Origin of the sequence: Amycolatopsis nivea (assembly GCF_004522235.1) — a bacterium.
Classification (GTDB): domain Bacteria; phylum Actinomycetota; class Actinomycetes; order Mycobacteriales; family Pseudonocardiaceae; genus Amycolatopsis; species Amycolatopsis nivea.
Genome location: NZ_SDLT01000038.1, coordinates 1 through 103464, shown reverse-complemented (window position 1 = coordinate 103464; position 103464 = coordinate 1). Strand labels below are relative to the sequence as shown.

Genomic DNA, 103464 nt, shown 5'->3' with positions numbered 1-103464 from the left:
TCAGTGAAGGGGCCCCTCACGGACGGTGGAGGGTCGTGAGGGGAACCCTGAGGGAATCAGAGTCAATGAGGGTGGCCCTCACGGACGGCGCTGGCGGAGATCCGCCATCCAGGGGTGGATTTTCGGGTTTCGCCTATTTCGGGAACAGGGGGACGGTCAGGAGAGTTTGCAGAGAGAGGCGGAGGGAACCGACTGCATCTACTTGCGTGGGGGTGGTGAGCCACTGGACCTGGAGGCCGTCCATCAGTGCGATGAAGGTGAGTGCCGCCAAGTCCGGGTCCGTGCCGGGGCGCAGCTCGCCTGTTTCGGCGAGCGCGCGGAACGACTGGGCGATGCTCTCGCGGGCCTCGCGGTAATGGCGGGCGAAGTAGGCGTGTGCGGGGTGGTCCTCCGACACCGCCTCGGCGGCGAGGCGGGAGTACACCTCGACGATGCCCCGGTGGCGGATGTTGTATTCGGCCAGCGCGATGAAGCGGCGCAGGACTTCCAAGCCGGGCGGGGCGGAGAGTTGTTCCCGGACGGCGTCCTCGGCGTCGCGGCGTTCCAGGACCGCCGCGAGCAGAGCTTCCTTCGTCGGGAAGTGGTACAGCAAGCCGGCGTGGGTGATGCCTGCTCGTTTGGCTATTTCCCGCAGCGACGCACCGTGGTAGCCGGCCTCGCCGTACACCGCGGCGGCCGCTGACACGATGTCTTCCCGGCGGATTCTGCCCTTCAGATAGCCCTCGCTCACGGGGCGGCGATCGGTTCGGCTTCCACCCGCCCATCATGCCCCAGCCCCTCCCGCACCCGTGTTCCTGACTGGACCCGACCCCCGAAGAGGAGCCGAGCCCGATGACCGAGCTTTCCCCGCCCCCGGTGCTGCCCCGCGCGGCGCGCGTCGGCACCTGGATCGTGTTCGCCCTGTGCGGGTTCGCGGTCGGCATGTGGGTGGTGCACATCCCGGTGATCGAGCGCGCGACCGGCGTCTCGCACACCGCGCTCGGGGCGCTGCTGCTCGTGCTCGGCGGATCGGCGCTGATCGGGATGCAGGTCACCGGGCCGCTCGCGGACCGGTTCGGGCATCCGCGGGTGGTGTCCGTCGCGGGGGTGCTCGTCGGGGTCGCGGTGGTGCTGCCGGGGTTCGCGGCGAACTGGTGGACGCTCGGGCTCGCGCTCGCGGCGTTCGGCTTCTTCAACGGCTCATTGGACGTCGCGATGAACGCGCACGCGGTGGTCGTCGAACGCGCTTATCCGCGGCCGATCATGGCTGCCTTCCACGCGATGTGGTCGATCGGCGGTGCGATCGCGGCCGTCGTCGGTGCGGCGGTGCTGGGCGCGGGAGTGCCGACGCTCGTGTCGCTCGGCGGTACCGGAGTCCTGTGCATCGTGGTTTCGCTGGTGGTCCGCCGGTACTTGCTCGACTCGTCGGAGGAGACCGCCGAAGAAACCACCGAGGAAGCCAAACCGGCCCGCACCCCGATGCGCGTGGTGTGGCTGCTCGGTCTGCTGGCTTTCGCGCTGATGCTGTCCGAGGGCGTCGCGAACGACTGGGCCGCGCTGTATCTCCGGGACGGGCTGGGGACGTCCGAAAGCACCGCCGCCCTGGCTTACGGTTCGTTCGCGGTGGCGATGACCGTCGGCCGGTTCGCGACCGACCGGGTCGCCGCGCTGGCCGGACCGGTCGCGGTGGTCCGTTACGGCAGCGGGCTCGCCGCGCTGGGACTGGCGATCGCGTCGCTCGCGCCGTGGGTGCCGCTGTCGTTGTGCGGCTGGGCGTTGTTCGGGCTCGGGCTGTCCGGCGGCGTCCCGCAGCTGTTCACCGCGGCGGGCAACCTGGACAAACGCGCGTCGGGGGCGCTGATGGCGCGGGTGGTCGGCGTCGGCTACGTCGGGCTGCTGGCCGGACCGGCGATCATCGGCGGGCTGGCGCACTGGGTGCCGCTGAACGTCGCGTTCCTGCTTCCGCTGGCATTGTGCCTGGTGGCGGTGGTGTTCGCGTCCGCGATGAAGCCCCGCGGCTGAGCCGGTCAGCCGCCGAACTCGATGGTGCCGTCGCGGCGGCCCGTCGCGAAGATCCGGCGGCAGACCAGGAACGCGATCAGCAGCCAGCCCGCGAACACAGCCAGTTCCAGCGCGACATTCGGCAGGACCTGTCCGGCGCCCGCCCCGTGCAGCACGTCGCGCACCGCCTGCAGGCCGTGCGTGAGCGGGACGACCTGGCTGACCGCCCGCACCCAGCCGGGCCAGAAGGCCACCGGCACCTGGACGCCGGTGACGATCATGAGCATGATGCTGGCCAGCCGTCCGATCAGGTTGCGCGCCGGCATGAACCGGAGCGCGAGCATCCCGATCGTCAGGCCGAACGCGTAGGCGCTGATGCTCACCACGACGATGATCGGCACCGAGAGCAGGGCGGCGCCCACCGGCAGCCGCACGCCGAGCACCGGGGCCAGCAACAGCAGGCAGACCGAACTGCACGCGATGCCGTCCAGCATCCATTGCACGCTGCGGCCGACCAGCACGACGAACGGGTCCGACGGGCTGCTGGCCAGCAGCGGGAAAGTGCCGGTCAGCCGTTCCCACGAGGTGCTCGCGACCACCAGCAGCACCACGTCGGCGGTGATGTACACCGAGTTGCCCACGACCAGGTACTCGAGGCTGGACTGGGACCCGAGCAAGCGCCCGATCAGCGCGAACAGCGTGACCTGGCACAGGATCCGGGCGAGCCACGCGAACGTCCACGATTTCCACGTGTAGGTGGAGCGCATGTCGGTCAGCGCGCTGACCGCCGCGCAGCGCAGAATCCTGCCGTTCTCCAGCACCGAGCCCCTCACGCGTACCCCACCGTCCCGTTGCGTCGCAGTCTGTTCAGGATCGCCTTCATCAGCGCTGTCCCGGCGACCAGCCCGGCCCCGCCCAGCCCGAGCACGATCGCCAGCCGCAGCACCGGCTGGTGCGGGGCCTCGGGGCGCAGGCAGTCGCGAAGCAGGTCCGAGGACCAGGAAAGGAAGAACACCCTGGCGACCGGCTGGGCCCAGTCCGGCAGGAACGAGATCGGCACGATCGTCCCGCCCAGGATGTAGAACGGATACGACATCGAGTTCTGGAAGATCCGGGCCGAGCGGGCGAGCGCGAACAGCGCCGCCATGATCGACGCGGTGCCCACCATCGCCGCCGCGGTGCAGACCAGGGTGAGCACGAAGAGAACGGGATGGGCGACGGTGACGACCGAACCGAAGACCGCCCATCCGACGACGGAGCTCTCGGCCAGCCCGCCGAAGCTGACCACGGTGATCGCGGCGATCCGGCCGAGCAGCAGCACCGGGTACGGTGCGGGCGCGGCCAGCACCCCTTCGAGGGTGCCGCCCCATCGTTCGATGTCGATCAGTTCGCCGGACACGAACAGCGCGGTGGCCCAGACCGTCATCATGGCCGAGCCGATGATGGCGTACGGGGCCAGGTCCGCCCGGCCCGCCTGGCGCATGATCGCCAGCATCGCGATCGCCAGCAGGGGGATCGTCACCAGCGACAGCAGGTAGTCCGGCGTGCGGCGAAGGACCGAGAGCTGGAATCGCGCGGAAGACAGGAAGAGGGAGATCATCGGACGCTGAGCCCTCGATCCCCGATCACGCGCAGATAGACCTCTTCGAGGCTGGGCCGCGCAGCCGAAACCTGGGTGACGCCCGCGTCGAGCAGTGCGCGCAGCACCTCGGCCGAGGCGCCCTCCGCGGCCGTCTCGATCACCGCGGAGCCGTCTGGCCGTTCGGCGACCGAGGCGACTCCCGGCAGCGCTTCGATCCGGCGCCTGGCCTCGGCGGGCAGTTGCCCGGCGACGACCCGCTCGTAACGGGAAATCCACTGGCCGAGGGTCTTCGGTTCCTCGGTCGCGAGCATCCGGCCGCCGTCGATCAGGGACACGCGGTCGCAGAGCGCCTCGGCCTCGGCCATGTCGTGCGTCGTGACCAGGATCGAACGGCCGTCGTCCCGGAGTTCGGCGACGAGCCGGCGGAAGTCCCGCGCCGCGACCGGGTCCATGCCGACGGTCGGCTCGTCGAAGATCAGCACCCTGGGGTCGCCGATCAGTCCGCGGGCGAGGTGCAGCCGCTGCTTCATGCCCCGGGACATGGTCTCGACCGGGTCGTCGGCGCGATCGGCGAGACCGAGCCGGTCCAGCAGCGCGACGACCTGTTTCTTGGCCGTCTTGCGCGGCTGCCGGTACAGCGCGGCCCAGTAGAGGAGGTTCTGACGGGCAGTCAGCCGGAGGTACAGACCCCGTTCGCCGCCGAAGACGATGCCGATGGCGCGCCGCACCGCGTCGGCGTCCGCGACCACGTCGTGCCCGTGGATCTTCGCGCTGCCCGAGGTCGGCAGCAGGACTGTGCAGAGGATCTTGCACAGGGTGGTCTTGCCCGCTCCGTTCGGGCCGAGCAGTCCGTGCACCTGTCCCTCGGCCACTTCGAGATCGACGTTGCTGAGCGCGTGCCTAACCTCCTTTTTGCGCTGGTAGACGCGGCAGAGCCCGTGGATCTCGACTGCTTTCGTTTCACCGTGTCCCATGGGGATGCTCATTCCTGTCGCGAAGTCAGCTGGTCCCGCAGCACCGCGGTGATCCGGGTGAGCGGTTCGGGGTCGAGCAGGTGATGGTGGCCGGCGGGAACGTCGTGCACCGCCAGCTCTCCGGCGACGAACGGCTGCCACGCCTCCGGCTTCTGGGCGGGCACGTCCCGGTGGCCCTGTGCGCGGAAGAACACGACGTCGCCGCGGAACCGGGCAGGCTCGTGGGCTTCGGCGAGGCGCATGTTCGTCATCAGCACCTCCGAGACGCGGTTCAGCTGTTCCCGGCTCATCGACTGCAGGGCGCCGTCTCCCAGCCGCAGCCGTTCGACCCATTCCTCGCTGGCCCGCGCGCTCCATCCGTCGCTGCCGGGTTCTCCCGCGTACGGGTAGCCGTCGGCGATCGCCAGCAGTTCGACCTTCGCACCGGACTCCTGGAGGAGGACGGCTGTCTCGTGCGCGAGGTTCCCGCCGAAGGACCAGCCCAGCAAGCGGTACGGGCCGTCGGGCTGTACTCGCCGGATCTGCGCCAGGCAGTCCCGCGCCATCTCTCGCAAGCTGCCCGGAGTGTAGGAGGCTTCGGAGAGAGAACGGGCCTGCACGGCGTACAGCGGGAGGTCCGGTAAATGGCCGGCGAACCCCGCGTACGCCCATCCGATGCCGATTCCGGGGTGCAGCAGGAAAAGCGGGGTTCCGGACCTTCCGGGAGCGAGCGGGAGCAGCACCCGGAACGGATCGTCGAGCTGGTTTCTCTCCAGCAGTTCGCTCATTTGCTCGACCGTCGGCGCCTGGAAGACGTCGGCGATGGTGACGGGGCGGTCGAAGGCGGTGTGGATGGCGGTGGCGAGGCGGGCGGCGAGGAGGGAGTGGCCGCCGTGCTGGAAGAAGTTGTCGTGGAGGCCGATCGCGGGCCGCTCGAGGACGGCGGCGAAGAGTCTGGCGAGGGCCTGTTCCTGGGGCGTCGCGGGCCGGGTGTCCAGGGCAGCGGCGACGTGCGGTGCCGGGAGCGCGGAGCGGTCGAGTTTTCCGTTGGGGGAGAGGGGGATCCGAGGGATCACGACGTGGTGGGCGGGGAGCATGTAGTGCGGAAGCCGGGCGGCGAGGTGGTCGCGGAGCGCGGCGGCGAGGCCCGCGGGAGTCGGGTGCTGTGGTGTGCGGGGAATCTGGGCGGAGGCCGAGGGTTCGCGGGTGGCGTAGAGGTTGACGAGTGTGGAACCGGTGAGGGTTTCCGGAGTTTCGCGGGTGACGCTGAAGCCGCGGTCTTCGAGCATCGCGGTGATGGTGTGGGCGCGGTTGTTTATGTCGTGGACTTCGATGACGGTTTGCCGGATTGTTTTCCAGTGTTCGGGTCGGATGCCGTGGAGGATTTCGAGTTCGGATTTTTCGGCGTCGATTTTGAGGAGGTCGATGACGGCGATGTGGTATTCGTCGATGATGTCGGAGAGGGGGCGGATTCGGGTGGTGATTTCGTGGCGGTCGTGGAGGCGTTCGGTGATCAGGTCGTCGACGAGCGGGCCGGCGTCGGGGTCGCGGTGGGCGTAGGCGTTGACTGAGGCGCGGTCCTGGTCTTCGTCGGCGTGCCTGCCGGAAAGGATGGACAACTGCGGGTAGTAGGTGAAGGTCGCGGTGGTGTTATCGCTGCCTAGGGCGTGGTTGAAGAGATGTGCGTTGATGTTGTGCAGTGTGGTGTTGACGGTGAGTTCTTGGTGGAGCTGGGGGATGGGTTCGAAGGCGTAGATGGTGATGTCGTCGGCTTGGCTGTGGGCGAAGAGGGCGAACATGCCGATGTGGGCGCCGATGTCGATGACGGTGTCGCCGGGGTTGAGGTGGATTCCGTGTCGGAGGTATTCGTTGTTGTCGAAGATTTCTTCGTAGAGGAAGTCGATTTCGGCTTGGGTGCGGCCGGTCATGACGGCGCCGTTGGGCAGGCGGTGGCGAGGGAGGTCGGTATCGAGTTCGGCGAGCCGTCCCAGATAGGATTCGGCGGGGACGACGTAGCTGACGATTTGCGGGTTGCCAGGGGTGGTTTCGCGCAAGGCGGTGGCGGCGTCGGCGACACCGGGGTGTTCGTTGAGGAGCGCGGTGATTTCGTCGAGTTCGATTCTCTGGCCGCGGATTTTGACCTGGTTGTCGGCGCGGCCGAGATAGTGGAGGTTGCCGGTGGCGTCCCAGCGCGCGATGTCGCCGGTCCGGTACATCCGATCGCCTGGCGACCCCCATGGGTCGGCAAGGAATCGTTCAGCGGTGAGGTCGGGGCGGTTGAGGTAGCCGAGTGCGATTTGGACTCCCGCGAGATACAGCTCTCCGGGCGTGCCGATGGGGCGCGGGTCGCGGTGTTCGTCTAGCACGTAAGCGCGGGTGTTCCAGACGGGCTTGCCAATCGGGACCGTCGGATGTCCGGGGCGGCAGTCCCAGCTGGTGACGTCGACGGCGGCTTCGGTAGGCCCGTAGAGGTTGAACAGCGGTGCCTGTAGCGTTTCGTAGTAGGTGTTTTGCAGGTCCGGCGGCAGTGCTTCACCGCTGCAGACGACCGCGCGGAGCGACGTGCAATCGGCTGCGCGAGGTTCGGCTACGAAAGCGCGAAGCATGGACGGGACGAAATGCGCGATGCTGATGTCTTCCGTGCGGATCAGGTCGGCGAGATACGCGGGATCGCGGTGGCCGCCGGGTTTCGCCACGACCAGGGTCGCGCCCTGGATGAGCGGCCAGAAGAATTCCCAGACCGAGACGTCGAAGGACGCGGGGGTTTTCTGAATGACGCGGTCGTCGGGAGTGAGGCGGAATTTGTGCTGCATCCACTGGAGCCGGTTGACGATCGCCTCGTGGTGCACTACGACGCCTTTAGGCCGACCGGTCGAGCCGGACGTGTAGATCACGTAAGCGGGTGCGTCGCCCCGAACCGGGCGTGCTGGCGCGACAACGGCACCGTCACCGGGGGCGGCCACGATCGGTGCGGTCCCGGGGAAACGGTGCCGGAACGCTGGGTCGGCCACCAGGGCGGCGGGTTCGGCCTCGTCGATCATCCAGCGGAGCCGGTCGTCGGGAAGGTCGATGTCCAGCGGGAGGTAGGCGGCTCCGGTGCGCAGTGCGGCGAGCAGGGCCACGACGAGGTCGACTGAGCGCGGCAATGCGATGCCGACAACACGCCCAGGACCGGCGCCGTGCTCGGCCAGCCGGGTCGCCAGCGCGGCGGCGCGCTGGTGCAGGTCTGCGTACGAGACGCGTTCCTCGCCGAACACGATCGCTTCCGCGTCCGGGGAACGCTCGGCCTGTGCCTGCAGCAACTCCCACAACCCGGTTTCCGGCACCGGGACCGCGGTGTCGTTCCAGGACGCCAGGACCGCCAGTTCCTCGTCCGTCACCACGCTCAACTGCCCGACCGCCGTGTCAGGCTCGGCGACGGCCCGGTCCAGCAGCGAGGACAGTTGCCGGGCCATCCGCTGGACAGTGCCGGCGTCGAACAGGTCGGTGGCGTACTCGATCTTGCCTTCGATGCCCGCGCTGCCGCCCGCGTCGGCGAACTGTTCGATGAAGCCGAAAGTCAGGTCGAACTTGGCGGTGCGGACGTCCGCGCGCAGCGGCTCGACCGACAGCCCTGGCAGGACGAACTCGTATTCGGCCTGGGTGCGGGTGGTCAGCATGACCTGGAAAAGCGGGTGCCGGGAGAGCAGCCGAGGCGGATTGACGAGTTCCACGACGGTGTCGAAGGGAACGTCCTGGTGGTCGAACGCGGCGAGGTCGACCGCGCGCACCCGGGCCAGCACCTCGCGGAAGGTCGGCGCGCCCGAGAGGTCGATTCTCAGCACCTGCGTGTTGACGAAGAAGCCGACCAGGTCCGCCAGCGCGACGTCGGTCCGGCCTGCGGTGATGCCGCCGATCGGGACGTCGGGGCCTGCCCCTAGCCTGGACAGCAAGACGGCCAGCGCCGCCTGCAGGACCATGTAGGTGCTGGTGCCGGTTTGCGTGGCGAGCTCGCGCACTCGTTCGTGAGTCGCCGCGCTCAGCGCGAGGTCGACTGACGCCCCGCGGTTGGTCGGAGTGCGCGGACGGGGCCGGTCGAACGGCAGCGGCAGTTCCTCGGGCAGTCCGGCGAGCGCGGTCCGCCAGTACTCCAGCTGCCGCGCGTACGAGTCGTCGCCGAGATCTCGTTGCCAGACCGCGTAGTCCGCGTACTGGACCGGCAGTGGTGTCCACTGTGGATCGTTTCCGGCGAGGCGGGCGCGGTACGCGGTCGAGAGATCGCGGCTGAGCGGAGCCATCGACCAGCCGTCGCTCGCGATGTGGTGGACGAGCAGGAGCAGCACGTGGTCGGCCGGGCCGAGCCGGAACAGGGTCGCCCGGAGGGGCAGTTCGCTGGCCAGGTCGAACGCACGGCCGGCCGCCGCGTCGATCAGGTCCTGCAGCGCGGAAAGCTCGGCGCTGACTTCCGTCAGTTCGATCCGCGCGTCGTGACGGACCTCCTGCCGGGGCCGGCCGTCGACGACCGGGAAGGTGGTGCGCAGCACCTCGTGCCGTCGGCTCACGTCGTCGAGGGCGGCCGACAGCGCTTGCCGGTTCACTTCGCCGCGCAGCCGCAGGACGGTCGGCAGGTGATAGGTCGGGTCGCCGTGCTGCGTCTGGTTCAGGAACCACAACCGCTGCTGTGCGAAGGACAACGGCACGGATTCCGGCCGTGGCCGCGCGGTGACCGGCGGCAGCTCTGCCGGGCGCCGTTCTTGGTCGAGCGCGGCCGCGAGCGTGCTCACCGTCGGGTACTCGAAGATGTCGGCGATGGTGGTGGGTCGGTCGAGCGTCGTGTGGATGGCGGTGGCGAGGCGGGCGGCGAGGAGGGAGTGGCCGCCGTGCTGGAAGAAGTTGTCGTGGAGGCCGATCGCGGGCCGCTCGAGGACGGCGGCGAAAAGGTCGGCGAGGATGTGTTCTTGAGGGGTGAGCGGCCGGTTGTCGCGGGTGACGGTCGCGTCCGGGGGTGCGGGGAGCGCGGCGTGGTGGAGTTTTCCGTTGGGGGAGAGGGGGATTCGGGGAATGGCGACGTAGTGGGCGGGGAGCATGTAGCGCGGAAGGTGGGCGGCGAGGTGGTCGCGGAGCGCGGCGGCGAGGTCGTCGGTGGTGGTGAAGGCGACGGGCCGTGGCGCGGTGGGTGCGGGTTCGCGGGCAGCGTAGATGTTGACGAGAGAGGAGCCGGTGAGGGTGGCGGCGGTTTCGGTGGTGACGGTGAAGCCGCGGTCTTCGAGCATCGCGGTGATGGTGTGGGCGCGGTTGTTTATGTCGTGGACTTCGATGACGGTTTGCCGGATTGTTTTCCAGTGTTCGGGTCGGATGCCGTGGAGGATTTCGAGTTCAGATTTTTCGGCGTCGATTTTGAGAAGATTTATCGTGGAGATGTGGTGTTCGTCGATGATGTCGGAGAGGGGCCGGATTCGGGTGGTGATTTCGTGGCGGTCGTGGAGACGTTCGGTGATCAGGTCGTCGACCAGCGGGTCGGCGTCGCCGTACCGGTGGGCGTAGGCGTGGACTGAGGCCCGGTCTTGGGTTTCGTCGACGTGCAGTCCGGAGAGAATCGACAGTTGCGGGTAGTAGGTGAAGGTGGTGGTGGTGTCCTGGTCTCCTAGTGCGTGGTTGAAGAGATGTGCGTTGATGTTGTGCAGTGTGGTGTTGACGGTGAGTTCTTGGTGGAGCTGGGGGATGGGTTCGAAGGCGTAGATGGTGATGTCGTCGGCTTGGCTGTGGGCGAAGAGGGCGAACATGCCGATGTGGGCGCCGATGTCGATGACGGTGTCGCCGGGGTTGAGGTGGATTCCGTGTCGGAGGTATTCGTTGTTGTCGAAGATTTCTTCGTAGAGGAAGTCGATTTCGGCTTGGGTGCGGCCGGTCATGACGGCGCCGTTGGGCAGGCGGTGGCGAGGGAGATCGGCGTCGAGTTCGGCGACGCGTCGCAGATAGGGTTCGGCGGGGACGACGTAGCTGACGATCTGCGGGTTCCCGGGGGTCGTTTCGCGGATCGTGGTGGCTGCGTGGGCGACACCGGGATGTTCGTTGAGGAGCGCGGTGATTTCGTCGAGTTCGATTCTCTGGCCGCGGATTTTGACCTGGTTGTCGGCGCGGCCGAGGTAATGGAGGTTGCCGGTGGCGTCCCAGCGCGCGATGTCACCGGTTCGGTACATGCGTGAGCCGGGCGGTCCCCAGGGGTCGGGGAGGAATCGTTCGGCGGTGAGGTCGGGGCGGTTGAGGTAGCCGAGCGCGATTTGGACTCCCGCGAGATACAGCTCTCCGGGCGTGCCGATGGGGCGCGGGTTGCGGTCGTTGTCGAGGATGTAGGCGCGGGTGTTCCAGACCGGTCGTCCGATGGGAACGGCGGGGTGCCCGGGGCGGCAGTCCCAGCTGGTGACGTCGACGGCGGCTTCGGTGGGGCCGTAGAGGTTGAACAGGGGAGCTTGCAGGGTTTCGTAGTAGGTGTTTTGCAGGTCCGGCGGCAGTGCTTCGCCGCTGCAGACGACCGCGCGCAGGCTGGTGCATTCGGCTGAGCGGGGTTCGGCGAGGAACGCGCGGAGCATGGACGGGACGAAGTGGGCGATGCTGATGCGTTCGGTGCGGATCAGTTCGGCGAGGTAGGCGGGATCGCGGTGGCCGCCGGGTTTCGCCACGACCAGGGTCGCGCCCTGGATGAGCGGCCAGAAGAATTCCCACACGGACACGTCGAAGGACGCGGGGGTTTTCTGGACGACCCGGTCCTCGGCGGTCAGCTCGAACTTGTGCTGCATCCACCGGAGCCGGTTGACGATCGCCTCGTGGTGCACTACGACGCCCTTGGGCCGGCCGGTCGAGCCGGACGTGTAGATCACGTAGGCCGGCGCGGTTCCCGGGACCCGGACCGCCGGTCTGACCGGTGCCGTGCCGGAAGCGGAGACGATCGGCGCGGTGCCGGGAAGGCGGTCGCCGAACCCGGGTTCGGCCACGAGCGCGGCGGTGTCGGCCTCGTCGATCATCCAGCGGAGCCGGTCGTCGGGAAGGTCGACGTCCAGCGGCAGATAGGCGGCTCCGGTGCGCAGTGCGGCGAGCAGGGCCACGACCAGTTCGACCGAACGGGGAAGCGCGACCGCGACGATCCGGCCGGGTCCAGCGCCGTGCTCGGCCAGCCGGGTCGCGAGCGCGGCGGCGCGCTGGTGCAGGTCTGCGTACGAGACGCGCTCGTCGCCGAACACGATCGCTTCCGCGTCCGGGGAACGCTCGGCCTGTGCCTGCAGCAACTGCCACAGATCCGTTTCCGGCACCGGCGCCGCGGTGTCGTTCCAGGACGCCAGGACCGCCAGTTCCTCGTCCGTCGCCCCGCCCAGTCGCCCGATCGTCGCGTCGGGCTCAGCGGTCGCCTTCGCGGCGAGCAGCGCGAACCGCGCGGCCATGCGTTCGACGGTGTCGCGTTCGAACAGATCGGACCGGTAGGTCAGCACGACCTTCAGCTGTCCGTCGACGACCATCGACCGGAACTCCAGATCGAACCGGGTCACCGGGTTCGTCCAGTGCTGCCGTTCGGCCCCCGTGGACGATTTCGCGTCCTCGGCCGATTCGAACTCGCCGTGATGCAGGAACACCACGTCGAAAAGCGGGTTGCCCGCGGCGGACCGGTCCGCCTGAGCCGCCGCGGCCAGGTCGCCGAGCGGCACCCGCTGGCGGTCGACGGCGTCCCGGACATCGGCATGCACCGCGCGCGCCAGTTCACGGAATGTTAGCCCAGTGTAAATTCTGCTTCGCAATGGGACGGTGTTGACGAAGAACCCGACGACGTCGCGAAAGCGCGGATCGGTGCGTCCGTTGAGAACGATTCCAGTGGTGACGTCCTGCTGGCCGCTTTGTATCGAGACCAGCGTCTGGAAGAGGGCTGCGACGACATTGGGAAACGCGCTGCGGGTCCGGAGGCTGAGTTTCTTGAGGGTCGATGTCGTTTCTTCGGAAAGTTCGATCTCGACCTGCGCCCCGGGACTCGCCGATGCACTTCGCCGGGACGAATCCGCGGGCAGCCGGAGGCGTTCGAATCCCGCCATTTTCTCTCGCCAATAGGCGAGGTCGTCGGCGAGCTTGCCGGTTTCGGAACGGCGTTTTTCCCCGGCCGCGAAATCCTCGTAGCCCGTCTCGAGCGGTTCGAGCCCGGTGTCCTCGCCGGTGAGCTCGTGGTCGTAGAACGCGAGGAAGTCGCGCAGCAGCAGCCGGTAGGACCAGCCGTCGACGGCGATGTGGTGGCAGACCAGGCACAGCAGGTCGGCGTCGCCGCCGCGGTGCAGCAGCAGTGCGCGCGCGGGCGGACCGATCCCCAGGTCGAACGGCTCTTTTGTCGCATCGAGCACCAGGTCTTCCCAGTTCCGGCCGTCGTCGCACCGGCGGTGGCCGAGCGGGATCTCCGGTTCGTCCGCGCAGGTCGCGGAGAGCCCGGCTTCGGTCTCGGCGTAGCGGGTGCGCAACTGGGGATGGCGTCCGGCGAGCCGGCGCAGTGCGTTCCGCAGCGCCCGCTCGTCGGCTCCGCCGGGGAATCGGACAAGCAGCGGCAAATTGTACGCGGTGGCGACCGCGTTGATTTTGTCGGCGATCCACAGTTGCTGCTGGCCCGACGAAACGGCTATTTCGCGCATTCTGTTTTCACCCGCAAGTTCGTGTGTCCGAATAAGGCGAGGCTGTGAACGAAACGCTAAACGGGCGGTGCTGTGCCTGACTGGCCGATGCTCATCCTGTCCCCCTGCTGAGAAGTCGCCGGCGGCCGCCGGAAGAAATGAGGTGATCGCGCACTCGGGGAATTCAATCCAATGGACTAATTCCGCGAAATATTTGTCAGTATACCGAGGGGCCGTCCGCTGTCAACGGCGTTGTCGGCAGCCCTGCTTTCGGCCGTTGACACTCTCCGCGGCCTAGGCTTAGGTTAACGGAGTCTGAACGTGGGACCACATGCCAGGGGGAGGCACGATCTTGCGCGCCACAGTCATTTTTTGCCCGGAGTCGCCGTGACGGCGGCCGCCGGCGGCTGAGTCCGCCCGCGCTGCCCGCGACCGGATGAGCCTCGCTGTGCGCGGGGCCGGTCGCGCTCTCCGAAGGGTGCCGGCCTGCCGGCCATTCCCCGGACTCGTCGGGCCGGGGCCGTTCACCGCCTTTTTGCGAGGACGTCGATGTCTCTGTCTCAAGGTAAGGAACTTCAGGATCGGATAGACCGGGTGCTGCCGGTGCTCCGCGAGCACGCGGCCGAGGTCGACGCGGACGCCAGGTTCCCCGTGGAATCGCTGAACGCGTTGCGGGAACAGGGATTCCTGGGCCTGCCCGCGCCCGTCGCGCACGGCGGCGGCGGTGCTTCGCCCGCGGTCTTCGCCGACGTCGCCCAGCAGCTGGCGGGCGCCTGCCTGTCGACCGCGCAGATCTGGGCCATGCATTTCTTCCAGGTCGACGCGATCGCCCGGTTCGGCACTCCCGAACTGTGCGCGGACCTGCTGCCGCGCGTCGCGCGCGGCGAGGTCTACATCGCGTCGGTGACCAGCGAACGCGGACGCGGCGCGAGTTTGTTCGAGGCGGACGCTCCCTTGCGGCCGGACGGCGACCGCGTGGTGATCGAGCGGACCGCTCCGGTCGTGACCGGCGGCGCGCACGCCGACGGCTACCTCGTCACGATGCGACGCGGTCCGGACTCGTCGCGCCACGACGTCGCCTGGGTCTACGCGGATCGGGCGAGCCTCAAGCGCACCGACGTGGTCGGCGAGTGGAACACCCTCGGGATGCGGGCGACCGAGAGCATCGGCATGGTGCTGGAGGGCGCCGCACCCGCGCACAACGTGCTGCGCGACGGCGAACTCGGCGGCGTGGCAAGGGAAAGCATGATCCCGATGTCGCATCTGGGCTGGGCCGCGTGTTGGCTCGGCGCCGCGCGCGGGGCGCTGGCCGATCTCGTCCGGTGGCTGCGCAAGTCGGGCAAGTTCGACGACGGCGGGCCCTCGGACCTCGTCCTGGAGCGGCTCGGCCGGATCCGGCTCGACCTCGAACTGACCAGCGCGTACCTGACGCGGGTCCGGGAGCGGGTGGAATCGGCGAGGGCGGACGGCCGGTCGCTGTCCGATCCGTGCACGCAGCTGCAGCTCAACTCGCTCAAACTCGCCGCGTCCGAACTCTCCTTCCGCGCGGTCGACGGCATGATCCAGCTGGGCGGCCTCCGGGTCGGCTATCTGAAGAACAGCCCGGTGGCGCTGGAGCGCGTGTTCCGGGATCTGCGCGCCGCCAGCCTCAACCACGCGAACGACGGCCTGTGGGTCGGCGTCGGCGGGCTGTCCCTGATGGACCGCTCGGTCGCCTTGATCTGAGCATTCCCCTCGCGCCGTGCGGCCGAGCGTGCCGCATGGCCTCCCGAAATGGTGCGATTTCGTGAAAACCTCAGTGGCACAAAAGGAACCGTACTGGCAGTTGCTCGAGCTGATCTCGATCGCCGACCCCGGCGACGAGACCTGGCGAACGGCCGAAGAGCTCTTCGCCGAGGGCGTGGACATCGATCTGCTGCTCAGCTTCGCCGCACGCCACCGGATGGTCGCGGTGCTCGCCGACTTCGTGCGCCGGGCGGGCGCGATCTACGACGTCCCGGCCGGGGTGCAGCATCTGCTGAACAACACCCTCGACTGGACCAGGCACCGAGCACGGCTGCTGGCCGAGGCGGCGGGCGAGATCGCCGGCACGGCCGGGGAACGCGGGCTCGGCATCGTGTTCAACAAAGGCATCGTGCTGCAGTCCACGCTTTACGACGACCGGGGCGTGCGGTTCTTCGCCGACGTGGACCTCATGGTCGGCCCGGACCAGCGCCGCGAACTCGCCGCGGCGCTGCGGGACCTCGGCTACAGCGAAGGCCAGGAGTACGACGCCAAGACCGAACAGCTCGTCGACCTGCCCCGGGAGTACAAGCTGATCTACCAGCTCTACCCCGATCACCTGCCGCATTTCCACCGGCTCACCGCCGGCTCCGGCGTGCCGTTCAACCGGGTCGACGTCGCGTTCAACCTCACCTGGTACGGCAGCGCCTGGCAGGTGCCGATGAGCGAGGTGCTGAAAGGCCGGGCGACCGCGCGCCTCGGCGACGGCACGGAGCTGCCGGTTCTCGACCCGGTGTACGGCTTTCTGTTCCTGGTGCTGCACTTGTTCCGGGAGTCGTGGTTCCAGCGGACAGCTGAGGCGGGCGGGCTCCGGCTCATCCAGTTCGCCGACATCCGGAAGTTCTGGGAGCGCTACGGCCGGCCGGTCGCCGCCGAGCTGACCGAGACGATCGGCAGGCACGACCTCGGACCGGCCGTCGCGTGGGTGTGCCATCACGTCGACGAGCTGTTCGGCGGCGAAATCGTGGCGGAGCTGGGACTCGGCCGGTTCCAGGAGCCGGAGTGGCTGCGCAGCGCCGGCGCGAAGGACGGCACCAGCCTCGCCTGGGACGGCGACATGCGGGCGCGGCTGGCGGCGCGGGAGCCGCTGGTTTTCCGGCAGGCGGCCGAACCGCCGTTCGCGGCGCAGGCGCGGATCTTCAAGGCTGGTGCGAAAGGGGATGGGGATCGTGTGGGATGAACGGTTCGAACAGGCGGTCCGGACGAAGCTGCCGATGCTCGCCTCCGAGCCGCGGCTGCGGCCGGACCTGTCGTTGCGCGACTTCGGCCTGGACTCGATGAAGATCATGGACCTCATCGTCGGGCTGGAATCGGCTTACGGTACCGAGTTCCCGGACGAGGCGCTGACCTTCGAGGCGTTCGCGACGCCGGGGCGGCTGTGGGAACTGGTGCGCGAGCACATGGTGGACGCGCCCGGCAGACGCGCGGGGACGAAGTGACCCTGCACCAGCGGTTCGCCGGGGCGGTGGCGCGCTTCCCGGAGCGAACGGCACTGGAGCTGGACGGCACTTCCCTGACGTACCGGGAACTCGGCTCGCTGTGCGAGGGCCTCGCGTCGCGGATCGCCGCGGACCTCGGCCGGACGCCGCGACGGGTGGGTCTGCTGAGCGGTCGTTCCCTGACCGCGTATGCCGGATACCTTGCGGTGCAACGACTTGGCGCGACCTGTGTGCCGCTGAGCCCGAAAGCGCCGTCGGCCCGCAACGCGGCCAGCGTCGCCGCCGCGGAACTCGACGCGGTGCTGTCCGACGACGTCGCGGCAGACCTGGGCGTACCGACCGTGACGGTGTCCGCCGTCGACGTGAAGGAGATGATCGGGAGCGGACGGACGCTCGGCCCGGCTCCCGCCTCGGCCCAGGAACTCGCGTACGTCCTGTTCACCTCCGGCTCGACCGGCACGCCCAAGGGAGTGCCGATCCGGCATGAGAACGTCGCCTCCTACTTGGACCACGTGGTGGAGCGCTACGAGATCGGACCGGGCGCGCGGCTGTCGCAGAATTTCGAGCTGACCTTCGATTTGTCGGTCTTCGACCTGTATGCGGCATGGACTTCGGGCGCCACGCTCGTCGCCCCGTCCTCTCGGGATCTCCTTTCCGTGGTGGGCTTTGCCCGGCGAAACGAACTGACGCACTGGTTCTCCGTGCCGTCGGTGGTGTCGTACGCGATGCGACGCGGCTCTCTCGTCCCCGATGCCATGCCTGCGCTGAAGTGGAGCCTGTTCTGCGGCGAGCCGTTGACGGTCGAGCAAGCCGCGGCCTGGCAGCGCGCGGCGCCGCGAAGCACGCTGGAGAATCTGTACGGACCGACCGAACTCACCATTTCGTGCGCGCAGTACCGGTTGCCGCGCAACGTCGAAGAACGGTTGCGCGGGCACCCTTCGGTGCCGATCGGCACGCCGTACCCGCACCTCCAGCACATCGTCGTGGACGAGAACGGGACGCAGGCCGACACCGGCGAGCTGTGCGTGCGCGGACCGCAGCGGTTCGACGGCTACCTCGATCCCGCCGACAACGAGGGCCGGTTCGTCGAACTGGACGAGAACGGCGTGGCGAGGCGCTACGCCGGCTCGGAGCCGCTCGGCGAACGGCATTGGTACCGCACCGGCGACCGGGTCCAGGCGCACGAGGAGGGCTGGCTCTACCTGGGACGGCTGGACAACCAGGTGAAGGTGCGCGGTCACCGGGTCGAGCTCGAAGAGGTCGAGTGGGCCGTCCGGGACCAGCTCAAGATCGCGCAGGCAGTGGTGCTCGCGGTTCCGGACGACCACGGCGACCTGTGCCTCGCCTGCGTTCTTCCGGGGCCGCCGGGCGCTCCGGACGCGGTGGTGCGCGAATTGCGCGACCGGTTGCCCGAGTACATGATCCCGCAGCGGATCGTGTACGTCGACGAGCTGCCGTTGAACGGAAACGGCAAGATCGACCGGCGCGCGGCAGCGCGCCGGTTCGCCGCGGAAACAGAAGAGGGGCCATGACAGACCAGTTCGGGGTGTATTTGATCGCCGTGCGGGGCGGGAAACTGCTCGCGCTGCGCCGGGAAGAGGACGACGACCCGTTGTTCAAAGGAGTCCTCGACTATCCCGGCGGCCGGATCGAACCGGGCGAGACGCCCGAGGCGGCGGCGGTGCGCGAAGGAGTCGAGGAGACCGGGCTGGAATTCGGCGAGATCGAGTACCTGCGCGAATGGTCGCACGCGTGGGACGACGGCCGGGTCTTCCACGTGAAGACGTTCGTCGGCTGGGAACCGGCGGGCGACGTCCGGCTGAGCGACGAGCACTCCGCCTTCGCCTGGGTCACGCCCGAGGAGATGCTGGCCGAGCAGTACCCGGAGCAGATGAAGTCCGAGATCTTCCGGTCGTGGCTGGACGGGCTGCGGGGCGACACCCGCCTCGTCCAGGCCCGCGTCGCGGAACACTACTGAGGGGAAGCCAAGTGCGCGCGGTCTTGTTCAGCACTGCCGGCGAAGTGAGCGTCGAGCAGGTAGCGGATCCGCGGCTGCGGGACGCCTCCGACGCGATCGTCGCGATCGGGGCGGCCGCGGTGTGCGGCTCCGACCTTTGGTACTACCGGGGCGTCGAGCCGCTGGAACCGGGCTCGCGGATGGGGCACGAGTTCGTCGGCGTGGTCGAGGCCGTGGGCGCGGACGTGACGAGCGTGCGGCCGGGCGACGCGGTCGTGGCCCCGTTCACCTTCTCCGACGGCACCTGCGACGCGTGCCGGCGGGGATACCCGACGTCGTGTTCCAGCGGCGGGATGTGGGGCGGAGCCGCGGATCCGGGCGGCGCGCAGGCGGAAGCGATCCGCGTGCCGTTCGCGGACGCGACGCTGGTGCGGCTGCCCGGCGCGGCGGACGCCGCCACGCTGCGGGCCTGCCTGCCGCTGGCGGACGTCCTGCCGACGGGCTGGCACGCGATGGCGGACTGCGGTCCGGGCGCCGCGGTCGCGATCGTCGGGGACGGGCCGGTGGCGGCCAGCGCGGTGATGGCCGCGAAGCTGCGCGGTGTCGAACGGATCCTGGTGCTGGGCCATCACGAGCACCGGCTCGCGCTGGCCGCGAAGCTCGGCGCGGAGACGGTGCTGGGCGCCGGTTCTCCGGAAGAGGACGCGCAATCGGTCCGCGACGCTTTCGGCGATCTCGCGACGACAGTGGTGGAATGCGTCGGGACACAGCGATCCGTCGACGCGGCTCTCGCGTGCGTGCAGGACGGCGGACGGCTCGTTTACGTCGGCCTGCCCGCCGAGGGCGCCGGGATCTCGTTGCTGGACACGTTCGATCGCAACCTCGTCATCCGCGGCGGCGTCGCGCCGGCGCGGGTCTACATCCCGGCTCTCCTCGACGAAATCACCGCGGGGAAGCTCGATCCCTCCGTGCTGTTCGATTCGGCTGTCACCCTGGACGAGGCGCCGATCGCTTACGAGCAAATGCATCAGCGCCAAGTGATGAAAGCGTTGATGACACCGTGAGCGCGTCCTCGCACACCTTGGCGGCCGCCGTCGCCGGGGCGCGCTTCGCGGACATCGCCGAGCAGTACGCCCCCGACGCCGTGCTGGAGTCGTACGTGACCGGCCGACGGGAGACCGCCGAAGGGGCGCAGGCGATCGCCCGCGCCTGGCCCGGCGCGGTCGGCCGGGGCGAGGTGGTGCGGAGCCAGCGGACCGACCTGCCCGGCGCGGTCGAACTCGACCTGCAGCGGGCGGCCGCGTCCGGGCCGGTCCGGCGGGTGCACCGGTTCGAGCTGGCCGACGGCCTGGTGCGCCGGCACGTGGTGTATCCGGCGAAACCGAAAGAGGATCCGGTGCTGCCGGAGGGCTGTCCGGCCGGGGTGGCCCCGGGCACGGTCCGCGAGCTGGTCCACGACGGACTGTCCGGGGCGAATCTGTTCCGGGCCGAACTCGAGACCGGCGAACCGGTCGTGATCAAGCACATCCGGCCCGCCGACGACTGGATGGCCCGGGCCACCGCGGATCCGGGCCGGGAAGGCCTGCTGTACGTCGAGGGGGTCTACGACGCGCTGCCCGCCGCGATCGGCTCCGCGGTGATCGGCGCCGAAGCGGTCGACGACGGATGGGTCCTGCTCATGCGCGACCTGACGGCCGACCGTCGCGCGCTGCTCGATTCGGCGGACCCGCGTTCGTGGGAGCGCATGCTCGCCGCCGTGCACGAGATGCACGAGGTGTTGCGCGGTCGCCTGCCCTCCGCGGCGCTGTGCTCGGTTTCCGACCGGCTGCGGCTGTTCTCACCGGTGCGGCCGTTCGTCGAGGCGCGCGGTTCGGACACGCTGCCGAAGATGCTCACGACGAACTGGGAGTGCTTCGCCGAACACGGCCCGGCCGATCTCGTGCACGAGGTCTTCCGATTGGCTGACGACCCGTCGGGACTGCTCGCCGCGCTTGCCGGCAGCGCCCCGTTCACGGTGCTGCACGGCGATTTCCGGCCGCAGAACCTTGCGCTGTCCCCGGCCGGGGTCACCGCGCTGGACTGGGGGCTGGCCTGCTATGGACCGCCGGAGCTGGAGTTCGTGTGGTTTCTGTCCAACACGGCGTGGGGCGAGGACCAGGAACGCGACGACCTCGAAGCGGCCTGGACCCGGATCAGCGGCACCGCCAGGACGAGCCGGGCCGCCGACCTCGCTGTCGTGTACCACGCGGTGATGGGCGAGATCTCTTTCCTGCTCACGGAATCGCGCAACCAGGTGGCCGGGTTCGCGCGCCCGGCCCCGGCGACCGCCCGGTGGTGGCTGCGCAGACTGGACCGGGCGCTGGACCGGTTGGGCTCGTTGGAGCCGCGGCGTGCGGAGCTGACCGCGGGTGTGTGAGGACCTGCCCCGCACCCCCGCGGCCGCGCTCACGCTCCGGTCACTGCCGGCGTTCGATCAGGTAGTCGCCGAGGACGAGGGCATCCATTCCGGTGCGCAGGAAGGTGCGCAGCGCGTCGCCGGGGGAGCGCACGATCGGCTCGTCGTAGGTGTTGAACGAGGTGTTCAGCACCAGCGGCACCCCGGTCTGCCGGTGGAAGGCGGTGATCATCTCGTGGTAGCGGGGATTGACCTCCGGCCACACCGTCTGCATCCGCGCGGTCCCGTCGACGTGCACGATCGCGGGGACGGCCGCCCGCTTTTCGGGGCGGACCGGAACGGCGAACGACATGAAGTTGGTCGACAGCGAAGTGCGCTCGAATTCGAACCATTCCGCCGCGTGCTCGCCCAGCACGCTCGGGGCGAACGGCCGGAAGTACTCCCGGTGCTTCACCCGCACGTTGATCAGATCCTTGATCGCCAGGCTGCGCGGGTCGCCGATGATCGAGCGGTTGCCGAGCGCCCGCGGGCCGATCTCGGCCGCGCCCTGGAACCAGCCCACGACGAGACCGTCGGCGACCAGTCCGGCGGCCGTTTCCGCCGCGGACTCCAGTTTGGCCGCTGTGACCGGGACTCCCTCGAGCGCCGCTTCGATCTCGGCGTTGCCGAACGCCTCGGACCCGATGTACGGGTCGTTCAGCACGAACCGCGATGCGACCTCGCCGCGAGTGTGGGCGACCCAGAGCGCGGCGCCGAGCGCGGTCCCGCCGTCGTGGGCCAGCGGCTGGACGAAAACGCCGTCGAACGGGCCGCGGTTGAGCAGCCTGCCCATCGCGACGCAGTTGAGCGCGACACCGCCGGCCAGGCACAGGTTGCGCGATCCGGTCCGCTCCTTCAGCGTGGCGGCGAGCGACTGCAGGATCTCGGTGGTCATCTCCTGCAGGCTCGACGCCACCTGGGCGTACCGGTAGTCGAACGGAGTGTTCGGCGCGCGGCGCGGGCCGAACAGTTCCTCCAGCGGTCCGTAGTCCTCGACCCGGAACCGGAACAGGTCCGCGTCCACGTCGAACGGCTTCGCGCCCCGCCGGACGATGCGGGCGAATTCCGCCCGGTACCTCTCCGGCGGCGCGAACGCCGCGAGCGCCATCAGTTTCGGGGCCGAGTAATCGTCCAGCCCGGTGAACTTGGCGAATTTCTCCCAGACGAATCCGAGCGAATCGGGGTATTCGATCGTTTCGACGGCTTCCAGCGTGCTGCCGCGGCCGTGCGCGAGCAATGCCGTCGAATGCTCGCCGATTCCGTCGATGCTCAAGACCGCGGCCTCGTCGAACGGCGAAGCGAAGTACGTGCTGGCCGCGTGCGCCGTTTCGTGCCCGACCCACACCCAGCGGTCCTGGATATCGACGCCGAGCGCCTTGCTGACCAGTTCCGGCACATTTTCGAGCTTTTCCAGGAGGACTCTTTCGCCGTCGGCGTGGCCCCAGGAACCGGCGGTGAGCCGTTCGTTCATCGGCGGCTTGCGCAGCTTCGGATCGAATGAGAAAGCGACGAAGTCGATCTCGTCCGCGGTGATCCCGGAGCGCTCGAGGCAGTCCTTGATCGCGGCGGCCGGGATCTCGTCCACGGTGTCGATGTCGGCCGGTTTGGCGTGCTTGCGGCGGTTGAAGCGCTCCTCCTCGGCCAGTGCCAGCACGGTCGAGCCGCGGACGAGGCACGCCGCCGACTCGTGGTAGACGCCGTTGATGCCCAATACGACAGGATCGCGCTTCATGCATTTCTCCCTCGTTTTTACCGTGCCTTTGTCTGGGCAGGCACGAATGTTCGCCAGTGAGGTTTAGCCGTCCCTTCCGGGCGGTGATGCCTCCTGGTCGATTACTTTCGAGAATGGACGCGAGCAGCCGAACCGAACGGGCGGCAAGGTCCTCGACGCGCCTTTAACGAGCGCGCGACAATGTGATCATGCCAAGTGTACGGTGGCCATTTCCCGGACGCAACTACTTTCGGGGTTCCCTTCCCGCGGCGGCCGGTGGTACGTTCGGAAAAACGGCGGTCGAGATCCGGCGTCCTAGGGGGACTCGTGCACGAAGCGAGACTGGGCATTGCTGTGCCCGAAGAAGAAAGCGACATCTATTTCGAGATCTTCACCCTCGCCGAGCAGGTCGGCGCGATCAATCTCGCCCAGGGTTTTCCCGACGGCGCACCGACTCCGCGGCTGGACATCACCGAGGCGGCGCTGCGAAGCCAGCGCAGCCGCCAGTACGCGCCGCTGTACGGCACGGCCGAACTCAGGTCCGAGCTGGCCGCCCGCGCCGAGGCGCGCGGCCTGAGCTACGACCCGGACGGGGAGATCACGGTCACTGTCGGGTGCACCGAAGCGGTCGCCGCAGCTTTGCTCGCGGTGACGCCTCCGGACTCGGAAATCCTTGCGCTGGAACCGTTTTACGACAACTACCCCGGGTTGGCCCGGCTCGCCGGGGCGCGGCTGGTCCCGGTTCCGCTCGCCGGTTCGCGCGGTTCGGGGCCGCTCGAACCGGACTTCGACGCGCTGCGCCGCGCGGTCACGCCGGCGACCCGCACGCTGCTGCTGAACACCCCGAACAACCCGACCGGATTCACGCTGTCCGCGCGGTCCGCGGCGGACCTGGCGGAGTTCGCCGTCGAGCACGATCTGCTCGTGGTCAGCGACGAGGTGTACGAGGAGCACACCTACGACGGGCCGCACGTCTGCATCGCCGCACAGGAAGGCATGCGGGAGCGGACGATCGTCTGCTCGTCGGCGTCGAAGATGCTGTCGCTGGGCGGCTGGCGGATCGGCTGGATGTACGCGCCGCGCGAACTGAGCGTCAAGGCCCAATACCACCACCGGCACCTGGCTTTCTCCGTGCCCGCCCCGCTGCAGGCGATCACCGCTTCGGCGTTGCGCTGGGCCGACGACAGCGGCTATTTCGACACGCTGCGCGCGGAGTACCGGGTGCGCCGCAACATCTTGTGGCGCGGCCTGACCGAGGCCGGCTTGCGGCCGCAACTGCCGTCCGGCGGGTTCTTCGTCACCGCGGACGCCGGTCCGTGGGGCGCGGGCGAGGACATCGAGGCGTTCGCGAAGGACCTCGTGGCCACGACGGGAGTCGCCGCGCTGCCGATGAGCGACTTCTTCCCCGACCGCCGCTCGGCGGGCCGGCTGCTCCGGTTCGCCTTCTGCAAGCCGGTGCCGACGCTGCGCGAGGCGGTTCAGCGGCTGGCGGGCGTGCCGCGCTGAAAAACCGGGCTCCGGCCCGCACCACGGGAACGAAGGGGAATCGCATGACCGGCTCCGGACTGCACGTCGCACTGCTCGGCATCGACGGCACCGGCAAGACCGCGATGGCCAAGATGCTGTCGAAGGCGCTGGCCGACGGCGGGCACGACGTCAAGATGCTCAGCTGGCGCAAGGAAATCTCGGCGAACGAGCGCGAGAACACCCGGCAGGCGCTGCGGCAGCTGTGGGTCGAATCGTTCCGCCTGCTGCACCTGGGCGTGGACGCTCCGCCGCCGCCGCCCGCGTTCGCCGCGTTCGAGGAGGAAGGGTGGGAGGAACGCTACGGATCGACCGCGTTCACCCGCAACGTGCCCGCCGGGCCGCTGGCCGCCGCGTGGCTGGAATGGGTCGGCCAGGTGCTGCTGTACCACGAAGCCGTGCTGCCGTACACCGCCCGCGGCACGCACGTGATCGACGAGAGCTTCAGCCTGAAGATGGCCTACAAGGAACTCTACGTCGCCCGCAAGCTGGCGACCGGCCCGATGATGATCGAGGAGATCGAACGGGCGCAGGAGATGCTGACGGAGTTGTTCCAGCGCTGTGCCCCGGACGTCGGGCTGGTGATTTCCGGTCCGGTCGAACGGTCCTATCGCTGGCGGATGGCGCAGAAGGGGTCCCTCGGCCCGCTGGAAGACCTTGGCGCGGCGGGCGAGGGCCGCGGCCGCGCGGGCTATCTGGAACTGCAGTCCGCCTGCGACGGCTTCTTCCGCGAGTTCGCCGCGAAGTGGGGGTGGCACGTGTTCGAGATGCAGGACGGTCCCGCCGAGGCCAACTTCGCGCGGCTGCGTGCCGAACTCGCCGCTCACCCCCGGCTGGCCGCGCTGCTCGGCTGACGCGTTCGCCCGCTCGCCATTGTTGTTTCCCGACTGCTCCACGGAGGTTCGCGAATGAGTTTGGTCAGTGCGCACAACGAATGGGACCAGCTGGAGGAGGTCGTGGTCGGCTCCGCGCTCGGCGCCCGGATCCCGCGCGCCGAACGCAGCATCCTGACGATGGACTACCACGACGCGGGCGGCGCCGAGAGACTCGAATCCGGCAAGTACCCGCTGGCGGCGATCGAACAGGCGGAGGAGGAGCTCGAGGAGTTCTGCGCCGCGCTGACCGGACTCGGCGTCACCGTCCGCAGACCGGCGCCCGCCGATCCGGACGCGGTCCTGCGGACCGGCTTGTGGGAGACGGAGGGATACCTCGACCACGCCCCGCGCGACACCGTGCTGGTGGTGGGCGATCTGCTGATCGAAGCGCCGATGGTGGTGCGCGGGAGGGCGCTCAAGCAGTCGTTGTACAAGCCGTTGCTGCTGGAGTACTTCAACTCCGGTGCGCGCTGGATCTCGGCGCCGCGCCCGGCGCTCGCCGACGAGATGTACCGGCCCGAGCTGCCGGAGGGGCAACGGCTCGCCGACCTCGAACCGTGTTTCGACGCGGCCAACGTCATCCGCCTCGGCACCGATCTGATCTACCAGGTGTCCGACGGCGGCAATGAAATGGGAGCCCGCTGGCTGCAGCAGGCGGTCGGCCCGGAGTACACCGTGCACGCCTGCCGCGACCTCTATCCCTCCGCGCACATCGACACCACGGTGGTGCCGCTGCGGCCGGGCCTGGTGCTGCTGCATCCGGAACGGGTGAACGACGGGAACCTGCCGGAGATCTTCCGGTCCTGGGACAAGATCTGGTGCCCGGAGATGGTGGACATCGGCTGGTCCGGCTCGTTCCCGATCAACTCGGTGTGGATCGGCATGAACCTGCTCAGCATCAGCCCGGAGCTGGTCGCCGTCGACAAGCGGCAGACCGCGCTGATCAAGGAACTGGAAGCGCACAAGGTCGACGTGCTGCCGCTGAAACTGAGCCAGGCGCGCACGTTCGGCGGCGGCTTCCACTGCGCGACCCTCGACGTCCGCCGGACCGGGACTTTGGAAACCTATCGGTGAGGGGCAGCGACGTCGTGCTGGAGGTGCTGCGCACCGAGGGCGTGCGGCACGTGTTCGGCAATCCCGGCACCACCGAGCTTCCGCTGATGACCGCGTTGTCGGCGGCACGCGATCCGCGGTACGTGCTCGGTCTCCAGGAAAGCTCTGTGGTCGCGATGGCGGACGGCTGCGCACAGGCCACCGGCAGGCCGGCCATGGCGAACCTGCACGCCATGGCCGGGCTCGGGAACGCCGTGGGAAACCTGACCAACGCGGTGGTGCAGCGCACCCCGCTGGTGATCACCGCGGGACAGGCGGACCAGCGGCATCTCGTGCAGGATCCGTTGCTGTCCGGCGATCTCGCCGGGCTGGCCGCGCCGGTGGCGAAGTGGACGCACGAGGTCCGCCGGGTCGAGGACCTCGGGGTGGTGCTGCGCCGGGCGTTCCGCGACGCGGCGTCGGAGCCGACCGGCCCGGTGTTCGTGTCGCTGCCGGTCGACGTCCTGGAAGCGGAGGACCCTCGCGGCGCGCGGGCGGTGCCGCCGCGATCGCCGGTGGAGCGCGGCGGTTGCGCACCCCGCGCGGCCGAACTGGCGCGGCTGTTGTGCGACGTGCCGCCGGACCAGGTCGCGGTGGTGGCCGGGGACGAGGTGGCCGCGAGCGGTGCGGTCGACGCGCTGACCGGGTTCGCGGAAGCGGCCGGAGCACGGGTGTTCGGATCGTCGTTGCACGCCACCACCGTTTTCCCGACCACTCATCCGTTGTGGGCGGGCCAGCTCGGACTGTCCACGGCGGAGGTCCGGGACGCCTTGGCCGGGTTCAAGAGGGTGCTGCTGCTGGGCGGCAGGGTTTTCATGGCCTACGGATACAGCGGCGGCGACTTCGTGGCGCCGGGGACGGAGCTGCTGCAGGTGGCTCCCGATCCGCATCAGCTGGCCAGATCGGTGCCGGTGCGGCTCGGCGTCAGCGGCGATCTGCGGTGCACCCTCGAAGAGCTGACAGCGAAGGTCGCGCTGCTGGCCGACGGCGAGCGCGCAGCCAAGGAGCTCGCCCGGGCAGGCGAGGTGCGGGCCGAGGCCGAACGGGCTGCCGAGGACGGGGCCCGGGCGCGCTACGCCGAAGCGCCGATGGCGCCGGTGGCAGCGGTGCACGCGGTCCTCCGGGCGTTGCCGGACGACGTGGTCGTCGTGGACGAGTCGATGAGCAGCGACGTCTACGTGCGCCGGTTCCACCGGGCGGGCAAGCCAGGGCGGTACTTCGCCGCCCGCGGCGGGGGACTGGGCTGGGGCATGCCCGCCGCGGCGGGCGTCTGCATCGGACGCGGGCTCGACCCGGTGGTGTGCTTCGTCGGCGACGGATCGGCGATGTACAGCCCGCAGGCGCTGTGGACCGCCGCGCACGAACGGCTGCCGGTGCTTTTCGTGGTGGTCAACAACTGCCAGTACCTGATGTTGAAGGACAACCTCCGCGGACGGGTGCCCGCGCTGGCCGGACAGGGCCGGCTGGTCGGCATGGACCTCGTGGAGCCGCGGATCGACTTCGTCGCGCTCGCGGGCGCGATGGGGGTCAAGGGCGTCGTGGCCGAGAGCCCGGGCGAAGCCGCCGACGCCGCGGCGATGGCATGGCGCTCGGGCGAACCGTATGTGGTGGAGCTGCGCGTCGGGGTGTCGTGACCGCGGCCGGCCATGCGAGGAAAGGGGGCGGGATGAAGAATCCGACGAGGCAGAGCGATCGCGTCGATCCGGTCAACGAGGTCGGCCGGATCGAGACCAGGGGCATCGAGCCGGTGCCGGACCGGGAACGCCGGGGGCGGGCCCGCCAGTTGTTCCCGGTCTGGCTGTCGTCGAACCTCGCCTACCTCTACATCCTGCTCGGCGGCACGCTGACGGTGCTCGGGCTCAGCATCGGGCAGGCGGTGCTGGTGCTGGTGGCGGGCAACCTGTTCTGGGTGCTGGTCGGCCTGCTCGCCGCGAGCGGCGTGCCGTCCGGGGCACCGAGTTCGGTGGTCATGCGCGCGATGTTCGGCGTGCGCGGCAACCGGGTCGTCGGCAGCGGCCTCGGCTGGCTGACCGCCGTGGGGTTCGGCGCGATCAACCTGTCGATCACCGCGATGGCCGGCCTCGCGCTGCTCGGCGTCTTCGGCGCGGACACCGGATCGATCTGGCTGCAGCTCCTCGTGCTCGCGGTGGTCGGTGTGGCCACGTTCGCGGTGAGCGTGTACGGCCACGCGACGATCCTGCACCTGAGCAAGTACTTCGGAGTGCTGCTCGCGGTGTGCCTCGCGATCCTGGCGGCCATCGTGGTGAGCCGGGCGGACTTCTCCCATCTCCCGGCGCCGCCGGAACACGGCACGGCGGCGGCTCTGCTCGCCGGCTTCACCGTGATCGCGTCGGGACCGGTGTCCTGGCTGACCGGCGCCGACTACGCGCGCTACCTGCCGCGGTCCGAAAGCCCGGCGAAAGCCGCGTGGTGGACCGGCTTCGGCGGCGCGCTGCCCGCGCTGGTCTTGGGCAGCATCGGCGTACTGGCCGGAACCGTGGTCGACATGGCCGATCCGCAGACCTCGATGGCGGCCATCCTGCCGAGGTGGTTCTACCCGGTTTTCCTGGTGGCCGTGCTGCTCGGCACTCTCACCAACAACGTGTCGACCTTCTACTCGTCCGGCCTGATGCTCCAGGCGGTCGGGCTCCGCGCGCCCCGGGCCCGGACCGTGCTGCTGGACGCGGCGGTGGGCTTTCTGCTGACCGCGTACATGCTGATGGCGCCCAGCTTCCTCACCGCGCTGAACAACATCCTGACGCTCGCGGTGACCTATCTCGGCCCGGTCATGGCGATCTACGCCGTCGATCTCGTGCGCCGCCGCAACCGGTACGACGGCCCCGGCCTGGCCGACATCCGCAGCACCAGCCCGTTCTGGTTCCGCAACGGCGTGAACTGGCAAGGGTGCTGGGCTTTCGCGGCCGGCACCGGGGCAGCGCTGCTGTGCGCCAGCACGACACTGTGGCAGGGACCGGTTTCGGTCGCTCTCGGCGGCGTCGACCTCTCCGCGGTCGTCGGCCCGATCGTGGGCGGCGCGCTCTACGCGGTGCTGTACCGCGAACCTGGTCGCGACCGGTACTGACCGGCCTGCCTATCCGGGACCGCAGCCCGCAGGCTGGAGCGTCTGCCCGCCACCGGAAAGCCGGACAGTCCCCGACGCTCCGCCTCCGCCTGCCGCGACCACCGTGCACACGATCTGCGCGACCGCGTTCGGCGACAGTTCCCGGACGTTCACGCCGATCTCCGCGTCCGAGACCCCGATGGCGATCGGTTCGAACGACGGCGGAAGCTCCGTCGTGTAACCGCTCGCCCGTTCGTCCTCGTCCGGCCCTCGCTCCAGCGCGCGGACCCGGTCCGCGGCCACGTCGCCGACACCGGTGCGCACCACCGGCACGACCTTGCCGTTAAGCACGAAATACACCGTCGCCGTGTGCCCGTTGTTCCCGTTCGGCGGACCGCTGGGTGCGTTCTCGCCGGGGATCACCCCGCTGGGCCGCACCCCGCAGCCGCTCGCCAGCACCAAGACCGCGAGCAATGCCAGCCACCGCTTCATCGCCGTACCTCCCGAGGCAGCCGCAAGGTGAACACCGCGCCGCCTTCGGGCCGGTTGCCCGCGGTCAGTTCCCCTTGGTGCAGCCGCGCGTTCTCCCAGGCGATCGCGAGCCCGAGCCCGCTCCCTTCCGACCGGCTGCGAGCGGTATCCGCCTTGTAGAACCGGGAAAACACGTGCGGAAGCACCCCCTCGTCCAAGCCGGAGCCGGAATCCTCGACGGTGAGCGTGACCCCCGCCTGGTCGCCCCGCAGCCGCACGGTCACCGGCTCCGCGCCGTGCCGCAACGCGTTCCCGACGAGGTTGGCCACGATCACGTCGAGCCGACGCGGGTCGACCCGCGCCCGGATCCCTTCCGGCAGGTCGGTCTCCACCGCGAAGCCCCGCGCTCGCAGCGTTGCGCGAACCGCCTCGGCCACGTCGACGTCGTCCACCTCGAGCGAAGCGGTGCCGGAGTCGAACCGGGTGACCTCGATCAGGTCGTTCACCAACCGCGTCAGGTTGTGGGTTTCTTGGCTGACCAGCCGCACCGCCTCGCCCGCGGCGTCCGGCAGCCGCTTCGCTTCGGCGTCGAGCATGTCGGTGACCGCGGTCATCGCGGCGAGCGGCGTGCGCAGTTCGTGGGACACGTCGGCGACGAACCGTCGTGCGTCGGCTTCCATCCGGCGCAGTTCGCCGACGTGGCGTTGCAGCGAGTCGGCGGTCGCGTTGAACGTCTCGGCGACGCTCGCCAGTTCGTCACTGCCGCGGACGGCGATCCGGGCGTCGAGGTCGCCCGCACCGAGCCTGCGCGCCGCGCGTTGCAGCTCGCCGACCGGTCGCAACACGCTGCCGGCGGCCAGCACGGCGAGGATCAACGCCACCACCAGCGCGGCCCCGCCGGCGAGCCACGCGTCCCTGGCCAGCCGGTTCACCGCGTCGATTTCCGCGTCGAGATTGCGCAGTTCGTAGATCTCGATGCCGGACGGGATCGTCGGATTCCGCCGGTCGCCGGTCGAGATCAGCAACGGCGAGCCCAGCAGCAGCTGTGTCACGCCGCCGACGTCCACGCGCTGCCACGCGACCCGCCCGGACCGCACGACCGCCCGCAGTTCCGGCGTGATCACCGAGGCCGGCATATCGCCCGCGCTGTGGCCGCCGCTCGTCACCAGCGCGGCCGTTTTCCGGCCGTTCAGCCGGTCGGCGACCGATTGCAGCGCGCTCGTGTCCACCGGCTGCCGGGGGAGCGGGTACAGCTGCTTGAGCTGGTTCGTCATCTCGGTGGCGGCGTTGTCCTGGGTGCGCTGCAGGATCCCGTTCCTCGCCTGCACGTAGCCGATCCCGGCGACAGCCATCGCGGTGAACACGCTCAGCAGCGCGAACGCCACCAGCAGCCGGGTGCGCAGCCCGCGCAGCCGCCAGCCGGTCACAGCGGCCCGAAGCGATAGCCGAAACCGCGCAGGGTCTGGACGTACACCGGTTTCGCCGGGTCGTCCTCGATCTTGGCGCGCAGCCGCTGCACGCACGCGTCGACGAGCCGCGAATCGCCGAGATAGCCCTGGTCCCACACGGATTCGAGCAGCTGCTGGCGGCTGAGCACGCGCCCGGGCGCCGACGACAGTTCCAGCAGCAGCCTCAGTTCGGTCGGCGCGAGCCCGATCACCGTGCCGTGCTTGCTGACCACGAGGCCTTCACGGTCGATCGTCAGGTCGCCGTGCCGTTCCGGACCCAGTTTCGCGTCCGCACTGCGCGGTTCGCCGCCGGTCCGGCGCAGCACCGCGCGGATGCGCGCCTCCAGCACCCGGGCCTGCGCGGGTTTGACGACGTAGTCGTCGGCTCCGGCTTCGAGCCCGGCCACCACGTCGATGTCGTCGTTGCGGGCGGTGAGCATGATGATCGGCAGGTCGCCGGCGGCGCGGATGCGGCGGCAGACCTCGAAGCCGTCCATCCCGGGCAGCATGAGGTCGAGGACCACGACGTCGGCCGGGTCCCCGGCGAGCCGGGCGAGGCCTTCCTCGCCGGTCTCCACCGCGTCGACCGTGTGGCCCTGGTAGGTCAGGGCCAGCCGCAGGCCGTCGCGCACGGCCTGGTCGTCTTCGATCAGCAGCACCCTCGGCATGTCTCCCACTATCGCAGTCCGCCCGTCCGGCCGCCCGGACAGTCCACAGCGGACGGCCGGAGCCCAGCCTGCCCGGCCCGGATCCCCGCGCGGTGCGGGCCGTGTCATCGTTCGGTAACAGCGCCGCCGCGGCGAACTGTTACAGAGCTGTCAAACTCCGAGCGCAGTGCGCGCACACTGGGGCCCGAAAGTGGACCTCATGATCGAGTCGCTTTGCCGGCCCCGGGTCCTCGCGGCCGTCACCCGCCTTCTGGCGCTGACGCTGCTCCCAGCCGCGTTCCTGCGTTCGCCCGGCCGCGGCCGCTACCTGGCCTGCCAGTGGGCACTCGCGATGCGCTACCCGGCCGAGGACCTGGCAGGCTTGAGCGAACCGGCCCGCGCGGCGTTCACCGCGGCGCGCGCCGAGGCGTTCTGGCGGGACCACCAGCTCATCGGCCTCACCTCGGGCCACCGCGACGCCGCCCACCAGCACCGGCTGTTCGCGGAAGAGGTACACCGCACCGGCTCCGTCGCCTCGGCCCGGCGTCGAGTGCTGCCACCGCACGAGTCGGCACACGTCCGGGGCACAGCGCTCGACGTACGCCCGACCGAAGGAGCGGCGTGGCTGGAGCGGCATGGGGCGGAGTACCGGCTGTATCGCCGCTACGACAACGAATGGTGGCACTTCGAGTACCACGCGGACACCGTGCCGATGCGGTTGCCGGACCCGGGCGCGCTGCGTCCGTCATCGATGGCGCGGGCCGCAAGCTAGGGCGATTTCCCGGGCGCGGCACGGGATTCCAGGTATCTTCGCTCGGGAACGCTGAGCGTTTTCCGTGCCGCGGAACGGTAATATCCCCGAGCTTGCTCGGGTTCGCCCGCCAGGTCGAGCAGGTGCGCGCGCACGACGTCGACGCGGTGGTGTTCGTCCAGTCCGGCGATCTCGTCCAGCTGCCGCAACCCTTCGCGGGCACCGTGGACCATCGCGACCGGGACGATCCGGTTCAGTGCCGCGACCGGACTCGGCGCGAGGGCGAGCAGCAGGTCGTAGAGGGCGAGGATCTGCGGCCAGTCGGTGTCCTCGGCGCGCGCCGCCTCGGCGTGCACGGCGGCGATCGCGGCCTCGAGCTGATACGGCCCGAGCTGGGCGGTGACCAGGGTTTTCCCGATCAGGTCGAGCCCTTCGGCGATCGCGGCGGCGTCCCAGCGGGTGCGGTCCTGCTCGGCCAGCGGCACGGCGGCACCGTCCGACTGGGTCCGCGCGGGGCGCCGGGCGTCGCTGAGCAGCATGAGCGCGAGCAGCCCGGCGACCTCGCCGTCATCGGGGGCCTGCGCGTGCAGCTGCCGGGTCAGCCGGATCGCCTCCGCGGTCAGCTCGACCCGGTTGACGGCGGTCCCGGAACTGGCGGTGTGCCCCTCGGTGAAGATCAGGTACAGCACCTGCAGCACCGCGGCCATCCGCTCGGCCCGTTCGCCCGGCGGCGGCATCCGGAACCGGGCCCCGCTGAGCCGTTTCTTCGCCCGGTTGATCCGCTGGCTCACGGTTTTCTCCGGAACCAGCAGCGCCCGGCCGATCTCCGCGGTGGTGAGGCCGCCGACCGCGCGCAGCGTCAACGCGAGCTGCGACGGCTTGGCGAGTTCGGGGTGACAGCACAGCATCAGCAGGGTCAGCGTGTCGTCGTCGGCCGGGGCCAGTTCCGGTTGCGGCACCGCCAGCGCGGCGACCGTCTGCTCGCGCTGCCGTCGGGCGGACTCGCTGCGCTCGATGTCGATGCGCCGGCGCGCGGCCGCGGTGATCAGCCAGCTCTTGGGGTTGTCCGGCAGGCCCTGCTCCGGCCATTTCACCGCGGCGGACAGCAGCGCCTCCTGCACCGCGTCCTCGCAAAGCGTGAAATCGCCGAACCGGCGGCAGACGGCGGTGAGCACCTGCGGCGCGAGGTCGCGCAGGAGCTGTTCGAAACCGGCCGGGGGAGTCAGAGATCCAGCTCTTTCACGTTGCGGATCGGCCGTACCTCGACCTTGCCGTACAGCGCGTCCGGCACCCGCGCGGCGTGCTCCAGCGCCCGCTCCATGCTCTCGCATTCGACCAGGTAGAAGCCGACCAGATGCTCCTTGACCTCGGCGAACGGCCCGTCGCTCGCCACCGCCTTGCCGTCCTGCACGGTGACGCACTTGGCTTCGGCGGGATCGGCCAGCCCGTCGCTGAGCACCAGCTCGCCGGACTCCTCGAGCGCCCGGTCGAGCGCGAGGTGGCTCCGGCCGAACGCGGCCTTCTGCTCGTCCGAGAACTCCTCCCAAAGCGCCCGGAACCGCGGGTTGCTGTGGATCATGATCAGGTACCGCACGACGGCCCCCTCCGAAAACTTTTTCGCCGCCGGTTGTCGCCTCGCGGATTCCGGCTCCGACGTCCCCCGTGTCCAGGTCAGCTGAAGAAGGAGCATAGCCGTGCGGAAGATCGTGGCCGGACTGTCGGTGTCGCTGGACGGGGTGACCGAGTCGCCGCCGGAGTGGATGATGCTGAACCACGAGGCGGACGAGGCGATCCGCGCCGGCATCGCCGAATCGGACGCCGTGCTGCTCGGCCGGAACACCTACGCGGACTTCGCCCGGATGTGGCCCGCGCTGGGCGACTCGTCGCCGATGGCCGCGTTCCTGAACAACACCCCGAAGTACGTCGTGTCGAGCACGCTCACGGAAGTTGCGTGGAGCGGTTCGACGTTGCTCGGCCCTGATGTGGCGGCCGAGTTGACCGCGCTGAAGAGCAAGCCGGGCAAGAACATCCACATTCCCGGCAGCCCTCGGCTCGTGCGGTCGCTGCTGCTGACGGGCTTGCTCGACGAGCTGAACCTGCTGATCCACCCGATCGTGCTCGGTTCGGGCGAGCGGCTGTTCTCGACGGCTTCTTCCCGGGCTGACCTCGAACTCGTCGCTTCCCGGACGTTCGGCAATGGCGTCCTCTGCGTGACTTACCGCCCTCGGCACTGACAATTATCCAGGAGGAAAAATGTTCGACACCAGCAAGGCATTCAGCGGTTTCTCCGTCGACGACATCCCGGCCGCGCGGAAGTTCTACGCCGAGACGCTCGGCATCGAGGTCACTGAAAACTGGGGGATGCTGCGGCTGCGTCTCGCCGAAGGGCGTGAAGTCCTCGTCTACCCGAAGGGCAACAAGCATGTTCCGGCTGAGTACACGATTCTCAACTTCCCGGTGGACGACATCGACCAGGCGGTCGCGGACCTCGGTGCGGCCGGGGTTTCCTTCGAACCGTTCGATGGCGTCGACGAAAAAGGCATTTTCCGGCTCGGTGGACCACTGATCGCGTGGTTCCGCGATCCGGCGCGGAATATTCTTTCGGTGCTTCAAGAAAACTGAGGACAGGACCGCAAAACTGAAGATGCCGGAACGCGCGCCCGGATGAGAAGTTGGAGGCATGACGACAGTTTCGGGGCCGGCTCGCACGAGCTGGCGGGGAGTGCTCGCGCTGGCGGCGGCGGTGGTCGTGGCCGCTTCGGCGATGGGCTTTTTCCGGGCTTTCACGATGCCCGGAATGGACTCGATGGACTCGATGGGTCCACCGGGTTCGACAGCCGACCGGCGGCTGCACGGCATGGCGCTGGCCGACATGCCGGAAATGTTCGTCGCCGGCGCGGCCTTGCTCCTCGCGCTGGGAGCCGCGCTCGTCCTCGGCCGGACGCGGCCGGGCGCGGTCCCAGCGGTCCCGGCTGTCCGGCCTCCGCAAACGGTCCGGGGAAGGCGGACGATCGCGGTGGTCGCCACCGCCGCGCTCACGATCGACATCAGCAAGACGTCGACGCTGGGGTTCGTCATCCCCGGCCTGCGCACGGAATACGGCATCGACGCCTCGACCGCGTCGCTGCTGGCGGTGAGCGGGCTGTCCGGCACCGCGCTGGGCGCGTTGCTGTGCAGCAGGCTGGCCGAGCGCATCGGCCGCCGAGCTTGTTATCTGCTCGCCACGCTCGGGTTCACCGCCACGAGCATGTGCGGCACCATGCCGGATTTCGGCGGCAACGTGGTGATGTGCTTCCTGATGGGCATCGCCGTCGGCGGGCTGGCTCCGATGCTGATCACGGTGCTCAGCGACCTCTTCCCGGGGCCGGGCAGGGGAGCGGCGGTCACCGGCCTGTCGATCCTCGCGACCGCGATCGGCTACCTGGTCGCGTCCGGTTCCGCGTTGTGGCTGGAGCCCGTCTTCGGCTGGCGGGTGCTGTGGCTCATCGGCGCGCCGACCGGACTGCTGCTGGCCGCCGCGGCAGCCGTCATCCCGGATCAGCGGAGCATCCGCGCGCCCGCCGCGGCGGAGGACAACTGGCTGGCCCGGAACACGCTCACGACCCGCCTGCAATGGGTGTTCGCCTTCTCGATCGGCTTGACCACGTTCGGCCTGACCACCTGGGTTCCTACCCTGTCCCGCGTCGGCGGCCTCTCGCTGACCACGGCGAACGCCCTGCTGACCGGGTCTGCGGTGGCGATGGTGCTGTGCGCGGGACTGCTGGTCCTCGGCTACCGCCGCTTCGGCCCCACCGGCGTCACGGTGCGGCTGGCCGTCTGCGTCGCGATATTGCTGTTGGCGCTCGCGGTCTCGGGATGGGCGGTAGCCGCGCCGTGGCTGTCGGCTGCGGTGCTGACGGTCGCCTTGCTAGGCGTCAACACGATGGCGGCGGTGTTCCTGCCAGTCGCCGCCGATGTGGCCGACGACGGCTTGCGCGGGCGAGTCGCGGGGTCGGTGTCGTTCTTCAACCGGCTCGGCGGACTGGCTGGCCCGTTGGTGCTTTCGCTGCTGGTGAGATCGGTGTCGGAGGTACTGGTTTCGGTCGCGCTCCTGGCGCTGCTGTGCGGTTCGGTCGCGGCTTATACGAGCCGTCGACAACGGGTGCTTCGGAAGGCCGCAGCGGTCAGAACCGCCGCGTGAACGGCAGCGGACGGCGCATCCGCACCAGCAGCAGCAACGGAACCAGCACGTAGGGGAGGTTGAACGCGAGGAACTTGGCCGGGTTGCCGGTGCGCGTCGCCGGGTCGCCGAAGAACTCGACGCCGAACACGACGATCCCGGTGAGCGTGACGATCATCGTCGCGTAGACCACCGCGAACAGCTGGATCCCGTTGCGGCCCGCGACGAGGCACCAGACGAGCACGACGTAGAACGGGAGGTATACGAACGCCGACAGGCCGGTGACGATCCGCATCCAGTCCGGCGGGTGCATGAAGAGCGGGTCGGCGTCGTGGGCGTACCAGTAGTTGGAGTCGACGAAGAAGTTGCCGGTCGGCCGCGAGAAGTCGACGCCGACCGTCGGCAGCAGGTCGCTGATCAGCGACGTCACCGTGAACGCCGAGAAGATCACGGCGAAGAAAATGTCGATCTTGCGCTCGCGCAGGGGCAGGTTCGCCGTCGTGGTGCCCATCGGCGGATTGTAGGGCGTCGCAGCGGCGATTTCGGCAGTACAGTCGCGGTCATGAACGCGTTCCAGGTGTGCCTCTGGGTGTTCGCGGGAGTGTGCGCCGGCTGCTGGCTGCTGTCGGTGCTCACCAGGGAGTACTCCTGGGTGGACCGGATCTGGTCGGTCGTCCCGGTGGCCTACGTCGGCATCTTCGCCGGGCACGCGGGGTTCGCGGACGCGCGCCTGAACCTGCTGTTCGCGCTCGTGTTCCTCTGGGGCGCGCGGCTCACGTTCAACTACGGCCGCAAGGGCGGCTACGCGCCCGGTGGCGAGGACTACCGCTGGGCAGTGTTGCGCGGCCGGATGGCTCCGTGGCAGTTTCAGCTGTTCAACCTCTTCTTCATCACGCTCTACCAGAACATGATTCTGCTGCTCATCACGCTTCCCGCGTGGACCGCGCTCGACCACCAGGCTCCGCTGGGCACCGCCGACATCGTGCTGGCCGTCGCGTTCCTCGCGTGCCTGGCCGGCGAGACGATCGCGGACCAGCAGCAATGGAACTTCCACCAGTGGAAGAAGCGCGAGACCGCCGCCGGGCGCACTCCCGAACCGCGGTTCGCGCAGACCGGGCTCTTCCGGTTTTCCCGGCACCCCAACTTCTTCTTCGAGCAAGCGCAGTGGTGGCTGGTGTTCCTGATCGGCGTCTCGGCGGCCGGCGCGGTCACCTGGACGATCGCCGGTGCGGTCCTGCTCACGGCGCTGTTCATCGGCTCGACGATCTTCACCGAGAGCATCACCCTCGGCCGCTACCCCGAGTACGCGGACTACCAGCGGCGAGTCTCGCCGATCGTGCCGTGGTTCCCGCGCCGGGCCGACCGCCGCGGAAGCGCCGTCGGGTCCACTTCGGACTGAGTCCGGCCCGCGGTGTGACCGCCCTCACGGGAATGCCGTGAACCTCCCCGGTGTCCGATGAGTCGGAAGGGATACCGTTCGCCCGGTAGGGTCACGGTTCACACGACTGGGGGTAGTTTCATGATCGGTTTCGAAACCGACCTCGACGACCTGCGCAAGGCGAGCGGGTTCGTCGCGAACGCCGGGGACGCGGCGGAGACCGCGCGCGGCGGAGTGCGCAGGCTGGACCTGCCCGACGCGGTCGGCCCGGCCGCCATCATCGGCTCGATCGACCTGTTCGGCGGCGGCCCGACCACCGCGTTCGGCGGATCGCTCGGCATGCCCAAGATCGCGGCGGCGTACGAGAACCACCGCGCGAAGGTTGAGGAAGCGCTCGCGAAGCTGGCCTACACGACGCACCAGGCGAGCGAAGCGCTCAAGCGCGTGGCGGAGCTGTACGAGGCGTCGGACGCCGAGGCGCAGTCCGCGGTGCGGCGCGCGGGCGGAGAGGTGCGCTGACGTGAGCGAGCAGGAAGACTACTTCGGGCTCAGCGGCGGCTCGGACGGGCGTCCGCGCGCGGAACTGCTCGAAGGCATCAGCGAGGATCTGCACAAGGGCGCCAACGACGCGCTCGACGGGCTGGAATTCCTGCGCTACGCGGAGTTCTTCAAGTTCTCCGCGATCAAAGAGCTGTACGAGTCGTACCAGGACAAGGTCACCGAGGTCTTCCGGGAGTTCTCCGAGGCCGACCTCAAGGACACCGGCGGCGGCTTGCAGTCGATGATCAACTCGTACGAGCCGGTGTGGAAGAACCTCAGCCGCGGGTCGATCACCGAACTGCGCCGGGCGAAGGAACTGCTGGGCTCGTGGCGCGGCAACGCGGCCGAGGACGTCAAGACCTACCTCGACCGGCTGTCGGAGGCCTACGAAGCGCTCGCTGCGGAGATCACGGTCGTGGAGAGCGACATCGTCGCCGCCCGTGACGGCGTGTGGGCCGCGCGGGACGACCTCAGCTCGCTCGCGCTGACGTTCCGGGAAACCGCCGAGAAGTACCAGAAGGAGAAGGCCAAGGAAGGCGAAATCTCCTGGTCCAAGGTGGCGGCGGTGGCGTTCACCGGCGCTCTGGTCGGGATGCTCGCCGTGGTCGCCACCCCGGGCGGAGCCGTGGCCGCGGCGGGCGGGCTGTCGATGAGCGCGGTCGGCGCGCAGGCCGCGGTCGCGGGTGCGGGCGCCGGGCTCACCGAGGTGACGGCGCAGGCCTCGGCGAAGGTCGAGGGCGACAACGCGGACGACATCTTCCAAAGCTTCCTCAGCGGCGTGGACAAGATCCGTTCGCACATGCAGGAATCGGCGGGCAGGCTGGCGGACAAGATCCACGAGAAGTCGGTCAACCTGCCGCCGGTGCCGAACCCGCCCGACGTCAGCCCCGGCGATTCGTTCGACCCGGCCAACTTCGAGACCTCGAATACCCCGAAGGGCACCGAAAAGCGGATCCGGGACCGGAACGTCGACATCGCGCCGGACGGTTCGGTGTCGCAGCCGCTGTCGCCGTCCGCGATGGACTGACGTGCCCAGTCCGGAAGAACTGATCCAGGCTCTGTCCGCGTTGTCGGTCGAGGCGTCCTCGCCCGGCAACGCGGTCACCGCCACGGTCAACACCGACGGTGTCCTCACGGGACTGAAACTGTCCGGCACAGTACGGAATCTGCCGCCGGACGAGCTGGCCGCGCTGGTTCTGCGCACGTACGCCGAAGCGCAACGGGAATCGGCGAACCGCACGGCGGCGCTGCTGGCTCCGCTCGGCACCCGCGGATACGTGATGGACCGCCTGAAGTGGCGGGCCGGGTTCACCCCCGAAGCCGCGCCCGCGACTCCGGCTCCCCGGCGACCCGCTCCGCCCGCCGAGCCGAGGCCGTCTCCCGCGCCTGCCGAGCCGAAACCCGTTGCCGCGCCGGAGAAGCCCGCGGTCTCCCGGAACCCGGCGGCCGCTTCGGCTGTGCAGGGCGAGGGCGACTACCTCCGCAACCGCACCTCCGACCCCGAACGTTCCGCGGAACCGGAGCGCCCGGTGAGCGACGAGGATTGGTACGAGGCTGGCGTGCGGTTCGACGAGGCCTGGTAGCCGAGCAGTCCGATGAAAAGGTCTTTGCCGATACGGAGACGACCACCGTCGTCTCCGTATCGCCGGTGTCGCCATCGCGGCATCCAACGCTGCTTGTGAGCGACCAGGCGCGGTAGCCGTTCAGCCGAGCGTGCCCTCGTCACCGAGCAGCTTGCGCAACCCCGGCAGCACCGCGGAAAGGTCTTTGCCCGTCCGGAAAGCGACCACCGTCGTCTCCGTCTCACCAGTATTGCCGAACAGCGCGACCGTGTCCGCCATCGCGGCGTCGAAGGCCGCCTCCGGGTCCGCAGCCTGTCCGCGCAGCCATCGCCGAAGGACGTGGTTGTGCGCCGTCACCACCGCGGCCGCCATGAGTTCGGCGCGCAGCGCGGTTTCTTCGCCGCCGCCCATCCAGCGGTGGACGAATTCCTGGAACAGCCGTTGATACTGCCGCGTGCCCGCGATTTCCCGCGCGCGCAGTGCGGGCACGCTGCGGGTGAGCCGGTAGCGCGCCAGCGCGAGGTCGCCTTCCGCGACGTAATGCCGCAGCACCAGTCGCGCGGCTTCGGTGACCGCGACGATCGCCGTGCGCGGGTCGGATCCGGCCAGCCGGGCCTCGATCGCGCTCAGCAGCACCTCGTGGTCGGGGAAGATCACGTCCTCTTTGGACCGGAACGCACGGAAGAACGTGCTGCGCCCCACGCCCGCGCGGTCGGTGATGTCGTCCACCGTCGTCTGGTCGTAGCCGCGTTCCTCGAACAGCGCGAACGCGGCCTCGGTCAGCCGTTGCTTGGCCGGTTTCTCGGGCATCGGGCCACCTTTCGCACGCACGCTGCGGCCAGCCTAATCGGACGCGGCCGCGCGGGAGCAGGGTGAGGTGGGCCACCCCGCTCTCGCCTACTCGCCGGTACTGAGTACCGTTATCATGAAACCAAGTACCGGAGGGATGGGTGAGGCACGTGGAGCTCGTCGGCGTGGTCGGCTGCGGCCAGATGGGGGCGGGGATCGCCGAGGTGTGCGCCCGGGCCGGGCTGGACGTCGTGGCGGTCGAATCGAGCCGGGCGGCCGCCGACGCGGGCCGGGCGCGGCTGGAGGCGTCGCTGGGGCGGGCCGAGCGCAAGGGGAAGATCGCGTCCGCGGCCGAGGTGCTGGACCGGATCCGGATCACCGAGGACCTCGACGACCTGGCCGACCGCACGCTCGTCGTCGAGGCGATCGTCGAGAACGAGGCGGTCAAGGCGGAGCTGTTCGCGAAGCTGGACAAGATCGTCGCCGCGCCGGACGCGGTGCTGGCCTCCAACACGTCGTCGATCCCGATCATGAAGCTCGGCACCGCGACGGAGCGCCCGGCGCAGGTGCTCGGCATCCACTTCTTCAACCCGGTCCCGGTGCTGCCGCTGGTCGAGCTGGTGCCGAGCCTGCTCACCGGCGACGAGACCACCGACCGCGCGCGGAAGTTCGCCGAGGAGACCCTCGGCAAGCACGCGATCCTGTGCCAGGACCGCGCCGGATTCGTGGTGAACGCGCTGCTGATCCCGTTCATCCTCGCCGCGGTGCGCATGCTGGAGTCCGGCTTCGCGACGAAGGAAGCCATCGACGAGGGCCTCGTGCGCGGCGCCGCGCACCCGCAGGGCCCGCTCGCGCTGGCCGACCTGATCGGACTGGACACCACGAAGGCGGTCGCGGAATCGCTGTACGAGGAGTTCAAGGAGCCGCTGTACGCGCCGCCGCCGCTGCTGGCCCGCATGGTCGACGCCGGCCTGCTTGGCCGCAAGACCGGCCGCGGCTTCTACACCTACTGAGTTCCGGCGAGGAGAACCCGATGAGCTTCGACCTGTTCAAAATCAACGAAGACCACGAAGCGATCCGCGAAGCCGTGCGCGCGGTCGCCGAAGAGCAGATCGCCCCGCACGCCGCGGAGGCCGACGAGCGCGAAGAATTCCCCAAGGCGTCCTACGACGCACTGGTCGCGTCGGACTTCCACGCCCCGCACGTGCCGGAGCAGTACGGCGGCGCCGGTGCCGACGCGCTGGCCACCTGCATCGTGATCGAGGAAGTGGCGCGCGTGTGCGCTTCGTCCTCGCTCATCCCCGCGGTGAACAAACTCGGCAGCCTGCCGCTGATCCTGGCCGCGAACGAGGACGTCAAGGCGAAGTACCTGGCCCCGCTGGCTTCGGGCGAAGCGGGATTCTCGTATGGACTGTCCGAACGCGACGCAGGCTCGGACACCGCCTCGATGCGTTGCCGCGCCACCCCTTCCGGCGACGACTGGATCCTCAATGGACAGAAGTCGTGGATCACCAACGCGGGCTTCTCCGAGTACTACACGGTCCTGGCGGTAACCGACCCCGACGGCCGCCGCGGCGCCAACGTGAGCGCCTTCGTGGTCGAGAAGTCCGACCCGGGGTTCTCCTTCGGTGCCAAGGAAAAGAAACTGGGCATCAAGGGCTCGCCGACGCGTGAACTGCTGTTCGACCAGGTCCGCATCCCGGGCGACCGCATGGTCGGCGAGCCGGGTCAGGGCCTGAAGATCGCCCTGAAGACGCTGGACCACACCCGCGTGACGATCGCTGCGCAGGCCGTCGGCATCGCGCAGGGCGCGCTGGACCACGCGCTGGGATATGTCAAGGAGCGCAAGCAGTTCGGCAAGCACATCGCGGATTTCCAGGGCATCCAGTTCATGCTGGCGGACATGGCGATGGCAGTCGAGACGGCGCGCCAGATGGTGTACACCGCGGCCGCGAAGTCCGAACGAGGCGACGACGACCTGTCGTTCTTCGGCGCGGCGGCCAAGTGTCACGCGTCGGACGTGGCGATGAGCGTGACAACGGACGCGGTCCAGCTGCTGGGCGGGTACGGCTACACGCGCGACTTCCCGCTGGAACGCATGATGCGGGACGCGAAGATCACGCAGATTTACGAGGGCACGAACCAGATCCAGCGTCTGGTGATGGCTCGGCAGTTGCTGAAGGGCTGACGTTTCCGACCCGGTAGTTCGGACGGGTCTGGCTGCTCATGATCAGGTCTCTTGCGGGCCGTCAGAGCAGCCAGGCCGTCTGAACACCGCGTCGAGCGCGCTCACGGAGTTCAGCGGGTCTGGTACTCGTCGAGGAGCCGGAAGAACACGTTTAGCGGCTCCTCGCCCTCGGCGTGCCCTTCGATGGCGACCGCCCATCCCGCGGCCATCGGCCAGCCGTAGCGAGCCTCGATCCATTGCGCGAACGGGCCGGCAGGCCCCAGTGCGAACTCCTCATCGCATCCGTGCACGTCCAGGGCGACGCTGTAACCGAAGAGGATGCTCTGCAAGTCCTGCAGAGAACGCTGCCGAAGCCACATTCCCGGGCGAAGCCGGATCTCGTCGAGAACCTCGTGCACGTCCTGGCACTGAGCGATGGGTTTCGGCCGTTTCCCCGATGCAGCTGTCACACCGCAGATCCTACTGAGCCAGCACTGCCGCAGCGAGCACGCAGTCAGGTCGAAGGCTTGTGCTGCCGATCATGCCTTCGCTGCGCCTTCACCACATCCACCGCCCGCACGCGGACCCACTCCAGCAGGCCCTCCAGCGGCGTCGCCAGTTCCTGCCCAAGCTCCGTGAGCGAGTACGTCACCTTGGGCGGCGTAGCGGGCTCCACCTCGCGATGGATCAACCCGTCGCGGGTGAGGGTGCGCAGGTTCTGCGACAGCATCTTCTCGCTGATCCCGCCGATCGTGTCGCGCAGTTCGTAGAAGCGCGCCGGGCGATCGCGCAAGGACAGCAGGATCAGCGTGCCCCAGCGGCTGCACACGTGGTCGAGCACCGTCCGGCCGGGGCAGTCGCTGTTGAACGCGTCACCCGGGTCCGGGGCGGTGCGGCGTCCTGCCTCGGTGCCTACTCCCATGTCCGGAGCTTACCCCACGGTGCGTCCTTACCAAAAGTTAGCCCAGAACCTACGGTGAGCTTCACTGCGACACAAGGAGGTACGACCCGTGACTGTTTTGGTGATCGGCGCTACCGGCAACGTCGGCCGTCAGGTGGCCGTCCAGTTGGCCGAGCGCGGTCTTCCGGTGCGTGCGCTGGCTCGGCGGCCGGAGAAGGCCGATCTGCCTGCCGGCGTTGAAGTCGTTCCCGGTGATCTGTCTGATTTGGACAGTCTGCGAGCTGCGTTGCGAGGGGTGGGCTCGGTCTTCTTGATGTGGCCGTTGATTTCCGGCGACCCGGCCGAGGCGATCGCGGACACGATCGCGGGCAGTGCTCGTCGGCTGGTGCTGCTCTCGTCGGCCGCGGCGCGCGGGGACTCGGATGACGCGATCAGTCAGGTTCATCGTGCGGTGGAGAAGGCGATCGAGCGGACCAGTCTGGAGTGGACGTTCCTTCAACCGCACGGGTTCGCGACCAACACCCTTGGCTGGGCATCGCAAATTCGCGAGGACGGCGTCGTGCGCGGGGCTTACGGTTCGGTGTACTCCACGCTCATCCACGAAGCCGATATGGCGGCGGTCGCGGTGACTGCGCTGACTTCCGAAGGGCATGTTGGGGCGAAGTACGACCTGACTGGGCCCGCTGCGCTCACGCAGGCTGAGCAGGTCCGGGTGATCGGCGAGGTGATCGGCCGGGAGACTCGCTGGGAGGAGGTGCCGCGGGAGGTTGCGCGCGAACTTCTTCTCCAGCGGATTCCGGCGAAGTACGCGGACGCCATGCTCGACGCGTTTGCCCGCTTGGCTGGCAGCGAACCCGACCGGCCGACGACGACGGTCGAGGACGTCACCGGGGTTCCGGCGCGGACTTTCGCCCAGTGGGTGGCCGATCACGCGGCTGAGTTCGCTCCGGAGGGAAGCTGACAGACCCCGCGGGTTCAGCAATTGCTAATATTCGCAATTGCTGAACCCGTCCGGTCGAGAGGGCGGACCCGGACCGAAGGCGGCACCCGTGAGCAGACCGCTCTACCAGCTGAAAGCCGAGTTCTTCAAGACGCTCGGCCATCCGGCGCGGATCCGGGTGCTGGAGCTGTTGTCTCAGCGCGAGCACGCGGTCGCGGAGATGCTGCCGGAGGTCGGGATCGAGCCGGCGAACCTGTCGCAGCAGCTCGCGGTGCTGCGGCGGATGGGGCTGGTCACCACGCGCAAGGAAGGGTCGAGCGTCTACTACTCGCTGATCAGCCCGCAGGTCGCGGAACTGCTGGCGGTCGCGCGCGAGATCCTGACCGGCGTCCTGTCGGGCCAGGTCGAACTGCTCGACGACCTGCGCACCGCGCACGCGGACAGTTCGCGTGCCCCGCGCGGCTGAGACCAACGGAGGCGATGTGACGAGCGAATTCGTGCGGGAACTGAAGCGGGGGATCGCGGCGGCGCAGCAGGCGCTGGAGCACGCCGGCGAGGACGAGGCGGAGGGCCATCGCGAGCGGCTGGCCGAACTGCGGGAGATCGCGCAGCAGAACGACGTCGACCTCGGCGAGTCCGGTCGATGAGCTGGACGCGTCCCGGGCTGGCGATCGTCGGGGAGGACGGGCCGTCACGGCTGCAGGCGGACGCACGGGCGATCCAGGAGCACACCGGTGTCCCGACGTCGGCGTTCACCGTGCGTTCGCGCGACGCGGCGGAGCTGGCGGCGGCCTTGCGCTCGCTGCCGGACGAGGTCGCGGTGGTGTATCTGACTGGAGTGGAACCGGCGAAAGCCCGTGCAGCACAACGAGAACTGACCTTGACGCTGCCGGTCGTCACCGAGGAGGAAGCCGCCGCGATCGTGCTGACCGCAGCGGTGCTGATCCGGTCGCGACGGCTGCAGGTCGCGCCGTTCGACGCGAAGGTGGTCGTGGCCGGTTCGGACGCGATGCCGTTGCTGGTGCCGCTGCTGGTGGCGTCCGGAGTCGGCGATGTGGTGGCTTGGCGACGCGACGACGCGGCCGGTTTTCCGCTGCGGGAAGTCGCCAGGAACGCGACTGTGGTGGTCGATGCGGTGGGGGAGTTCGAGGGCTCCGCGCTGGCGCCGCCGGAACGGAGTGCGCTCTTGCTGCCGCTGCCGGGATTGTTCGCGGCACTGCGGCGGGGGTTGGCCGGGTCTGATCCGGTGGACGTGCACCGGGCCTGCGCGCACGCGTTGACGACGCTCGCGCCGGTGGATCAGCCACTGCCGGAACTGTCGGACCCGGATTTGGCGACCCGGGTGCTGGACGCGATCGCGGAGGCGGTTCGGCCGCCTCGGAAGCGTTAGCTCAGCGGTCGTAATACGTAGTCGGCCCCTCCGGCCACTGCCGCGTAGGCGGAGGCGGCTGCTGCTCCGCCCGGCTGTTCCGCTTCCGCCGATGCAACGTCCGGGCACTCGCCGCCATGCTGCTCACCAGTGAGGCGATCACCAGCCCGATCACCAGGTTGATCGCTGCCGTCGCGATTTTCGCTTCCAATCCCACCGTCAGGGTGAGCGGCAGGACCACCGCGATGGCTGTCACCAGCACCATGATCCAGCCGAAAAACTGGCCCGGCGCCGGGGTCGCCACGCTCAGCAGGTGCATCAGGCCAGTCGCCAGCAGGGCGACCGCCGCGGCGGAGATCGCGTACGTCGGCGTGCTCGCTTTGCCCCACAGGCCGTCGCCCTTCGGGGCCAGGACCGGCACGTCGAAGATGCCTCGCGCGATCAGCAGGCCCACTACCGCAACGAGGGCCGCGACCACCGCCGTGGCCACGCCGCCTGCCCACAACCTCGCTGCGTCGATGCCTGGCCGGGTGTCCTCCCCGTAATTGCCGGGGTACTGCTGAACCATCGGGCGGTCCTTCCCTCGCACATGCGGTCGCTCCGATTGTCGCCCTACCGAGGCTGTTCCGCCGGATCGGCGGATTTCGCCAGCGAGCGCAGCCGGAACGACAGGACCACCAGGGTTACCCCGTAAATCACCGCGTAAATCCCGATCAGCAGCGCGACGCCGAACGCGCCCGCGATCGGGTGGAACAGCACGAGCACCCCGGCGATCACCGAAAGCGCGCCCGCCACGATCAGGAACGCCTCGCCGGTGATCTGCTTGCGCAAGCGGATCGCGGCGACGATCTCCATGATCCCGGTGACCACCGCCCACGCCCCGACGAGCGTCGCCAGCACCAGCACGGTCACCCCGGGCCACACCAGCGTCATGATTCCGGCGACCAGGCCCAGCACGCCGAGCAGCGCGTACGCGATCCGGTGCGTGCCGTCTCCCGGCCGGAATGCCTGCATGATCGCGCCGACCGCGTCGATCAGCACGTAGATCCCGAACAGGAAAGCCAGCGCCAGCACGGTGATGCCCGGCCACACGAGCGCCAGCACGCCGAACAGGACGCCCAGGATCCCGCGCGTGAGCACGAGCGGCCACGCGCGCCGCGGGTCGAGGACCGCGAAGCCGAGGACGGGCGGAATGGGCGTGGACATCGAGGGCCTCCCGGAGGTGTGCTGCCGACCTGGCGAAACGGTAGCCGGACCAGGGCAGCGCCGCCGGGACCTCACCCGATCGAGGGCGCTACCAGGCGACGGTCAATCCGGCGAGCCGCCACGTCCCGGGGTCGGGTACCCGCTTCGCCTCGAGGACACGCAACCCGGCGAACCGGTCCAGCAGCGCGGTCAGCGCCACCTCCGCCTGCACCCTCGCGAACGACGCGCCGAGGCAGAAATGCGGCCCGTGCGCGAAACCGAGGTGCGCGCCTGCCGAGCGGCGGACGTCGAAGCGGTCCGGGTCGGCGAAGACGCGCGGGTCCCGGTTCGCCGCGGCGATCGACGCGGTGACCGGCTCGCCCTGGCGGATCCGCACGCCGTGCAATTCCAGGTCCTCGGTCGCCCGCCGGGGAATTGTCAGCAGCTGCGAACCGCACCAGCGCATCAATTCCTCGACCGCGCCCGGCCACAGTTCCGGTTCCCGGCGCAGCGTTTCGAGCTGATCCGGGTGCGACAGCAGGGTTTCCACCGCGTTGGCGATGAAATTGGCCGGGGTCTGCCCGGCCAGCACGAGCTGCCAGACCAGCGCGACGGCTTCCGTTTCGGTCAGGCCCGCGCTCGTCAGATGCGCCAGCATCGCGCTGTCCGGATGCGCGACCAGCGTCCGCGAGCTGTCGATGATCCCGGGCACGGCGGCGGCGAACCCCTCGCCGGACACCTGCACGACCGCCGCGCCGTATTCGTGCCAGCGCGGCCGTTCGGCTTCCGGGACGCCGACCATCGCGCAGATGACCTCCATCGGCAGCGGCCGGGCGAACTCGGCCAGCAGGTCGACCGGGCCGTCCGCGGGCAGTGCGTCGAGGTAGCGGGCGACGATTTTCTCGATCTCCGGGCGGAAATCCAGCGCGCGGCGGGCGGCGAACGCGGGCGTCGCGAGACGGCGCAGCCGGGCGTGTTCGGCCCCTTCCATTTCCTGCATGGTCCGCAGGTAAGGACGGCAGTGCTCGGGCACGTCCGGACGCTGATAGCTGGCCTCGCTCAAGGCGAACCGCTGGTCGGTGAGCATCGCGCGGGCCTCGGCGTGCCGCGTGAGGACCCACATCGGCGGGAAGCCGGGGCCGGTCAGCTTGGCCAGCGGGCCCTGCTCCCTGGCGGCGCCGTAGGCGGTGAACGGGTCGCTCGTGACGGCCGGATCGGTCAGGTCGAGTTCGGGAACGGGGAGCGCGGGGGACAAGGAAGACCTCCAGATGGGCAATTCAGATGATCTCATCATATGAATGGTGGCGGTATCTTGGCAAGCAAGCGGACCGGGAGGACTCACGATGGCGCGGCTCACCAGGGCGCAGACGCAGGAGCGCAACCGGGCGAAAGTGCTGGCCGCCGCCCGCGAGGAGTTCACTGAGCGCGGGTTCCGCGACGCCAAGATCGACGTGATCGCCGAGCGCGCCGAGCTGACCCGGGGCGCGGTCTACTCCAACTTCCCCGGCAAACGCGCGCTCTACTTCGCCGTGCTCGCCGCCGAAGCGGAGCGGTTCGCCGCCCAGCCGCCGGAACCGGACCCGGGCCTGACCCCCGCCGAGGCGCTCGGCGCGTTCGCCCGCGCGTGGGTCGCGCGGCTGCCGCTCGCCACCGATCCGGACGCGCGGCTCGGCGTCGACCTGCTGCCGGAAATCCTCGCCGACGAACTCACCCACCGGCCGTACGCGCAGCTGCTGCGGTTCGACGCGATCGTGCTCGGCCTGGTGCTGGAGCGGCTTTCGCCGTCGTCCGGACGGCTGGTGCGGGTAGCGGAAGCGGCGCTGACGATGCTGCACGGAGCGAGTCAGCTCGCCGCGGCGGCACCCGGTTTCGGAGAGCCGTTCAACGTCGTGCGCGCGTGCGAAGCGTTGCCCGCGCTGGGACTTGCCGACACCTGGCCGGAACCGCCGATCGTGCCGCAAGCGAAAGCGGCCGGGGAAACCTGGGCCCCGCCGGAGGTTTTCGACGCCCTGCGCGAGCGTCCGGTCCGCATCGACGGCGACGGAGTGGTCGCGGTGATCGGGCTGCACCGGCTGTCCGCGGTGGAAGAAGCCTTGCGCGCGGCCAAGGACGTCACGCTCGTCGTGGTGACCGGTCAGCCGGGAGAGCTGGTGCCGTTGACCGCTCTCGTGCTGGCGGATCTGCGCGGCTTGCTGAAGCGGTCCTGCCCGGGGCCGGCGTGGCCGGACGTCCGAGTGATCGTGGACGAGACCGGCGCGGTGGCCGCCGCGGCCGGGGTTTCGGCGGTCAGCGACGCGACCGAGACCGCGATCAGGGTCCACAATGGACAGATTCTGCTGCGGGCGGAAGGCTTCGGCGCCTGCCACGCCGCCGCGACGAGCACCGTCCCCGCGGAAACCCGGTAAGCCGCGCAAACCCTTCCGACGTCGGTGGACAGGGCAGGCGGCGCGGCAGATAGTGGAGCGAAGATCGGCCGAAGGGGGGCGGCGATGGCCGAGATCGCTCCGGTGGACCGGCAGTTGCGCAGCCTGCTGCGGCACGGCACGTTCGCGCAGGTCCTCGACCACGCGCTGAACGTCCGGGGGCTGAGTCTCGAACAGGTCCGGCAGCGGCTCGCCGGGCGAGGAGTGCGGGTCAGCCGGGCGGCGCTGAGCTATTGGCGCCACGGCCGCAGCCGTCCGGAACGGGTCGAATCGCTGCGTGCGGTGCGGGCGCTGGAGGCGGTGCTCGGCCTGCCGCCGGAATCGCTGGTCGCGCTGCTCGGCCCGCCCCGGCCGCGGGGCAGGGGAGCGGCGGCGGAACCGGGGGCCATCGACCGCAAACGGCTGTGGCCGGGCCACCGGCCGCTGCTGGCGGAGCTGGACCTGCCGCCGGACAACCTGGTGCGCCGCCTCGACGTGCACGAGCACCTGCGGGTGGACGAGCACCGGCGGCTGACCACAGTGCACACCCGGCTGGTCGTGGAGGCCACCGCGGACCGGGTCGACCGGTGCGTGGTGTTCCTGTGGGCCGAACAGTCCGCTCCGGCGCTGCCCGCCGAGGTCCGGTACTGCCGTCCCGGCCGGGTCCGGGTCGACGCGGAAGCCGGGGCGACGGTCTGCGAACTGCTGCTGGACCAGCGGCTCGCGACGGGCGAGCGCAGCGTGCTCGAGTACACCGCGGTCTACCCGCCCGGCCCGGAACTGACCTTCTACCACCACCGGTTCACCCGCCCGGTGCGGCAGTACCTGCTGCAGGCGGAGTTCGCCGGGGCCCCGCCCGCCACCTGCGTGCCGTTCCGCCAGAACAGCGTGCAGGCGCCGCGGCGGCCCGGTCCGCCGCTGTGGATCGGGGCCTCCCGGACCGCGCACCTGGTGCTGACCGACGTCCGGCCGGGCATCGCGGGCCTGTCCTGGGAATGGGCTTGACCGGCGGTTTTCCGGGAACCGCCGGTCAAGCCCCTGCTCACCCGGTCAGTAGACGAACCAGGGGACCTGCACCTTTCCCGCCGTGCCTGACGTGTCGGTGGCGGTGATCGTCGAGTTCAGCAGACCCGAGGTGGTCTGCGGGTTTCCGGAGATCACGCCGGTGGCGCGGTCGATGGTCAGCCCCGAGGGCAGTCCGGCGGCACTCCAGGAGTAGCTGCCGGTGCCGCCGGAGGCGCGCATCGCCAGGTGCACCGGCGAACCGTGCGGCACCGCCTGGAAACCCGGGTCGGCCACGGTGACCGGACCGGACGAACCGCCCTGCACGGTGAGCGTGAACGTGGTGTCGTGGCTCGCGGTGGCGTTCTTGCCGGTGATCGTCACCTGGTACGTCCCCTGCGGGGTCGAGGCGCTGGTGGCGATCGTCAGCTTCGCCGAACCGCCCGCGTTGACCGACGCCGGATCGAACGTCGCGCTCGCCCCGGAGGGCAATCCGCTGGCCGACAACGCGATGTCGCCGCCGGACGGAGGCGTGGTGCCGATCTGCTGGTTGGCCCAGTCGCCCATCGAACCCCACAGCTTTCCGTGCGCGTTGTAGGACGCACAGTCGGTGCGCAGCCAGGAGAAGACGCCGTAGATCTTGCCGTTGTAGTAGTACGGCCCTCCCGAATCGCCTTGGCACAGGCCCTTGCTGCCGTCGCCGTAGCCGTCGCAGAACATGTATTCCGGCTTGAACACCGACGAATCGATGGTGCTGCAGTTCGAACCGTCCACTGTGGGCAGTACGACCTCGCGCAGCTTGGTGTTCTTGGTGGCGTCGTTGGCGTCGGTCTTGCCGTAGCCGATGGCCGTGCCCTGGGTGCCCAGCGGCAGATCGTCGGCGGAGGACGCGATCTTCGGGTAGGTCATGCCCGCGGGAACGGGGATGTCGGTCTTGGTGAAGATGATCGCGACGTCGTTGCCGTTGCGCCAGCCCTGGTCGCTTTGCGGGCTGTAGTCCGGGTGGATCCGGAATTCCGCGATCTCGATCCGGGTGCCCGTGCTCGTGTCGTTCAGGTCGTCCCGGCCGTAGATGAGGTACTTCGGGTCGCCGTCGGCGAACTTGCAGTGCGCCGCGATCAGCACCGCCCGTTTGGCGACCACGCTGCCGGTGCAGGACTGCTCCTGCGGGCGCACCCCGCCGGTGCGGTGTTCGGAAATGATGAACGGGTACTTGGCGACGGTGGTCGTCTGCCCGTTGATCACGCTCGGGCTCGCCGACGGCGCGGCGCCGTTCACCGCGGTCGTCGAGACGGTGGCGGTGGCGGATTGCCCGGCGTTGACCGACGCCGATGCCGGGTCGACGCTGAGTGAGAAATCGCCTTGGCCGGAGCCGTTGACGGTGAGCGTGACCGGGGTCGTGTGCGTGGCGTCCGTGGCTTTTCCGGTCACTGTCACGGTTGTCTGCCCTGGTGAGGCCGATGACGACGCCGCGAGGGTGAGGGTGGAGGTGCCGCCTGCGGTCACCGAAGACGGGTCGAATGTTGCTGTGACACCGGCCGGGAGCCCGCTCGCCGACAACGCGATGCTTTGCGCGCTGCCCTTGACGACCTTGGTGGTGATCTTCGTGGTCGCCGACTTGGCCGGGTCGACGCTGAGCGAGGCCGGGTCCGCGGCGAGGGAGAAGTCGTTGGCCGCGGGCGGTGTCGCGCCGTTGATCAGCGGGTCCGCCAGGTTGTCGCCCTGCATGGAACCCCAGCCGGTGCACAGGTCGTAGCCGGTGCCCGCGTCGTAGGTGCCGTTGTTGCCGGAGACGACGTCGTGGAAGGCGGAGGAGTACTGCGAGGACTGGGCGATCGAGTACACCGTCGGGTTGATGGCGCCGAGGTTGCTCTTGCCCGCGCTTTTCGCTTTCTGGTTGACCATCGCGAGATATCCGGCCCACAACGGGGAGGACAGGCTCGTCCCGCCGACGTCCTGCCAGCCGCCGTTCATGTACACCGAGAGCGCGCCGGCTCCGTAGTCGGCGTCGAGCGCGACGTCGGGCACCGAACGGTATTTGCTGCTGCCCGGCTGCCAATCCGGCTTGCTGTAGACCGCCGAATACCCGCCGCCGGAGCGGGTGTTGCCGGTGCCGCCCTGGTTCCAGCACGATTCCGACTGGTAAGTGCCCGCGCTGTCGCTCGTCCGCAGCTGCGTGCCGCCGACGCCGGTGAACAGCGGGTCGCTGGCCGGGTAGTCGGCCTGCACGGTGGAGTTGTCGCCGTTGTAGCCGCAGCCGGTGGCTCCCCAGTCCCCGGAGGCCGACAGCAGCGTGACGCCCTGGGCGACCATCTGGGAGTAGGAGTCGTGCGAGGCGGCGATCGGGTCGGATTCGCACTTCTCGCCGAGCAGCCACGAGCCCGACAGGATCGTGATCGCGTTGTCGCTCGCGATTTTCGCCATCTCGTCGACCCAGGCTTTGTCGCTGTTCGGTGCCTCATAGACGATCTGGCTCGCGCCGGGCGCGGTGGCCGCGACCGCCTGGATGTCGAGCGTCACCTCGAGCTGTCCGCTGCCCGGCTGGGAAACCCCGCCGTCCACTGGCACTACCTGGGGCTTGACCGAGGGCTGCTTGAAGTAGTTCGTCCAGGCGTCGATGTCGGACTGCTTGAACGAGTCGAACTCGATCAGCCCGACCGTCTGCCCGGATCCGTCGTAGGAACCGGAAAGCTGCTTCATGCTGTAGGCGGTGCGGAACTGGGCGGGGGTGTAGCCGCCGCCCGGGCCGCCGGGACCGGCCGGAGCTGAGGCGCGGTGCGCGATCGGCCGGTTGGTCAGCCCGGTCACCGTGCGCACGATCTTCGCGACCGAGGACGGCACGCTCGGCGCGGATTCCCTGGCGTAGAAATGCTTTCCGGCCGAGTCGGCGTAGTCGCCGAGCCGGGTGCCGAACGCCGCCTCGACCTGTCCGACGGTCCCGACCGCGTCGACCACCTGGCGGTTGGCCGAGACGTCGGTGACCCGCAGGCCCTGTTTCTCCAGGTATGCCTTCGCAGCGTCCACATCGGACTCTAGCGGCGCGAATCGGGCCGAATAGTCCGCGCTGGACAGGAAATGCCGGTAGTCCGGCGACCGCGGATCGCTGACCGAGGCGACGAACTGGGCGAGCCCGGCTTCGTCGTGCGGCCGCAGCGACAGTGCGATCGGGATCTCCCGGCCGGGATCGGTGGCGCCGAGCCGTTGCGCGCCGGCCGGTGCGGAGCCGGTGGGCGCCAGCGGCGTCCGGGGCTCTTGGGCGGCGGCCGAACCCGGTATCGCCAGGGCGGCCGTCAGGACGAGACCGGCTGCCGCGGCGGCCGGTCTCGCCCACAGGGAACGAGGGAGCACGATTCCTCCAAAGCGAAGCGGAGAAGAAACAGCCGGCCAAGGCTAGCCGCGGCGGCGGTCTGCGAATCGTGCTCGCTGAACGTTCGACGACGTTCAACGGTGATTCTGAACGATGACGTTTTCCCTGGTCATAAGGGTGGGGTGAAACAGTCTTCCACAGAATGGCGGACTGGTTCACCGCGCCGGGAGAACGAAACGGGAAAGGAAAACCGGCATCGCCATCAGTGCGATGGCGGTCCAGGGCAGCGCGCCTGTGCCGAGCAGAACTCCGCCCGTCAGCGCGCCACCGGCGACCGCGCCGTTCCAGCTGGCGATGGTCAGCGACTGCGCGATGTCGGCCCGGCGTCCGGCGAGTACCGCGGTGACCGCTTGGAACGAGGTCGGCGCGCCGCCGAAAGCCAAGCCCCACAACGCACACGCGACGAGCAGCAGTACCGGTTCGTGGCCGCCGAAGACCAGTATGCCGAAACAGCAGACGGTGACGGCGGCGCAGCACGTGAGCACCGCGCGAGGATGCCGGTCGAGAGCGAGCCCGACCAGCCACAGCCCGGCCACCGTCGCGGTGCCGAACAGCAACAACCCGGCGCTCAACAACGGGAGATGCCCGCGAGCGGCGTAGAATGGTCCGAGATAGGTGTAGAACATGTTGTGCGCCAACGAAAACGCGATCACCAGCAGTAATAGCGGGCGCAGCCCTGGGGTGTGCAGCACGGCGCGGAGGCTTGTCCGGGCCCCCGGTTCTTCGCCGGACAGCGGCGGAACCACCGCTACGATCCACCACAGCAGCGGCACCGAGACTAGGGCCATCCCGGCGAACACCCAGCGCCAGCCGACGAGTTCGCCGAGCGCGGCCCCTGCCGGGACGCCGAACGCGAAAGCGACCGGGGTGCCCGCCATCGCGACGGCGAGCGCGCGACCGGCCCGTTCCGCAGGGACGAGCCGCATGGCGTAGTTCGCCACGAGGGACCACAGGATTCCGGTGAGCGCTCCCGAAGCCACTCGCGCCACGAGCACCAGCGCGAACCACGGGGACAGCGCGATCGCCAGGTTGGTCGCGACGAACCCGGCGACGAGCAGGAGCAGGAGTTTCCGGCGGGGCATCCGGGCCGACGCCGCGGTCAACGGCAGCGCGGTGAGGGCGGTGGTGATCGCGTACACGGTGACCAGCTGCCCCGCGGCGGCCGGGGACACGCCGAGATCGGCGGCGGCCGGGAGCAGGATCCCGGCCGGGACGATCTCGGTCAGGCAGCCGAGGAACACCGACGCGGCCAAGGCCAGCAGAGCGGGCAGGGGAAGCGCGGTGCGAGCGGGCGGCGCGCTGACGTCCATGGCGGGTCCTTGGGGTCGTGGCGGTCGGCCGCGTCGGGTGTGCGGGGTGGGGAGCTTGATGGCCCGGCTGGTTATGCGGTGCGGGGTGCTCGGGGTTGCGTGGTGCGGGGCTGGGACTGGGGATTGCGGCGGCTGAGCCGGTTACGCGCTGTGGGGCGCTCGGGCTTGCGTGGTCCGGGGCTGAGGCCGGGGACTGCGGCGGCCGAGTCGGCTATGTGCTGGGGGAGCGGCCGGGCGGTGCCGCGACGTCCATGGTGGGGGGCGTGGCGTCGCGGCGACGCGCCCGGCCGCGCGCGGTTACGTCGTGTGCAGCAGCAGGTTGTGCGATCCCTCGCCCGGATCGACGACCTTGTCCTTCGTCGCCGCGTCGGTCATGCCCTTGAGCACCTGGTCCGGCGTCGCGTCCGGATGCGCCGACAGGAACATCGCCGCCACCCCCGCCGCTTCCGCCGAGGCGATCGACGTGCCGGAAACCACGCTCGACGCGCAATCGCCGGTGTTGCCCGCCGTCGGAATGTCCTTGCCGGGCGCGTAAAGGTCCACGCAGCTGCCGAAGTTCGAGGACGGCACCCGGTGGTCGGCCTGATCGGTGGCGCCCACGGTGATCCCGGTGGTCTGCCGGGCGGGCGTGATGTCGCAGGCGTTCACTCCGGCACCGCCGGTGCCGTTGCCCGCGGCGACGGTGTAGGCGAGGCCGTTCTGGGTCATCTTGTAGAGCTGGATGTCGAGGACCGTGCCGCTGGGGCCGGCGAAGCTGAGGTTCAGCACGGCCGGGCGCTGTGCGTTGAGGTTCACCCAGTCCAAAGCGGACAGAATCTCCTCGGACGTGCCCGTGCCGTCGCAGCCGAGGGTGCGCACCGATTCGACCGAAGCCTCTTTCGCGACACCGTAACGGCGGCCCGCGATGGCGGCCGCGACCTGGGTGCCGTGGCCGTTGCAGTCCGTTCCGCTCTGGTCCGCGTCGGGGTCGACCGCGTCGTACGCGGCGTGGGCGCGTCCGCCGAAGTCGTGGTGGGTCGTGCGCACCCCGGTGTCGAGCACGTACACGTGCACGTTGGCCGCGGTGTTCGGGTAGGTGTAGCTGCCGTCGAGCGGGAGGTCCGCCTGGTCGATCCGGTCCTGTCCCCACGAAGGCGGGTCGTCCTGGGTCCCGGCCGCGGTGTAGACCTGGTTGTCCCCGACCGTGGTGACCGCGGCGTCGGTGAGGTACTTGTCGTGCTGTTCCCGGGTCGCGGAAAGGGAAAACGCCTGCGACACCGAGTAGTAGACCCGGCGCAGCGTGCCGCCGTACTTGGCGATCAGCGCGTTCGCGGCGGCGGTGACCTTGTCCTTGTCTTTGTCCATCGGCTTGAGCCGCACGATGTACACCGCGGCGTCGTCCGGCGCGGCGGAGGCCGCCGCCGGCAGCACGCCGGCCGCGACCGAGAGCAGGGCCGCCAGCACGACGGCTTTCGGGGTGCGTTTCATGGTCGTCCCTTCGGGGAGCCTCCGCCGGGATCCCGGGGAATCCCGGCGGAGGCGGGCGCGGTCAGAGGTTGTTCAGCCAGGTGCGCAGGTCGTCCGGGCCGCTGCCCTCGTCGAAGCCGACCACCCGGCTGCCCTTCTCCTGTCCGGCGGAGATGTCGATCAGCGTGGGGATGTACTCGATGCCGTACTTGTCGGCGATGTCCTTGTTCTGGCCCTGCTCGCTCAGGTCCACCTTCGCCCAGATCCACTTGCCGCCGTCGGCCGTGTGGTATTTCTCCAGGTACGGGGCCATCTTCTGGCAGGGACCGCACCAGCTGGCGTAGAAGTCCAGCACGACCGGCTTGGTCTTGGACATCTCCATCACCTGGTCGTAGTTGGCCGAGGTGACGTCGACGACGGTCTCGTCCTGCGGGGCCAGCGAAACGTAGGACGCCGGGGCGGCGCTCGCCGGCGTCGCCGCGGCGCCGCCGAGGACTCCCGCCGTCATCGCCGCGACGGCCGCGAACATCCGGATTCTCGTTCCCATGTTCTCTCCTCTATTCGGGGTGGGTGACGGGCACCGGCGCCGGACGCGCCGGGGCTTCGGGGGCGGGGCCGGTTTCGGTGGGATGGCCGGCGCCGACCCAGTCTTCGATTCCTTCGCGGTACTTGCGGACGTCGGCGTACCCGAGTTCGAGCAGCCGGGCGCCGACGAATTCGCTGTTGCGGCAAGGGGTGTTGGCGCAGTAGACGACGATCGCCGCGTCCTTGTCCGGGACCACCCGCGGCGCATGCTCGTCGGTGAACGCCGCGGCCTGCTCGTAGGGGAAGCCCGGGATGTTGCGGGCGCCGGGAAGGTGTTCGCGGGCGTAGTAGTCCGGCGGCATGGTGTCGACGACGATCACCGTGCCCTCGTCCATCGCGGTTTTCAGCTCTTCGCGGCCGATCAGCGGCAGCATGCCGGTTCCTCCCGGGTTCCGGCGGCGGGCAAGCAGGCCCGCCGCGAGGTGACTGACGAACGCCACGACCACCGAGTTGATCGTGGGAATCCCGAAATCGAAGACGAGCGCGAAAGCCGTCCCGAGCGCCCAGCTGATCAGCGCCGCGAGCTCCCAGTCGCGCCCGGCGACCGCTTGTCCCCGGCGCAGGGCGGCGAAAACCGGACGGCACCGGCGAAGCACGAAGTACTCCGCGATGAGCACCCCGGCGACCGGCGGGGCGAGCACGCCGACCGCGGTCAGGAACCCGGCGAAGTGGTCGGCGATCCCGAGCGCGGACGCCGCCGTGCCGAACACCCCGAGCACCAGGACCACTCGCACCCGGCCGACCTTCCGGTCGAACAGCACGTCGACGACGTTGACCAGGCCGAGCGAGGAGGAGTACAGGTTCCAGTCGTTGATCTTGAGGATCGCGGTGGCCAGCACCAGGGTGCCGAGCAGCCCCGAGGAGGAGGTGACGATGCCGACGACGTCCGAGGTCGCGGCGGCGTGCGCGAGCAGCACGCCGATCAGCCCGATCAGGTACTCGCCGAGCGTCACGCTGAGCACGGTCTGCTTGACGACGTCGGCGCGGGTGCGGTTGAACCGGGTCATGTCCGGGGTCATCAGCGCGCCGAGGATGAACGCCCCGGACACCAGCGTGGTCGCCGCGCCGAGCGACAGCGGCGGTCCCGGCGGGGGAGCGGAAACCAAGTCCGCCAGCGAGTGCGTGTGCAGTGCGTCGAGCACCGAATACCCGGCCAGCAGCAGGAAAGCGGGCACGGTCAGGTAGGCGGTCCAGGCCATCAGGCGGAAGCCGTAGACGGTGATCACGGTGATCGCCGCTCCGCCGACCAGCGCCCAGCCCCATTCCGGCACCGCGCCGCCGAGGGCGTGCATCCCGTGCGCGAACACCCCGTTCTGCACGCCGAACCAGCCCGCGAGGCTGACCGCCACCAGCAGGCCGACCAGCGCGGAACCCTTCCGGCCGAACCCGGCCCAGCGGGCCAGCACCGAGGTGGACAGTCCTTCCCGCACCCCGGCGATGCCGAGCAGCACGGTGATGACCTCCAGCAGCACCGAACCGATCGTGATGGCCAGCACCGCGTTCCAGAACGTCATGCCGTAGCCCAGCAGCGCGCCGACGATGAACTGCTGGAACGACGACACCTGCCCGAACCGCTGCACCGCGACCGAGGGCCAGGACCGGCGGGCGGCGTCCGGGACGCGGGTCAGCGAATAGTCGTCGTGGCGGTCGCTCATCGGCCGGTCGCTTCCAGCGCGGCTTCGGCGACGACCAGGAAACCCTGGCCCGGCTCGGGCCGGAACGCGAATTCCCGGTCGAAGAACTTCCGCAGAAACGGCACCCGCTGGTGGTAGACGAACATCGACCGCGGATTTCCGGTGATCAGCCCGGAACCGGCGAACAACGGGAGTTCGGCGAGGAAGTAGCGCACCGCGAGCCGCAGCGCGCCCTCGCCCGGCACGTTTCCCGTCCGGCCCTGCAGCACCCAGGTGGAAGCGCCGTAGCAGGCTGACCGGAATGCGCTGTCGGTTTCGAAGTGGTTTTCCGCCGCCGCGAGCAGCCGCCGATAGGCGGGCAGTTCGCGCAGCCGGGCCATGCCGAGGATCCGGCTCTCCGGGTCGGGCACGTCCAGCGCGCGCAGTGCGGCGGCGATCTTGTTGTGCACGTGGCAGGACTGCCGGTGCGCTTTCTGTTTCGCCCTGGCCGGCGGGTATCCGAGCGCTTCGAGCGTGTAGGCGGTGACCTCGTCCGGGACGAAAAAGCAGAACTCGGCGAAGTGCTCCGCGGTCCACGCGGCGAGCCGGGCCAGCCGGTCCGCGGTGAAATAACCGTTGAACGGGCTCACTCCGACACACGCGTGCCGGACGTCCGGATACAGGCGGGCGCAGCCGGAAGACAGCGGAGTCGCGTCGAACATGGAAATCCTCCACCTTTTCTCGTCTCGATTCCGCGTTTCTCCCGGCGGGGCGGGACTGGTGCGGATCACTGTGCCGGGATCCGGACGGCGTGGGTAATGCCTGCCGGTTATGCCGTCGCGGGACGGCGAGGCCGGCGGTTCGGAAAGAGGATTTCCTACTTTGGTCGGGCGATTGCCACACTTTCGCCGGTGCACTCGCCCCGGCAGGCGTCATATCGTGAACTTTCGTGGAGTTGGAACTCAAGCATTTGCGCCACCTCCAGGCGATCGCGAAAGCGGGCAGCCTCAACCGCGCGGCCACCGAACTGGTGCTGCCGCAACCCGCCCTCAGCCGCGAACTGCGCAGGATCGAGGAACTGCTCGGCCGGGCGTTGTTCGAACGCGCCCGCGCCGGGGTGCGGCCCACGCCGTTCGGGCAGCTGATCCTCGACTACGCGGACGGGATCCTGGCACGCACCGCCCGGATCGGGCCCGCCCTCGCACAGCACTGCGCCCAGCGCGAAAGCGCGTTGCGGGTCGGCTGGTCGGAAACCGTCCTGTCCGGCCCGCTGCTTCGCGCACTGGAGACGACCGGGCTCGGCGACCGGGCGGAGATCCGGACCGCCGAGTCGACCGCGGAGATGCTCGGCTGGTTCGGCCGCGGCGAACTCGACCTCGCCGTCCTGTCCGAACAGTGCGACGTGCCGCTGCCCGCGAACACCGGGCGGATCGACCTCGCCGAGGACCCGCTGCTGATGATGCTCCCGGACTGGCATCCGCTCGCCGCCCGGCACGAGGTGGACCTGGCCGAGCTGGAACACGAGCGGTGGATCTCCTCGACCGGGCCGGACCGCTGCCGCGAGTTCCTCGCCCGGGTGTGCGGCCCGTACGGCTTCGCCCCGGTGATCGCCCACTACGTGCCGGTCTCCGGCCCGCGCGACGAGATCGTCCGCTACCAGGGCGACGTCACGCTCGTCCAGGCCTCCCGCCCGCTCGCCCCGGGCGTGGTGCACCGCCCGGTTCCCGGACTGCGGGCGCGGACCAGCCATTTCCTGCTGTATCGGGAGGACAGTCCGGTCGCCGCGCGGGTCAGCCTGCTCGCCGGGTTGATCCTCGACGCCTATCACGACCACAAGGGCGGCTTCGACGGCCCGCGCGCGATTCCGGGGGAACTGCCGTGGCTGACCGCCCGGACCAGCTGATCCGCTCGGGCGCCGACCTCGAGCTGCGGCAGCTGAAGCTGCTGGTCGCGGTCGCCGAGGCGGGCAGCGTGGCGGCCGCCGCGGCCGTGCTCGGAACCACCCCGGCCAAGCTCACCCTGCGGATCCGGCGGCTGGAACGGATGATCGGCGCCGCGCTGCTGGCCGCGGAACCGGCCGGGAAGCTGTTCACCGAGACCGGCGAACTCCTCCTCGAACACGCCTCGGCGGTGGTCCCGCAGTTCGACCGGATGCTGACCGCCGCTCGCGCCGGGCTGGAGCGTCCCGTCGCGCAGATCCGGATCGGCTCGGTGCCGACACCCGTGCTGCCGCGGCTGATCCGCGAGGTGGGGTTGCGCAATCCCGACGCCGGGCTGGCTATCCGGACCGCCGAATCGGCCGCGGAGCTGGCGGAAGCGTTGCTGCGCGAGGAACTGGACCTCGGCCTGCTGCGCCAGGACGCCGTGCGGGAACGCCCTCTCGGATGGGTTTCGGTGGCCACGGAACCGCTGGTGGTTGGCATTCCGCTCGGACATCCGCTCGGCGTCCCGGACTCGCTCACGCCGGCCGCGCTGTCCCGCCAGCGCTGCGTTCTCCTTGACCAGACCGTGCAGCCGCGTACGCGGGCACTGCTCGCGGCCTTCGCCGACGCCGGTGCTGATCCGCGGCTCTGCTACGCCGACAGTGAATGGGCGGTGCTGTCTCTCGGGCACGGCGCCGGAATCCTGACCGTGACAGCTCCGCCGACGAGACCGATGCCGGACACTTCTTACCGGCCATTGCATTGCGCGGCCACGAACTCGACTCTCGTGCTCGCCTGGGCGGACGACGGGCCGCTCGCCGGGCGCCTCCCGCGCGTCCGGGCGGCGATGACGCGCGCGCACGCCGAATCCCTCCGCGCGCTTCTGAGCACGTGAAGTACGTGAGGGGAACCCTGAGGGAATCAGATTCCCTCAGGGTTCCCCTCACGGAACGCGAGATCAGCCGATGCGGTAGCTGTACGGCAGAGTCGCCAGCACCTCACCGGTTCCGACCTGCGGCAGACCGGTCACGCCGGTCGGCAGCGAAGGCACGGTCACGATGTTCAAGTGCCCGGCCACCTTCTGCCCGCGGTTGCCCGACGGCGTGATCGTCACCAGGATCGTCGCGGTCTCGCCCGGCTTCACCAGCTGCGGCGTGCCGCCGGTGCCGTTCGGGTCCACCGACTGGCCGTACGGGTCGCCGGTCGACGACGTCACCGAACCGTCGAAGCCCGCCGTCTGGATCGACGCCGTGTAGCTCGAATGCCCGGCAGGCGCGCCGTCCGGACCGAACGGGCCGATCTCCTGCACGTCGGCGAACCAGACGCCCTTGGTGACGTAGCCGGTCTTCTCGCCGATCGTCGCGACCGACACCGTGCTGCCGTTCTGCGCGGACTTCAGGTCGCCGAGCACGTCGATGCCCGCCGCCGAGCCCTGGATCTCCGCCTGCGCGGGCACGGTCGAGGACGTCGCGACGGTGAACTTGCTCGTCTCCGGCGGGATCGAGTACACCGGCGCGTTCGCGTTCAACTCCGGCAGGTCGACCTCAGTCGAACCCTGGATCGGCTGCGGCTGGAGCGTTTGCTTCGCGTTCGTGCGCGCGTCGACGCCGATGGCGATCGGTTCGATGCCGGTGTTGCGCACCGTCACCGGCACGGTCACCGCCTTGCCCGCGGCGAGCGACGCGGACTGCGGCAGCGCAGGCGCGCTGGCCGAGACCTGGTCGAAGCCGACGGTTCCGGTGAACGGCTGGTCGATCTGCTTGCCCGTCACCGGGTTCTGCACGACGAGCACCAGGTGCCAGCGCCCCGGCAGCGGGTTCGCGTCCACGAGCTGCAACGCGGTGCCCTGCTTCAGCGTGGTGGCCGAATCGAGGTAGGCGTTGCTGTTCACGTCGGCGAGTTCGCCGTTCGGGTCGACCAGGACGCCGTCGAGCAGCGTGCCCGGGTCCTGCAGCTTCACCGCGACGTCGAGGTCCCGCTTGCCGCGCGGAACGTCGAATTCGTAGGAGAAGGTCTGCGCCGGCGACACCGCGCGGGCGTTGCCGCCGGTGATCGTACCGCCGAACGCGCCGGGGCCGTTCTTCGTCGGGATCAGCGCGCGCAGCACGGCCGACACCGTGGTCTGGTGTCCGTCGGAGCTGCCGAAGGTGATCGAGTAGTCCGCGTCGCCGCCGCTGGCCGGGGCCTGCAGTGCGACGTGCACCGGCTTCGTCTGACCCGGGTTGAGCTGCAGGATCTGCGGCGAAACCTGGCCGTACGGGACAGCCCGCTGCGCGGTGGTCGCCAGCTGGATGTCACCGGTGTAGCCGGCCTGCCCGGACGCGGAGTACAGCACCGCGGTCCACGTGCCCGCGGCCGGGCGCGTGACGTCCACGTTGGCGTAGTTCGCCGTCGCGGCCCCGCCCTGCGGACGGCTGTTGGCGACGAAGGTGCCGTCCGGAGCGAGCAGCGTCAGCCGCACCACCGGGGTGACGGACTGGCCGTTGACCGTCTTCGGGCTGCCCTGCCACGCCATCCGCGCCAGCAGTCGCTGCGCGCCGTTCGGCACGGAGAAGGTGACCTTCTTGTACGCCCAGTTCGTGCCGTTGAAGTACGGGAAGGTCGGCAGCTTGGTCGAGTCGAACCCGGTGGTCTGTGTCTGCGTCCCCATCGGGGCGAACGTCCGCGTGCCGGTGCTGACCGTCAGCGGCTTGGTGCCCGAGTTGGTGACGTTGACCGACGCGTGCTGCGTGCTGCCCGGCGCGCCTTCCAGCGTCAGCTGGTCGGCCGACAGCGTGATGTTGGACGAGACGCCCGCCGGCGCCCCGGTCGAACCCGGAGCGGTGAGCGCCGCTTCGACCGCCGCGCGGGCGTCGAGAAGGCCCGCGCCCTGCTCGTCGGCCGGGAGGTTGAGGTCCCGCGCGGTGCTGGTGATGATCTGCTTCACCTGTGCGGGCGTCGGCGACGCACCGTGGTGGGAATTGCGATAACTCTGGATCACCAGCGCGGCGACGCCCGCGGTCAGCGGGGCGGATTCGCTGGTGCCGCCGAAGGATTCGAGGTCCGTGCCTTCCGGGACGGTCTTGAAGTTGCGGCATTCCGAGTACGCCGGGGAGCAGTCGGCCCAGTTGCCCTCGCCGGGTGCGACGAGGTCGATGGTGCGGCCGTTCTGCGTGATGCCGGACGAGGACAGCGCGGAGATGTTGTCGTTCACCCATTTCCCGTTGGAGAACGGGAAAGCCGCGTAGCCGGTCTGCGCGTACAGCCGGTTGTCGGTCGTCGCGCCGGTCGAGATCACCAGCGGGTCGGTGGCCGGGCTGCCGATCGTGGACGTGGTGCCCGCGTCGCCGCTGGAAGCGGTCACGGTGACGCCCGCGGCCACGGCCTGGTCGTTGAAGACCTGGAACAGGTTGCGGGAGCTGGAATCCGGGTACTGGTTGAGGCCGAGCGACTCGTTGATCACGTCGACGTGGTCGACGGTCACCGCGTAGTCGATCGCCTGCAGCACCGCGGAGTTCGTGGCGGTCTTGCCGAAGACGTTCAGCCCGACCAGGCTCGCACCCGGCGCGACGCCCTTGACGACGATGTTGCAGCCCGCCGGGAGCGGGTGCTTCTCGTTGACGAACTTCGACAGGTCGTGCACGACGACGCCTTGCGCGGCGATCGAGGAGGCGTCGCCGAAGGCCTCGGCCCCGGAGTCGGTCGTGTTCGGGCCGTCGCCGGAGAAGTCCTGGTAGTCCGAGAACACGTGGCTGCCGTCGGGACGGATGAAGTCCGCGTAGTTCGGGTCCATGTTGTCGGCGAGGAACGCGACCTTCACACCGGCACCGTTGGCCAGATCGGACGCGCTCTTCCCTCCGGCGGTGCTGTACGCGCGGATCGACGTCAGCGCTTCGGGCTCCAGCAACGGTTTCGCCGGGTCGGCCGGGCAGGTCGCGTTCGGCGTGGACTGCGCGGCCGGTCCGCCTGCCTTCGGCGCGGCGGCCGGTGCGCCCGGTTTGGCGTCCGGCAGCGTCACCTTGCTGTCCGGCAGGACCTGCGCGACCGCCGGGTCGTGCGCGAGCTGTGCGGCCTGCGCGGGCGTGACGGTGGCGGAAAACGCGTTGCCCAGCGCGAAGTGCTTGACCTTGGCCGGTGCCGCGCCGACGAGCTTGGCGAGCACCGAATCCTGTTCTTGGGTGGCTTTGGCGCGGCGAGTGCCCGAGGCCGCCTTGGTGGGCGGCGCGCTGGGCAGCTGGTCCGCGAGGACGACGATCACCGATTGCGGCGCGGTGTCCGCCGCGGCGGCCGGTGCGGCAGCCTGCGCCGGCTGGGTCGCCCCGGCCAGCACCAGGCTGCCGGTCGCAGCCATGACCAGGGCGCGAACGGATCGCGAGGAACGCCCCATGTGCAGTTCCCACTTCCTGCTAGAAGGGTTCGTGAGTTACCGGCCCCGACGAAATCGGGCGCACTCGTGCCGCGCTCGATTTCCCGATAGCAGAACTCTTTCCGACTCCCGCACGATCCACAAGCGACAATAGTGGGAAACAAATCCGGCAAACGGGACCGAATTTCCGCGCGGTCGCGCATTCGGTCCCGTTTGCCGGAATCGGGGTCAGTCCTGGGGAAGGTGCCGGCGCGAGTGCCGGGTCACCACAAGGGTTCCCGCGATGGCGACCAGCGCGACGCAGGCGAGCAGAACCGGGTAGCCCGCTACTCCGTTCAGGGCGGCCAAAATTGACGGCAGCAGGAATCCGATGTAAGCCAGCGCGTAGTACACGCCGGTGAGTTCCGCGATTTCGCCCGGCTGGGCGAGGCGTTGCAATTCCAGCAGTCCGGACACCACCACGATGCCGTAAGCGGCGCCCAACACAATCGCCGCGCCGAGGGCGATCCACGGCGATTCCTGCGCGGCGGCGAAGACACTCAGGACGAGTCCGGCGCAGAGCACCGCCATCCCGGTGAGCACCGCCCGGGCGCTGGTGGCGCGGTCGACCCGCTTGGCGATCGGCTGGATCCCCACGCCCGCGCCGATCGCGCAGACGGTGAGCAAGGTGGAGTAGGCCAGCGCCCACGACCCGGTCTGATGCTCGACGAGCTGCGGCAGGATCGCGTACGCCACGCCGCACGAGCCGAAGATCCACGGCGCGGCGGGCAGGATCACCCGGCGGAACCGCGGATGCCGCGCGGTGGCGGGCAAGGCGGCGCGGATCGATTCGGTCCGGACAGTGAGCGTTTCCGGACTGCGCGTGACCGCGAGCAGCGAGACCAGCGCGAGTCCGATGTGGACCAGGTAGGGGAGGACCATCGGCCACGGACCCCATTGCGCGAGCACTCCGGCGACGCCCGGGCCGATGCCCAGTCCGAGCGTCAGGCACAGCGCGGCGCGCCGGGTGCCGGTGTCGGCCGCGCTGTGCGGGTCGGCGTCGGCGAGTTCCTTGATCCAGGTGGAGCCCACGGCCATCGCGACCGCGACCGCGATGCCAGACAGGAACCGGCCGGCGGCGATCCATCCGACGCCGACCGGGCCGAGCGCCAGCAGCACGCTCGCCAGCAGCGACACCACGGTGCCGGCGAACATCACCGGGCGGCGACCGTACCGATTGGACAGTCCGCCGGACAGCAGCAGCCCCGGCACGAGACCGACGACGTACGCGCCGAGCAGCGCGTCGACGGTGAACGCGGAGTAGCCAGCGGCGTGGTACATGACGAGCAGCGGGGTGAACTGGTTGCCGCCCCAGCCGCACGCGAACACCGCGGCGGCGGCCGGAAACCAGGCCGGACGGGCGGTTGTCTCGGGTGTTCCGGGCAGGGGAGCGCGGTCAGCAGTAGTGGTCATCGACGGTGCACCGAATCCAGGTGTGCTCGCAGGGCCGGGGCGAAGGTGTCAGCCTTCGTCTCCGCCTCCGCGATGATGTTCAGGAGGTCTTCGTGCTCGCCGACGACTTGGGGCAGCCGAGCCGGGATCGGCGCGAGCGCGTGGACGTTCATCCGGCGCTGCCGGTCGGCGAGCGTGGTGTAGAAGCTGAGCAGCAGCGCGTTGCCGCCCGCCTCGACGATCGTGCGGTGAAACAGCGCGTCGGCTTCCGCGAACGCCGGCACGTCGCCCGCTTCCGCGTGCTGCCGCTGGACAGCCAGCACCGCGCGCAGCTGCTCGAGCGCCGCCGGGATCAACTCCGGACGCCTGCCCAGCCGTTGTACCGCCGCGCTTTCGACGGCCTCGCGGGCTTCGAGCACGTCCTCGGCCTCGCCCGGGGTGATCGGGACGACGATCGCGCCGCGCTTCGGGATCAGGTTGAGCAGCCCCTCGACCTGCAGCCGCAGGAACGCCTCGCGCACCGGCGTCCGGCTCACCCCGAGCCGCTCGGCGATCTCGCCCTCGCTGAACAGGTGTCCGCCGGGCAGTTCGCCGGTGAGCACGAGCTCCTTGGTGAGCTCGTACGCGCGGTCGGCGGCGGGTTTCAACGCGTTCACAGGTGGGACGCTAGCATGCATCCTAGCTTGTATCTAAGGCGTTGTGACCTGCGGCTCAATCGGTTCTGTCGGTGCCGTGTGCGATGCTCGTCGGCGTGCTGTTCCTCGATGCCCCGCCGACCGTCCGCCAAGCCGTCGACGCCATCCGTTCCGCATTGACGGGCGGCCTGGACCCGGACCAAGACCCGCCGCGGTCTGTCGTACCCGTGCCCACCGGGCAGTTTCTGCTGATGCCCGCGTTCTGGGACCGCTACGCCGGGGTCAAGGTCGCCTCCGTCGCCCCGGACAACCCGGCTCGCGGCCTGCCGCGGATCCAAGGCCACTACCTGCTGATGGACGGCCCGACGCTCACCCCCAAGGCGCTCCTGGACGGCATCGCCCTCACCTCGGTCCGCACGGCGGCGGTTTCCGCCGTTGCGGTCGACCTCCTGGCGGAGCCGGACGCGGAACGCCTGGTCGTGTTCGGGACAGGCCCGCAGGCGCAGAGCCACATCGAAGCCTTCCGCGCCGTGCGGCCGGTGCAGGACGTGGTGGTCGTCGGCCGGAATGCGGAGCGCACGCAAGCTCTCGCCGCGCAGTACCCCTTCGCCCGGGTAGGCACGCCGGACGACGTGTCCTCGGCTGATCTGGTCGCCTGCTGCACCTCGTCGCGAACCCCCGTGTTCGACGGCGCGAAAGTCCCCGAGCACGCCACCGTCGTAGCCGTCGGCTCACACGAACCCGACGCCCGGGAAGTCGACGATGTCCTCATTGGACGGTCCACAGTGGTTGTAGAAGGCATCGGTGCGGCTACTCGCGAGGCCGGAGATGTAGTGCTGGCAATGAAATCCGGCGTCCTCGCGGCGGACGACTTGGTGCCGCTCGCGGAACTGGCACAGGGGAGGACGGTGGCGTCGGGTCCCCGGTTGTTCAAGAGCGTCGGAATGGCTTGGGAGGATCTGGTGGTCGCGGCGGCGGCCTATGAAGCTGTCACGTGACATTCCGGCGCAGCGGGAACGCGACCGCCAGTCCGGCCGCGACCAGCGCGTATCCGAGGAGAACGAGCGCGCCGCCCGCGGTGGGCAGCAGCTGGCCGCCCGCGTGGCCGGTCTGCTGGGCGAGCGCGTCGGTGAGATAGCCGAATTCGGTGAGCGCCGCGGTGGCTCCGCCGGGAAGGTAGGGATAGATCGTGTTCACGCCGGGAATGGCGAGCAGCGCGATTTCGACCAGGTACAGGTACCCGATCACGACCGCGAGCGCGGCGACCTGATTCCGCAGCAGCGCACCGATTCCCACGCCCAGCACGGTGTAGATCGTCATCGCGGCGGCGATCCGGAGCAGCAGCTCGACGACTGTCGCCGGGGCGAGGCCGACGGTCGCCCCGTGGAGGGCGGCGCTGCCGTAGAGCGCGAGCCCGGCGGCGACTGCGGTAACGACGCCGTAGCAGAGGCCGCCGATGGCGAACGCCGCGAGTTTCGCGACAAGGATCCGCCAGCGGCGCGGCGCGAAGAGGAACGTGACGGAAATCGTGCGGTGCCGGTACTCCGACGTCATCGCGACGGTGCCGAAAACGGCGGGGAACAGGACCGTCACGGTCGCCACGCCGAGCACGTTCCGCACTCCGGCGGCGGTGTCAAGCCCGGGCATCGGCGGCTGGACCTGCTCTGGGCCGATCACGCCGATCAGCCCGACCAGGCCGCCGCCGCACACCGCGGCGGTGACGAGCGCCCACAGCCACAGCCGGGTGGAGCGCAGCCGGCGGAGTTCCGCGGCGATCATCGGCGTTCTCCTGCGGTGAGGGCGAGGAAAACCTGTTCCAGGCCGGGTTTTTCCGGGGTCAGCTCGTGGATCCGCAGTCCGGCCGCGGCCGCCCGGTCCGCGATCTCGGCGGTGCTGAGGCCGGAGACGCGAAGGAGATCCGGTGCGATCCGTTCGGCGGCCCCGCTCAACGTTCGAGCGAGGTCGTCGGCGTCGGGAGAGCGGACGAGCGCGCCGGGTGCGGTCGAGACGGACAGCTCCGCCAGGGTGCCGGTGGCGACGAGACGGCCGTCGCGGATGACCGCCACCTGCCCGGCGATCTGCTCCAGTTCGCTGAGCACGTGGCTGGAGACCAGCACGGTCCGGCCGGTCGCGGCGAACCCGGTGAGCAGGTCGCGCAGCCACGCCATGCCCTGCGGGTCCAGTCCGTTGCCCGGTTCGTCGAGCACCAGCACTCGCGGGTCGCCGAGCAGCGCGGTCGCGAGGCTGAGCCGTCGCCGCATGCCGGTCGAATAGCCGCGCGAGGGCCGCCCCGCGAAGGCGGTCATTTCCAGTTGCTCCAGCACCTCGTCGACGCGCCGGCGCGGCAGCCGGGCCATCGTGGCGTAGATGCGCAGATGCTCGCGCGCGGAACAGGACGGATGCGGGCCGGCCCTGTCGAGCACCGCGCCGACGGTGCGGACCGGCTGCGGCAGCTCGGCGTACCGGACGCCGTCGATCGTCGCGGTCCCGGCGTCCGGCCGGACCAGGCCGAGGAGCATCCGCATCGTGGTGGTCTTCCCCGAACCGTTCGGCCCGAGGAAACCGGTGATTTCCCCGGGACCGGCGGAAAACGTCAGATCGGCGACCGCGGGCGTCGCGGCGAACCGCTTGGTCAGGTCCTCGACGGCGATGCTCATGCGCGGGCCTTGAGCGCTTCGGCCAGCTCGGCCGCGTCGGGCAGGCTGAGCAGCAGTTCGCCGAACTCCGCGCCGTCGAGGACGATCCGCAGCGCCGGACCGGACCGGCGCGCCGACACCAGCTGGCGCGTCCCGGTGCCCAGCCCCCAGATCCCGACCTTGACCACCCCGCTGACCAGCATGCCGATCCGGCCGCCGCGCGTGCGGGCCAGCGGATTCCCGATCTGCTCGACCGTCCGGATCCGAGCCAGCGGGACCGTGATCTCTTCTCGCCACACCGCGATCCGCTCCCAGCGGGAGAACCGCACCCGGAGCCTGTCGCCGACGATTTCGGCTGCCGCCATCGTCTTCACCCCCTGCGTTATCTGTTCTATTAGATGTATAGCAGATATCCTGGACAGGTGCTGCTGACTTTGGATCTCGACAGCGAGACGCCGATCTACCTGCAGATCCGCGACCGGATCGTGGAGGCGATCGCCCAGGGCGACCTCGGCGAGGGCGACGCGCTGCCGTCCACCCGGCAGCTCGGCGCCGACCTCGGCATCAACTTCCACACCGTGAACAAGGCCTACGACCTGCTCCGCGCGCAGGGCCTGATCCGCATCAACCGCAAGAGCGGCGCGGTGATCCGCCGCGACGCCCGATCCGGCCCCGCCGACTCCGGGTACGCCGACGAATGGCAGGAACGGCTTCGCACGCTCCTGGCCGAGGCCGTCGCGCTCGGGCTGGACGCCGACGAGGTGACCGCCCGTTGCGGCTCGGTGCTGGAATCCTTCCGCGCGAAGGCGGCGTCGTGACGTCGTCGGTCTACCTGGATCTCGCGCTGGTGGCGCTGCTGGCCGCTGCGTTCTGGGCGGCGCCCGCGCTGGCCCGGCCGACGCTTCCGTTCGGTGTGCGGGTGCCGGCGGCGCGCGTCGCGGAACCGGAGATCGTTCGTGCGCATCGTCGTTACGCGCGCGGGGTGCTGGTGGCCGGGACCCTCGCGTTCGTCCTGGTCGCTTTCGCCTCGGCCGGACTGCGCTGGGAGCCGGCGGCCGCGTTCGCCGCACCGGTTCTCGCGGCTGCTTGCTGCGGCCTCGGCTACCAGGCGCACCGCACGGTCGCCGCCGCGAAACGCTCCGGCGACTGGTATTCCGGAACCCGGCAGGCGGTCGCGACTGACACCTCGCTCCGCACCGACCCGGTCCGTCCACAATGGATTTTCCTGGCCCCGGCGGCAGTGCTGTTCGCGATCACCGCGGCGATCGGGGCGTGGCGCTACGGCGACCTGCCCGCGACACTGCCGACGCCGAACGGAATGACCGTCGACTCCGCCCTGCGCGGCGCGACCACGGTAGGCCGCGCGTTCGCGACTGTCACCGCGCAGCTGTTGATCATCGTCCTCGTGGCTCTGCTGGGTATCGCGTTGCCGCGTGCCCGGCCGGAACTCGACGCGGCGCAGCCCGCCGCCTCGGCCGCCCGGTACCGCGACTACCTCGCCGGCGTGCTGCGACTGCTGTTCGGCACCGCCGGATGCGTGGCCGCGAGCTTGCTGGTGGCGTCGCTGGAGGTCTGGGAAATCGTCCCGGCCACGACCGGCGCGACTGTCGTCAGCTACGTCCCGCTCGCTGGGGCGGTGGTCGCGTGGGTGGCGTTCGCGTTCCGGGTGGGTGACGCCGGGCACCGGCTGCCTGCGGACGAAGAGGATTCCGGCCGCGTACAGCGCGACGACGACCGGTACTGGCACCTCGCGGGCATGGTCTACGCGAACCGCGGCGACCCGGCCCTTCTCGTGCACCGGCGCTCGGGGGTCGCCTGGACGCTCAACCTCGGCCACCCGATCAGCTGGGCCCTCCTCGCCGTACTCGCGGCGTTCGCTGCGCTGGCTGGATTCGGCGTCGTCGAACTGCCTTCCCGCGGCGGATAGCCTGGGTTTCTTCGACGGCGAGGGGAACTGGGATGTCCGAGGAACTGACCACCGCGGCGGAACTGTTCGACGCGATCGGCGCCGGGTACGAGGACGCGTTCGGCCGCCCGCCGGTGGTGGACGCGGCGGTGCGGGAGCTGCTCGCGGTGCTGCCGCCCTCGGCGCGGGTGCTCGACGTCGGCAGCGGGACCGGCCGCCCCGTCGCGGCGGATCTGGTCGCCGCCGGGCACCGGGTGACCGGGATCGACGTGTCCGCGGAGATGGTGCGGATCGCCCGCGAGCAGGTGCCCGGGGCCGAGTTCGTGCAGGCCGACGTGCGGGAATGGGAGTCGGAACCGGGGACGTGGGACGCGGTGTGCGCGTTCTTCCCGTTCCTGCAGCTGCCGCGGGCCGAAACGGAGCGCGCGCTCGGCCGGATCGCCGGCTGGCTGGCCTCGGGTGGAAGGTTCGCGCTGATCACGGTGCCCGCCGACGTCGAGGACGTCCCGGTCGACTTCCTCGGCCACTCGATCCGGGTGACGAGCTTCCCGGCGGACGCGCTGGCCGACCGGGTGCGCGCGGCCGGACTGGAAGTGACCGGGACCCGGACGGAAACGTTCGCCCCGGACAAGCCCGGAGCGGAGCCGGAGGAACACCTGCTGATCTCGGCTCGCAAACCCGGCTGAACGGCTTCGGACCACGGAATTGTGAAAGAAATTCAGCGATGCGGATGCGGCACGGGAAAGCGGGGCGGCATTTTCGCGCGGTCCGGGTGAACACGCCGGAAACTGCGCTGAAACACCGCCCCGCCCGCTCGTCGCTGCTGGTCTCAACAATCCCTGCCGAGGCCGGGTTATTGCGGGATCGCCACGGTTTGCTCACGGCGACCGATTCGCGAGGTTTGCAAGCTGAGTTGTTGCGACCGCGGCCTCCGACGTTCACGGCTCGTTTTCGCTCGCGGCGGCTGGTCTTGTTTCGCCGCGGAGGCTGGCCGTTGCAACAGATTCCCGCAGCCGACCGCGGTTGCCGACGCGCACAGCTCTCTCGCCCCGGCTGGTTGCCGAGGCTCGTGACTTGCGCGGTTCGCTGGCCGCGGTCGATCTGCGGACCTCCGGTGGCAGTTGACTCGCGCGAGGTTCGCCTGCATGGCTGTGTCCTGACTCGCGCAGTTCCTTCGCTGCCAACGTTTTCCCGGTTCTCGGCGGGGCAGACGTGCGCGGTCCGCCCCCGGCGCGGGAACTCAGGCCGGAACAGCCCTGGTTACTGCTGGTTGCCCCACTGCTGCTCGCCCTGCTGGCCGCCTTGGTCGAAGCCGCCCTGCTCGCCCTGGCCGAATCCGCCCTGGCCGCCCTGCTCGCCTTGACCGAATCCGCCCTGGCCGCCCTGCTCGCCCTGGCCGAAGCCGCCCTGGCCGAAGCCGCCCTGGCCGCCTTGCTCACCCTGGCCGAATCCGCCTTGGTCGCCCTGACCGAAGCCGCCCTGCTGACCCTGCGGACCGCCCTGGTCGAAGCCGCCCTGCTGCTGCCCGCCGCCTTGTTCCTGGCCGCCTTCCTGGCCGCCGCCGAAGTTCTCCTTCAGTTTGTCCGCGCCCTGGCGGATCTGGTCGCCGTGCTTGCCGCCCGTTTTCTCGTCGGCGAATTCGGCGGCCTTGTCGATGCCCTGGCCGACCTTGTCCGGGTTGTTGCCCGCGAATTCCTGGATCTTGTCCTTGGCCTGGTCGAAAAAGCTCATCGAAAATCCTCCTTGATCTATTCGTGACCCATGGATACCAGCCGGGTACCCGACGGGCGCGGCCGCGAGACGCCAGTCCCCGGTTCGGGTGAGGCCCGGCGCCGGTTCTGCCCGGGTCGGGCCACGGGTGGGTTACCCCACACGCCCGGACGCGGACCGGACCGGCCGGTAGGGTCGCCGCGGCAGGCGCCGGAGCCGAGGAGGACACGTGGCGGGACCGTTGAGCGGGCTGAAGGTCGTCGAGCTGGCCGGGATCGGGCCGGGGCCGCACGCGTGCATGGTGCTCGCCGACCTGGGCGCGGACGTCGCCCGGGTGGAACGGCCTTCCGGATCGCTCGACCTCAGCGGCGGCAAGCCGGACCCGCTGCTGCGCGGGCGCCGCTCGGTCGCCGCGGACCTCAAGACCCCCGAGGGCCGCGAACTCGTCCTGCGGCTCGCGGCGAAGGCGGACGTGCTGGTCGAAGGCCTGCGGCCGGGCGTCACCGAACGGCTCGGCGTCGGCCCGGACGACTGCTTCGCGCGCAATCCCCGCCTGGTGTACGGCCGGATGACTGGCTGGGGCCAGGACGGGCCGCTCGCCCAGCGCGCCGGGCACGACATCAACTACCTCGGCCTCACCGGCGTGCTGCACGCGATCGGCCGCGCGGGCGAGCGTCCGGTGCCGCCGCTCAACCTGGTCGGCGACTTCGGCGGCGGATCGATGTTCCTGATCGCGGGCGTGCTCGCGGCGCTGTGGGACTGCGGCCGGACCGGGCGCGGCCAGGTCGTGGACGCGGCGATGGTCGACGGCGCGAACGTCCTGTCCCAGATGATGTGGGCCTTGCGCGGCCTGGGTTCCTGGTCCGACGAACGCGGCACGAACCTCCTGGACGGCGGCGCGCCGTTCTACGACACGTACGTCTGCGCGGACGGCCGTTACGTCGCCGTCGGTTCCCTCGAGCCGCAGTTCTACGCGGCTCTTCTGAACGGCCTCGGCCTCGCCGCGGAAGACCTCCCGGCGCAACTGGACCGCGACGGCTGGCCCACCCTCCGCGCCACCTTCACCCGGACTTTCCTCACCCGCACCCGCGACGAATGGGCCGAGGTCTTCGACGGCACCGACGCGTGCGTCACGCCGGTCCTCGCTCCCGACGAGGCTCCCCAGCACCCGCACATCGCCGCGCGCTCCGGCCTGGTCACGCTCGACGGCATCGTCCAGCCCGCTCCGGCGCCGCGGTTTTCGCGCAGCACCACGGATGTGCCGACGCCGCCGCCGGTGCCGGGCGCGGACACCGAGGACGTCCTCGCCGACTGGAAGGCCTAGCCCCGCAACCGGACCGGCAGCGTCAGATGCCCGTTGGTGATGAACGACGGCACCGGCTCCAGCTTCTCTCCCGCCACTGCCAGCACCAAATCGGGGAACCGCTCGAACAACGCAGGCAGCGCCAGCTCCGCCTCCATCCGGGCGAGCTGCGCACCGAGGCAGTAATGCACGCCGTAGCCGAACGCGAGCGCTGATTTGTCCTTGCGGGCCAAGTCGAACTCGTCCGCGTCCGGACCGTGGTGCGCCTCGTCGCGTCCGGCGGGGCCGAAGGACGGGAGAATCGGGTCGCCCGCGCGGATGACCGTGCCCTCGACCTCGATGTCCTCTCGCGCGAACCGCAGCGGCAGGTGCGAAATCGGGGCCTGCCAGCGCAACGTCTCGTCCACCACGTGCGACCAGGTGCGCGTTCCGTCGCGGACCTGGCGCAGCTGCGCGGGATGCGTGAGCAGCGCGGTCACGGCCTGGTCGAGCAGGTTGACCGTCGTCTCGTGACCCGCGGTGATCACCAGCATCAGCGTGTCCACCAGCTCCTCTTCGCTCAGTCGGGAGCCGTCGGAGTCGCGGGCGGCGATGAGCGCGCTCGCGAGGTCGTCGCCGGGCTCGGCGCGCCGCTGGGAGACGAGGTCGGCGAAAATTCCGTACAGCAGCTCGACGTTCGCGGTCGCCTCTTCCGCGGTCGCCGACGTCGCGAAGACCCCGGCCACCGCGGTGCGCAGGCCCGGCCGCGCTTGTTCGGGGACGCCGGCCAGCCGGCAGATCACCTCGATCGGCAGCCGGTAGCAGTACTGTTCGCGCAGGTCGGTTTCGGACGGTCCGGCGTCGAGTTCGCCGAGCAGGCCGTCGACGATTTCGGCGACCACCGGGCGCAGCGCGGCGATCCGGCCGGGCGCGAAAGCCTTGGACACCAGCGACCGCAGCCGCCGGTGCTCGTCGCCGTAGGCGGTGAACATGTTCTGCACCGAAACCCAGATGTGCAGCGACCAGTCGGACGAGATCTCGCCGTCCCGGTAGGCAGGCCAGTGCCGCCGGGGATCCTTCGAGACCCGCGGGTCGGCGAGCAGGGCGCGCAGCAGCGGCAGGCTGGTGACCGACCAGGCGAGCACGCCGCCCGGCAGTTCGACCACGGTCAGCGGTCCGCGGGCGCGCAGCCGGGCGCCCTCGCCGTGCACGTCCGGCGCCGCCGGGTCCAGCACGAAGGGGGTGACGGCGTGGTCCATGGGCGCTCCCTCGCGGCCCGACGGTCCACAATGGACGGACGATGGGGGGGAGGTGTCCGTTGCGGCCGCCGGGTCCGTGACAAGCGTAGTGCGGCTAAGGATCCTCTTGTCCGGCTTGAGGGGTGGCCCGGGCCGGACGGGAGAAGGGGTTGACGTCAGCCGTCGGCGCGCTTGCGGTGCAACGAGAATCGCTCGAACACCGACAGCTCGCCGGTCGGCTTGGTGACGTTGTAGTAGGTCACGTGCATGGTCGTCGTGCCGCCCGGACGGCGTCCGGGGTCCACGGTGAACGCGGCGAAGCCGTAGGGGTGGTCGAGGTCGCGCACCGCGCTCCACACCGCTTTTTCGCGCACGTAGGTCGGTTTCCGCTTGCCTGTGGCGGGATCCCGCTTGTCCGCGACGGCGGTCAGCACCTTTCCGGTGCCGTCCTTGAAGAAGCTGCCGTTGGTGGTGCCGGAGACGCCGCCTCCGCCGAGAACCATGTGCACGGTGCCGTGCGTCGCGTCGATGTCGTCGGTCGCGTCGGAGACCGGGTTCGGCGTGAGCGTCTCGCTTCCCGCGACGACGCCGTGCACGGCGAGGGACCGTTCGTAGTCGTGCTCGTGCCCGCAAAGCACCAGGTCGACGCCGTAGCGGTCGAACAGCGGACCGTACGTCTCGCGCAGGCCGAGGTCGGCGCCGTTCGCGTCGGACGTGCTGATCATGACCTGGTGCATCGCGACGACGATCCAGTCCACGTCGCGCGACGCCCGTGCCGCGGCGAGTTCCTTCTCCAGCCAGGCGAGCTGCCGCCCGCCGGAGTAGCCGCTGACGTAGACGTCCCCGCCGTCTTGCAGGCAGTTGTCGTCGTTCTGCAGCACGATCACCCGCACCGAGCCGACGGTGAAGCCGTACCAGAGCCCGGCCAGTTCGGGGTCGGTTTCGGTGGAGGGCAGCTGGAAGTACGCCTGGTACGCGTCCATGCCGATCGCGCCGTTCTGCTTCTCGATCTCGTGGTTGCCCGCCGCGGGCATCCACGGCCGGTACCGCGCCGAGCGGGTGTTGTTGGTGAAGAAGTTGTTCCAGGTGCGCACGCGGTCGACGTCGAGGTTGGCGTAGCAGAGGTCGCCGTTGAGCAGGTGGAACAGCGGCGCGACGGTCTCGATGCCGGTGACGATGTCCTTCGTCGCCGGGGTGGAGAAGAAGTCGATCGCGGGCGCGCCCTTGAGATCCCAGGTGACCTGCGGCGCGGACTGGTCGCCGAAGCTGGTGAAGGTGAACGCGGACCGGCCGCTGGGCGCGGTGCGGAACGTGCCCGCGTCGGGCGTCGCGCCGTCGTGCTGGGCGACGTAGAGGTACTCGGTGTTCGGGCAGAGGCGGTCGAGCTCGGCGTGGTGCACCCAGACGGTGCGGTTGGACGCGCCGTCGAGGTAGGTGCGGGTGACTGCGGGCGCGGACGAGCCGAAGCCGTCGTCGAGCGTGCCGTAGCGGACGCGAGGACGGCCGACCGGACCGTCGGTGAGCCACGAAACCACCATCTGCCGCGCGGGATCGCGGCCGAACGTGAGATGCAGACCCTGCACCGGGGTGGCGCCACCGCCCGGCGTTGACATGAGCGGAGCGGCGGTTGCCGTACCAGTGCCGAGCAGTGGTACGGCAGCGCTCACGCCCATGAGACCCAGTGCTCCTCGACGGCTGACGGTGCTGGACATGGCGGCCTCCTCCGGCTCTCCGGCGGAAGCGAAGCTATGCTGGCCGCGCGGCCCGCCGATGAACGCGAGCTGTCCGGGGCGTGAAGCGTCTTTTCCGCCGGTTCCGGTTCGTTCCCTTTGCCGGGAAACGGGTTCCGGACTGTCCGAAGTGGATTCTCCCGGCTCAGCCTGATCGATTCAGAATTCTTCTGCTAGCCTCCGGGGTGACGTGCGGCTCGCCGTGGTGCCGCGTTGCTGCCGGGGCGCTTCACGGAGCGTGCGCTGAGTGCTTCGGCTCGAACCTCCGAGGAGCGTTATGACAGGCATCGTCCGGGTCCGGGGCCGTGAGGTGCTCGACAGCCGGGGCAACCCGACGGTCGAGGTCGACGTGGTGCTGGCGGACGGGTCGGCGGGCCGGGCGGCGGTGCCGTCCGGGGCCTCCACCGGCACGCGCGAGGCCGTTGAGCTGCGGGACGGCGACGCGAAGCGGTTCCACGGCAAGGGCGTGCGCAAGGCGGTCGACGCGGTGAACGGCGAGATCGCCGACGCCGTGGTCGGCATGGAGGCCGAGGCGCAGGCCGACGTCGACCGCGCGCTGATCGCCCTCGACGGCACCGAGAACAAGGCCCGCCTCGGCGCGAACGCGACGCTCGGGGTTTCGCTGGCGGTGGCGAAGGCGGCCGCCGCGGCGAACACGCTGCCGCTGTACCGCTACGTCGGCGGGGTGTACGCGCATCTGCTGCCGATGCCGATGATGAACATCATCAACGGCGGCGCGCACGCGGACAACCCGATCGACTTCCAGGAGTTCATGATCGGCCCGGTCGGCGCCTCGTCGTTCGCCGATGCGGTGCGGATGGGCTCGGAGGTGTTCCACACGCTGCGGAAATCGTTGCACGACGCGGGACACAACACGAATGTCGGCGACGAGGGCGGGTTCGCGCCGCAGCTGGGGTCGGCCGACGAGGCGCTCGAGTTCGTGGTCCGCGCGATCGAGCAGACCGGGTACGAGCCGGGCAAGGACATCGCGCTGCTGCTGGACCCGGCGGCGTCGGAGTTCTACCGCGACGGCGTCTACGACTACACCGGCGAGGGCCGCAAGCGCAGCATCGAGGAGCACGTCGCGTACCTGACCGAGCTGACCGAGCGCTTCCCGATCGTGTCGATCGAGGACGGTCTCGCCCAGGACGACTACGCCGGCTGGAAGCAGCTGACCGACGGCATCGGCGACCGCGTGCAGCTCGTCGGCGACGACCTGTTCTGCACGAACGTCGAGATCCTGCGTGACGGCATCAAGCGCGGCATCGCCAACTCGATCCTGATCAAGGTCAACCAGATCGGCACCCTGACCGAGACCCTGTCCGCGGTCGACACCGCGCACAAGGCGGGCTACTCGGCGGTCATGTCGCACCGTTCGGGCGAGACCGAGGACACCACGATCGCCGACCTCGCGGTAGCGACCGGCTGCGGCCAGATCAAGACGGGTTCGCTGTCGCGGTCGGACCGCACGGCGAAGTACAACCAGCTGATCCGCATCGAAGAGGAGCTCGGCACCGAGGCTCGCTACGCAGGCTGGGACACCCTGCGCTGAGCTGGTTTTTTGAGGCGGCCCGGGCCCTCTCGCCCGGGCCGCCTTTCTCTACTTCTTGACCCTCAACAACACCGCAGCGGCAGTAAAGGCCGCGCTGACCCAGAACGCCGCACGCGCATGCGCCGCGTCGAGGACGACGGCCCCCGCCACCGCAGGCCCGACCACCGCGCCGAGATTGAACGCAGTAGTCGCGATCGCCCCGGCTACTCGCGGCGCGTCATTGCTGGCAGACGTGACGATCGCAGCGATCAACGCGGACCCGACGCCGAACGCCATCGCCCCGGTGAGCAACGCGGCGGCGATGAGCCCCGGAAGACTCTGCGCCGCGAAGAACGCCGCCACCCACCCGGCGGTCAGCACCAGCGTGCCCGCTTTGAGGATCCGCGGCCCCGCCTTGCCCGCGATCGTGACGCCGACGAACGACCCCACCCCGAACACCGCCAGCACGACCGGAACCCATTCGGAGGGGGCGGTCATCGTGCCGAGGTAGGTGAAGGCCGCGAAGGTACCGCCGTTGATGAGAACCCCCTTGCCGACGGTGACCACGACGCGCGGCTGCGCCAGGACCCGCCACTCGCGATACACCGGGCTTGTGGCTGGCGGGTTGTCGAACTTCGCTGCCGTTAGCGCGACGGCGGCCACGCCCGTGATCGCCGCGATAGCCCAGAACGCTGCCTGCCACCCGGCGTACTGCCCGAGCACCGTCCCGGCCGGAACGCCGACGATGCACGCGAGCGTGACACCGGACAGCAACACGGAAGTCGCCCGCCCGACGGAGTCCTGCGCGACGAGCGACGGCAGCGACGCAAGCGCTATCGCGAGAAACCCAGCGTTGGCGAACGCCGCGAGGGCCCGGGTTACCAGGAGGAGTGGGAAGTCGGTGGTGAGCGCACCGACTACGTGAACTGCTGCGAAGAGCCCGAGGAAGCTGATGAGCGCGATCTTGCGGGGGAGTTTGCTGCCGAGCATCGCGAGAACCGGCGCGCCGACGACCATTCCGGTCGCGAAGAGAGACGTGAGCAACCCGGCGGTGCCGAGCGAGACGCCGGTGCTCGAGGCGATCTGGGGGAGGAGCCCGGAGAGGACGAACTCGGACGTTCCTTGGGCAAATACTGCGCTGGCTAGGAGGAAAATGATGGGAGGCAAGGGAATCGACTCCGAACGGCTGTTGACGTCTGGGACGCCAGAGGATTGAGGACGGTTCGTTTGCGGAGTGGGGTGCCTTGGGCTCGCGGGCAGTAGCACGCGCGGTGGCCTGGTTGCTTGGATGCACGTGCGCTGGGCGCAACTTTGCCGCGGCGTGGCGGCTTGCGAGCAGGCTTCGCCCAAGTGCTGCGGTGCTAAGCGTGTTCGGCCAGCGGTCCTGCGGTGTCGAGCGCGTTCCGCCTGCGGTGCCGTGGTGCCGAGCTCACTCGGTGCTGTGGCACCGAGCGCGTTTCGTCCGCGGTACTGCGGCGCCGAACTCGCTCGGCGGTGCTGCGGTGCCGAGCGTGCTTTGCCCGCGATGCCGAGCTCGCTCGGCGGTGCTGTGATGCCGAGCGAGTTTGCCAGCGGTGCTGCGGTGCCGATCTCGTTCGGCGGTGCTGCGGTGCCGAGTGTGCTTTGCCCGCGGTGCCAGGCACGTTCTGCCAGCGGTGCTCCGCGTGCGAGAGTGCCTTGCCCGCGGTGCCGTGGCACTGAGCCCGCTTGGCGGTGCCGTGGGGCCGAGTGTGCTTTGCCAGCGGCTCTGCTGTGCCCAAGCGTTCGCCAGAACGCGTATCGAATGGCGAGGTTTGCCTGCGGCGTCAGACTTCACCACGGTGTGGCCACCGTGCGCAGGCTTGGCGCTGGCTGGCCGACTATGCCGTCGGTGCGCTTGGCAGTCGTGAGTTTTGACGCCGGTTAGAACCGGGGTCAACACTCACGAGAACCTGCTCAGGGCACAACTCGACAGCACGGCGTTTGTGTGAAGCTTTCGCTGGTCAGCCCAATCCGGCAGCAAGTCCGGCATCCGTCACTCCGCCGCCCAGCTTGCTGCTGGGCGGCTACCGTCTGCTGGCCTCCGGCGACGTCATGCCTCGGACTTTACCTTGCCTCGCTCAGGGAGTCGCGTGGGTTCTGCTGTTCCTTCCGTGTGGAGCGAACCGGTTCGGTCGTCGGTGTGCGTCACGGGGTTGTGGCGATCGCCGGGGCCGTGCGTTCGACGTGTGACAGACGGTGGAGAACCTGCCTCAGAATGGACTTGCTGCGGTGTCGCATGAGAGGTTTCCGCGCACTGACAATTCGCCGTGGCGGACAGGAGCGTCGGTCCGGGCAATGGGGTGTCGGTTGGGCGCGCGGGTTCAGTTGAGTCCGGCGTGAGCGGCGATGTCGTCGGCGAAGGACGTCACCCTGGTGTACATCCCGGGTTTGCCGGGCTTTCCGCAGCCGTCGCCGTAGGAGACGATGCCTACTACCGTGTCGCCGACTACCAGTGGGCCTCCGGAATCTCCTTTGCAGGCGTCGATGCCGCCGTTCGGGTAGCCGGCGCACAGCATGCTTGTCGCGGAGTATTCCGGGTACGCGGTGTGGCAGAAGGAGTCGTCGGCCACGGGGACGGTGGCTTGGCGCAGGTAGTCCGACCGGTCGCCGCCGTCGGCGGTTCGGCCCCAGCCTAGGACGGTGGCGTTGGTTCCGGCGGGGTAGCGGCTCGGATCGCGGGCCAGGTCGGCGGGGCGGTAGGGGAGCGAGCCGCGGACGGTCAGGACGGCGATGTCCGAACCTTGTTGCGGGGTACGGAAACCCGGGTGTTGCCAGGCGGCGGAGACCGCGCGGACGACCCCGTCTTGGGTGCGTTTGTCTTCCCGTCCGGCGACTACGCGGAGTTCGCCGGTCGGGACGGTGGCGGCGCAGTGCGCGGCGGTCGCGACCGCGGTGCGGCTGACGATGACGCCGCCGCAGAACTGGGTTCCGTGACTGTCCACTAAGTACACCGCGTACGGATGTTGTGCCAGGGAAGCTTTTTCTCCCCCGATGACGCTCGGGACGGCCCCGGCGGCGGATGTGCTCAGGCTGATGACGGACAGGACGACGGCGACGATGAATGCGAATCGGCGTGGCATGGCGGATCCCCTCGGCTGCGGCAGCGCACGAAGACCACTTTAACCGGCGGTTGAGGGGAAAACCGTCGCTGAACCGGGTGGAAACCGCGGGAGCCCGGATCCGGACTCCCGCGGTGGCTGAGGGGGATTGCTTCCCGAACACGGCTCGGGCCAAGGGATCGCGGACGGTGCGTGGAGAGAAGGCTTGCGGAGAGGCGGGAACAGGGCGAAGAACGGCTCAGGGAAACGGAATTCGGAGACGCGACCCGCCGGGAGCGAGGGAAGCAGGCGGGGTTCTCGGAGCGAAATCTGGCGACGGCGGGGTCGTTGGCGAGGAACTGCCCAGGAGCGGAGTGCTCGATCGATGGCCTGCGGGAAGGCCTGGCCAGAGCCGTTTGGCGCGACCCGGTCTGAAGTCCACCGGCAACCCGCGATCAATTCGGCAGAACGGACACGCGAACGGGAGCCACCGGTGCGGAGTCAGCCCCAGACCCCGCACCGGCACCCCCAGGACCTCAGCAGAGCGGAGCCACCGGCTTGTCCGAGCCGGTCTTCACATACGTGTCCGAGATGTAGTGCCCAGGCCCGATCCGGTCCCAGATCTTGCTCGTCCCGAATTTCCCGGTCACCGAGTCCCCGTTGACGTAGCATTCGATGTTCACCTTGGCGTAGTTCGCCGCCAGGCCCTTCACCGACGAGGTCGTGTGCGCGCCCGACCGGACGTTCACCGGGTCGCCTGCCGTTTGCACCAAACCCGTTGCCGCGGCGGAGCCCGTCCACAGGTAGGTGACCTTCACGTTTCCGTTGTCGCCCAGGCCGACTCCCGAGCTGAAGGTGCCGTCGGCCAGGTCGATGCCCGCGGGGTTGCCCACTTTGTACCCGAGATCGTCGCGGCCGCCGTTGTAGCCGTTGTGGTAGGCGGCGTAGGCCTCGGGCTGACCTTGCGGCAGGTCTTTGTACTCCGCGCGCACCGAGGGCGGGTTCCAGTAGTCGTCCTTGGTGTTCCACGGGCCGACGTCCCAGACCGGCGCGTATTCGCAGCGGCTGTTGTCCGTCTTGCACACTCGCACGGTGTAGTTGCCGGTTCCCTTGGGCGACAAGGCTTTTCCGGACGGCAGCGCGACGAAGTGGTCGTTGCTCGCGATGACGTGGCCGTTCGCGGTGGTGTGGCCGGTGAGGCCTTCGCGGGTGGCGTAGATGGTGTAGGTCAGGGGGGTGGACGCGGCGATGGCGTTCGCTTGCGGGGACAGCGAACCGGTCAGGTCGACCTCGCGCACGGTGGGGCGGGCGGCGGTGGTGCTGGACAGCGTGATCCTGGTCTGCACAACGCTCACCGCCCGCGGGAGTGCGGTGCCGGCGGGGGTCCATTCGGTCCAGTCGTCGGCGCCGGAGCGGCCGCGGACGTCGACGTCGACCGTGGTGCCCTGCGGGGCGTCGGCGGAGATCTCTGCGGCTACCCGGTTCACCGGCGCGGGCAGGCGTCGTTCGGCGGAGAGCAGGTAGCCCTCGCTGCCCGCGGCCCGGTCGGCGGGTCTCCACGCGGCGTCTCGCAGCGTGAGCGTGCCGCTGGCCGCCGCGACGTTGACGTCGTCACTGTCCACTGAGGACAGATCGGCTCGCCAGGCGGCGGCTTCGGCGGCGCTCACCGGCGTCGCTGCTGCGGTGACCGCCCCCGCGGCGAGCAGTGCGGCGACCGTGCGCCGGACCGTCACATTCCCGACCACGACGGATCTCCCTTCACTCGTCCGAATCGAACTGCCGGAGTGTCGGCGGGATCCGTACACGATCCATACAACGATCTCGCCCGGTCGTGTACCGGACGCGGGAGGTTGACAGCGCTGAGTCACAGCTATAGCTTTGCGAACAAAGTTAATTTAACAGCAAAGGAAGTGTGAGATGACCATCCTGGTGACGGGGGCGCGCGGGAATGTCGGGAGCGAGGTCGTCCGGGCGCTTCGCGAGGGCGGGCACGAGGTGCGCGGCTCGGCGCGCGACGCGGCCGCGCTGGATCTGCCGGACGCGGTGTCGGTGGATCTCACGGCGGAGGGCGGGTTCGAGGACGCGCTGCGCGGTGTGGACGCGATCTTCCTGTATCCGACACGACCGAACGGCGCGGCGGATTTCCTTGCGGCGGCGCGAAAAGCCGGAGTGTCGTACGTGGTGTTGCTGTCGTCGCCGGACGTCTACGAGGGCGCGGCGGACAACCCGATCCGGCGGGGGCATTTGCCCGCGGAGATGGCGGTGGCGGAGTCCGGATTGCCGTTCACGGTGCTGTACCCGGGCTGGCTGATGGGCAACACCCGGCGCGACTGGGGTGCGGCGATCCGGGCCGGGGGACCGGTGCGGCTCTTCTCCCCGGAGTCGCAGTTCACGCCGACGGCCGAGGTGGATGTGGCTGCGGTAGCCGCGAAACTGCTCACGGAGCGTAGCTATCCGGGCAGGATGCTCACGGTAACTGGGCCGGAATCGATGACGCAGCGTGCGATCGTGCAGACCCTGGCGGAGGAACTGGGTCGCTCGATCGAAGTGGTGCCCGAAACGCGGAGCGAGGCGCTGGCGCGGCGTCCGGAGTGGATGCCAGCGGCGGTCCTGGAGCACCTGATGGACGTGGAAGAGGCAGCGGTGGGCCGCCTTGCGCCGGTGAACAACACGGTGGAACGGTTCGCGCGACGGGCGACGTCATTCCGCGAGTGGGCGCGGGCGCACAAGGACGACTTCGCGCCGGAGCGATAAGAAGTCCACTGTGGACAGAAGCTACGCGCGCTTCCAGGAAACGCAGGCAGGTCGTGTCTGGGATTCGCACAGTTCCCGCACGGCGCGCAGCACTTCCTCGGCGGAAACCTCGCTCCCGGACGGCTGCGGGAAGTGCGCTCCCTGCAGGCTGTAATAGTCGACCGGCTCCTCGCCGACGCCGTCCGCGGGCAGGAAAGTCTCGCCGTTTTCGTGCCACGCCAGGCTTCCTCGCGCACCGCGCACACCGGCGACCAGGTACGGCGTCCGCGGCTTCCGGCCCGCGTACAGCCACCAGACGACCCCGGCGTCCGGCACGGGCGGTTCGGCGGAGCGCAGGGCGGACAGCACGTCGTCGACAGTCGTCTCGGTGACGTCGTACCCGGTCCGGCGACGGGCGTCTTCGATGCTCGCCATGGTGCGCTCCGCTCGTGAAGTGTCCTGATACTACTCGGTGCCGATCGGCGAGCGACTTGTGGAATGGCCGGCGCGTAGACGGGCCGCGCGCAGCGTCAAATAGCGCTGTTCAGCGGTGTTTCCGGTACGGGCGGCGGCAGCGGTGTAGTGCCGGACGGCTTCCTCCCGTTGTCCGGCCAGCTCCAGCAGGTGGGCGCGGGCGGCGGCGAGGCGGTGGTGGTGGTCAGGGAGCCGGTCGTCGAGTCCGGCGAGCATGGTCAGCCCGGCGTCCGGTCCCTGCACCATCGCAGTCGCGATGGCGCGGTTGAGCGTTACGACCGGGTTGCCGGTCAGGGCCTCGAGCCGCGTGTACAGCGTGAGCACGCGCGGCCAATCGGTGTCTTCGGCCCGCAACGCGATGTCGTGCGTCGCAGCGATCGCGGCCTGCAGGCGGTATTCGCCGATGCCGTCGCGGGTCAGCGCGGCGGTGATCAGCGCGACGCCTTCCCGGATCAGCGAACGGTCCCACAACGACCGGTCCTGGTCGGCGAGCGGGATGAGGTCGCCGTCCGGTCCGGTGCGGGCCGGCCGGCGGGCGTCGGTGAGCAGCATCAGGGCGAGCAAACCGGCCGCTTCGCCGTCGTCCGGCAGCGCGGCGTGCAGCAGCCGCGCCAGCCGGATCGCCTCGGCGGACAGTTCGGTGCGGTGCAGACGGCGGCCGCCGCTGCTCGTGTAGCCCTCGTTGAACACGAGGTACAGCACGTGCAGCACGGACCGCAGCCGCGCCTGCCGCTCGTCCGCGGCGGGCATCCGGAACGGCAGCCCGGACTTCTTGATCTTCGCCTTCGCCCGGCTGATCCGTTGCGCCATCGTGGTTTCCGGCACGAGGAACGCGCTGGCGATCTCCGCGGTCGTCAGGCCGCCGACCGCTCGCAACGTCAGCGCGATCGCCGACGCCGACGTCAGCGACGGGTGCGCGCACAGGAACAACAGCGTCAGCGTGTCGTCCCGATCCGGCACTTCGGCGCCTGGCGGCTCGGCGGCGACCGTGTCCTCGCGCCGCCGCCGAGCCTGGTCGCTGCGGAAGATGTCGATGATCCGGCGGCTGGCGGTCTGCAGCAGCCAGCCGCGCGGATTCTCCGGAATCCCCTCGGCAGGCCAGTGCTGCACCGCGGCGAGGAGAGCTTCCTGCGTCGCGTCCTCGGCCGCGCCGAAATCGCCGGACCGGCGCGCGAGGACGGCGAGGACCTGGGGCGCGAGCGTGCGCACCAGGTCCTCGACCTCGGCCCGCGGCATCACACCTCCGGTGCGCTCATGACCTGGCGCACCTCGATCGGCACCCGCAGCGGCGCGCCTTCGGGACCGGGCGCGGCCGAGACCCGGGTCGCGATCTCCAGCGCCCGTGCCTCCGACTCGACGTCCACCACCCGGTACCCGGCCAGCAGTTCCTTGCCCTCCGCGAACGGCCCGTCGGTGACGACCGCGCCGCCCTTGCCGTCCGCGACCACGGTCTTCGCCGCTTCCGGCCCGGCCAGCCCCTCCGCCTCGACGAGTTCCCCGGCCTCGGTCAGCTCGGCGTTCAGCACGTGCTGGAACTGGATGTGCGCGCGGATGTCCTCCGGGGCCCATTCCGGCAGCGGCATGTCGCAGTCTTCGCCCTGGGCGTAGGTCTGCAGCAGCATGTACTTCGGCATAACGTTTCCTCCAGGTTCCGGCTCGCCGCTTCCGGGCGGGCTCATCAAGGGAACGGAACCCGCGCGCCGTCCTCGACACGTCTTGCGTCATCTTGCCGGGAAATTCGGCGAGCGGGGACAGAACGGGTGGCGTGAGTCTCAGTGCCCGGGACGCCCGAACCGCCTAGCAGGTAGGTTGCGGGAAGCAACTCACCTGGAGGGACCCGTGAGCACGACGACCTTCGCCGCGGTGTCGGCGGTCAAGCAGCGTTCGGACACCGAGTTCAGCGTCGACCTCAGCCCGGCGTGGACCATCGGCGGCCGCCCGAACGGCGGATACCTGCTGGCGACCATCGCGCGCTCGGCGACCGTCGTTTCCGGGCATCCGGACGTGCTCGCCGCCAGCGCGCATTACCTGCGCTCGCCCGAACCGGGGCCGGCGGAGATCGAGGTCGAGGTGCTGCGCACCGGCCGGTCCGCGACCCAATTGCGCGGACGGCTGCTCAAGGACGGCGTGCCGCAGGTCGAGGCCCTGCTGACGCTCGGCGTCCTCGGCGCGGCCGAACCGTTCTGGCAGGACGGCGTGCCGCAGCCGGAGTTCGGGCCGTTCCCGGAGGAGCCGTGGGGCCCGGACGTGCTGTCGTCCGGCATCCCGATCGCCATCCGCGACGAGATCGACGTGTACTTCGACCGCCCGCTCGCCGACGGGCCTAGCGGCCGCGGCGAACTGCGCGCCCTGCTGGCACTCCCCGGCGACGAGCCGTTCGACCCGGTCAGCCTGCTGTTCGCGGTCGACGCCCTGCCTCCGGCGACCCTCGACGTCGCGCCGTCCGGCTGGGTGCCGACGCTCGAACTGACCGCCTACGTGCGGGCCAATCCGGCGCCCGGCCCGGTGCGCGTGCTGCACCGCGCTCACCTGATCGGCGACGGGCGGGTCGACGAGTCCTGCCACGTCTGGGACAGCGCCGGGACGCTGGTCGCGCAGGGCACTCAGCTGGCCGGGATCCGGATCGGCTGAGTTCCTGGGCTACTGCCCCGGGTACGGCGGCTGCTGCTGCGGGTAGCCGGGGTACGGACCGGGGGCGGGCGGCAGCGAGCTGGAGAACGTCGGTGCGGCCGCTGGCGAGTTCATCGACATCAGCAGGTTTTCGACGGTCCTGCGGCGTGCGCCCGCGACGACCGCGACGGCCATGATCTCGAGCGCGAGGCCGAGCACGAACCAGAACAGGTGGTAGCTGGTCAGCGCCTCGAGGTCGTTCTCGTAGCACCAGGTGGTCGCCTCCCCGTTGCGGGAAACCTCGCAGTACCAATGGGGTTTGGCGATCAGCACCATGATCAGCCCGACACCGATGCTCGCCAGCCCGGCGACCATGAAGAAGACCTGCAGAATCCGCGCGAAGATCGACATGCGCGGAGCGTAGCGACCCGGTGCCCGCCGGGTCAGCGGGTTCCGGCAAGTGCCCCCGTGGTGACCAACCGGTACCCGGTGCGCCCGGAGAACTCCGCGGTGAGCGCGAACCGGTCGCCGCGCACCAGCGTGTGCCGCCACTCGATCCGTTTGCCCGCGCTGGTCCCGAGGCGTCCGATGGAGAACGCGCCGACGGTTTCGCCGCAGCCGAGCAGGGTGCGTTCGGCCCGGGTCGGCACGACGGCGCGGATCTGCTCCTCGCCGTGGTCGAGCCGGACGCCGGTGCGGCGGTGGAGTTCGCCGTACAGGCTGGTGTGCTGGAAATCCGCTTCCAGCAGCGGCCGGGCGAGGTCGGCGGGCAGCCACACCCGGTCGACGGCCAGCGGGTCGTTTCCGGCCAGCCGCACGCGTTCCAAGTACAGCAGGGGAGTGGAACCCTCCAGCGACAGCCGTTCGGCGACCACCGCGTCCGCGCGGATGTCGAGCCGGCGCACGACGCTGTGCTGGTCGAGCCCGGCTTCCTCGACCGCGGCGAAGAGACTGTAGAGCGCGCCGAGCGGCTGCTGGATCTCCGCGGCCGCGGCGACGCGGGGCTGGCGTCCGCGTTCGGCGATGAGCGTGCCGTCCGCGCGCAGTTCCCGCAGCGCCTGCCGGACGGTCTGCCTGCTGACGCTGTATTCGTCGGCGAGCGCGAGCTCCCCGGGGAACGCGCTGTCGAACTCCCCGGCGCGGATGCGCACCAGCAGTCGCTGCTGCAACTGCCGCCACAGCGGCTGTCCGCCGGTGCGGACCAGCTCTGCCTCGCCCATGCCGGGAACACTACCGCTTGCCAAATGTACGGACAGCTCTTAGATTAAATGTACGTACATTACGGAGGAGGCCAGCAGTGCGCACAGGAGTGAACCGGTGACCGGCGCGACGCTCGGAGCGACGCGCGCGACGGTGCAGTGGCGGGCCAAGCTCGCCCGCCCGGTGCCGGGGCTCGCGGTCGCGCTGCTGGTCGCGGCGGTGGCGACGGCGGGCGGCAAGCTCGTCCCGGTGGTCGGCGGGCCGGTGCTCGCGATCCTGCTCGGCGCGGTTGCCGGCGCGGTCGTGCCGGGGCTGCGCGGCTGGCGGTTCAGCCCGGGCTACGCGATCGCGTCGCGGCCGGTGCTCCAGCTGTCGATCGTCGTGCTGGGCACGGGGCTCTCGATCCAGCAGGTCGTGCACGTCGGCGGGCAGTCGCTGCCGGTCATGCTCGGCACCCTGGCGGTCGCGCTCGGCGGCGCGTGGGTCCTCGGCAGGCTGCTCGGCGTCCGCGGGGACACGCAGACCCTGATCGGTGTCGGCACCGGCATCTGCGGTGCGTCCGCGATCGCGGCGACCAGCGCGGTGCTGAAGCCGAAGGAAGCCAACATCGCTTACGCGCTCGGTACGATCTTCACCTTCAACGTCGCCGCGGTCCTGCTGTTCCCGCCGCTCGGGCACGCGCTCGGGATGTCGCCGCACGCGTTCGGCCTGTGGGCCGGAACCGCGGTGAACGACACGTCTTCCGTCGTCGCGGCTTCCTACGCGTATGGCGGCGACGCCGGTTCGTACGGCCTCGTCGTGAAGCTCACCCGCACGCTCACGCTGATCCCGATCGTGCTGTTCCTCGCCGTGCTCGCCGCGCGCAAGCAGTCCGGCGGCCGGGTTTCCTTGCGCGCCATGCCCTGGCACCGGCTGGTGCCGCCGTTCCTGATCGGCTTCCTGGCCGCCGCGACGGTGGAAAGCGCGGGCTGGATCCCGGAATCGTGGCACGCGCCGCTGTCGACGCTCGGCACCTTCCTGATCACCATGGCGCTCGCCGGGATCGGCCTCGCGCTCAAGCCGTCCGACCTGCGCAAGGCGGGACACAAGCCGCTGCTGATGGGAGCCATCCTGTGGATCGCGGTCGCCGCCTCGAGCCTCGGGTTGCAGGCGCTGACCGGCGGGATGTGACGCGCTAGCGCACGCGCGGATTCCGCTTCCGCCGCCTGCGCTCGGTCAACGCGTCGAGAAGCCGGGGCAGCCCTCGGCTCCGGCGCACGAACACCAAGGATTCGCCGCGCGGGACCGGTTCGGTCCCCGCGGCGTTTTCATCGCGCCGGAACCTGCGGAGCCCCGCCGCGAACTCGTCCGGGTCGCCGCCGACGTCCGGGTGGTGGGTGCGCACGAACTCGCGGTAGGCCGCCTTGTCGGCTTCGGACCACGCCCTCCGCTCGTCCACTGCCGTCCTTCCCCGGTTGAGGGTTCTGCTGGGCATTCCTGCCGGAAGTCGCGTCGAACTGCCAACCGGCGGTTCAACGATACAGTTCAAGCACATGATCGAACTCGACCTCTCCGAGCTTCGTGCCGTGACCGCCTACGCGGTGGCTTGTGCGGAACCCGCGCTGCCGATCTTCGAACAAGCCCGTCCAGGCGATCGGCGTCCACACGACGCGATCGAGGCAGCCCGGGCGTTTGCTCAGGTAGCTCAGCGCAGCAAGGCGATTCGCGACGGTGCGTGGGCGGCGCAACGGGCGTATCAGGAAGCCCGCGACGCCGGTCAGGCCGCGGCGAGCGAGGCTGCCCGGGCCGCGGTCGCCGCTGCCGGTGCGGCGTATCTGCATCCGCTCGCGAAGGCGACCCAGGTGTGGCACATCCTCGGCTCGGCCGGTCATGCGGCGTATGCCTTCGAGCTGGCCGGGTTGACCCCGCAGCATCCGGCGGCTGATCCCGTGGTGGTGCGGGTGCTGTCGCGGTATCCGGCGGCTCCGGGCGGCCGGGGCCGGGCGGGGGAGCTGGTGCGCGAGCTGGATGCCTTGCTGCGCAAGGGTTAGCGAACCCGCTCCACCCGCCGCTCGTCCCAGACTGGTTCCGGGGTCTCGCGCACCACGCCGTCCGAGCCGAAGACCAGGTAGCGGTCGAACGAGCGCGCGAACCAGCGGTCGTGGGTGACCGCGAGCACCGTGCCCTCGTACGACTCCAGCCCGTCCTGCAGCGCCTCGGCCGATTCCAGGTCGAGGTTGTCGGTCGGCTCGTCCAGCAGCAACGCGGTGGTGCCGGCCAGTTCCAGCAACAGGATCTGGAACCGCGCCTGCTGTCCGCCGGACAACCGGTCGAACGCCTGCTCGCCCTGGCGGTGCAGTTCGTACCGGCGCAGCGCCGCCATCGCCGCGCCGCGGTCGGCCGCGTGTTCGGTCCACAGCACGTCGACCAGCGTGCGGCCGGTGAGTTCCGGACGCGCGTGCGTTTGCGCGAAATGGCCGGGCACGACGCGGGCGCCGGTCTTCCATCCGCCGGTGTGCGCGACGTCGCCGCCCGCGAGCAGCCGCAGGAAATGCGACTTCCCGGAGCCGTTCGAACCGAGCACCGCGACGCGCTCGCCGAAGAAGATCTCCAGCGAGAACGGCTTCATCAGCCCGGTGAGTTCGAGGTTCTCGCAGGTCACCGCGCGCACGCCGGTGCGGCCGCCGCGCAGCCGCATCCGGATGTCCTGCGGTCGCGGCGGTTCCGGCGGGGGACCGGCCTCCTCGAACTTCCGCAGCCGGGTTTGCGCCGCCTTGTACCGCGACGCCATTTCGTCGCTGCGCGCGGCGTACTGCTGCATGTCCCGCACCAGCCGTTTGAGCTGGGCGTGCTTCTCGTCCCAGCGGCGGCGCAGTTCGTCGTAGCGGGCGAAACGTTCCTGCCGCGCCTCGTGATAAGTCGCGAAACCGCCGCCGTGCACCCAGGCGTCCGCGCCGTCGCCGCCCGGCTCGACGCTCACGATCTTGTCCGCCGCTCGCGCGAGCAGTTCGCGGTCGTGCGACACGAACAGGACGGTTTTGCGGGTGTCCTTCAGCCGGGCTTCGAGCCAGCGTTTGCCGGGGACGTCCAGATAGTTGTCCGGCTCGTCCAGCAGCAGCACCTCGTCCGGCCCGCGCAGCAGCGCCTCGAGCACGAGGCGTTTCTGCTCGCCGCCGCTGAGCGTGCGCACGAGCCGCCAGCGCGCGCGGTCGAACGGCACGCCGAGCGCCTCGGTCGTGCACATGTCCCACGTGGTCTCGAACTCGTACCCGCGGGCTTCGGCCCAGTCGCTGAGCGCCTGCGCGTACCGCATTTGCGCGGCCTCGTCGTCGACCTCCAGCAGCCGCTCCTCAGCCGCGTCGACCGCCAGCGCGGCGTCGCGAACCCGTTGCGGGGCAACCGAAACCAGCAGATCTCGCACCGTGCGTTCGTCGCGCACCGACCCGACGAACTGCGCCATCACGCCCAGCCCGCCGGACACCGTGACCGAGCCCTCGTCCGGCTTCAGCTCTCCCGACAGCATGCGCAGCAACGTGGTCTTGCCCGCGCCGTTGGGGCCGACCAGCGCGACGACCGCGCCCTCGCCGACCCGGAACGAGACGTCGCCGAGCAGCGGACGCCCGTCGGGCAGCACGTAGCGCAGATGCGCGGCCTCCAAATGCCCCATGTCCGCGCACTCTACCCAGGCGGCCGCGAATCGCCGCACGGTTTTTCGGCTGTCCACAGAGGACACAAAAGCGGCGGTGCCGGCCGGAATCGGCACCGCCGCTTTCGGGATCGCCTTATGCCTTGCGCTGCATGCTCTCCCGGGCCGGGTTCGCCTGCTCGGCCGCCTTCGGGTCCTTCTCGTCCTGCTTCGCGCGCACGCCGGACTCGACGCGGTCGCCGAGGTCCTTGTCCACGTTGTGCCAGTACTCGAAGGCCCGCTTCAGCACCGGTTCGGTCACCCCGTTGAGCAGGTGCCCGACGATGTTGTCGACCAGCCGCTCGCGCTCGGCGTCGTTCAGCACCTCGCGCACGAGCGTGCCCGGCTGAGTCCAGTCGTCGTCCTCGGCGTGGTCGACGTAGGCCGAGCGGACCATCTCGCCGTCGGCGTGCCAGCCGGCGGGCGTGCCGTAGCGTTCGGTGTCCGCACGCGGGCCGCCCTTGGAGTTCGGCGCGTACACCGGGTCGGAGACCTTCGTGTAGCGCATCGCGCCGTCCTTGCTGTAGCTGTGCACCGGCGCGTGCGGGGCGTTCACCGGAAGCTGCTTGTAGTTCGCGCCGATCCGGTACCGGTGTGCGTCGGCGTAGGCGAACAGCCTGCCCAGCAGCATCCGGTCCGGGCTGGGGCCGATGCCGGGCACCATGTTGTTCGGCTCGAACGCGGCCTGCTCGATCTCGGCGTGGTGGTCGGTCGGGTTGCGGTTCAGCGTCATCCTCCCGACCTCGATCAGCGGGTAGTCGCCGTGCGGCCACACCTTCGTCAGGTCGAACGGGTTGAACCGGTAGGTCTTCGCGTCTTCGAACGGCATGACCTGGACGTGCAGGGTCCAGCTCGGGTAGTCGCCGCGCGCGATGGCCTCGAACAGGTCGCGGGTGTGGTAGTCGGTGTCCGCGGCCGCCATCTGGTCGGCCTCGTGCTGGGTGAAGTGCTCGACGCCCTGGTCGGTCTTGAAGTGGTACTTGACCCAGAACTTCTCGCCCGCGGCGTTGACCCACATGTAGGTGTGCGAGCTGTAGCCGTTCATGTGCCGCCACGTGCGCGGGATCCCCCGGTCGCCCATCAGCCAGGTGACCTGGTGCGCCGATTCGGGGGACAGCGTCCAGAAGTCCCACTGCATGTCGTGGTCGCGCAGGTTGCTGTCCGCGCGGCGTTTCTGCGACCGGATGAAGTGCTGGAACTTCAGCGGGTCCTTGATGAAGAACACCGGGGTGTTGTTGCCGACGAGGTCGTAGTTGCCCTCGGAGGTGTAGAACTTCAGCGCGAACCCGCGCGGGTCGCGCCAGGTGTCCGGGCTGCCGCGTTCGCCGGCCACCGTCGAGAACCGGGCGGCCATCTCGGTTTTCGTGCCCGGCTGGAACACCGCCGCCTTGGTGAAGCGGCTGACGTCGTTCGTCACCTCGAACTGCCCGAACGCGCCGCTGCCCTTCGCGTGCGGCTGCCGCTCCGGCACCCGTTCCCGGTTGAACTGCGCCATCTGCTCGATCAGGTAATGGTCCTGCAGCAGGATCGGGCCGCCCGGGCCGACGGTGAGCGAATGCTCGTCGCTCTCGGCCGGGATCCCGGAGTCCGTGGTGGTCGCCGGGGGTTTCGGTTCTTCGGTCATCTCGCGAGCTCCTCGTGGTGGTCGGAAACGCCGGAGCAGTCCGGGCACAGACCCCAGAAGACGATCTCGGCCTCGTCGACGGCGAACCCGCGCCGGTCGTGCGGCGTGAGGCAGGGGGCCTCGCCGCGGACGCAGTCGACGTCCTCGGCCCGGCCGCAGCGGCGGCACACCACGTGGTGGTGGTTGTCGCCGGTCCGCCGTTCGAACCGCGCCGGATGCCCGGACAGCTCGATCCGGCGGACGAGACCCGCGTCGCCGCACGCGGCGAGCACGTCGTAGACCGCCTGGATCGACACGCTGCCCAGGCTTTCGCGCACGCCCGCGGCGATCGCCTCGACCGTCGCGTGCGGATGCTCGCCGAGCCAGCCGAGCACGGCTTGCCGCGGTTTGGTGACGCGCAGGCCCGCCGCTCGCAGCGTCGCCGCCGAGTCCGGCATCGGAGTCCTCCCCGGGATCTGGAACCGCTCCAGTTCCGCCGGTTACCCGGTCTCCGCGCCGCTCACACCTGGGTGTCACCCACCGGTCGGACGAGTTCGGCGAGATGCGCGCGAAGGACGGCGACGCACTCCTCCGGCGAGGTGAGCCCCGGCTGCAGCACGGCCCGGAACGCGAGCCCGTCCAGCAGCGCGGCCAGCCGGGGCGCCTCGACTTCGGGGTCCTTCGGCTCGAAGCGGCCGCTGCGGGCCTGGGCGTCGAGGATGCGGCGGGCCAGCGTCACGGTGCCCTGGACCGCTTCCCGGGCCAGGTCGTCCAGCCCCGGATCGGCGCGCGCGGCCATCAGGAATTCGACCAACACGGTCACCTCGGTGCGCCGTCGTTCGTCCAGCGGCAGCAGCTCGGAAAGGAACTCGGCGAGCTGGTCGACGGCCTCGTCCGGCGGCAGTTCCGACAGCGAACCGATCTTCTCGCGGCGTTCGACGAGCCGCGCGGTCGTCCGGTCGATGGTGGTGCGCATCGCGAACCGCATCAGCGCGTGCTGGCTGTCGAAGTAATGCCGCACCGAACCGATGTTCAGGCCCGATTCCGCCGCCACCGCGCGCAGCGAGACCGCGTGCAGCCCGTCCTTCGCGGCCAGCCGCAGCACCGCGTCGGCGATGTGCGCGCGCCGCTCTTCCCCGTCCACCACTCTAGGCACTGGACTTTTATATCACAGTCGTGATAGAAACGGTTTGTATCACAGGTGTGACAGAAAGGGGTGCGCTGTGGAGACGGTGCTGAACATCCTGCTGATCCGGTTCGGCATCATCGCCGGGATCGTCGTGGTCGTCGGGCTGGGCGCGTTCGCGCTGATCGTTTCGCTGCGGCGGCGCGGCAAGGGGGAGCGCGTGCGCGAAGGCGCGGCGGTGCTGGCGAAATCCGCGGCCAGGGCGATGGACCGGCGCGGGGCGCGGGGAGTGCGCGGGCGGGTCGGCGGCGAGGTCGTGCGCCAGGCCGCGCGGTGGCTGGACGAGGACCCGGGCCGGAAGCGGTCCGGCCGGTGAACGCGGTGCTGCTCGCCGACGGGGACGAGATGCTGCAGCACCTCGTGCACGATCTGTTCGTGAAGGGGCTGATCGTGCTGGGGGCGGTGCTGGTGGCGGTCGTCGGGATCGTGGTGATCTGGAAGAAAGTGGGGCGCTGAGGCGGGGCACGCGCCAGTCGGCGGGAGGAACGCGCTCGGTACGCGACGCGTGGCGGTGCCCGCCGGGTCCGGGATTTCGGCACGATGGAGTCTTCCCTGGAAGACGGAGGTCGTCGATGAGTTATCCGTTCGATCCCGAAATCGCCGCCGCGGTCCCGATGCTGCCCGAGGTCGACCTTCACGACATCGCTGCCGCGCGGGCGGGCATGGCCGAGCTGATCGCCACGATGCAAGGAGACTTCGACGAAACCGGAGTAAGCACGCGCGACGAGTCCGTGCCCGGTCCCGGAGGCGACATCCCGATCCGCGTGTACACGCCTGATCGCGTCGCGACGAAGGCGCTGGTGTTCGACATCCACGGCGGCGGTTTCGCGCTGGGCGACCTGGAGGTGGACCACGCGTCCAACCTCGAACTGGCCAGGGACCTCGGCGTCGTGATCGTGTCGGTCGAGTACCGGCTCGCGCCGGAGAATCCGTACCCGGCCGGGCTGGAGGACTGCTACGCGGCGCTCGAATGGTCGGTCAAGCACGCGGACGAACTGGGCATCGACCCGGAAAAGGTGGTGCTGTACGGCGTGAGCGCGGGCGGCGGACTGGCCGCGGCGCTCGCCCTGCTGGCCCGCGACCGCGGCGGCCCGGCGATCGCGTTCCAGTTCCTCGCCGTGCCCGAACTGGACGACCGCCTCGAGACCGGCAGCATGCGCCGGTTCGCGGACACGCCGATCTGGCACCGCGGAGCCGCCGAGACGAGCTGGGACTACTACCTCGGCGAAGCGGTCAAGCGCGGCGGTTCGGACGTCCCGATTTATGCGGCGCCTGCCCGGGCGACGGATCTTTCGGGGTTGCCGCCCGCGTACGTGTCGGTGATGGAGTTCGACCCGCTGCGCGACGAGGGAATCGCTTACGCGCAAAGCCTTTTGGCGGCTGGGGTGCCTACGGAACTGCACTTGTTCCCGGGGACATTCCACGGTTCCGGGGTGATCCAGCACGCGACGGTGAGCCGCCGGGAGACTGCGGAGCGACGGGCGGTGCTGGCCCGGGTGCTGGGGGTCGAGGAGGGTTGAGGCCGGGGTTCTCGTGAGTGTCGATGCCGGTGAGAACCGGCATCGACACTCACGAGATCTCGCTGTTCGCCAATCTCCGCGCCGCCAACGCCAGCCGCGCCCGGAATCGTCCCGCCGGGTCGTCCAGCGACCATCCCAGTGCGTCCTCCACGTGCGCCAGCCGCGCCGCCACCGAACTGTGGTGCCGGTGCAGCGCGATCGCCGCCTGCCGGAGAGAACCCGTGCGGCAGAAGGCTTCCAGCGTTTCCAGATCGCCGCTCTCGGCGAGCGCGTTCAACGCCAGCACGTCCGGCTGCGCGCGCAGGTGCTCGACCGGGATCTCCGCCAGCAGCGTCACCGCGCCGAGGTCCTCGTGCACGATCAACGGCCGTGCGGTCGCCGCGAATCGTTGTGCCAGACGGGCTTGCAGCCACGAGCGCCGGGCTTCGAGGCCGTCCACCGCGTCGCCGACTCCCACCCGGGGCAGCGTGCGGTCCTTGGCTCGCAACGCCAACGTCTCGTTCAGCGTCGGGACAATCGAATCCGGGCCCTCGCGCGGTTGCACCAGCACCGCGGCCACCCCGCCGACCACGGCCACCCGCGCGCCGAGCGGTTTGCCGCGGGCGACGAGCGCGACCGCGTCCGCGCCGGCATCGCGACCCGCGCCCGAAGCGACCGCCACCACTCGCAGCGGACGCGCGGTGTCCAGGCCGAGCAGGGTCAGCGCCCGCGCCCGGTCCTCGTCCGCCGCCTGCTCGCCCAGCACCAGCTCGACCAGCGCCGGATCGGCGAGATGCGGTGCGGCAGGCGGCGGCTCGACCGGGTTGAGCACCTTCGCCGCAATCGCGAGCCGTTCGAGCACGAGGTCGTCGAGCGGTCCCGGTTCTCCCGCGCGTTCCAGCCAGACCCGCCCGGCGCCGTCGAGGTCCGCGACGACCGCGCCGGGCGGCACCGGGCCGTCGCCGCCGGGTTCGCCGGTCGGCCGGTACCGGAGCACGGTTCCGTCCGCACGGCGAATCCCGGCTGCGCATTCCGCGAGAAAAGCCGTAGCGCGCAGCAAATCCGGCAGCGTCGCGCGCCGGGCGATCAGCTCGTCGAAATACGCGATGACGCGCACCGCCGTTTCCGCGCCGGAATCGACCGCGGACAGCCGCAGCAGCAAGCCCTTCACGGGGTACAGCCTAGCGCGAGTCTCATGTGGACAGTCCGGCCAGCGGATGCAGCTCTTCCCACCGCGGGACGCGCGGCGGGAAGAGCAGCGTCAGCCCGGCTTCGGCGGGCGTGCGGTCGGCCTTGCGCGCGTTGCAGCTGCGCGCCGACCCGCCGCAGGCCGCGACGGTGTTGAGCCAGCTTGTGCGCGGGCCGCCGCGCGACACCGGCGTGATGTGGTCGACCGTGGTGGCCCGGCGCCCGCAGTAGGCGCACGTGTGCCGGTCTCGCCGCAGCACGCCGGTACGCGACCAGCGCGGCGGCCCGGAATAGCGCCATTTCATCACGACGTAGCGCAGCAGCCGCACCACCTTCGGCCGCGGGAAGACGCCGAGGTCCGGCCCGTCGCTTTCGTGGACGACCGCGACCTGGCGGACCAGCATCCGGATGGCATGGGGGAGCGAGACGGTGTGCAGGGGCTCGTAGCCGGCATTGAGAACCAGGACTCCCATGGCGACGGGCACCTCCTTTCGGGGCTGAACGGGCCGCGAACGCAAAAGCCGCCCGGCCGGCGTTCCGGCGGGCGGCTCCTCGCTCACGGCGTGGCAGGCCACGTCATGGCGCGGAGCCGGGAATGCCCGACAGGTGCATGCGTTCGGTGCGACGCGGCATTCCGTGGGTTCCTTTCGTGGCTGGACGACTTCATCATTGCCGCCCCGCGCCGCCGCGTCAACGGAAAATGATCGCCCCGGGTTCAAGATCCACAGTGGACTATCGCGGGCGCGCGATAGAGGTTTTTGGCGGCTTCCGGTACAGCTCGCCGAGCAACGCGACCGCGGCGTGCGTGGCCGGATGCGGATCGTGGGCGCGCCACGCGAGCTGGACCGGCACCGGCGGGGCGTCGCGGACCCGGCGGTACACGATGCCGTCGCGGCGATACTGCGTCACCGTGGAATGCGGGGTGACGCCGACGCAGCGGCCGGTGGCGATGGCGGCGAGCCAGTCGTCGACGTCGTGCGTGTACTCGATCCGCGGGCGCGATTCCGGCGGCCACAGCTCGGCGGAAGTGGTTCCGGTGCGCGGATCGATCACCAGCAGCCGCGACGCGAGATCGGCGAGCGTGACGGTGCGGCGCCCGGCGAGCGGATCGTCGACGGCCATGGCGCAGTAGCGGTCCTCGCGGCCTACCGTCGCGTGCGCGTACTTGCCCGACGGCACCTGGTGGCGCACCACGGCGAGATCGACGAGTCCTTCCGCCAGCCCGGCGGTCGCCGTGTTGGCGCGCACGAGCAGCAGTTCGACATCGGGATACCGGGCAGCCCAGCGGCGCTGGAATTCCGCGGTGTGCCTGCCCATCGCCGACCACGCGTGGCCCATGCGCAGCCGCGTGTGCCCGGTGGTCGCCTCGCGGACGAGGTCGTCGGCCTCGGCGAGCAGATGCCGGGCGCGGGCGAGCACCTGGACGCCCGCGGTCGTCGGCTCGAGGCTCCGGCTGGTGCGATGCAGCAGCTGCACGCCGAGAACCCGTTCCAGCGACGCCAGATTCCGGGATACCGCCGCCTGCGAGACGCCGAGTTCGAGCGCGGCGTCGGTGAACGTGCCCGCGTCCACGATCGTCACGAGGCAGCGCAGCTGGCGCAGCTCCAGATCCATGCGTCCAGCGTATCGCTGATGCGGTCAATGCATTTTGCGCATGGATCGGCCGGTCGCATGCTCGACCGCATGGCGACTACGGAACTGGCTTCGCGCACGCGCGGCGGCGACGCCCGGGCGGCCGGCGCCGCGATGCTGCTCGGAAGCGCGCTGTCGAACCAGGTCGGCGCGGCGACCGCGGCGCTCGCGTTCCCGGTGCTCGGCCCGCCGGGTGTGGTGGCGGTCCGCCAATGGGTGGCGGCGGTGGTGCTGCTGGCGGTCGGACGGCCGCGGCTGCGGACCTTCACCGCGCGGCAGTGGTGGCCGGTGCTCGCCTTGGCCGCGGTGTTCGCGACGATGAACCTGTCTCTCTACACCGCGGTCGACCGGATCGGCCTCGGACTGGCCGTGACGCTGGAATTCCTCGGCCCGCTGGCGATCGCGCTGGCCGGCTCCCGGCGCCGGACGGACCTGGCGTGCGCGGTGGCCGCCGCGGTCGCGGTCGGCGCGCTGATGCGGCCGCAGCCGAGCACCGACTACCTCGGGATGGGGCTCGCGCTGGTCGCCGCGTCGTGCTGGGCCTGCTACATCCTGCTGAACCGGACCGTCGGCCGACGCCTGCCCGGGGCGGCGGGTTCGGCTGCCGCGGCCGGGGTGTCCGGTCTGCTGTACGTGCCGATCGGGGTGTTCGCGATGCTGCACCACCCGCCGACGCCCGGCGCGCTCGCGGCGGCGCTCACCGCCGGGCTGCTGTCGTCGGCGCTGCCGTTTCTCGTCGACCTGATGGCGTTGCGCCGGGTGCCGACGCAGTTCTTCGGGGCGTTCATGAGCGTCAACCCGGTGATGGCCGCGCTCGTCGGGCTGGTGCTGCTGGACCAGCGGCTCGACGCCGTCGCGTGGGCGGCGATCGGGGTGATCGTGGCGGCGAACACGGTGGCGGTGCTGCGGCGGGCCGGGTAATTGTCGGTGCGGGGGGATAACGTAGGCGTCGTCGGCAAAGGGAGGTGCGGCATGGTGCGGATCGCGGATCAGGAGTGGCCGTCCACGGTCGTGCCCGCCGACGCGCGCGAACGCGCCCAGTCGACGGGCGTGCTGGTCCGCCGCATGGGCTGGGTGTCCGAGCGGCTGACGCGGGAGGAACGCGACGACGTCGAGCGGCAGCTGGAGTTCTGGTACTCCAACGGATACTGCCCGGACGCGCTGCTGATCGCGATGAGCGCGCTGCCCGACGGGACCCGGCAGCGGCCGCGCCGCGCGAGCGAGAAGCCGGGCGACTTCCTGCGCTCGCGGATGAAGGCCTGGTTCGCCGACGAGTCGGCCGCCGACCTGGCTGAGGTGCGCGAGCCGCCCCGGCGCGGGCAGACCTTCGAGGCCTGGCTCGCGAACCGGCGCAAGCAGGCTGCCGACGAGGGCACGTACCAACGGCGCTCGCGCCTGACCGACGTGGGGGAGTGGGCCCGGGCGGACGCTCGCTCGATCGCGGCGTCCCGGCGGAAGGATCCGCTCGCGCGCGTGCGCGAGAGTGAACGCCGGCGTGCTGCGGCGCTGGAGAGTCTGCGAGTGGTCGGCGAGGCGGTCGAGGTGCCACCGCCGCCTGCCGAGACGCGGGCGACGCCGCGGATGGTCGCGTCCTTCGCCGGGCGGCAGTCGCTGGCCGCACATTCGCCGCAGGTGCTCCGGATCGTCGAGCGGCTGCGGGCGGAAAAGCGGGGGCCTTCGGCGGCTGAACTGGCGGTGCTGCGGAACGCGGTCCGGGACGCGCACCACAATGCCGGGCTGGGGACGTTGGAAGCGGCGAGCGCGGAAGTCAACGACGTGGATTCGCTGACTCCGGACGGCCAGCGGATCAAGGATTTCCTCGCGCGCGCGGCGGACGATCGCCTGCCGCTCGACGCGACGGTGCGGTTGCTTCACTCGATGCGGTGAGCCGTGCGTGTCGGGTCACCCGCGGCGGGGAGGGTGCTTCCACACTCGCCCGGTGACGAACACCGCGATGGACGATGCCGGGCGCTGTCTGCTTTCGGTGGCGTGGAATATCCGGACCGGCGGTCCTCGAGCGGACCCGCGCGCGGACGCGGTGCGCGAGCGGTTGCGGACGGTGTGCCGGGAGCTGGGGCATGCGGCTTGTCGTTTTGCTGCCGGGGATTCCGGTGGGGATCCGGTGCCGTTGTTGCGGTTGGCGGATCGGGCGTATGAGGTGGATACGTTGTTGTTGCTGGTGGGGACTTCGCTGATTCCGGATTCCGGGCGGGATTCGCGGTGGTGGGGGGAGATTGAGCGGTTGGTAGGGGAGGTGGACGGGATGGTCGTGGAGGCTGCGGCTGTCCTGGGTGGGGTTTGTGTTTGAGCTTCCTGGGGCGGCTCGTTCGGCTCGTCGCCTGGCGGCGACATTGCGCTCTCGGTGGGGCCCACCACCCCTCAGCCTGATTGTGACTACGGCGCGGGGGTGCTTGTCAAGGCGGGAAAGATGCCTTGACAAGCACCCCCGCGCCGTGTTTTTGGCTGTGTATCGGGGTTGCGGGGGTGTGGGTGCCTTGATTCGTTGGGTGCATCGGCTGCGGTGGTGTGGGCGGTACGCGGCTGGGGTGGTGGGTTGCGGCGGGTTCGCGGTGGCGGGTTAGCGCCCCAACGTGGCATTGGGTGCATGTGACGCACCGAACGCCGCGTTGGGTGCGTGGGATGCACCGAATGCCGCGTTGGTTGAGGTGGGGTGCGCCGAACGCCCCATTTGGTGCGTGGGACGCACCGAACGCCGCCCTGGTGGGTGCGGTGGGGTGCATTGAATGCCGCGTTGGGTGCGGTGGGATGCACCGAATGCCGCATTGGGTGCGCAGGATGCGCCCAACGCCACATTGGTTGCATGGGGTGCGCCGAATCCTGCATCGGGGGCGAGTGGAGGCGGGGCCGTGAAGGGCTCCTTGAGGGAATCTAGGTACGTGAAGGGCCCCTTCACGGCGCGAGGGAGGTGTGTGAGGGGAACCCTCCGGGAATCAGATTCCCTTGGGGTGGCCTTCACGGACGTCGGCATCGCGCGTCGGGCGTGCCGGAAGAGGCGAGGGACCGAGCGTTGCTCAGAAAACCCCAATGTGGCATTGGTGCGTGGGACGCACCGAACGCCACATTGGGTGCGCGGGGATGCACCTCACGCGCATCGGGTGCGTCGGCGATGAGGGTGAGTCGTGAGGGGAACCCTCACGGAATCAGAGTCAATGTGAACTGGGCCCCGGAAGTTGGACTGGTTATGTGGAGGTT

The 103464-nt window shown here is 70.0% G+C and carries 96 protein-coding genes; 47 read left to right on the top strand and 49 right to left on the bottom strand.

The genetic code is table 11. The features are described 5' to 3' along the window. Window positions 1-133: 133 nt before the first annotated feature. Window positions 134-730, bottom strand: coding sequence for a TetR/AcrR family transcriptional regulator (locus EIZ44_RS34575; protein WP_134733381.1), 597 nt, complete (start codon window positions 728-730; stop codon window positions 134-136). 101 nt (window positions 731-831) lie between these two features. On the opposite strand from EIZ44_RS34575, the gene EIZ44_RS34570 reads away from it, so the two are divergent. Further along, window positions 832-2001: an MFS transporter gene (locus tag EIZ44_RS34570; protein ID WP_134733379.1), complete on the top strand. Its 1170-nt coding sequence runs from the start codon at window positions 832-834 to the stop codon at window positions 1999-2001. A 5-nt stretch (window positions 2002-2006) separates the two neighbouring features. Here EIZ44_RS34570 and EIZ44_RS34565 read toward each other — a convergent pair whose 3' ends face one another. From EIZ44_RS34565 to EIZ44_RS34550, 4 genes are read right to left on the bottom strand one after another with little or no spacing between them, the layout of a single operon-like run. Continuing rightward, window positions 2007-2813: an ABC transporter permease gene (locus tag EIZ44_RS34565; protein WP_134733377.1), complete on the bottom strand. Its 807-nt coding sequence runs from the start codon at window positions 2811-2813 to the stop codon at window positions 2007-2009. Then, complete coding sequence (locus EIZ44_RS34560) at window positions 2810-3580, bottom strand: ABC transporter permease (protein ID WP_037818579.1); 771 nt, start codon at window positions 3578-3580, stop codon at window positions 2810-2812. The genes EIZ44_RS34565 and EIZ44_RS34560 overlap by 4 nt, the downstream gene beginning before the upstream one ends. Then, entirely contained in the window at window positions 3577-4536 is a 960-nt protein-coding gene (locus tag EIZ44_RS34555) for an ABC transporter ATP-binding protein (protein WP_134733375.1), read from the bottom strand. Before EIZ44_RS34555 ends, EIZ44_RS34560 begins: the two co-directional genes overlap by 4 nt. Before the next feature lie 8 nt (window positions 4537-4544). Next, window positions 4545-13151 (bottom strand): non-ribosomal peptide synthetase, encoded by an 8607-nt coding sequence (locus tag EIZ44_RS34550; RefSeq protein WP_134733373.1) that lies wholly within the window; start codon window positions 13149-13151, stop codon window positions 4545-4547. A 573-nt stretch (window positions 13152-13724) separates the two neighbouring features. Between EIZ44_RS34550 and EIZ44_RS34545 the strand changes: the two genes are divergently transcribed. From EIZ44_RS34545 to EIZ44_RS34515, 7 genes are all read left to right on the top strand, one after another. Beyond that, complete coding sequence (locus EIZ44_RS34545) at window positions 13725-14855, top strand: acyl-CoA dehydrogenase family protein (protein ID WP_240691496.1); 1131 nt, start codon at window positions 13725-13727, stop codon at window positions 14853-14855. 61 nt (window positions 14856-14916) lie between these two features. Continuing rightward, window positions 14917-16092, top strand: a complete 1176-nt coding sequence (locus tag EIZ44_RS34540; protein WP_134733369.1) for a nucleotidyltransferase family protein — start codon at window positions 14917-14919, stop codon at window positions 16090-16092. After that, entirely contained in the window at window positions 16082-16351 is a 270-nt protein-coding gene (locus EIZ44_RS34535) for an acyl carrier protein (RefSeq protein ID WP_037818694.1), read from the top strand. The genes EIZ44_RS34540 and EIZ44_RS34535 overlap by 11 nt, the downstream gene beginning before the upstream one ends. Next, the gene (locus EIZ44_RS34530) at window positions 16348-17883 is read left to right on the top strand and encodes an AMP-binding protein (protein WP_134733367.1); all 1536 of its coding nucleotides are present in this window, start codon (window positions 16348-16350) and stop codon (window positions 17881-17883) included. The genes EIZ44_RS34535 and EIZ44_RS34530 overlap by 4 nt, the downstream gene beginning before the upstream one ends. Then, window positions 17880-18329, top strand: coding sequence for an NUDIX domain-containing protein (locus EIZ44_RS34525; RefSeq protein WP_051729588.1), 450 nt, complete (start codon window positions 17880-17882; stop codon window positions 18327-18329). The genes EIZ44_RS34530 and EIZ44_RS34525 overlap by 4 nt, the downstream gene beginning before the upstream one ends. A gap of 11 nt (window positions 18330-18340) precedes the next feature. Next, entirely contained in the window at window positions 18341-19372 is a 1032-nt protein-coding gene (locus tag EIZ44_RS34520) for an alcohol dehydrogenase catalytic domain-containing protein (RefSeq protein ID WP_134733365.1), read from the top strand. After that, window positions 19369-20724, top strand: coding sequence for a phosphotransferase (locus EIZ44_RS34515; protein ID WP_134733363.1), 1356 nt, complete (start codon window positions 19369-19371; stop codon window positions 20722-20724). The genes EIZ44_RS34520 and EIZ44_RS34515 overlap by 4 nt, the downstream gene beginning before the upstream one ends. A gap of 40 nt (window positions 20725-20764) precedes the next feature. Here EIZ44_RS34515 and EIZ44_RS34510 read toward each other — a convergent pair whose 3' ends face one another. Then, a complete protein-coding gene (locus EIZ44_RS34510) occupies window positions 20765-22474 on the bottom strand; it encodes a carbamoyltransferase family protein (RefSeq protein ID WP_134733361.1) in 1710 nt (569 codons plus the stop codon). Window positions 22475-22807: 333 nt separating this feature from the next. Between EIZ44_RS34510 and EIZ44_RS34505 the strand changes: the two genes are divergently transcribed. Genes EIZ44_RS34505 through EIZ44_RS34485 form a run of 5 tightly spaced genes read left to right on the top strand, consistent with a single transcriptional unit; the run spans window position 22808 to window position 29026 of the window. Continuing rightward, entirely contained in the window at window positions 22808-23959 is a 1152-nt protein-coding gene (locus tag EIZ44_RS34505) for an aminotransferase class I/II-fold pyridoxal phosphate-dependent enzyme (RefSeq protein ID WP_167754364.1), read from the top strand. Window positions 23960-24003: 44 nt separating this feature from the next. Next, the gene (locus tag EIZ44_RS34500) at window positions 24004-24831 is read left to right on the top strand and encodes a hypothetical protein (protein ID WP_037818592.1); all 828 of its coding nucleotides are present in this window, start codon (window positions 24004-24006) and stop codon (window positions 24829-24831) included. A 54-nt stretch (window positions 24832-24885) separates the two neighbouring features. Beyond that, window positions 24886-25926 carry an inosamine-phosphate amidinotransferase gene (locus tag EIZ44_RS34495; protein WP_037818593.1) on the top strand — a complete coding sequence of 347 codons (1041 nt, stop codon included), beginning with the start codon at window positions 24886-24888 and terminating at the stop codon, window positions 25924-25926. Continuing rightward, window positions 25923-27578, top strand: a complete 1656-nt coding sequence (locus EIZ44_RS34490) for a thiamine pyrophosphate-binding protein (protein ID WP_037818594.1) — start codon at window positions 25923-25925, stop codon at window positions 27576-27578. The genes EIZ44_RS34495 and EIZ44_RS34490 overlap by 4 nt, the downstream gene beginning before the upstream one ends. Window positions 27579-27610: 32 nt before the next feature. Next, window positions 27611-29026 carry a purine-cytosine permease family protein gene (locus tag EIZ44_RS34485; RefSeq protein WP_167754363.1) on the top strand — a complete coding sequence of 472 codons (1416 nt, stop codon included), beginning with the start codon at window positions 27611-27613 and terminating at the stop codon, window positions 29024-29026. A 9-nt stretch (window positions 29027-29035) separates the two neighbouring features. On the opposite strand, the gene EIZ44_RS34480 is transcribed toward EIZ44_RS34485, so the two are convergent. From EIZ44_RS34480 to EIZ44_RS34470, 3 genes are read right to left on the bottom strand one after another with little or no spacing between them, the layout of a single operon-like run. Next, window positions 29036-29497, bottom strand: a complete 462-nt coding sequence (locus tag EIZ44_RS34480) for a hypothetical protein (RefSeq protein ID WP_134733355.1) — start codon at window positions 29495-29497, stop codon at window positions 29036-29038. Next, window positions 29494-30903, bottom strand: coding sequence for an ATP-binding protein (locus tag EIZ44_RS34475; protein ID WP_037818599.1), 1410 nt, complete (start codon window positions 30901-30903; stop codon window positions 29494-29496). Before EIZ44_RS34475 ends, EIZ44_RS34480 begins: the two co-directional genes overlap by 4 nt. Then, complete coding sequence (locus tag EIZ44_RS34470) at window positions 30900-31592, bottom strand: response regulator (RefSeq protein ID WP_134733353.1); 693 nt, start codon at window positions 31590-31592, stop codon at window positions 30900-30902. The genes EIZ44_RS34475 and EIZ44_RS34470 overlap by 4 nt, the downstream gene beginning before the upstream one ends. Window positions 31593-31791: 199 nt before the next feature. Here EIZ44_RS34470 and EIZ44_RS34465 point away from each other — a divergent pair, with 199 nt between their 5' ends. Further along, window positions 31792-32343, top strand: coding sequence for a M15 family metallopeptidase domain-containing protein (locus tag EIZ44_RS34465; protein WP_134733351.1), 552 nt, complete (start codon window positions 31792-31794; stop codon window positions 32341-32343). On the opposite strand, the gene EIZ44_RS34460 is transcribed toward EIZ44_RS34465, so the two are convergent. Together EIZ44_RS34460 and EIZ44_RS34455 are read right to left on the bottom strand one after the other, a co-directional pair. Continuing rightward, window positions 32340-33548 carry an RNA polymerase sigma factor gene (locus EIZ44_RS34460; protein ID WP_134733390.1) on the bottom strand — a complete coding sequence of 403 codons (1209 nt, stop codon included), beginning with the start codon at window positions 33546-33548 and terminating at the stop codon, window positions 32340-32342. The genes EIZ44_RS34465 and EIZ44_RS34460 overlap by 4 nt on opposite strands. Further along, window positions 33545-33916: a YciI family protein gene (locus tag EIZ44_RS34455; protein ID WP_037818702.1), complete on the bottom strand. Its 372-nt coding sequence runs from the start codon at window positions 33914-33916 to the stop codon at window positions 33545-33547. Before EIZ44_RS34455 ends, EIZ44_RS34460 begins: the two co-directional genes overlap by 4 nt. 100 nt (window positions 33917-34016) lie before the next feature. Between EIZ44_RS34455 and EIZ44_RS34450 the strand changes: the two genes are divergently transcribed. Genes EIZ44_RS34450 through EIZ44_RS34440 form a run of 3 tightly spaced genes read left to right on the top strand, consistent with a single transcriptional unit; the run spans window position 34017 to window position 36502 of the window. Then, complete coding sequence (locus EIZ44_RS34450) at window positions 34017-34556, top strand: dihydrofolate reductase family protein (protein ID WP_134733349.1); 540 nt, start codon at window positions 34017-34019, stop codon at window positions 34554-34556. A gap of 19 nt (window positions 34557-34575) precedes the next feature. Beyond that, on the top strand, window positions 34576-34944 hold the full coding sequence (locus tag EIZ44_RS34445; RefSeq protein ID WP_134733347.1) for a VOC family protein: 369 nt from the start codon (window positions 34576-34578) through the stop codon (window positions 34942-34944). A 58-nt stretch (window positions 34945-35002) separates the two neighbouring features. Continuing rightward, a complete protein-coding gene (locus EIZ44_RS34440; protein ID WP_134733345.1) occupies window positions 35003-36502 on the top strand; it encodes an MFS transporter in 1500 nt (499 codons plus the stop codon). On the opposite strand, the gene EIZ44_RS34435 is transcribed toward EIZ44_RS34440, so the two are convergent. After that, the gene (locus tag EIZ44_RS34435; protein WP_134663457.1) at window positions 36486-36992 is read right to left on the bottom strand and encodes an EXPERA domain-containing protein; all 507 of its coding nucleotides are present in this window, start codon (window positions 36990-36992) and stop codon (window positions 36486-36488) included. The genes EIZ44_RS34440 and EIZ44_RS34435 overlap by 17 nt on opposite strands. A gap of 51 nt (window positions 36993-37043) precedes the next feature. On the opposite strand from EIZ44_RS34435, the gene EIZ44_RS34430 reads away from it, so the two are divergent. From EIZ44_RS34430 to EIZ44_RS34415, 4 genes are all read left to right on the top strand, one after another. Beyond that, on the top strand, window positions 37044-37880 hold the full coding sequence (locus EIZ44_RS34430) for a DUF1295 domain-containing protein (protein ID WP_134733343.1): 837 nt from the start codon (window positions 37044-37046) through the stop codon (window positions 37878-37880). Between the two features lie 120 nt (window positions 37881-38000). Continuing rightward, the gene (locus EIZ44_RS34425; protein WP_037818608.1) at window positions 38001-38378 is read left to right on the top strand and encodes a hypothetical protein; all 378 of its coding nucleotides are present in this window, start codon (window positions 38001-38003) and stop codon (window positions 38376-38378) included. 1 nt (window position 38379) lies between these two features. After that, entirely contained in the window at window positions 38380-39426 is a 1047-nt protein-coding gene (locus EIZ44_RS34420) for a hypothetical protein (RefSeq protein WP_134733341.1), read from the top strand. Between the two features lies 1 nt (window position 39427). Then, window positions 39428-39982: a YbaB/EbfC family nucleoid-associated protein gene (locus EIZ44_RS34415; protein ID WP_134733339.1), complete on the top strand. Its 555-nt coding sequence runs from the start codon at window positions 39428-39430 to the stop codon at window positions 39980-39982. 120 nt (window positions 39983-40102) lie between these two features. Here the strand turns inward: EIZ44_RS34415 and EIZ44_RS34410 are convergent, their stop codons facing one another. Then, window positions 40103-40771: a TetR/AcrR family transcriptional regulator gene (locus EIZ44_RS34410; protein ID WP_037818612.1), complete on the bottom strand. Its 669-nt coding sequence runs from the start codon at window positions 40769-40771 to the stop codon at window positions 40103-40105. A 140-nt stretch (window positions 40772-40911) separates the two neighbouring features. On the opposite strand from EIZ44_RS34410, the gene EIZ44_RS34405 reads away from it, so the two are divergent. Both EIZ44_RS34405 and EIZ44_RS34400 read left to right on the top strand, forming a co-directional pair. Further along, entirely contained in the window at window positions 40912-41763 is an 852-nt protein-coding gene (locus EIZ44_RS34405; RefSeq protein ID WP_205669953.1) for a 3-hydroxybutyryl-CoA dehydrogenase, read from the top strand. 20 nt (window positions 41764-41783) lie between these two features. Next, window positions 41784-42938 (top strand): acyl-CoA dehydrogenase family protein, encoded by a 1155-nt coding sequence (locus tag EIZ44_RS34400; RefSeq protein WP_134733337.1) that lies wholly within the window; start codon window positions 41784-41786, stop codon window positions 42936-42938. 110 nt (window positions 42939-43048) lie between these two features. Here the strand turns inward: EIZ44_RS34400 and EIZ44_RS34395 are convergent, their stop codons facing one another. Both EIZ44_RS34395 and EIZ44_RS34390 read right to left on the bottom strand, forming a co-directional pair. Beyond that, window positions 43049-43387, bottom strand: a complete 339-nt coding sequence (locus EIZ44_RS34395; RefSeq protein ID WP_205673396.1) for a hypothetical protein — start codon at window positions 43385-43387, stop codon at window positions 43049-43051. A 44-nt stretch (window positions 43388-43431) separates the two neighbouring features. Further along, window positions 43432-43839, bottom strand: a complete 408-nt coding sequence (locus EIZ44_RS34390; protein ID WP_134663452.1) for a winged helix-turn-helix transcriptional regulator — start codon at window positions 43837-43839, stop codon at window positions 43432-43434. An 88-nt stretch (window positions 43840-43927) separates the two neighbouring features. Here EIZ44_RS34390 and EIZ44_RS34385 point away from each other — a divergent pair, with 88 nt between their 5' ends. The 4 genes from EIZ44_RS34385 (at window position 43928) to EIZ44_RS34375 (ending at window position 46148) form a co-directional block, all read left to right on the top strand. Then, a complete protein-coding gene (locus EIZ44_RS34385; protein WP_134733335.1) occupies window positions 43928-44779 on the top strand; it encodes an NAD(P)H-binding protein in 852 nt (283 codons plus the stop codon). Between the two features lie 88 nt (window positions 44780-44867). Further along, a complete protein-coding gene (locus tag EIZ44_RS34380; RefSeq protein ID WP_134733333.1) occupies window positions 44868-45224 on the top strand; it encodes an ArsR/SmtB family transcription factor in 357 nt (118 codons plus the stop codon). A 16-nt stretch (window positions 45225-45240) separates the two neighbouring features. After that, on the top strand, window positions 45241-45405 hold the full coding sequence (locus tag EIZ44_RS44945; protein WP_158714566.1) for a hypothetical protein: 165 nt from the start codon (window positions 45241-45243) through the stop codon (window positions 45403-45405). Beyond that, window positions 45402-46148 (top strand): hypothetical protein, encoded by a 747-nt coding sequence (locus EIZ44_RS34375; protein ID WP_134733332.1) that lies wholly within the window; start codon window positions 45402-45404, stop codon window positions 46146-46148. Before EIZ44_RS44945 ends, EIZ44_RS34375 begins: the two co-directional genes overlap by 4 nt. Before the next feature lies 1 nt (window position 46149). Here the strand turns inward: EIZ44_RS34375 and EIZ44_RS34370 are convergent, their stop codons facing one another. The 3 genes from EIZ44_RS34370 to EIZ44_RS34360 form a co-directional block, all read right to left on the bottom strand. Beyond that, complete coding sequence (locus EIZ44_RS34370) at window positions 46150-46695, bottom strand: DUF6069 family protein (RefSeq protein WP_037818625.1); 546 nt, start codon at window positions 46693-46695, stop codon at window positions 46150-46152. A gap of 44 nt (window positions 46696-46739) precedes the next feature. Beyond that, entirely contained in the window at window positions 46740-47333 is a 594-nt protein-coding gene (locus tag EIZ44_RS34365) for an HdeD family acid-resistance protein (protein WP_134733330.1), read from the bottom strand. A gap of 88 nt (window positions 47334-47421) precedes the next feature. Next, window positions 47422-48567 carry a cytochrome P450 gene (locus EIZ44_RS34360; RefSeq protein WP_043833562.1) on the bottom strand — a complete coding sequence of 382 codons (1146 nt, stop codon included), beginning with the start codon at window positions 48565-48567 and terminating at the stop codon, window positions 47422-47424. A gap of 88 nt (window positions 48568-48655) precedes the next feature. Here EIZ44_RS34360 and EIZ44_RS34355 point away from each other — a divergent pair, with 88 nt between their 5' ends. After that, window positions 48656-49717 carry a TetR/AcrR family transcriptional regulator gene (locus EIZ44_RS34355; protein WP_134733328.1) on the top strand — a complete coding sequence of 354 codons (1062 nt, stop codon included), beginning with the start codon at window positions 48656-48658 and terminating at the stop codon, window positions 49715-49717. Between the two features lie 84 nt (window positions 49718-49801). Then, window positions 49802-50719: an XRE family transcriptional regulator gene (locus tag EIZ44_RS34350; RefSeq protein WP_134733326.1), complete on the top strand. Its 918-nt coding sequence runs from the start codon at window positions 49802-49804 to the stop codon at window positions 50717-50719. A 45-nt stretch (window positions 50720-50764) separates the two neighbouring features. On the opposite strand, the gene EIZ44_RS34345 is transcribed toward EIZ44_RS34350, so the two are convergent. The 6 genes from EIZ44_RS34345 to EIZ44_RS34320 all read right to left on the bottom strand — a co-directional run bounded on the left by EIZ44_RS34345 (window position 50765) and on the right by EIZ44_RS34320 (window position 59759). After that, the gene (locus tag EIZ44_RS34345) at window positions 50765-54064 is read right to left on the bottom strand and encodes a protease pro-enzyme activation domain-containing protein (protein WP_134733324.1); all 3300 of its coding nucleotides are present in this window, start codon (window positions 54062-54064) and stop codon (window positions 50765-50767) included. Between the two features lie 174 nt (window positions 54065-54238). Next, window positions 54239-55393, bottom strand: coding sequence for an MFS transporter (locus tag EIZ44_RS34340; protein ID WP_134733322.1), 1155 nt, complete (start codon window positions 55391-55393; stop codon window positions 54239-54241). 297 nt (window positions 55394-55690) lie between these two features. After that, window positions 55691-56860 (bottom strand): S8 family peptidase, encoded by a 1170-nt coding sequence (locus EIZ44_RS34335; RefSeq protein WP_134733320.1) that lies wholly within the window; start codon window positions 56858-56860, stop codon window positions 55691-55693. A 61-nt stretch (window positions 56861-56921) separates the two neighbouring features. Continuing rightward, window positions 56922-57386 (bottom strand): thioredoxin family protein, encoded by a 465-nt coding sequence (locus tag EIZ44_RS34330; RefSeq protein ID WP_037818633.1) that lies wholly within the window; start codon window positions 57384-57386, stop codon window positions 56922-56924. Window positions 57387-57396: 10 nt separating this feature from the next. Next, a complete protein-coding gene (locus EIZ44_RS45785) occupies window positions 57397-59079 on the bottom strand; it encodes a cytosine permease (protein ID WP_134733318.1) in 1683 nt (560 codons plus the stop codon). Then, window positions 59076-59759, bottom strand: coding sequence for a tRNA-dependent cyclodipeptide synthase (locus EIZ44_RS34320; protein WP_134733316.1), 684 nt, complete (start codon window positions 59757-59759; stop codon window positions 59076-59078). The genes EIZ44_RS45785 and EIZ44_RS34320 overlap by 4 nt, the downstream gene beginning before the upstream one ends. Window positions 59760-59986: 227 nt before the next feature. On the opposite strand from EIZ44_RS34320, the gene EIZ44_RS34315 reads away from it, so the two are divergent. Continuing rightward, the gene (locus EIZ44_RS34315; RefSeq protein WP_134733314.1) at window positions 59987-60940 is read left to right on the top strand and encodes a LysR family transcriptional regulator; all 954 of its coding nucleotides are present in this window, start codon (window positions 59987-59989) and stop codon (window positions 60938-60940) included. Next, a complete protein-coding gene (locus tag EIZ44_RS34310; protein WP_134733312.1) occupies window positions 60916-61854 on the top strand; it encodes a LysR substrate-binding domain-containing protein in 939 nt (312 codons plus the stop codon). The genes EIZ44_RS34315 and EIZ44_RS34310 overlap by 25 nt, the downstream gene beginning before the upstream one ends. A 63-nt stretch (window positions 61855-61917) precedes the next feature. Here the strand turns inward: EIZ44_RS34310 and EIZ44_RS34305 are convergent, their stop codons facing one another. From EIZ44_RS34305 to EIZ44_RS34295, 3 genes are all read right to left on the bottom strand, one after another. Further along, window positions 61918-65289, bottom strand: coding sequence for a S8 family serine peptidase (locus tag EIZ44_RS34305; RefSeq protein WP_240691494.1), 3372 nt, complete (start codon window positions 65287-65289; stop codon window positions 61918-61920). Between the two features lie 243 nt (window positions 65290-65532). Next, complete coding sequence (locus EIZ44_RS34300; RefSeq protein WP_134733309.1) at window positions 65533-66756, bottom strand: MFS transporter; 1224 nt, start codon at window positions 66754-66756, stop codon at window positions 65533-65535. Continuing rightward, window positions 66753-67391 carry a GntR family transcriptional regulator gene (locus EIZ44_RS34295; RefSeq protein ID WP_037818639.1) on the bottom strand — a complete coding sequence of 213 codons (639 nt, stop codon included), beginning with the start codon at window positions 67389-67391 and terminating at the stop codon, window positions 66753-66755. The genes EIZ44_RS34300 and EIZ44_RS34295 overlap by 4 nt, the downstream gene beginning before the upstream one ends. A 71-nt stretch (window positions 67392-67462) precedes the next feature. Between EIZ44_RS34295 and EIZ44_RS34290 the strand changes: the two genes are divergently transcribed. After that, entirely contained in the window at window positions 67463-68368 is a 906-nt protein-coding gene (locus EIZ44_RS34290; RefSeq protein WP_240691493.1) for an ornithine cyclodeaminase family protein, read from the top strand. Here the strand turns inward: EIZ44_RS34290 and EIZ44_RS34285 are convergent. The 3 genes from EIZ44_RS34285 to EIZ44_RS34275 are packed head-to-tail and all read right to left on the bottom strand — an operon-like array spanning window position 68361 to window position 70371. Next, a complete protein-coding gene (locus EIZ44_RS34285; RefSeq protein WP_134733307.1) occupies window positions 68361-69149 on the bottom strand; it encodes an ABC transporter permease in 789 nt (262 codons plus the stop codon). The genes EIZ44_RS34290 and EIZ44_RS34285 overlap by 8 nt on opposite strands. Next, on the bottom strand, window positions 69146-70027 hold the full coding sequence (locus tag EIZ44_RS34280; protein ID WP_134733305.1) for an ABC transporter ATP-binding protein: 882 nt from the start codon (window positions 70025-70027) through the stop codon (window positions 69146-69148). Before EIZ44_RS34280 ends, EIZ44_RS34285 begins: the two co-directional genes overlap by 4 nt. Further along, window positions 70024-70371 (bottom strand): hypothetical protein, encoded by a 348-nt coding sequence (locus EIZ44_RS34275; RefSeq protein WP_134733303.1) that lies wholly within the window; start codon window positions 70369-70371, stop codon window positions 70024-70026. The genes EIZ44_RS34280 and EIZ44_RS34275 overlap by 4 nt, the downstream gene beginning before the upstream one ends. A gap of 57 nt (window positions 70372-70428) precedes the next feature. On the opposite strand from EIZ44_RS34275, the gene EIZ44_RS34270 reads away from it, so the two are divergent. The 3 genes from EIZ44_RS34270 to EIZ44_RS34260 are packed head-to-tail and all read left to right on the top strand — an operon-like array spanning window position 70429 to window position 72598. Further along, on the top strand, window positions 70429-70824 hold the full coding sequence (locus EIZ44_RS34270) for a GntR family transcriptional regulator (RefSeq protein ID WP_134733301.1): 396 nt from the start codon (window positions 70429-70431) through the stop codon (window positions 70822-70824). Next, entirely contained in the window at window positions 70821-71933 is a 1113-nt protein-coding gene (locus tag EIZ44_RS34265; RefSeq protein WP_134733299.1) for a DUF1648 domain-containing protein, read from the top strand. Before EIZ44_RS34270 ends, EIZ44_RS34265 begins: the two co-directional genes overlap by 4 nt. Before the next feature lie 32 nt (window positions 71934-71965). Beyond that, the gene (locus EIZ44_RS34260) at window positions 71966-72598 is read left to right on the top strand and encodes a class I SAM-dependent methyltransferase (protein ID WP_134733297.1); all 633 of its coding nucleotides are present in this window, start codon (window positions 71966-71968) and stop codon (window positions 72596-72598) included. Window positions 72599-73172: 574 nt separating this feature from the next. Here EIZ44_RS34260 and EIZ44_RS45780 read toward each other — a convergent pair. Continuing rightward, complete coding sequence (locus tag EIZ44_RS45780) at window positions 73173-73643, bottom strand: antitoxin (RefSeq protein ID WP_134733295.1); 471 nt, start codon at window positions 73641-73643, stop codon at window positions 73173-73175. A 208-nt stretch (window positions 73644-73851) separates the two neighbouring features. On the opposite strand from EIZ44_RS45780, the gene EIZ44_RS34250 reads away from it, so the two are divergent. After that, window positions 73852-74946 (top strand): CaiB/BaiF CoA transferase family protein, encoded by a 1095-nt coding sequence (locus EIZ44_RS34250; protein ID WP_134733293.1) that lies wholly within the window; start codon window positions 73852-73854, stop codon window positions 74944-74946. Here EIZ44_RS34250 and EIZ44_RS34245 read toward each other — a convergent pair. Then, a complete protein-coding gene (locus EIZ44_RS34245; protein WP_205673395.1) occupies window positions 74943-76163 on the bottom strand; it encodes a cytochrome P450 family protein in 1221 nt (406 codons plus the stop codon). The two genes, EIZ44_RS34250 and EIZ44_RS34245, sit on opposite strands and share 4 nt — an antisense overlap. Before the next feature lie 155 nt (window positions 76164-76318). Next, on the bottom strand, window positions 76319-77854 hold the full coding sequence (locus EIZ44_RS34240) for a purple acid phosphatase family protein (protein ID WP_134733291.1): 1536 nt from the start codon (window positions 77852-77854) through the stop codon (window positions 76319-76321). A gap of 295 nt (window positions 77855-78149) precedes the next feature. Here EIZ44_RS34240 and eno point away from each other — a divergent pair, with 295 nt between their 5' ends. Next, window positions 78150-79424, top strand: a complete 1275-nt coding sequence (gene eno, locus EIZ44_RS34235; protein WP_134733290.1) for a phosphopyruvate hydratase — start codon at window positions 78150-78152, stop codon at window positions 79422-79424. 48 nt (window positions 79425-79472) lie between these two features. Here eno and EIZ44_RS34230 read toward each other — a convergent pair whose 3' ends face one another. The 3 genes from EIZ44_RS34230 to EIZ44_RS34220 all read right to left on the bottom strand — a co-directional run bounded on the left by EIZ44_RS34230 (window position 79473) and on the right by EIZ44_RS34220 (window position 84207). Then, window positions 79473-80570: an MFS transporter gene (locus tag EIZ44_RS34230; protein ID WP_134733288.1), complete on the bottom strand. Its 1098-nt coding sequence runs from the start codon at window positions 80568-80570 to the stop codon at window positions 79473-79475. 1175 nt (window positions 80571-81745) lie between these two features. Further along, complete coding sequence (locus tag EIZ44_RS34225; protein WP_134733286.1) at window positions 81746-82504, bottom strand: S1 family peptidase; 759 nt, start codon at window positions 82502-82504, stop codon at window positions 81746-81748. Window positions 82505-82998: 494 nt separating this feature from the next. Then, window positions 82999-84207 (bottom strand): DUF8814 domain-containing protein, encoded by a 1209-nt coding sequence (locus EIZ44_RS34220; RefSeq protein ID WP_134733284.1) that lies wholly within the window; start codon window positions 84205-84207, stop codon window positions 82999-83001. A gap of 172 nt (window positions 84208-84379) precedes the next feature. Between EIZ44_RS34220 and EIZ44_RS34215 the strand changes: the two genes are divergently transcribed. Beyond that, window positions 84380-85216, top strand: a complete 837-nt coding sequence (locus EIZ44_RS34215; protein ID WP_134733282.1) for an SDR family oxidoreductase — start codon at window positions 84380-84382, stop codon at window positions 85214-85216. Window positions 85217-85237: 21 nt separating this feature from the next. Here the strand turns inward: EIZ44_RS34215 and EIZ44_RS34210 are convergent, their stop codons facing one another. Genes EIZ44_RS34210 through EIZ44_RS34200 form a run of 3 tightly spaced genes read right to left on the bottom strand, consistent with a single transcriptional unit; the run spans window position 85238 to window position 87303 of the window. Continuing rightward, complete coding sequence (locus EIZ44_RS34210) at window positions 85238-85630, bottom strand: Imm1 family immunity protein (RefSeq protein ID WP_134733280.1); 393 nt, start codon at window positions 85628-85630, stop codon at window positions 85238-85240. Window positions 85631-85660: 30 nt separating this feature from the next. Further along, window positions 85661-86905: an RNA polymerase sigma factor gene (locus EIZ44_RS34205; RefSeq protein ID WP_134733278.1), complete on the bottom strand. Its 1245-nt coding sequence runs from the start codon at window positions 86903-86905 to the stop codon at window positions 85661-85663. After that, entirely contained in the window at window positions 86905-87303 is a 399-nt protein-coding gene (locus EIZ44_RS34200; protein ID WP_134663424.1) for a YciI family protein, read from the bottom strand. Before EIZ44_RS34200 ends, EIZ44_RS34205 begins: the two co-directional genes overlap by 1 nt. A 205-nt stretch (window positions 87304-87508) precedes the next feature. Here EIZ44_RS34200 and EIZ44_RS34195 point away from each other — a divergent pair, with 205 nt between their 5' ends. After that, window positions 87509-88300, top strand: a complete 792-nt coding sequence (locus tag EIZ44_RS34195; RefSeq protein WP_134733276.1) for a thioesterase family protein — start codon at window positions 87509-87511, stop codon at window positions 88298-88300. A 9-nt stretch (window positions 88301-88309) separates the two neighbouring features. Here the strand turns inward: EIZ44_RS34195 and EIZ44_RS34190 are convergent, their stop codons facing one another. Next, on the bottom strand, window positions 88310-88690 hold the full coding sequence (locus EIZ44_RS34190; RefSeq protein WP_037818664.1) for a hypothetical protein: 381 nt from the start codon (window positions 88688-88690) through the stop codon (window positions 88310-88312). 32 nt (window positions 88691-88722) lie between these two features. Beyond that, on the bottom strand, window positions 88723-89499 hold the full coding sequence (locus EIZ44_RS34185; protein ID WP_051729615.1) for a GntR family transcriptional regulator: 777 nt from the start codon (window positions 89497-89499) through the stop codon (window positions 88723-88725). A gap of 97 nt (window positions 89500-89596) precedes the next feature. On the opposite strand from EIZ44_RS34185, the gene EIZ44_RS34180 reads away from it, so the two are divergent. Then, window positions 89597-90649 carry a YeiH family protein gene (locus EIZ44_RS34180; RefSeq protein WP_078870726.1) on the top strand — a complete coding sequence of 351 codons (1053 nt, stop codon included), beginning with the start codon at window positions 89597-89599 and terminating at the stop codon, window positions 90647-90649. Between the two features lie 4 nt (window positions 90650-90653). Here the strand turns inward: EIZ44_RS34180 and EIZ44_RS34175 are convergent, their stop codons facing one another. After that, window positions 90654-90917 (bottom strand): hypothetical protein, encoded by a 264-nt coding sequence (locus EIZ44_RS34175; protein WP_037818666.1) that lies wholly within the window; start codon window positions 90915-90917, stop codon window positions 90654-90656. 94 nt (window positions 90918-91011) lie between these two features. Here EIZ44_RS34175 and EIZ44_RS34170 point away from each other — a divergent pair, with 94 nt between their 5' ends. Continuing rightward, entirely contained in the window at window positions 91012-91509 is a 498-nt protein-coding gene (locus EIZ44_RS34170) for a putative immunity protein (protein WP_134733274.1), read from the top strand. Here the strand turns inward: EIZ44_RS34170 and EIZ44_RS34165 are convergent. The 4 genes from EIZ44_RS34165 to EIZ44_RS34150 form a co-directional block, all read right to left on the bottom strand. Further along, window positions 91506-93125, bottom strand: a complete 1620-nt coding sequence (locus EIZ44_RS34165) for an ABC-F family ATP-binding cassette domain-containing protein (protein ID WP_134733272.1) — start codon at window positions 93123-93125, stop codon at window positions 91506-91508. The two genes, EIZ44_RS34170 and EIZ44_RS34165, sit on opposite strands and share 4 nt — an antisense overlap. Before the next feature lie 115 nt (window positions 93126-93240). Next, entirely contained in the window at window positions 93241-94767 is a 1527-nt protein-coding gene (locus EIZ44_RS34160; RefSeq protein ID WP_134733270.1) for a catalase, read from the bottom strand. After that, window positions 94764-95204: a Fur family transcriptional regulator gene (locus EIZ44_RS34155; protein WP_037818672.1), complete on the bottom strand. Its 441-nt coding sequence runs from the start codon at window positions 95202-95204 to the stop codon at window positions 94764-94766. Before EIZ44_RS34155 ends, EIZ44_RS34160 begins: the two co-directional genes overlap by 4 nt. Window positions 95205-95266: 62 nt before the next feature. Beyond that, the gene (locus EIZ44_RS34150) at window positions 95267-95893 is read right to left on the bottom strand and encodes a TetR/AcrR family transcriptional regulator (protein ID WP_240691492.1); all 627 of its coding nucleotides are present in this window, start codon (window positions 95891-95893) and stop codon (window positions 95267-95269) included. Window positions 95894-95969: 76 nt separating this feature from the next. Here EIZ44_RS34150 and EIZ44_RS34145 point away from each other — a divergent pair, with 76 nt between their 5' ends. From EIZ44_RS34145 to EIZ44_RS34135, 3 genes are all read left to right on the top strand, one after another. After that, window positions 95970-96248 (top strand): hypothetical protein, encoded by a 279-nt coding sequence (locus EIZ44_RS34145; protein WP_167754362.1) that lies wholly within the window; start codon window positions 95970-95972, stop codon window positions 96246-96248. Further along, window positions 96245-96388: a hypothetical protein gene (locus EIZ44_RS34140; RefSeq protein WP_205669949.1), complete on the top strand. Its 144-nt coding sequence runs from the start codon at window positions 96245-96247 to the stop codon at window positions 96386-96388. Before EIZ44_RS34145 ends, EIZ44_RS34140 begins: the two co-directional genes overlap by 4 nt. Before the next feature lie 116 nt (window positions 96389-96504). Then, window positions 96505-97452 (top strand): alpha/beta hydrolase, encoded by a 948-nt coding sequence (locus tag EIZ44_RS34135; protein ID WP_134733264.1) that lies wholly within the window; start codon window positions 96505-96507, stop codon window positions 97450-97452. 49 nt (window positions 97453-97501) lie between these two features. Here EIZ44_RS34135 and EIZ44_RS34130 read toward each other — a convergent pair whose 3' ends face one another. The 3 genes from EIZ44_RS34130 to EIZ44_RS34120 form a co-directional block, all read right to left on the bottom strand. Next, window positions 97502-98602, bottom strand: a complete 1101-nt coding sequence (locus EIZ44_RS34130; RefSeq protein WP_134733262.1) for a helix-turn-helix domain-containing protein — start codon at window positions 98600-98602, stop codon at window positions 97502-97504. 22 nt (window positions 98603-98624) lie between these two features. Continuing rightward, the gene (locus tag EIZ44_RS34125) at window positions 98625-99092 is read right to left on the bottom strand and encodes an HNH endonuclease (protein WP_134733260.1); all 468 of its coding nucleotides are present in this window, start codon (window positions 99090-99092) and stop codon (window positions 98625-98627) included. 259 nt (window positions 99093-99351) lie between these two features. Beyond that, window positions 99352-100233, bottom strand: coding sequence for a LysR family transcriptional regulator (locus EIZ44_RS34120; RefSeq protein ID WP_134733258.1), 882 nt, complete (start codon window positions 100231-100233; stop codon window positions 99352-99354). A 69-nt stretch (window positions 100234-100302) separates the two neighbouring features. On the opposite strand from EIZ44_RS34120, the gene EIZ44_RS34115 reads away from it, so the two are divergent. The 3 genes from EIZ44_RS34115 to EIZ44_RS34105 are packed head-to-tail and all read left to right on the top strand — an operon-like array spanning window position 100303 to window position 102559. After that, window positions 100303-101172: an EamA family transporter gene (locus tag EIZ44_RS34115; protein ID WP_134733256.1), complete on the top strand. Its 870-nt coding sequence runs from the start codon at window positions 100303-100305 to the stop codon at window positions 101170-101172. 51 nt (window positions 101173-101223) lie between these two features. Then, window positions 101224-102138, top strand: coding sequence for a hypothetical protein (locus EIZ44_RS34110; RefSeq protein ID WP_134733254.1), 915 nt, complete (start codon window positions 101224-101226; stop codon window positions 102136-102138). Window positions 102139-102190: 52 nt separating this feature from the next. After that, complete coding sequence (locus EIZ44_RS34105; protein WP_240691491.1) at window positions 102191-102559, top strand: hypothetical protein; 369 nt, start codon at window positions 102191-102193, stop codon at window positions 102557-102559. Window positions 102560-103464 lie beyond the last annotated feature (905 nt).

Bases quoted from the DNA above. Each gene is read 5' to 3' on its own strand.
- EIZ44_RS34570 (WP_134733379.1), top strand. From the start codon at position 832: ATGACCGAGCTTTCCCCGCCCCCGGTGCTGCCCCGCGCGGCGCGCGTC.
- EIZ44_RS34560 (WP_037818579.1), bottom strand. From the start codon at position 3,580: ATGATCTCCCTCTTCCTGTCTTCCGCGCGATTCCAGCTCTCGGTCCTT.
- EIZ44_RS34555 (WP_134733375.1), bottom strand. From the start codon at position 4,536: ATGGGACACGGTGAAACGAAAGCAGTCGAGATCCACGGGCTCTGCCGC.
- EIZ44_RS34550 (WP_134733373.1), bottom strand. From the start codon at position 13,151: ATGCGCGAAATAGCCGTTTCGTCGGGCCAGCAGCAACTGTGGATCGCC.
- EIZ44_RS34525 (WP_051729588.1), top strand. From the start codon at position 17,880: ATGACAGACCAGTTCGGGGTGTATTTGATCGCCGTGCGGGGCGGGAAA.
- EIZ44_RS34510 (WP_134733361.1), bottom strand. From the start codon at position 22,474: ATGAAGCGCGATCCTGTCGTATTGGGCATCAACGGCGTCTACCACGAG.
- EIZ44_RS34500 (WP_037818592.1), top strand. From the start codon at position 24,004: ATGACCGGCTCCGGACTGCACGTCGCACTGCTCGGCATCGACGGCACC.
- EIZ44_RS34495 (WP_037818593.1), top strand. From the start codon at position 24,886: ATGAGTTTGGTCAGTGCGCACAACGAATGGGACCAGCTGGAGGAGGTC.
- EIZ44_RS34485 (WP_167754363.1), top strand. From the start codon at position 27,611: ATGAAGAATCCGACGAGGCAGAGCGATCGCGTCGATCCGGTCAACGAG.
- EIZ44_RS34480 (WP_134733355.1), bottom strand. From the start codon at position 29,497: ATGAAGCGGTGGCTGGCATTGCTCGCGGTCTTGGTGCTGGCGAGCGGC.
- EIZ44_RS34470 (WP_134733353.1), bottom strand. From the start codon at position 31,592: ATGCCGAGGGTGCTGCTGATCGAAGACGACCAGGCCGTGCGCGACGGC.
- EIZ44_RS34465 (WP_134733351.1), top strand. From the start codon at position 31,792: ATGATCGAGTCGCTTTGCCGGCCCCGGGTCCTCGCGGCCGTCACCCGC.
- EIZ44_RS34445 (WP_134733347.1), top strand. From the start codon at position 34,576: ATGTTCGACACCAGCAAGGCATTCAGCGGTTTCTCCGTCGACGACATC.
- EIZ44_RS34440 (WP_134733345.1), top strand. From the start codon at position 35,003: ATGACGACAGTTTCGGGGCCGGCTCGCACGAGCTGGCGGGGAGTGCTC.
- EIZ44_RS34435 (WP_134663457.1), bottom strand. From the start codon at position 36,992: ATGGGCACCACGACGGCGAACCTGCCCCTGCGCGAGCGCAAGATCGAC.
- EIZ44_RS34430 (WP_134733343.1), top strand. From the start codon at position 37,044: ATGAACGCGTTCCAGGTGTGCCTCTGGGTGTTCGCGGGAGTGTGCGCC.
- EIZ44_RS34425 (WP_037818608.1), top strand. From the start codon at position 38,001: ATGATCGGTTTCGAAACCGACCTCGACGACCTGCGCAAGGCGAGCGGG.
- EIZ44_RS34410 (WP_037818612.1), bottom strand. From the start codon at position 40,771: ATGCCCGAGAAACCGGCCAAGCAACGGCTGACCGAGGCCGCGTTCGCG.
- EIZ44_RS34400 (WP_134733337.1), top strand. From the start codon at position 41,784: ATGAGCTTCGACCTGTTCAAAATCAACGAAGACCACGAAGCGATCCGC.
- EIZ44_RS34390 (WP_134663452.1), bottom strand. From the start codon at position 43,839: ATGGGAGTAGGCACCGAGGCAGGACGCCGCACCGCCCCGGACCCGGGT.
- EIZ44_RS34375 (WP_134733332.1), top strand. From the start codon at position 45,402: ATGAGCTGGACGCGTCCCGGGCTGGCGATCGTCGGGGAGGACGGGCCG.
- EIZ44_RS34370 (WP_037818625.1), bottom strand. From the start codon at position 46,695: ATGGTTCAGCAGTACCCCGGCAATTACGGGGAGGACACCCGGCCAGGC.
- EIZ44_RS34365 (WP_134733330.1), bottom strand. From the start codon at position 47,333: ATGTCCACGCCCATTCCGCCCGTCCTCGGCTTCGCGGTCCTCGACCCG.
- EIZ44_RS34355 (WP_134733328.1), top strand. From the start codon at position 48,656: ATGGCGCGGCTCACCAGGGCGCAGACGCAGGAGCGCAACCGGGCGAAA.
- EIZ44_RS34350 (WP_134733326.1), top strand. From the start codon at position 49,802: ATGGCCGAGATCGCTCCGGTGGACCGGCAGTTGCGCAGCCTGCTGCGG.
- EIZ44_RS34340 (WP_134733322.1), bottom strand. From the start codon at position 55,393: ATGGACGTCAGCGCGCCGCCCGCTCGCACCGCGCTTCCCCTGCCCGCT.
- EIZ44_RS34335 (WP_134733320.1), bottom strand. From the start codon at position 56,860: ATGAAACGCACCCCGAAAGCCGTCGTGCTGGCGGCCCTGCTCTCGGTC.
- EIZ44_RS34330 (WP_037818633.1), bottom strand. From the start codon at position 57,386: ATGGGAACGAGAATCCGGATGTTCGCGGCCGTCGCGGCGATGACGGCG.
- EIZ44_RS45785 (WP_134733318.1), bottom strand. From the start codon at position 59,079: ATGAGCGACCGCCACGACGACTATTCGCTGACCCGCGTCCCGGACGCC.
- EIZ44_RS34320 (WP_134733316.1), bottom strand. From the start codon at position 59,759: ATGTTCGACGCGACTCCGCTGTCTTCCGGCTGCGCCCGCCTGTATCCG.
- EIZ44_RS34305 (WP_240691494.1), bottom strand. From the start codon at position 65,289: ATGGCTGCGACCGGCAGCCTGGTGCTGGCCGGGGCGACCCAGCCGGCG.
- EIZ44_RS34300 (WP_134733309.1), bottom strand. From the start codon at position 66,756: ATGACCACTACTGCTGACCGCGCTCCCCTGCCCGGAACACCCGAGACA.
- EIZ44_RS34285 (WP_134733307.1), bottom strand. From the start codon at position 69,149: ATGATCGCCGCGGAACTCCGCCGGCTGCGCTCCACCCGGCTGTGGCTG.
- EIZ44_RS34280 (WP_134733305.1), bottom strand. From the start codon at position 70,027: ATGAGCATCGCCGTCGAGGACCTGACCAAGCGGTTCGCCGCGACGCCC.
- EIZ44_RS34275 (WP_134733303.1), bottom strand. From the start codon at position 70,371: ATGGCGGCAGCCGAAATCGTCGGCGACAGGCTCCGGGTGCGGTTCTCC.
- EIZ44_RS34260 (WP_134733297.1), top strand. From the start codon at position 71,966: ATGTCCGAGGAACTGACCACCGCGGCGGAACTGTTCGACGCGATCGGC.
- EIZ44_RS45780 (WP_134733295.1), bottom strand. From the start codon at position 73,643: ATGAGCTTTTTCGACCAGGCCAAGGACAAGATCCAGGAATTCGCGGGC.
- EIZ44_RS34245 (WP_205673395.1), bottom strand. From the start codon at position 76,163: ATGGACCACGCCGTCACCCCCTTCGTGCTGGACCCGGCGGCGCCGGAC.
- EIZ44_RS34240 (WP_134733291.1), bottom strand. From the start codon at position 77,854: ATGTCCAGCACCGTCAGCCGTCGAGGAGCACTGGGTCTCATGGGCGTG.
- eno (WP_134733290.1), top strand. From the start codon at position 78,150: ATGACAGGCATCGTCCGGGTCCGGGGCCGTGAGGTGCTCGACAGCCGG.
- EIZ44_RS34225 (WP_134733286.1), bottom strand. From the start codon at position 82,504: ATGCCACGCCGATTCGCATTCATCGTCGCCGTCGTCCTGTCCGTCATC.
- EIZ44_RS34215 (WP_134733282.1), top strand. From the start codon at position 84,380: ATGACCATCCTGGTGACGGGGGCGCGCGGGAATGTCGGGAGCGAGGTC.
- EIZ44_RS34210 (WP_134733280.1), bottom strand. From the start codon at position 85,630: ATGGCGAGCATCGAAGACGCCCGTCGCCGGACCGGGTACGACGTCACC.
- EIZ44_RS34205 (WP_134733278.1), bottom strand. From the start codon at position 86,905: ATGCCGCGGGCCGAGGTCGAGGACCTGGTGCGCACGCTCGCGCCCCAG.
- EIZ44_RS34200 (WP_134663424.1), bottom strand. From the start codon at position 87,303: ATGCCGAAGTACATGCTGCTGCAGACCTACGCCCAGGGCGAAGACTGC.
- EIZ44_RS34190 (WP_037818664.1), bottom strand. From the start codon at position 88,690: ATGTCGATCTTCGCGCGGATTCTGCAGGTCTTCTTCATGGTCGCCGGG.
- EIZ44_RS34185 (WP_051729615.1), bottom strand. From the start codon at position 89,499: ATGGGCGAGGCAGAGCTGGTCCGCACCGGCGGACAGCCGCTGTGGCGG.
- EIZ44_RS34170 (WP_134733274.1), top strand. From the start codon at position 91,012: ATGATCGAACTCGACCTCTCCGAGCTTCGTGCCGTGACCGCCTACGCG.
- EIZ44_RS34165 (WP_134733272.1), bottom strand. From the start codon at position 93,125: ATGGGGCATTTGGAGGCCGCGCATCTGCGCTACGTGCTGCCCGACGGG.
- EIZ44_RS34160 (WP_134733270.1), bottom strand. From the start codon at position 94,767: ATGACCGAAGAACCGAAACCCCCGGCGACCACCACGGACTCCGGGATC.
- EIZ44_RS34155 (WP_037818672.1), bottom strand. From the start codon at position 95,204: ATGCCGGACTCGGCGGCGACGCTGCGAGCGGCGGGCCTGCGCGTCACC.
- EIZ44_RS34135 (WP_134733264.1), top strand. From the start codon at position 96,505: ATGAGTTATCCGTTCGATCCCGAAATCGCCGCCGCGGTCCCGATGCTG.
- EIZ44_RS34125 (WP_134733260.1), bottom strand. From the start codon at position 99,092: ATGGGAGTCCTGGTTCTCAATGCCGGCTACGAGCCCCTGCACACCGTC.
- EIZ44_RS34120 (WP_134733258.1), bottom strand. From the start codon at position 100,233: ATGGATCTGGAGCTGCGCCAGCTGCGCTGCCTCGTGACGATCGTGGAC.
- EIZ44_RS34115 (WP_134733256.1), top strand. From the start codon at position 100,303: ATGGCGACTACGGAACTGGCTTCGCGCACGCGCGGCGGCGACGCCCGG.
- EIZ44_RS34110 (WP_134733254.1), top strand. From the start codon at position 101,224: ATGGTGCGGATCGCGGATCAGGAGTGGCCGTCCACGGTCGTGCCCGCC.